The sequence below is a fragment of the Deltaproteobacteria bacterium genome (assembly GCA_026129095.1).
Lineage (GTDB): Bacteria > JAGRBM01 > JAGRBM01 > JAGRBM01 > JAHCIT01 > JAHCIT01.
Window position 1 is genome coordinate 1 of the sequence record JAHCIT010000008.1, and the last position, 115,343, is coordinate 115,343.

The following is a 115,343-nucleotide window of genomic DNA, read 5'->3' on the forward strand; positions in this document are numbered from 1 at the left end:
GAGCCGTGGTGAGCCGTGGTGAGCCGTGGTGGCCTCACCCCCTGCCCCCTCTCCAGGAACTGGAGAGGGGATGCCCTCTCCGGTGTGCCGGAGCGGGCCGCGCCGCCCCTGGCGGCACCGGGTGAGGCCAGCCCGGACGGATCAGGCCGCCCGGCCCTTCTTCCGGCCGGACTTCGCCGGTTTCCCCTTCGACGCCCCGGCCGGTTTCGCGCCCGGGACGGAGATGGATGACCGGGAAGGCGTTGCCTCCGTCTTTCCGGTCTTCGATTCGGCCTTCGTGTCTGCCTTGGTATCGGCCTTGCCGTCCGCCTTCGATTCGGCCTTTGTGTCTGTTTTTGACCCGGACTCGTCCTTGCTGCCGTCGGAACCTTCGGCCTTGGCCTCGCCGCCGGACTTCTTGTAGTCGGTCACGTACCAGCCGGACCCCTTCAGGTGAAAGGCCGCAGCCGATACCTTGCGGCTGGCCGACCGCTTGCCGCACTCGGGGCACGTGGTCTGGGGCCTTGCCGACACTTTTTCGATCGCGTCCCACTCATGGCCGCACTTGGCGCAAACATATTCATAGATCGGCATGGGAAACGGGCTCCTGCCCGGCTCCTTGAAGGAAACCGCCGGGCGGCGTTCATGTAATGACGGGTGCCCGACCGGTCAAGACGGAACCTGGGGGACTCCCGCCGCTCCGGGGAATCGGCTACAACCGCGCTTCCGGCGGACTGAACGGGACGCCGTTTCCACTGCTTAAGGAGCGATTCCGCATATGCCATCCACGGTCAAGGGTTTCCGGTTCGCGCAGGTCGAGGCCAGCCTCCGGTACAAGGGGAGGCCCGACCTCGCCCTCATCGTGGCCGATCGTCCGGCGGCGACGGCGGCCGTGTTCACGCAGAACGCGGTCACGGCGGCGCCGGTCCTCCTCTGCCGGGAGCATCTGAAAAAAGCCCCGAAAAGCCGGGCCGTCATCATCAACGCCGGACGGGCGAACGCCTGCACGGGAAAACCGGGCCTCGCCGACGCCCGGCAGACGGCCCGCGCCCTCGCCCGGACGATCGCCTGCCGCCCCGAGGAGGTGCTCACCGCCTCCACCGGGATCATCGGCCAGCGGATCGGCGTGGAAAAGCTCGTCGAGAATGTACCGCCCCTCGTCCATGCACTCCAGCCTGGTTCCATCGAGCCGCTGGCGAAGGCGATCATGACCACCGACACGCGGCCCAAGTTCGCCGAAGCGGGGTTCCAGTCCGGCAGGACGGCCGTCACCGTGCAGGGAATCGCCAAGGGAGCGGGAATGATCGCGCCAAACATGGCGACCCTACTTGCCTTCGCCGTGACCGATGCGGTCGTGCCCCAGACCGCGCTCAGGCAGGCATTCGGCATCGCCACGCGGGATTCGTTCAACGCCATCACCATTGACGGCGACACCTCGACCAACGACACGGCGATACTCATGGCCTCCGGCGCGGCCGGGGCGGAAAACCTCGCGCCCGGCTCGGCGGGTTTCAGGAAGTTTGCCGGTGCGCTGGCCGAGGTGATGACGGCACTCGCCCGGATGGTCGTCTCCGACGGCGAGGGGGCGACCCGGCTGATCCGCGTCGCCGTGACCGGGGCGAGAAGCGAGCCCGAAGCCCGGCGGGCGGCCTTCACCATCGCCAACTCGCCACTGTGCAAGACGGCCTTCGCCGGGGGCGACCCCAATTGGGGGCGGCTCATCGCCGCGGCGGGCCGCGCCGGGGTGAAGCTGAACGGCGAGAAGTTCAGCGTCACCATCGGCGGCGTGCCGGTGGTGAAGCGGGGCGTGCTGCCCAGCATCGAGACCGACAGGGCGGCGGCCGCCGTCATGAAGGGGAGCGAGTTCGACGTGGTGGTGGATCTGGCCAGCGGCAGGGCGAAGGCTTCGGTCTACACCTGCGATTTCACCGAGGGTTATATCCGCATTAATGCGGATTACCGGTCGTGACTTCCCGCTGGCCATCCGGCCCGGCCCGTGCAACCCTCAGCCGGATAGTTTTTTCCCGAAAGGAACTGCGATCATGGACAGGAAAAAAATGATACTGGGCGCGGCGCTGGCCGGCATGATGACCGGGGCGATGGGCTCCGCCGCGAAGGCGATGGGCGGCGCCGACCGCTGCTACGGGGTCAACAAGTGCAAGGGCGTGGGCGCTTGCGGCGGCAAGGACCACACCTGCCACGGCAAGAACGCCTGCAAGGGCCAGGGCTGGCTCATCATTGACAAGGAGACGTGCCTCAAGATCGAGGGCGGATCGCTCACCCCGCCGTGGGAAAAGGACGGCGGCAAGGACGACAAGAAAGAATCCAAGAAGGATTCCAAGAAGAAGTAGCTGGCGGCGTGCATCCAGCCGGGGCCACGCCACCCATGAACAACGCCTTCGGCATCGGCCTCCGGTCCGAGCACTACCAGGACGTGCTGGACGGCCGCGCTGACGGCCTCGGCCGTATCGGCTGGTTCGAGGTCATCAGCGAGAACTACATGGACACGCAGGGGCGGCCGCTCGCGGTCCTGGAACAGGTCCGCCGGGACCGGCCGGTGGCACTGCACGGCGTGGGGCTCTCCATCGGCAGCACCGATCCGCTTTCTCCAGCCTACCTCGGCCGGCTCTCCGCCCTCATCGGGCGGATCGGCCCGGTGATCGTGAGTGACCACCTCTGCTGGACCGGCGTGGGCGGCAGGATCACCCACGACCTCCTGCCGCTCCCGCACACGGAAGAAGCCATCACCCATGTCGCCCGGCGGCTCATCGAGGTCCAGGAACGGCTGGGACGCCAGATCCTGATGGAAAACATCTCGTCCTATATCTGGTACGAACAGTCGGAGATGCCGGAGTGGGAGTTCCTCGGCGAGATCGTCCGGCGGTCGGGCTGCGGCATCCTGCTCGACGTGAACAACATCCACGTCAACTCGGTCAACCACGGGTTCGATCCGCTGGAGTTCGTGAGGAACATCCCCGGCGAAGCCGTCGGGCAGATTCACCTCGCCGGCCACACGGACATGGGCACCTACCTGTTCGACACGCACAGCGCCCCGGTCTGCGATGCGGTCTGGGAACTGTACGGCCAGACGGTCGCTCACCTGGGGCGCGAGATCCCCACGCTGATCGAACGGGACGCGGAGATCCCGCCGCTGGCGGTACTCATCGCCGAAAGCGAGCGGGCCCGGACGGTTTCGGACCGGGCGCTGGCATCCCTGAATCCGGCGGCTGGCGAGGCAACACGGCGATGAAACCGCAGCCGACACTCCGCCAGCTCCAGGAGTTTCTGTACTGGATCATCACCGAGCCCAGGGACGCGGCCGGGATCGTCCAGAACGATCCGGCCGCCTGCCGCGAAAGGCTGGGTGGCGCAGACTGGACGGAAATCTTCGCTCCGAGGCCCGGACGGACCCCGGCCCGGCGGCTCGACGTTTATGCCGACGGCTACCCGGCCCGGATGTTCGATGCCCTCGCCGAAAACTATCCCTCCGTCCGGCGCGTCTGCGGCGACCAGTCCTTCCTGAGTCTCGCCGGACGCTACGCGAGGGCGCATCCTTCCACCCACTACAACCTCGGAGAAGCGGGCCGTCACCTGCCGGACTATCTCAAGGGTGACGCACTCACGGCGGACCTGCCTTTCCTGCCGGACCTCGCGGAACTGGACGCCGCCTGCATGCAGGTGTTCCATGCCTCCGCCCTGCCCCCGCTCGATCCCGGCCGGCTCCAGTCCGCCAGCCCGGACCGGCTGGGCGGCTCACGCCTTGTTTTCCAGAACGCGACGCGGCTTATGGAGTCCCGCTGGCCCGTCGCCACGATCCGCGAAATGAGGGACGTTCCGGACGAAGAGTTCCGCGTGCGTGTGGAGGACAACCCCGAACGGTGCGTCGTGTTCCGGTCGGGGTTTTCCGGCCTCGTCCGCAGGCTGGAGGCGGCCGAGTTCGCGGCCCTGTCGGCCCTCATGACAGGAAGCACCGTCTGGGGGGCGATCGAGGCGGCCGCCACGCATGAAAAGGAACCGCCCGTGGGCGCGTGGTTCGGCGAATGGGTGTCGTCGGGGCTGGTGGTGGACCTTACGCCGCCTGGCTGAGCGGGGCGACCAGCCGGATCAGCGTGATCTCGGAGGCACAGTCCCGGCGCCAGGGAACCGCCGTGTAGCCAAGCCCCCGGTTCACGTACAGTCTCGCATGGTGCGGCGCCATTTCGCGCCGCCGGGCGAACCGGCCCCGGTCGTAGGGGCCGAGCACGCTGGCGATATGCACCCGCCGCCCGCTGGGAAGTTCGAACGAGAGCTGCCCGCCGTGGGTGTGGCCGGAAAGCTGGAGGTCGAAGCCGAGCTTCGCCGCCAGCGGAAACGCATCCGGCCGGTGCGACAGCAGGACGTGATAGCGCGCAGGGTCCATGCCCCTCGCCGCCCACTCCTGGAGCTTGGGGTAGTCCGACGGCGCCGAGAGCGGCGTCATGGGGTCGTCAATCCCCCAGACGGTGAGCCCCGGCAGGGCGTCCGATTCCCACCGCTCGCCGCGCAGCAGCACCGCGTGGGTGTTCTCGCGATACACCTTCGTCAGCCGGTTCGGGCCGAAATAGAAGTCGTGGTTACCCAGGATCGCCAGCACCGCCACGCGGGGGTTCAGCAGGCCGAACGGCTCGATGTAGTCGGGCTCGTACCGGCGGGGCCAGTCCATCGCGTCGCCGGTGATGACGACGAGATCGGGCCTGAGGGCGTTGATCCGGCCGATGTGCGCCGCCCACTGGTCTGCCCGGTGGTAGCGGCCGATGTGCAGATCGGAAACCTGCACGATCTTCGTCCCGTGCAGGTGCGCCAGATGGCCGGGCACCTCCTCGTAGATCTCCTCGATATGGGCGGGATCGGTGTGTCGCTGCCAGATGCTCATCCAGCCTCACAGTCTAGGAGATCGCGGACGGACAGAAAAACGCCCTGTCCCAGGGATGCCCAGCGGCAGAAAAGCCCGTCCCCCTCTCCTTGCACGGAGAAGGGGACCGGGAGATTCGGGCGCTGCTTTCCGCCGGATGCGGTATTCACGCGGGCCTGACGCTGATCCGCTTCGGCTTGTCGGCGTCGCGCTTCGGGAGCCTGAGCTCCAGCACGCCGTCCCTGACCTTCGCCGCCACCTTGTCGTTGTCGATCTGGTAGGGGAGCGTCACGGTGCGGCTGAACTTGCCGACGGTGCGCTCGCGGCGGACGTAGTTCTCCTTTTTCTCCTCGCTCTCGGCCTTGCGCTCGCCGGCGACATAGACCGTGTCGCCCTCGACCGAGATCTCGATGTCGGACGGCGCGACGCCCGGCACGTCCAGCTTCAGGACGTAGCCGTCGTCAGTCTCCACGGCGTCAATGGCCGGCACGGCCGTCGAAACCGCGGCCGACGGGAAATCGCTGAAAAGCCGGTCGAAGTCGGCCCACGGACTGCGGAATGCTGCGGGAACAAGTGGTGAACGGACAAGCATGATGTTTCTCCTTCTTGATGCCTGTAGTGCGCCCGGCCCTCCGCTGCATTTCCTGCCGATGGACCTGGGGCAGCCGCAACCGTGCGGCTCGGCCACTGATCTGTGTCCGCCGGAACAGTTGTCAAGGGAGTTTTTGCGTGAATGTTTTTTCAGGGAAAACCGCACCCTGAAACCCAGAAACCGGAAACAGCGGGATTGACCGCGAAACGGACGTGGTTAGTTTGGGGTTTCTGCCCTACTCTCCCCGTCCGTATGCGGATCATCGCCGGCGAGCTGAAGTCCCGCGCCGTGAAGGCCCCCGAGGGTGCGGGCACGCGCCCCACGTCCGACCGGGTGCGGGAGTCGATCTTCAACATTCTGGCGAGCCTGCTCTCCCGGCAGGATATGCCGTTCGGCAGTTTCGCTCTGGCGCTGGACCTTTTTGCCGGTTCGGGCGCGCTCGCCTTCGAGGCGCTTTCCCGTGGCGTGCCGAGGGCCGTGCTGGTGGAGGCGGACCGGGAGGCGCAGGAGACGATCCGTACCAATGCCCGCTCGCTCGGCGTGACAGGCCGCGTGGACCTGGAACGGTACCGGACCGCCCATTACCTGAAGCGGCTTCAGGAAGCGGGCCAGGCAAAACAGCCGGAACCGGGAGCCGCGCCGTGGCTCATCTTCGCCGATCCGCCCTATGCCGAGACCGATTACGACGCCCTCCTTGCCTTGCTCGACTCACCGGTTAGCATTCCGCCCGGTTCCATCGCCGTCATCGAGCATTCGGCCCGCAACGGGCCGGACCCGGACAGGCGGTGGACCCGGCTCGAACCGGTTTCGGAGCATGCCTGGGGCGACACGCGAGTCCGGGTGTACCGGTACCGGGCTGACGGGGAAGGGAAGCATCCTTGAAGACAGCGGTCTACGCCGGCACCTTTGATCCGCCCACCAACGGCCACCTGAACGTGATCGAACGGGCGGCGGGCGTCGCCGAGAAGCTCATCATCACGATCGCCAACAACACCTCCAAGAAGGCGGTCTTCGCGCCCGCCGAACGGGTCGATCTGCTCCGCGGGCTGGTGAAGCACCTGCCCAACGTGGAGGTGGACCTCTTCGAGGGCCTTCTCGTGGACTACATGCACAAGCAGGGCGCGACGGTCATCATCCGGGGCGTGCGGTCGTTCTCCGACTTCGAGTACGAATTCCAGATGGCCCTCAGCAACAAGCAGATGCGGCCGGAGATCGAAACCCTGTTCATGGTGACCGAGAGCCGCTATTCGCACCTGTCCAGCACGCTCATCAAGGAGATCATCATGCTGGGCGGCGACACCCACGGCATGATTCCCGCCGGTGTCGAGAAGCTGCTCCGCGACAAGCTCCGGAAATCCTGACGCCCGCCCCCGCGCCCGCTGCTTCCGTTCTTGCCGCCGCTGGCGGCACCGGCTAGGGGACTGCTTCCCCGGCGGCAGACGGCTCCAGGATACCGGCCGCGGCGGAAGAAAGCCCCTCCATGAAGCTCAAGCTCGCCTCCCGCAACGCCCGCATCCAGCCCTCGGCCACGCTGGCCATCACGGCCAAGGCGAACGAGCTGAAGGCCAAGGGGATCGACGTGGTGGGGTTTGGCGCTGGCGAGCCCGATTTCGACACGCCCGACCACATCAAGCAGGCAGCCAAGACCGCGCTCGACAAGGGGCAGACCAAATACACCCCGGTCGGCGGCACGAAGGAACTGAAGGAAACCGTCTGCGCCAAGTTCAGGCGGGACTACGGCCTCGACTACACGCCGGCCGAAATCCTGATCTCGGTGGGCGGCAAGCACTCGCTGTTCAACATCTTCATGGCACTGGTGGAGGAAGGCGACGAGGTCATCATCCCCGCCCCGTACTGGGTGAGTTACCCGGAGATGGTCGCCTTCTGCGGCGGAACGCCGGTCTGCGTGCCCACGAAGGAGTCGAACGGCTTCTGCATGACCCCGGCGGAACTGGAAGCGGCCATCACGCCAAGGACGAAGATCTTCATCCTCAACTCGCCATCGAACCCGACTGGCGGCATGTACAGCGAGGAGCATATCCGCGCCCTGGCAGCGGTGCTCGAAAAGCACCCGGACATCTGGATCGTGTCGGACGACATCTACGAGAAGCTCACCTATGACGGGATGAGGTTCTTTTCCATCGCGACGATCTCGCCCGCATGGAAGGCCCGCACCATCGTCTGCAACGGCATGAGCAAGGCCTATTCCATGACCGGGTGGCGGATCGGCTTCACCGCCGCGCCAAAAGACCTGACCTCCGCCATGGACACGATCCAGGGTCAGTCCACCTCGAACCCCACGTCGATCGCACAGGCGGCCTCGGTCGCCGGCCTCAGCGGCGACCATTCGTTCCTCACCGCCTGGGTGGCGGAGTTCGACAGGCGCCGCCGCTATATCGTCGAGCGGCTGAACCGGATTCCCGGCATCTCGTGCTTCACGCCGAAGGGGGCCTTCTACGCCTTCCCGAACATCTCCGGGCTGCTTGGCAAGAAGACCCCGTCGGGCAAGACGCTCACCGATTCGATGGGCGTGGCCGCCTGGCTGATCGAGGAGCACAACGTCGCCGTCGTGCCCGGCGCGCCATTCGGCGCCGAGGGGTTCATGCGGCTTTCCTACGCCACGTCAATGGAGCAGATCACCAAGGGGCTCGACCGGATCGAGACGGCCGCCAAATCCCTGAAGTAGGCCGGAAGCCCGGCCTGCCCCGGCGGCCTCTCCTTTTCAGGAGTCTGCCGCCAGGGCTCCAGGATCTTTTCTAGTCCCTCAGGTTCCCGTTCTTCCGGAGGAAGGCGGGAACGTCGAGGTTCGCCATGTCGATCGACGGTCCCGTGAACCGCCGCCGGGCGGGCGGAGGCTGGGACGTGCCGGCGGCCGGAGCCACCCGCGTCTGGGTCGAATCGAGATCGCGGGCCGTATCGTCCTGCGCGGCCAGCGACTCCCTCGGGTTCGGCGTCACCCGGGTCATCTCGCCGTTGGGCATGGTGAGCCGGATCGAGGGTGGCGGGGGCGGCGTGGTCATCACCGTCGCGCCGGGATTTACGCCGTTCCAGCTCTGCGAGGCGGCATAGACACGCTGGCTGCGGTCCACGGCCGGTATGGGCGCCGTGATGGCCTGCCGGCCGGTCACTTCCGGCTGCGGCTGCGCTGCCGTCACGAAACCCGTCGCCACCACCGTCACGCGCACCCATTCGCCCATCGAGTCGTCGATCACCGTGCCAACGATGATGTTCGCCTCGTCGTGGGCGGCCTTCTGGATGAGCGAGGTCACTTCGTCCAGCTCCGACAGCGCGAAGTCGGACGAGCCGGTGACGTTGATCAGGACTCCCGTCGCGCCGTGGATCGAAACCTCGTCCAGCAGCGGCGAATTGACGGCCATGCGCGCCGCCTCAACCGCCCGGTCCTCGCCCTTGGCCATTCCGGTTCCCATGAGCGCCAGGCCCGCGCCCTGCATGATCGTCCGGACGTCGGCGAAGTCTACGTTCACCAGACCGCTCTCGGTCACGATGTCCGCGATTCCCTTGACCGCCTGGCCGAGCACCTCGTCGGCCTTCTGGAAGGCGCTCTTCATGGTCATCTTCATTCCGGCCAGCGCCAGGAGGCGCGAGTTCGGAATTGTGACGAGTGCGTCCACCGACTGTCTCAGTTCGGCGATGCCCGCCTCGGCGTGCCGCGCACGGGGCTTGCCCTCGAACGGGAACGGCCGGGTGACCACGCCCACGGTGAGCGCGCCGCACTCGCGGGCAATCTGGGCGATCACCGGCGCCGCGCCGGTGCCGGTCCCGCCCCCCATGCCGGCGGTGACGAACACCATGTCGGCGCCTTCGATGGAGGCCCGGAGCCGCTCGCGGTCCTCAAGGGCCGCCTGGCGTCCCACGTCCGGGCGCGCACCGGCCCCGAGGCCCCGCGTGCAGTCACGCCCGATCTGGACCCGCACCTTGGCCAGCGAGCGTTCGAGCGCCTGGAGGTCGGTATTGGCAGAAATGAAATCAACACAGTGGATGTTGCCGCCCGCCACCATCGAGTTGAGGGCGTTGCAGCCTGCGCCGCCCACGCCGATCACCTTGATCTTCACCATGTGTCCGGCCTGCGGCTCGGTGTCCTCGAACTGGAATGACCGTGCCGGAGCGGGCGGAGATTTCGGCTCCACTGGCGCCGCCCCAGATGCCGGGGAAGCGGCCACCGCCATCGGTCCCGTGACATCCTCGATCACCTCGACCTCCTCGAACTCGTCCCCGGAATCCTCCAGGGTGCCGGCCTCCTCGGCCGGATGCGGGAAATCGAGACTCAGGTTGCCCGCCGTCTCTTCGTCCTCGAAATTGAACTTTTCCTTCATCGCACTTTACTCCACGGTCCGGCTTGGTCTGCTGGGCGCCGTCCCCTGCCCGCCCTCGGTAATACCCGCCATCCGCGCCGGAACTCCCCAGCCCCGCACGGACAAATGAGATCAGAAGAACTCGGCAAACGTCTCCTTCATTCCCCGCGAGATCCGCGAGAAGAATCCGTCGCCACTGGCACGGTTGCGCGCCCCGAAATTGCGGTACTTGCTGCCATAGAGCACAAGCCCGATCGGCGTGGCGAACCGGGGATCGTGGACCATGTCCACCAGCCCCCCGACGCCCGCCGGCTCGCCCACCCGCGCCGGCAGGTCGAGTATCTGCTCGGCAAGATCGGCGATGCCGGGCAGCGAGGCCGTGCCCCCCGTGATGACGACACCCGCCGCCAGCAGGTTCTTGAAGCCCGAGCGGATCAGCTCGCTGTCGATCAGGGTGAAGAGCTCGTCCACACGCGGCTCGATGATCTGCGCCAGTGTGCGGCGTTCCACCCGCCGGGGCGGACGGCCGCCGACGCCCGACACCTCGATCATCTCGTCGTCCCCAACCATGAGGGCGCGCGCGCAGCCGTGCTGGAGCTTCACCTTCTCGGCCTCCTGGAGCGGCGTCCGCATGCCCTGGGCGACGTCCTTGGTGATGTGCGTGCCGGCGATCGGCACCACCGCCGTGTGGCGGATCGCGCCGTTCACGTAGATGGCGATGTCGCAGGTGCCGCCGCCAATGTCGAACAGGGCCACGCCCAGTTCCTTTTCGTCCGGCGTCAGGACCGATTCGGCAGAGGCGATCTGCGTCAGCACGATGTCGGAGACATGGAGCCCGGACCGGTGGCAGCTTTTCATGATGTTCTGCACACTGGAGGCCAGCCCCGTGACCATGTGGACCTTCGCCTCCAGCCGCACGGCGCTCATCCCCAGCGGGTCGCGCACGTTGTCCTGGTCGTCCACGATGAAGTCCTGCGGGAGAATGTGGACGATCTCCCGGTCCGCCGGGAGCGGCACGGCGCGGGCCGCTTCGACGACACGCTGGATGTCCACGTCCCGGACCTCGCCGTTCTTGACGGCAATGAGGCCCGTCGAATTGAACCCCTTGATGTGGGAGCCGGCGATGCCGGCGTAGACCGACTCCACCTTCACTCCCGACATGGTTTCCACCTCGTAGAGGGCGTGTTTGATCGCCTCGACGGTGTTCTCGATGTTGACGACCACGCCCCGCGAGAGGCCCCGCGAGGGCGCACTCCCGACGCCGATCACTTCCAGCTCGTTGTCCCGGACCTCGGCCACCACGCAGCACACCTTCGTGGTGCCGATGTCGAGTCCCGCCAGGATCTCATCCCTTCTTGCCATGACTGTCTCCTCTGTTGCCCTGCTGTAGTTCCAGCGTCTCCGTGTCGCCCTTCACTTCGTTGTCTTTTCAGATTTCCAGACTCTTGCCTGCTCCGCCGCCATCGGGTGACGGGGCCGTGCCCGGCGTTACTCCCGGCGCCGCTCCCGGCCGCCCCGCACCAGCGTCCGGCTGCGCTCCGCGCCGCTGGGCGGATTTCGGCGGATGGGGAACCGGCTGCATCCTCAGGACGGCCATCCGCTGCGAGCGGAAATCAACGGTCGATACGTCGAGCTGCCGTTCCTCGATGTCGAGGAGGATCGCCTGGAGCTGCTTCCAGCGGATGTCCCATCCGGCCGTTCCGAGCTGGACCACCGGTATCCGGGCGGCCGAATACACCGTGAGGCCTTTTTCGGCGTCCCAGTTCAGTTCGTCGAGATCGTCAACGGACGGCATGCCGCCGTGCGCGACCATCTGGAGGAACGCGACGAGATCGCGGAGCGCGCCCAGCGAGCGTCTGTCGCCGGCGCGGACGGCCGTGATGTCGATGCCGGTAATCACCGGATAGTCCACGCTTTCCTCTGGCCGGATCGCCTTGAACACGACGCCGTCGTCCGAGACGTAATAAAGCCCGCCGCTCTGGAGCACGGCGGCAGGCACGTGCTCCACCACGTCGGCGACCAGCGTGGACGGAAGGCGCCGGTAGACCCGGGCGCTCGCCACCCAGGGATGCAGTTCCACGTCACTCTTCAGGGATTCCAGGTCGAGCTTGAACAGGTTCTGTCCGGGCTCGATGCCAAGCAGCGCCGTCACCTCGTCGGCCGATGCCCGCCGGTTGTGGAGTACGATCACCTGCTGGACGTTGAAGTGGGGGCTTTCGCTGACACCGCGCCAGATCGCATAGCCGCCCGCAACAAACGCACCGGCGGCAAGCACGACCACGGCAAGTCCCACCCCTGCCCGGAGCAGGGGGGAGTGGCCGTCGGCGGCCGTTTTCCGGCGGTTCGCCGGGCGGCGGAGTATCATCGTCCGGCCCATCAGCGGCGTGTTCCTTCCTGCCCGGAATCGAGCTTGAGCGAGGCGAGGTCCAGTATCTGCTCGCAGAGAACAGGGAACGGAATACCCGCCTGCGCGGCGATCTTCGGCACCAGCGACAGCTCCGTGAGGCCCGGCAGCGTGTTCACTTCCAGCACGTAGTTCTCGAACGTGTCGGTGACGATGAAATCAACCCGGGAAACCCCCTCGCAGGCGATCACCTTGCTGGCCACGATGGCGTCAGCCGACAGGCGGTGCTCCACGACCGGGTCCAGCGGTGCCGGGACAAGGTATTTCGTCTCGCCCCTGGTGTACTTGGCCTTGTAGTCGTAGAACTCGCGGCGGGTGCGGATCTCGACAGTCCCGAGCGCCCGCTCGCCCAGCACGGCGACGGCGATCTCGCGGCCTTTCACGTACTGCTCGACCAGCACCTTGCTGCTGTACCTGAACGCCGCGGCCAGTGCCGGGGCGAGTTTCGCCCGCGTCTTCACGACCGAGACGCCCACCGACGAGCCCTCGTCATTGGGCTTGACGACCACGGGAAGCCCGAACGGGCTCTCAAAGCTCCTGAACGCCGCCGGCGCGGGGAACTGGCGGCGCTCCAGCTCGACGAACGGCGCCTCGGTGAGCCCCGCCGCCCGGAAGATCTTCTTGGCGGCCGACTTGTCCATGCTCATCGCCGAAGCCGCCACACCGGGGCCGGTATAGGGGACGCCGACGATCTCCAGAAGCCCCTGGACGCAGCCGTCCTCGCCGTATTTGCCGTGGAGGGCGTTGAACACCACATCAATCCGGTTCCTCACCAGCACCTGCGCGAGATCGCGCCCGGCATCGATCTCCGTCACCTGGTAGCCAAGCCCTTTCAGAGCCTTCGCCACGGCCTTCCCCGACCGGAAGGAAACGTCGCGTTCGCTGGACAGGCCGCCCATCAGTACGCCAACCCGCCTTTTCCGCCAGGGATGTTCCATTTTCTGTGCAGCCATGATCTCTGCCCTTACCTTTCCGAGCCTTCCGCGGGCTCGCCGATAATCCTGATTTCCAGTTCCAGCCGGATGCCGGTCCGTTCAAACACCTTGTTGCGGACGTGCCGGATGACCGCCTCCACGTCCGCCGCCGTCGCCTCGGTGGAACCGACGATGAAATTGGCATGCAGCTCGCTCACTCGGGCGCCGCCCACGCGATAGCCCTTCAGTCCGGCCTCCTCGATCAGCCGGCCCGCGAACTCCTTTTCCGGGTTCTTGAACACCGATCCGGCATTGGGCTCGCCGAGCGGCTGGGTCGCCGTCCGGTGCCGGGAAAACTCGCGCATCCGTTCGCGGGCGGCCCCCACATCCCCCGGCGGGACCAGCAGGTCCACCGATGCCACGGCGTCGCCCGGAGCAAGCGCGCTCCGCCGGTACGAAAGTCCCAGTTCATCGAGGCTGCGGGTTTCGATCCGGCCGTCCGCGGCCACGATGTCGGCGCTGTCCACAAACTCGCGGATCTCGCTCCCGTGCGCGCCGGCATTCATCCGGATCGCGCCGCCAACCGTCCCCGGAATGAGGGCCAGGAACTCCAGCCCCACCAGGCCGTTGTGGTGGCAGTATTTGACGAGCTGCGCGTTCAGCACGCCGCCGCCCGCCCGGAGGAGCATTTTTCCGCCCTGTTCGCCGATCCGGGCGATCTGCTCGAAATCACCGCCGAGCACGGCCACCGCGCCCCGGAAGCCGCCGTCGCGGACGAGCAGGTTCGTTCCGCGGCCGAGCAGGAAGACCGGAAGACCCTCAGCGGCGCACAGCCGGTACAGCTCCGCCAGTTCGGCCGCCGTCCAGACCTCGGCGAAAAGGTCCGCCGGCCCGCCGAGGCGGAAGGCCGTATGCCGGACGAGGGGCTCCTGCAGCCGCAACCGCTTGCCCATCCGGCCTTCGAGCCCGGCGGCGACGCGCCCTGCGGCGCCGGCATCCAGTCTGGCGGCAGCCATGATCACCCTGCGGTTCCTCCGGTCGCCTGAGCGCCCAGCGCGGCCAGCACCTCGTCGCCCACCTGATGCACGTTCCCCGCCCCCAGCGTCAGGAACAGGTCGCCTTCCAGCAGTTCCGAGGGAAGCGCCGCGGAGGCCTCCTTCACCGTGCCGCCCAGCTGCACGCGCTTGACGCCCCGGGCCTGGAGCCCCTTCACCAGCCATTCGGCATTGACGCCCGGCGTGGCCGTCTCGCCCGCCGGATAGATGTCCAGCACCCAAACGACGTCGGCGTCGTTGAACGCGTTCATGAACTGGTCGTAGAGCGCTTTGGTCCGGCTGTAGCGGTGCGGCTGGAAGCAGACCACGAGCCGCCGGTCCGGGCACAGGCGGCGGGCGGTTTCCAGCGTGGCCCGGATTTCCGCCGGGTGGTGGCCGTAGTCGTCCACGACCAGCACGCCGCGGGCCTCTCCCCGCACCTCGAAGCGGCGGTGGACACCGGTGAACCGCTCCAGCCCCCGGACGATCTTCGCCACCGGCACGCCCAGTTCCAGGCCCACGGCCACCGCGGCCAGCGAGTTCTGCACGTTGTGCCGGCCCGGCACCGACAGCTTCACCTCGGCCACCTCGCGGCCGTCCACGACGAGGCGGTACCGGCTGCCGAACGCCTCGTCCCGCACATCCACGGCGCGGATGTCGGCGGGCGCCCCGAACCCGTAGGTCCGCACCCGGCGGGTCACGCGCGGCAGGATGGACTGGACCTCCGGGTGGTCAATGCAGGCGACGACAAGCCCGAAGAACGGAACCTTGTTGGCGAAGTCCACGAACGCCTCGCGGTAGCGGTCCATGTCGCCCCAGAAATCCAGATGCTCAGCGTCAATGTTCGTGATGACGCTGATGCAGCTCGTGAGCCGGAGGAACGTCCCGTCCGACTCGTCCGCCTCGGCGACGAAGAACTCCCCTGCCCCCGGACGCGCATGGGAACCGAACACCTTGAGCCGTCCACCCACGATGACCGTCGGGTCCAGCGCACCGGTCTCCAGCACCAGCCCCACCATCGAGGTGGTCGTGGTCTTGCCGTGAGTGCCCGCGATGGAGATGCCGTATTTCATCCGCATCAGCTCGGCGAGCATCTCGGCCCTGGGGATCACAATGAGCCCGCGCTCGCGGGCGGCCACCACTTCGGGGTTATCGGCCCGGATCGCCGTCGAGAGAACCACGATATCCGCACCCTCGACATTGGAGGCCCGGTGCCCCTCGAACACCTGCGCACCGAGCGCCTCCAGGCGGCGTGTCGTCTCGCCCGGCTTCTGGTCGGACCCGGAAACCGGGAACCCCCGGTTCAGCAGTATCTCCGCGATTCCGCTCATGCCGGAACCGCCGATTCCCACAAGGTGAATTTTTCTGACTCGTCCGTACATCGCTTCTCACTCCTCACCGGCGGTGCCGTCAGCGGCCCGCCAACCCTTGGTAAAACATCCGGAAGCTCCCGCGCCTCCGACTCCAGTCGCCCTCGCTACCCGTCAGGCGGCCCTGCCGCCCGCCGCCATTCCTTTCCCGCCAGCACCGGCGGACCTCCCCAGGTCCGCCAGGCAGATGTCCACGATCCGGGCGGCGGCATCCGGCTTTCCGAACGACCGCATCGCCAGGCCCATCCTTTCCAGTTCCGTCCGGCTCCGGAGCAGCCGGTCCACCTCGGCGGCGAGCCGTTCGACGGCCGCCTCCGCCTGCGGTACCAGCACCGCCCCGCCCGCCGCCACGCAGTCGCGGGCGTTCAGCGTCTGGTGATCGTCGGTCGCCGCCGGGAACGGCACGAACAGGGCCGGACGCCCGAGCGCGGCAAGCTCGGCCACGGTCGAGGCCCCGGCGCGCCCCACGACCAGCGTCGCGTCCTGGATCAGGGCGGCCATGTCGGAGACGAACTCCGCCACGGTGATGCCTTCTGCTCCCGTGCCGTAGGCGGCCTTCACGCCGTCCAGATTCCCGCGCCCGCACTGGTGCGTCCACTTCAGGCCCGGATGCTGCGGCGCCACCTTCTTCCAGACTTCCGGCAGGCGCTCGTTCAGGGCCCGCGCCCCCTGCGAACCGCCCAGAATCACCACATGCGGCTGTGCCGGAAGCGGCGATGGCTGCGCGGCCTTCGCCCGGATGTCCGAGCGGACGGGATTTCCCGTAACGGCCGTCTTCGCCGCCGGAAACTGGCTCCGGGCGCCCTCGAAACCGAGGAACACCCGGCGGACAAGCCGCCCCAGCACGCGGTTGGTCAGGCCGGCCCGCGAGTTCTGTTCCTGGACCGCCGTGTAGGCGCGGGCGAGCCAAGCCCCCAGCAGCACCGGACCCGAGGCGTAGCCGCCCACACCCAGCACGATATCCGGACGGAACTCACGCACGATGCCGAGCGCCCGGAGCAGTGCCACCGGCAGCCGCATCAGGCCCCTGAGCCTTGCCCCCAGACCGAGCCCCTTCAGCCCGGACACGTCCAGGAGCCGGTGCGGAAGCCCCCGCTCAGGAAGCACCCGCGCCTCGATTCCCTGCCGGGCGCCGACGAACAGCACCTGGTTTTCCGGATCGCGGGCAAGGAACTCCTCCGCCACCGCAATGCCGGGGAACAGGTGTCCGCCCGTGCCGCCGCCCGCCACGATCAGTCTCATGCGGGTGTCCTCCGGGCGATGGAGATCAGGATGCCGACCAGCCAGAAGTGGATGACCAGGCTCGTGGCCCCGACCGAGAAGAACGGCAGGGGAAGCCCCTTGGTGGGAGCGAGTCCCATCACCACGGCGAGGTTGAAGAAGGCCTCGACCGCGATCAGCATCGAGATTCCCGCCGCGGCCAGCATTTCGAAACGGGTTTCCGCCTTCGAGGCGATCCTGAGACCGGAGATCACCAGCGCCAGGAACAGACTGATCACGAAGATGACGCCGAGGAACCCCATTTCCTCGGCCAGGACACTAAAGATGAAATCAGTGTGCGCCTCCGGGAGGAAGTGCAGCTTCTGGCGCGAGTCGCCGAGACCAACGCCCAGGATGCCGCCCTTGGCGAAGGCGATGAGCGACTGGACGAGCTGGAATCCCGAGTCGCGGGAGTTTTCCCACGGGTCCAGGAAGGCGATCACCCGCTGAACCCGCCACGGGGTCACGGCGATGACGGCCGCCACGGCTCCGGCACCAGCCAGAACCAGTCCGCCCAGGTGCAGCGGATGGGCTCCGGCAACGAACAGCATTCCGCAGGCGACGGTGCCGATCACAACCGCCGTTCCCAGGTCCGGCTGGGCCATGATGAGTGCCAGCGGCACCAGCGCCAGCAGAAGCGGCGGCAGGAACCCGCCGGTAAAGGAACGCACCCGGTCGTCAATGGAACTGAGGCCCCTTGCCAGGAGCAGGATCAGGGCGAGCTTGGCGAACTCCGACGGCTGGAACCCGAACCCCATGAAACGGAACCAGCGGCGGGCGCCGTTGGCGGCGACACCGATCGAGGGGTGCAGGACCAGAACCAGCATGATGAGGGCCGCCGCATACAGGACGGGCGCGAGCCTCGACCACCGGGCCGGCGGAACGGCCACCGCGATTCCAGCCATCGCGCAGCCGATGGCCGCGCCGATCCCCTGCCGGGTCAGGTAGTAGAACTCGTCGCCGAACAGTTCCTTCGCCCGGATCGAGCTGGCGCTGAACACCATCACCATGCCGATGACAAAGAGGGACATGACAGGAACGAGGATGCCGGCCGTGGAGGGATGCGCCCTCGCGGACAGGGTTTTCCGTACGAGACTGCGGGCGGCGGAACTCATAAACGTCCCACCTCCGCTTCAAAGACTTCGCCACGGTGGGCATAGTTCCTGAACTGGTCGAAGCTGGCGCAGGCCGGCGCCAGAAGAACCGTATCGCCCGGCACGGCGGCTCCGTGGGCAAGGCGCACCGCCTCGGGAAGGGTCTCTGCGGTTTCAACCGGGACGACACCGCCCAGTTCGGCGGCCAGCCGGTCCCGCGAGGAACCAAAAGCGATCACCCGGCTGACGATGCTGCCCAGCTTGCGGCGGACCGGTTCGTAGCTGCCGCCCTTTTCCACGCCGCCCACAAGGAGGATCACGTTCCCGGCAAAGCCTTCCAGCGCACGGACCGTGGCCCCGACGTTCGTGGCCTTGGAGTCGTTGTAGTAGGCGGCGCCATTCAGTTCCCGTACCAGCACGCAGCGGTGGGGCAGCCCCCGGAACCCCTGCACGACGGAACGGATGGCGGTCCAGTCCGCGCCCATGAGGCGGGCCGCCAGGATCGCGGCGGCCAGGTTCTCGCGGTTGTGGAGTCCCTTCAGCGGCGAACGGGCGAGGTCGATATCCTCGGTCACGCCATCAACGCAGTAGCGGGCAAGCGTTCCGTGAAGCCTGATCCCGTCGCCCGGCAGCTCGCGGCCGTTGGCCGAGAACCACAGCCGCCGCGCACGAATGGACGACGCTCCCTTTACCACGGCGCTGTCGTCGGCCGACAGCACTGCCCAGTCGCTCTCGCCCATCGCCCGGAACAGGCGCAGCTTGGCGGCGGCGTAGTCATCAAACGACGGATAGCGGTCCAGATGATCCTCGGTAATGTTGAGAAGGACCGCCACCTTCGGACAGAACTTCTCGACGGTTTCGCACTGGTAGGAGGAAACCTCCAGCACGATGGCATCCAGCTTCTGCCCGGCCGCCTCGAACACCGGCGTGCCGAGGTTTCCGCCCATGAAAATCCGCCTGCCGGACGCCTTCAGCATCTCGCCGACGAGCGTCGTCGTGGTGGACTTGCCGTTGGTCCCGGTGATGGCGACGACGGGGCCCTCCAGGGCGGGCCAGGCGAACTCGATGTCACCCACGAGGCGAAGTCCACGGGCGGCGGCCTGCCGCAGCGGATCGCTCATGAGCGGGACGCCGGGACTCACCATGACCCCATCGAGCCCCTCGAAGAAGGCCGGCGGGTGGCCGCCAAGGAACAGGTCCACGCCGGACCGCCGGAGTTCAGCATCGGTATCCGCTTCCAGTGATGGCCGCGTGTCGGAGGCCCGCACGCGGGCGCCTCCGGCGCGCAGGTAACGGCAGGCCGAGAGGCCGGTCTTGCCGAGCCCCACGACTCCGATCACCTGTCCTTCGTACCGTCCGTGCATGAAAACCTGCCTGCTACCTCAGCTTCAGCGTCGAGAAACTCACGAGCGCCAGGATGATGGAGATGATCCAGAACCGCACGGTCACGCGGGTTTCGGGCCATCCCACCTGTTCAAAGTGGTGGTGAAGCGGGGCCATGCGGAAAATCCGCCTGCCCCCGCTCAGCTTGTACCAGGAGACCTGCATCATCACCGACACCGTTTCGATCACGAACACGCCGCCCACGATGACGAGGAGGAACTCATGCTTGGCCAGCACGGCGATGCTGCCGATGAGCGCACCCAGGGCCAGTGCCCCCACGTCGCCCATGAACACCAGCGCCGGGTGGCAGTTGAACCACAGGAAGGCGAGGCCGGCACCGGCCGCCGCCGATCCGATCACGGCCAGTTCCCCGGCTCCCGGCACGAAGGGCAGCTGGAGGTAGTCGGCGATCTTCTGGTGGCCGGTGAGATACGCCAGCACGGCGTAAGCCGCCGAGCAGATGATGATGGGGCCGATGGCGAGCCCGTCGAGGCCGTCCGTCAGGTTCACGGCGTTGGCCGCGCCCACGATGACGAACATGGCGAGGAACACGTAAAAGGCCCCGATGTCCGGCGTGAATTCCTTGATGAACGGAACCGACAGCTCGGTGGAGATGCCCCGGGTCCAGACCCAGTAGCCAACCGTGCCCGCGATCAGGAACTCGCAGAGGAGCCGGAGTTTCCCCGACAGCCCCTTGGTGTTCTTCTTCGTGATCTTGAGCCAGTCGTCGTAGAAGCCGATCACGCCGAAGCCGGTCATCGTGAACATGACCACCCACATCTTCTCGGAGTTGAGGCGGCTCCAGAGCAGCACGGAGACGAGGATCGACCCCAGGATGAGCACGCCACCCATCGTCGGCGTGCCTTGCTTGGCCATGTGCGTCTGGGGACCGTCGGTGCGGATCTGCTGGCCGTACTTGAGCTCGCGCAGCTTGCCGATCACCCACGGACCCAGCAGGACGCCCAGCAGGAACGCCGTCACGGCAGCCCCGAGCGACCGGAACGTGATGTACCGGAACACGTTGAAGGCGAAAAACTGGTCCGCCATCGGATAGAGCAGCCAGTAGAGCATCTAGTGTGTCTCTCCTCCGGCGCGGCCGGTGAGCCGCGCCTCCAGCGGTCCCGCAACCGCTTCCATGCGGGAGCCCCGCGAACCCTTGACGAGAATCCGCTCACCGCCCGCGAGGGCGGGTTCCAGGGCCGCCAGCAGGGACGCATGGGAATCGAACGCTTCCGCCACCGCCGCACCGCCGTCGCGGGCGCCATCGGCGATCCGGCGTCCGCCCGCGCCATAGGCATACACCGCCTGGAATCCGTGCCGGGCCGCGGACCCGCCGGTCTCGTAGTGGAGCCGGCCGGAATCCACGCCCAGTTCCTTCATCTCGCCCAGCACGGCAACGAGCCGGCCCGTTCCCGGCAGAGCCGCGACCGAGGCCATCGCCGCTTCCATCGAGGCGGGGTTCGCGTTGTAGCAGTCGATGAACAGGCGCGTGCCGTCAGTGCCCCGGACCAGCCTTCCGCGCAGGGCGGCCGGTTCGGCCGACTCCAGCCCGGCGGAAACCGCTTCGGCCGGAATACCGAGCGCCAGCGCCAGCGCCGAGGCGGCGAGCGCGTTCATCAGGTTGTGGCGGCCCACAAGAGGGAAGCGGAGTTCGATACTCTCGCCGCCGTAGCGGAGCGTGAACTGCTGCACGCCGTCGCCGCCATCCCTGATGCCGGTGGCTGTCACGTCAGCGGCGCCTTCCAGTCCGAAGCTGACCTTGCGGCCCCGGTAGCCTTCAGCCATGCGGACGCAGAAGGGATCGTCCACGTTCACGACGAAAAATCCGTCTGGCGGCAGGTGGGCGATGATCTCTCCCTCGGCCTTCGCCACGCCTTCGATGGACCCAAGGCCTTCCAGATGCTCGGGGCCGATATTGGTCATCAGCGCGCCCGACGGCCGGACAAGCCCTGCCAGCCGGTCGATCTCGCCAAAATGGTTCATTCCGAGTTCCAGCACGGCGAACTGGTGGTACGGCTCCAGCCGGAGCAGCGTGAGCGGGACGCCGAGGTCGTTGTTGAACGAGCCGTGGGTATGGAGCGACGGCGCGACGGCCCGGCAGACAGCCCCGGCAAGATTCTTGGTCGTGGTCTTGCCGTTGGAACCGCACACGGCCACGACGGTTCCTCCGAACGAGGCACGCCGCGCCGCCGCGAGCTGCCACAGCGCGGCCCGGGGGTCGGGAACCACGATCGCACCCACATGGCCGAGCTTTTCCAGTGGGGCGAGATCCGGCAGGCCGCCAGCGGAGCCGTCCAGCACCACCGCCGGAGCGCCCAGCGCTGCCGCCTGCGTCACGAACCGGTGGCCGTGCGCCTTTTCTCCCGGCAGGGCCAGGAACAGCTCGCCCGGAACGATCGAGCGGGTATCGATGGAGGCGCCCGAAATGGACCGGCCCGTCGGGATGATTACATCCCCGCCGGTGATCCTCACCATTTCCTCGAATCCGAGGAACGGCATCATGACCTTCCCTCCCGTTTCGAACGGAGGGCAAGCGCCGCTTCCAGCCGGTCATCGAAAGGCCGTTTTTCCGTGCCGATGATCTGGCAGGTTTCGTGCCCCTTGCCCGCAATCAGCACGATGTCTCCGGGCCGGGCGCGGCGGACGGCCTCCCCGATGGCTGCCTGCCGGTCGGCGATACGCACGTAACCCCTTGTCATGCCGCCGGACGCGGCCGGGAAATTCTCCGCCGCAAAACCGGCCTCGCAGGCATCCAGTATCCGCTCCGGGTCTTCGGTCCTCGGATTGTCGGAGGTGAGCACCACCAGATCGCTGTACCGGGCGGCGGCGGCGGCCATCTCCGGACGCTTGGTGGCGTCGCGGTCGCCGCCGCAGCCGAACACCGTGATGAGCCTTCCCCCGGCGAGCGGCCTGAGCGTGACGAGGACTTTCTCCAGCGCGTCGGGCGTGTGGGCGTAATCGACGAGAACCTCGAAACCGGCGCCGCCGTCCACCCGCTCCAGCCGTCCGGGTGGCGGCGGGGCCAGTTCCAGCCCCCGGATCACCGTCTCCGGCGGGATGTCCATGCCAATCCCCGCCGCCAGCGCGCCAAGGAGGTTCGACAGGTTGTAGGCACCCAGAAGCCGCGACCTCAGCTCCAGCTTTCCGGCGGGAGTTATGACGGACGCCCGGATGCCGGAAGCGGACAGCTCATAGCTTTCGGCCCATACCTGCGCGCCCGTACCGGCCTCGCACGAATAGAGCAGCACCCGCTCCACCTCCGCCGGGACCATTCCCGCCAGGCGGCGGCCATAGGGGTCGTCCAGATTGATGACGGCGGTGCGCGGCCGTTTCACCGACTGGACGAGCAGCCGTGTGAACATCGCCGCCTTGGCGGCGAAATACCGATCCATGCCGCCGTGGTAGTCGAGATGGTCGCGGGTGAGGTTGGTGAAGACCGCGCAGTCCAGGTCGAGCCCGTCGGCCCGCCACTGGTCGATGGCATGGGAGGATATCTCGATCGAGAGCGACCGCGCACCGGCTTTCACCGCCGAGGCGAGCAGCCCCTGGAGGGCCGCCGCCCCCGGTGTCGTCTGCGCCGATTCGGCCGCATGGCCGGGCCAGCGGGTTCCAACCGTACCGACCAGGGCGGGCGCGAGATCCGCCACCTGGAATACCGACTCCAGAAGGAACGCCGTCGTCGTCTTGCCGTTGGTGCCGGTAACGCCCGCCGAGCGGAGACTCCGGCCCGGATACCCGCTGATGGCGGCGGCGGCGGGACCGGCAAGCTCGCGGGTATTCCGGGCCAGCAGTACGGCGCGATCCGGGAACGCCGCGGCAAGGGATCCGGCCACATCCGTCCGGTCAAGAAGCACGCCAGTGGCCCCCTGCCCGAGCGCGGCGGCGGCCCAGTCGTGGCCGTCCATCCGGGCACCCTTCAGCGCGACGAAAAGCGAACCGGCGCGGGCGGCCCGGTGATCGTCCACGCACGAGACGAGTTCGGCCGAACCGTCGCAGCGGCTGGCCAGTTCGATTCCATTGAGAGAGGTCAGGAGCACTTCAAGCCTCACTCTGTCTCTCCACACGGCTCTTCAGGGTTTCTGGACCACTGGCTCCCCAGCCACCGGTCCCCCCCAAAGGCCCTGGGCCACCCCTGCCTTCAGGGTGGCGGTTTCATCTCCACCGTCACTTTTCCAGCATGCTCCAGCGGCGTTCCCCAGGGAGGCTGCTGGCGCATGACTATTCCGGAACCCCGGATTTCAAATTCGACACTGTTCTGGCGGCCCCAGGCGATGAGACGCCGCTGGGTCATCCCGGTAAAGTCCGGGAGCCGGGGGCCGTATTCCTCTCCGGCGTCCGGTTCGTGAACGACCGGTTCGCGGCGGCGCGGAACGGCGCCGGACTCGCCCTCCCAGGAGGCGGGCACGACGCCGGCCTGCATTGCCAGCGCCCCCGCCACCGGAGCGGTCGGGGTCACGGCCATGAGCGAAAGGGTCTGCTCGGCGATGGCCCGGAAGACGGGCCCGGCGGTCTTGCCGCCGTACACGACACCCTTGGGCTCGTCGATCGAGACGAAGATGACCAGCTTCGGATCCCGGGAGGGAACGAAGCCGACGAACGATCCGATCCGGGCCTTGGCGGAATAACCGCGCCGGCTAATGTCGTGCTTCTGCGACGTGCCGGTCTTTCCGGCGATCGTGTAACCGGCGACGTTCGCCAGCGCACCGGTGCCGTCGGGCTCGACGACTGTTTCCAGCATCCGCGTCATCGTTTCGGCTGTCCTGGAACTGATCACCCGCTCCAGGTGCGGCGGCTGGCGGCCGACCACAATGCCTCCTGCCGGGTTTCGCACCGAGGCCAGCAGCCGGGGCCGGGGCAGCCGTCCGCCGTTGGCGATGGCGGCCATGGCGCGCGTCACCTGGAGCGGCGTCACCGAAATACCCTGTCCGAAGGCGATCGTCGCCCACTGCACATCGCGTATCTGCGACGTGGGCCCGAGTATTCCACGCTCTTCGCCCGGCAGGTCGATCTCCGACCGGACGCCGAAGCCGAACCGGCGCAGGTAGTCCAGATGCATTTCCTTGCCCAGTTTTTCCGCGATGCGGATCGAACCGATGTTGGAGCTGAACTTGAGCACGTCCGCCGCCGGGATCACCTCCCGCGGATGATCGTCCCTGAACACCACCCGGCGGGCGTATTCGAGCCGGCCATTCTCGCAGTCGATCAGCGTTGAAGGAGCAACAGCGCCTTCTTCCAGGGCGGCGGCGATCAGGAACGTCTTGAGGGTCGAGCCCGGCTCCCAGACGCTTCCAATGGCATCGTTGCGCCACCGCTCCTGCGGGTAGTCCCGGTACCGGTTGGGATCGAAACCGGGATAGCTGGCCATCGCCAGGATATCGCCGGTCCACGGGTCCATGACGACAGCGGTACCGCCGATCGCCTCGTGCCGCCCGACCGCGGCCATCAGTTCGCGCTCGGCGATCTCCTGAATGCGGGCATCGATGGTAATGTAGATGTTGTCACCGTCCGGCGACCGGTCGGGTTCACGTCCGCCGATGCGGAAAAAACGTCCGCGGGCGTCCCGTTCGCCGACGACTTCCCGGTCCCGGCCGCGAAGGATCGCGTCGGCGGCATACTCAATTCCCGCAAGCCCGTTGGAGTCGATGCCCGTGAAACCGAGGACCGGCCCCGCCAGCATCCCGTGGGGGTACGACCGCTTCGACTCTTCCACGAAATCGATGCCGGAAATCTCCAGCGCACGCACCCGGTCGGCTGTTTGCCGGTCCAGTTGCCGGGCGAGCCAGACGAAACTGCGCGAACCCGACAGCTTGTGGTGCAGTTCCCGCTCGTCCTGGCGGAGAATCTTCGCAAGCTGCTTTGCCACGGCTTTCGGGTTCTCGATCAGCTTCGGGTGTGCCCACAGGCTCTCGGCGGGGATACTGACGGCCAGTTCCGTCCCGTTGCTGGCGATGATGTTTCCGCGGGTGGCGGGGATGGTGATCCGGATCCGGTTCTGGGTCTGGGCCCAGCGCGGAAGCTGGTCGAACTGCTTGAGCTGGACGGAGGCGGCGCGGACGGCGAGCACCAGCGAGCCGAGCACGACCAGCGTGCCGGTCCAGATGAGACGGGTGCGCATCGCCTCCGGCGTCATGGGCCGTTCCTCCCTGCAAACACCTTCCGCATGATCTCCGGGTTCACCTGAAGGAGCTGCGACGGGCTCCGGGTCACAAGGCCGAGCTGTGTGCGGGCGAACTTCTCGATACGGGCCGGGTTCTTGAGCGCCGACACTTCCGTGAGAAGCTCCCGCTCCCGCATCTCCAGTTCACGTTCCAGGCGGCGAAGCTCGCCCGTCTCCATCGCCGTGTGGACCAGTTCGGTCCGGGCCCAGGCATAGCCGACACCCAGTACCAGCGTGAGCAGACACGGGCCGATGATGAGCAGGAGGCCAGGGCCATCGTGCGCGCGGCGCTGGAGCTGGACCGACCGGCTGGCGCTGATCGAAACGCTGGTCATGCGGCCCTCCGTTCCAGCACACGGAGCCGGGCGCTCCGGGCGCGGGGGTTGGATCCGGTTTCGGCATCCGACGGCGCGATATCGCGGAGCGTTTTCCAGCCGGCTTCCTTCACGATCTGGCCGGTCACGGGGTCTTTCTCCGGCGTGGACAGGGACCGGAAGGCGTTTTTCACCATGCGGTCTTCGGCCGAATGGAAGGTGATGACTGCCAGCCGTCCGCCGGGCGCGAGCCGGCCGGGAATATTCTCCAGCGCAGCGCGAAGGTTTCCCGCCTCGTCGTTCACGCGCATCCTGAGCGCCTGAAAGGTCTTCGTCGCCGGATGAATCCGCGCGCCCCGGCGGCCGCCCTTGCCTTCCTCGACAATGCGGGCGAGCTCGGCCGTGGTCGTGACCGGCCGGGCGGCAACAATGGCCCTGGCGACTCGGCGGCTCTCGGTTTCGCCGCCCAGATGAAACAGGGTGTCGGCGAGGGCCTTTTCGGGCAGGCCGTTCACAAGACCGGCCGCCGTGACGGCGAGGTCCGGGTCCAGGCGCATGTCGAGCGGTTCATCCCGCATGAACGACATCCCCTTTCCTTCCAGTTGCAGGCCGGACCAGCCGAGATCGAGCAGCACGCCATCCACGGCCCCGATTCCCATCCCGTCCAGAATCTCCGGGAGCCGGGCGAAGTTCCCGCGGCGGAGCGTGACGCGGGCGGCCAGCGGCCCCAGCCGCCCGCCGCCCGCCTCAATGGCTCCGGGGTCCACGTCGAGCGCGATCACGCGGCCCCCTTCCGGCAGGCGGCGCACCAGTTCCCGCGAGTGCCCGCCTGCTCCGAACGTGCCGTCCACATAGAGACCGCCACGCTCCGGCATGAGGGCCGAGACAGCCTCGTCGAGCAGGACACTCCGGTGCCCGCTGGCGTTCTCCATGTCATCATGCCGTTCCACCACTTGCCCGTAATCTTCATTTCCCGGCCGCCCCGCTCATGCCTTGCCGTTCAGCGCGGCGGCCGCCTCGTACCGGTTCCATACTTCCGGATCCCACAGCTCGATCCGGTTCACGCTGCCGATCGCCACCAGCGAGGACGGCAGCGCCACCTGCCGGCGCACATCCTGCGGAATGAGCAGCCGCCACTGCTCGTCGAACTCGGCGTCCACGGCCCTGGCGGTGAGCAGCCGCAGTTTCATTCTTTCCTCGCCGCTCTCGATCACGTTCAGACGGTCGGCGAACTCCATCAGCTTCGGCGCATAAGCCGCATACGGGATCAGGTCGAGGCAGGGCATGTTCTGGTCGCGGACGATAAACACCTTCCGCTGCGGATCGCGCTCCAGGAAGCTGCTCCGCCAGCGGGACGGAAGGGCAATGCGGCCCTTGCCGTCCATGGTGATTTCGTGCTGACCCGTGAACACTGACTGTCGACACCCTTCCCCTGAACTCCACAAGGGACTCCAGGCAGTTTCGAGCCAATGGGATACAGAGGGATTTTATCCCACTTTATTCCACTTTTGTCCATTCTCTTCAACTTCGCCCCCGCTGTCAAGAATTCCCTTAAGTATTTCAGATAGTTATGCATAGAAACGACAACCTTACAGAAACCGAAAGCAACCATATACTGGGCTTATATATGCCGTAAACCACAAATTATAGTGGCCAAATATGAAGCAGGAATGAGCGCGTTATGGAGATTTATTCCACTTTGGTGGAAGGAGAGCCGGTCCGGGCGGCGGCGATGCGCTCATGGATGATGAACGGCCCCACCAGAACGAGCGTGGCGATCTGCTGAACCAGCACGAGCGTGGCGAGCGCGATCAGCTTGGGTTCGGCGATCTCCCATGAGGGCGGAAGGAAGTAGATGAGCGCCGCCTCGCGGGAACCGGTGCCAAGGAAACCCGCCGGCACGATCGTGGCAATGCCCAGCACGGCCCAGATGACCAGCACCTGGTCGGGCGAGATGCCGATGTTCACCGCCCGGCAGAAAAGCCACAGGGCGGCGCCGATCGGCACGAAGGCGAGCAGCGTGAGGACGACGATCCGGACCCGGTCCATCCGGGTACGGCCGCGAAGCCAGACGCCGATCTGGAAAAGCATCTGCCGCAGCCCCTTGTGGTGGGAGGTTTCGGCCCCTTCCGGGGCCAGCAGGTAGCGCGGCACCAGCAGGAACCCGGCGAAGATCGCCGCCGGCGCCAGCAGGATGAGCGGCCCGAGCCGGTTCAGCTGCAGGTCAGGATAGCCCAGCTTCGAGAAGGGAAAGACGACCGACTCCGGCAGCGCGGCGCATCCCAGGCCCAGCACAATGAGCACGCCAGCGGAATCGAAAAACCGCTCGGCGACACCGGCGGCGATGGAGGCGGTCCAGGAATGGCCCTCCTTGCGGAGATCCACGCACTTGAGGAAATCGCCGACCCGGCCCGGTGTCACGACGCCCCAGAAGGCGGCCTTGAGGAAACTGTAGATATGGCGCCCGAACCGGCCTGGTTCCGCCGGGGCTCCCTCGCCCGGATGGGCAAAGACCGTCCAGCGCACCGCCCGGAACCCCTGGTAGAACGGTGTCATGGCCATGCCGAGAAGCACCAGCACGAGGTCCGCGCCGCGAAGCTCGGCCATCACCTTGCGGATATCGAACTTGAACAGGAACCAGACGAAGATGCCGACGCCGGCCACCTGCACGAACCGCTGGAACACGGGATTATGAAGGAGCCCCTGCTTCTGCGGAAGACCGGCCTCGGCCGTGACTTCCACGGAAGCCCCGCCCTCCCCGGCTTTTCCTGAATGTTCAGCCACGCGCCCGCCGCCTGTCCCGGCCTCTCACCGGTCCGGCCAATAAGCGCACGGCGGCGGGGAATGCAAGGAGAAACACGCCGCCGTCCGCTTATCCCCTCGGCGCGATCATGTCGTACCAGACCTTCTTCGAGCGGGTGCCGATAAGGTCGATATGGAGGTGCTTGGTTTCGAGATAGGCCTCGAGCCCTTCCTCGCCGAACTCGCGGCCGATACCCGACTGCTTGTAGCCGCCGAAGGGAGCCTTGACGTTCAGCATGTGCCACTCGTTGATCCAGACCGTCCCGGTGCGGAGCCGCTTGGCGACAGCGAGCGCCTTGTCGTTCGATTTTGACCAGACGCCGCCGCCAAGGCCATAGATCGAGTCGTTGGCCAGCGCGACGGCCTCGTCCACGTCCTTGTACTTGAGCACCGACAGCACCGGCCCGAATATCTCCTCCTGGGCGATCTTCATGTCGTTCTTCACCGCCACGAACACGGTGGGCTCGATGAACCAGCCCTTCTGGAACGCCTCGCCCGCAGGCTTGCCACCACCGGTGACGGCCTCGGCCCCCTGCTCGCGTCCGCTCTGGATGTAGCCCAGTATCCGCTTCTGCTGCCGCTCGCTCACGACCGGCCCCATCTGCGTGGTCATCTGGGCCGGATCGCCCAGACGGATTTTCCGGGTCTTTTCCGCCAGCTTCTCAACGAACTGGTCGTGGAGTTTCTCGGGCAGGAACAGCCGGGTGCCCGATTCGCAGGCCTGGCCGGCATGGAAGAAGGTCGCCCACATGGAACCGTCGATGGCCTGGTCGAGGTCGGCATCCTCAAGGACGATGTTGGCGCTCTTGCCGCCGCACTCCAGCGTCACGCGCTTCAGCGTCCCCGAAGCCACCTCCATCACCCGGCGGCCGATGGCCGTCGAGCCAGTGAAGGCGACCTTGTCGATGCCAGGATGGGAGCTGATCCGCTCGCCCGCCTCGGCCCCGCCCGGCACGATGTTGATGGCCCCGGCCGGTACACCCGCTTCGCCGCAGAACCGGGCGAACTCCATCGCCGTAGACGGGGTTTCCAGTGCCGGCTTGATGACCACCGTGCAGCCGGCGGCGAGCGCCGGGCCGATCTTCCAGCAGAACATCACCAGAGGGAAGTTCCACGGGATGATCTGCCCCACGACGCCGACCGGCTCCTTGTAGACGTAGTTGGCCGACATGATGGGTTTTTCGAACAGTTCCAGCGGACGCATGGCGTTCAGACGCCGGGCGCATTCGGCGTAGTATTTCAGCGTGGCGATACACTGGCTCATGTCGCTCATCGCCTTCAGCATGATCGAGCCCGAATCGGCCGCCTCCAGCTTGGCGAGGTCGCTCAGGTTCTTCTGGACCAGCCCGGCCAGCCGGTCGAGTATCGCGCCGCGGTCGGCACCAGTAAGCTTTTGCCACTCCTTCGACTCGAACGTCTTGCGGGCGGCCGCGACGGCCCGGTCCACGTCGGCCGGTCCCGCCAGCGCGCAGGTCGCCACCAGTTCCTGGTTGAAGGGATTGCGGGACTCGAACACAGCCCCGTCGGCTGCATCCACAAACTCCCCGCCAATGAACAGCTTGTACTGCCTTGCGTCCGCCATGCGCGTCACTCCTTAACTTCCCGTCCGGAACCGCCCGCGGTTTCCGTCCGCAGGTGACGCTAAACCGGAGCGGGAAGTAACGGCAACAGGAAATCCGATATTTACCCGGTCCGCTCCGCGGGAACCTCCGGTGGCGTCTCCGGCCTCGCATCCCGGCCGGACCCGGCGCGTTCCTTCCGGAGATCGTCCACGGCCAGCTGGAGGAGGGCCGCCTCCTGGGTGAGGTTCTTCACGCGGTTGGTGAGCTGGGATATCCGGATGGAAAAATGGATCGCCAGCACCACGAGGAAAATGACCGAGAAGATCATCAGCGTACTGGTGGAATCGACCGCCCCGATCCAGCCGGTCAGCGCAAGCAGCCAGTTGTAGCGGAACACCAGCACAAAGAGCGCAAAGCCGGTGATAATCCACAGCCACGCATACTCGATCCGCATCGTCCGCCTGCGGACCAGTTCGAACACCGTCACGAGGAGCCCCACGACCACGATGGTGGCGAACACGGTCTGCCGGGGCGTGAGGCCGTCGGCACCCAGCGCTGCGGTTACCATGAGCGGTCCCGTCATGGCTTGGCGTCCTCCGGCAGGCGGTCCCGCCTCAGCACCATCAGGATCATCGACAGCGTCATGTGGAACACATAGTAGAGCGGCTTCAGCCCGGCGTGCATGGAAATCTTCTCGGGCGGCGAGCCGTGCATGACCACCGGCGTCTCGACCACCTTCAGTCCCGCCCGGTGGCACATCACGATGGCGTCGCCGTCCGGGTAGTCGTCCGGGTAGCGGTCGCCGGTCACCAGTTGCATCGCCCGGCGGCCATAGGCCCGGAACCCGCTGGTGGGATCGCTCACATTCCGGCGGATCAGAAGACGCGTCAGCCAGGCAAAGACCTTCGCCCCGATGCGGCGGACGACCGACGTGTCATAGCGGGGCCGCTCCTTCGAGTACCGGGTGCCGATGACCAGATCGGCGCCAGAGAGCTGCATCTGCGCAAGCAGCGTCCGGATTTCCTGCGGCTCGTGCTGGCCGTCGGCGTCGCAGGTAACCGCCACGGTGAACCCCTCGCGCCAGGCCCACTTGAGTCCGGTCTGGACAGCAACGCCATAGCCCGCGTTGAGACCATGCCTGCAGATGCTGACACCGGCCATCCTCGCCCGCTCTCCGGTGCCGTCCCACGAGCCGTCGTCCACGACCAGTACCGCCGCCTCGGGCAGTTCATGGCGGACCGCCTCCAGCACCTTCCGTATCCGGGCAGCCTCGTTCCACGCGGGAACCACGACGACGATCCGCTCAGGCCGCATGGGAGCGCTCCCCGTAGAAACGAAGCAAACCGGCGGCATCGTCCGAAATCGACCGGACCTTCCCGCGGGCGGCTCCCAGTCCGCCGAGTACCGGAGTCCCGGCGGCCCATTCGCCGAGCGCCCGCGCCCATGCACCCACATCACCCGGCGTCACCAGTATCCCGTCCTCTCCGTCCGTCACCAGTTCTTTCAGGCCACCGATGCGGCTCGCCATCACCGGAGTGCCGGCCAGAAATGCCTCCTGCACGACGAGCGGCGAGTTTTCCGGCCAGATGCTCGGCACCGCCAATAGGTCGGCACGGGCAAGCACCGGAGGAACTTCCTCGTGCGGGACCGGTCCGCAGTCTGTCACCCGCGGTCCGGCGAGAAAACGCGCGCAGTCGTCACGGTAGCCGCCCCGCCCGTGGTAGTCGCTCCACCTTCCGTACAGTTCCAGGGAAAGCTCCGGCGCGCCGAGCCGCGAAAATGCTTCCAGCAGTATGTGGGCGCCCTTCGAGTACATCAGCGACCCGATGAACACGATCCGCCTGCGGCCCGGTGGCGCCGGGCGGGCGGACTGCCCCGGCAGCGGAAAACCGTACCGGGCGGCCACGGATTTCCCGACCGGGACCAGCCCCAGCTCCACGTGACGGGCGGCGAGGTCTTCGGAGGGCGAAATGAAAAGGTCCACGCGCTTCAGTCCGGATTCCAGCCTGACCCAGCGGTTGTCCACGCGGGCCGTTCCTGAACTCCACCGGTGCTTGTAACGGTGGCGCCAGTAGGCGGCCCCCGTGAAGCCCAGGCACCGGGCGCAGCGAGAGGCCTCCGGGCCGTCGCACAGGTTCAGGTCCGAATCGAGAAGCTGTCCCCGTGCACAGTAGAGCCAGTGATCGGCGAGCGTCATGGCGACAAAGGGACCGGGGCGGGGAACACCGGCCAGCCACCCGGCGGAGAGACCCGACAGGTGGAGCAGATGGATGGCGCCGGGCCGTTCCGATTCCAGAAGCCCCGATATCTGGCGGTCGGTCATGGGGTCATCGTGCCAGGTGTCGAATCCCATCCGTTCGGCGGGCGGGGTTGCAAGGAACCGCACATCCAGGCCGTCAACGGTTTCCCGGCTCCATGAATAGGCGGGCCGGTGCAGGGTCCGGTCCACCGTGACCACCAAAACCTCCGCCCCCTGCCGCTTCAGTTCATGGGCGAGTGTGCGGCAGTAGACCTCCGTCCCCCCGGCCGAGGGGTCGCGGAACTGGTGGATGAAGAGCATGACTTTCATGCACCCGCCTCCGGCACTTCCTCTATATAGGTGGCGTAGTGGCGGCCGGCCGTCCGCTCCAGCCCGCCGATCAGGCCGCCGACGTACTGGCCGAACACCTCGCCCACTGCCTCAGGGAACCGGTGTTCCCGCTGTCGAACCAGCGTGGCAACCCCTTTCAGGGCGCCCGCCAGCGACGGCACGGTGCGAAGGCCGTACACGCGGGAGAGCAGCCGGTGGAGCCTGACGCCCCGCTCGAAATCGGCGCGGCCGTCGAGATCGTGTGCATGGAAAACGGCGGCCGAGGGTTCGTAGGCGAACTTCCACCCGCGCCCGGAGAGGATGCGGGCCCACTCGATGTCCTCGGCGATCTCCACCAGCGGAAACGGGCGGTCCAGCCAGGCCTTCAGGCGGATAATTCCGGCCACGCTGTCGAAACGGACAACACCGGCCGCCCGGAGCGGATCGGCCGCATCCGGGTTTGCCGGGTAATGGGCGTCCACACGGCGGCGGACCGGCTCCGGGGTCGAATCGAAAGGCATCTGTCTGGCAAATACACCCGCCAGCCGCTCATCCGCCATGATTCGCCGCACGAGGGCCGAAAGGCAGTCTTTTTCCGGCAGGGCATCCTGGGAAAAAAGGGCCACCAGTTCGGCCCCGCACAGGGCGATTCCGAGGTTGCGTGTCCAGCCGTGGTTGAACCTGCCCGGCTCCAGCCGGATCACGGTGAAATCAGAACCGGCCTTCCGGGCTTCCGGAGCGATTACCGTCACCAGCAGGCGGTACAGGTCCGGCGCGGCCGACGAATCGACGCAGACGATCCTCGCCGGTACGAGACTCCCCGCAAGCAGGGCCCGGACCAGCCGGGCCGTGCCGCGAAGGTCGTCGCAGACGGGAATGACCACCCCCGGACGGGCTGGAACTGAAGACGGCATACGTTGGTTACGTCCGCCGTCCAGTATAGCTGCATTTTAATGGGAACCAGATGCGGGAGAATTAATGATGGACTCCCCCGCCCGGCTTAAATCCGGTTCATCCGGCCGTCAGTCGATCTCGGCAACCGGGTCGCCTTCCTTCACGGAATCGTTTTCTTTCACGAGAATTTTCGATATGGTCCCGGCGCACGGGGCCTCGACTGGCATCTCCATTTTCATGGATTCGAGGATCACGACTTCCTGGCCTTCGGAAACCTGATCGCCCGGCTTGACGACGATCTTCCAGACGACCCCGGTAATATGCGCATTGACAGGTGTACTCATTTGGAAACGAACTCCCCTCTCGACGACGGCGTGAATAGACCACAGGCACCGGAATCTGTCAACGAGACGGCGAACGAAAACGCCGGCCCCGCCGAATCAGGTTCAGGCGGATCGCAGCCCCAAAGCAGCAGGCTGCTCATCACGGGCGGACTCGTTGTGCTGCTGGGCCTTGTGTGGTTTGCCTGGTCAACGGTATTTCCCGGCGGATTCCATCTCGACGATCTGCCGAACATCACCAAGAACAAGAGGCTCGCCGCCGTCGTCCAGGGCAAGGGCTCCATCCAGTCGTATGCACTCCAGAGCCCGGCCAAATACCGTCCCCTCCCGTACGTGACCTTCGCACTCAACGCCAAGCAGCTCAGCATGAAGGGCCGCAAGGTGGAGTGGAAGGCAGAACCCTTCCTGAAGACGAACATCGGTATCCACATGGCGGCAGCCGTGATGGTGTTCCTTCTCCTGAGGACGCTATTGCGGGTTCATGCGCCTGGCTGGACGCCCCTCGTGCGGGACGGCTCGGCCCTGCTCGGGGCCGCGATGTGGGCACTGAACCCGGTCCAGACGGCGGCGGTCAGCTACACCGTGCAGCGCATGGCGCTCATGGCGACGCTCTTCATCGTGATCTGCCTGTGGAGCTGGGTCCGGTGGAGGGAATCGGGCAAGATAGTATTCGCCGTGACCGCCCTTGCCGCCTTCACCCTCGGCATGGCCTCCAAGGAAATCGCGGCGACGGCCGTGCTGGTGATCGTGCTCTACGAATGGCTCCTCAGGCCGGAACGGAAGCTGTGCGCGGCGGGCTATACCCTCATCACGGTCATGGCCGCGGCCCCGGCGGTGCTGTTCTACTTCTACATGCAGGCCTCCCCGGTCCACTGGGCCTCGGCCGGCGATCCGCTTGCCAACCGCGACTACAACTCGGTCGAGCGGGTGATGACCCAGGGCCGTGTGCTCTGGCACTACGTATCGCTGTGGCTGGCTCCCCTGCTGGGCCGTCTGCACCTTGAATATGCCGTCCCGGTGTCCCGCGGCCTGCTTGATCCGGCGACGACGGTACTCGCCTGGCTTGCCTGGGCCGGCGCCGTGGCGGGGGCCATCGCCCTGCGCAGGCGCAGCCCGCTCGCCGCATTCGGCGTCCTGTCGTTCCTCGCCTTCGCTTCCGTGGAAAGCTCGTTCCTGAACCTCGTGATGGCCTTCCAGTACCGCCTGTACTTGCCGTCGCTGGCACTGGCCGGCCTTGTGGCCGGAGCCGCCGGATGGTTCGTCTCGCGGCAGGGCCGCAGCCCGGCCCTCCTCGCCGTGGCGGCCGTCGCCATTCTGGCGTTCTATGTGCCGGTGGCACAGGCACGGAACCGCGAGTGGTCGTCATCCATCGGCCTGCTGACGGCGGATATCGGCCGCGTCCCGCTCGGCGCACGGTCGTACTACAACCTCGCCCGGAAGATCGACAAGAAGGGCGACCAGGAGCAAAAGCTGTCGCTGCTGGAGAAGGCCCTGGAGCTGGACTACGGCGTCGATGCCTGTCTCGAAGCCGCCTCGGTGCGGTCCCGCAAGCCGGGCATGGTCGAGCGGGGCGAGAAGATGTTCCAGACCTGCGAGGAGCGGTACGGCCTTTCGACCGGGCTGCTGCTCAACTGGGGCGGCTTCTACAAGAACGCCGGGGACGAAGCGGCCGCACGGGCCCGCTACCAGCGCGGCCTCGACCTGGATCCCGAGGAAGCACGGCTGCACGCCAACTACGGCTCGTCGCTGTACCGGGAAGGCCGGATGGACGAGGCCGAGGAACGGCTCCACCATGCCCTCTCCCTGAACCCCAGGCTCGCCTCGGCGCATGTGTCCCTCGGCATGCTGTATTTCCGCAAGGGCGAGGACGAGAAGGCCAACGAGCACGTGAAACAGGCGAACCGTTACGGGTTCCGCATACCGGCGGGCCTCGTCCGCATGCTGGCCAAGCAGGGTGTGAAAAAACCGGGGGCAGGACCGGACAAGGCCGGGACGGCTGACCCTGATCCGGCCGATACCGGCCACGATGATGACGATGGTGATCTGACGCCCTGACGGTACGCCTAGAGTCCGAGCCGGTCCAGAACGCCGGTGGCGTTCGCCACGCGGCCGAGCGGCATGACATGAACGCCGCGGAACCGCTTCAAATGAGGCTTGGCGATCTCGCAGACCACTTCGAGTCCCACGCGGGACTCGGCCTCCGGTGAACCGGCCTTTTTCAGCCGTTCCAGCGTTTCGGCGGCGACGGAAATCTCCGGCACGTTTTCGCCCATGTAGGCGGCGAACTTCCAGGACTTGAGCGGCAGGATGCCGAGGATGACCGGCGCGTTTACCGGCTCCAGTGCCTTCAGGAACCGCTCCATCGCCTTCACCGAATAGACGGGCTGGGAGATGACGAACTGGCCGCCCGCTTCCAGCTTGCGGTGGAGCTGCTCCATCTCCGCCTCCAGCTTCGGCGCGGCCGGGTTCACCGTGACGCCGATCCGGAAGCTCGTCGCCCGGTTGATCTTCCCGCCTTCGAAATCCTCGCCCCGGTTGAGCCGCGAGATGGCGGCGGCGAGCTTCACCGAGTTGAACTCGAACACCGCCTTCGCCTTCGGGAAATCGCCGATCTTCGGCGGATCGCCGGTCACCAGGAGGAGGTTGCGGACTCCCAGCGCATCGTCCCCGAACAGGTCCGACTGGATGGCGATGAGGTTCCGGTCACGGCAGGAGAAGTTGATGATCGTCTCGCAGCCGAACTTCTGCTGGATGAGGTGTGCCGCCATGCCCGGATTGATCTTGAGCCGGGCCATGGGCGAATCGGTGAGGTTCAGGGCATCAAAACGGGCAAGATACTGCTCGCACTCGGCGTACGTCTTCGTGAGGTCGGGGCCCCGCGGAATCGTCAGCTCTACCGAGGTGGTGAACCCGCCCCGGCCGAACTTCTCGCTGAACCTGCCCATCCGGCGGCTGCCCTCTCCGGGTCAGCTCCCGCGCTGCCAGTATTCGTCGCCCAGGTGGGTGATGATCGGCGCGCCGACCAGTTCACGGATGGTGTTCTCGAACTTCTCGCGCTGCACGAAGAAGTCGTGCTGGACCGGCACACCCTCGGCCACCGGCTGCGGGCTCTTGGAGTAGAGGCCGAGCCATTCCTGGACACTCCCCATTCCCTTGCGGCGGGCCCAGTCGAGGAACCGGGCGAGGTCGATCACCATCGGCGCGGCGAGGATCGAGTCGCGGCAGAAGAACGAGAAGTCGATGATCATCGGGTATCCGAGGAACCCCTGGAAATCGACGCGGTCCAGCGCGTGCTTGTCGTCGCCGGCGATCTTGTAATAGCTGATGAGAACCGGCTGCTCGATCTCGTAGCCCAGGATGTTGGCCGCCTGGTTCGACTTGGACTTCTTCTTCGTCTGGAAGGAGCCGGGCTCGTCGAGCACCAGGCCGTCCTTGTTGCCGATCCAGTTGTTGCTGGCCCAGCCCATGATCTTCAGTTCCTTGCCCTTGAAACCCGGCATGATGACCGACTTCATCCAGGTCTGGCCCGTCTTGCCGTCGTTGCCGCTGAACGGAACGTTGTTCTTGCGGGCGAGCTCGCGCAGGGCCGGAATCTCGGCGCCCTGTGACGGCGAGAAGTTGTGGTGCGGCACGCCCAGCCGGAACGCGGCGTAGATGTAAACCTGCGAGGGGGCGATGTCGGGCGAGTTCTTCACCAGTCCCTTCTCGAACGCGGCCAGCGTCTGGTGCACCGGCTTTACCTCGTGGTACCGCTCGGTCGATCCGACATAGACCACGACGGCGCGGTCGCAGCGGTTCTTCTTCATGAAGGTCTGGATGTCCTTCATGATCTGCTCGGCCGCCTTCATCTTGTTCTTCGCCTTGATCTGGATGTCGGCCTTCAGGTTCTTCACATAGGCGTTCTCGAAGTAGCCCGGCATCGGCTTGCGGCCCTTGAGCGCACCCTTCACCTGGTCCACCAGCGCCGGATCGAGCACCTTGGCGTAGCGGGCCGCCTCATAGGCGTCCATCCGGTTGATATCCCAGCCACCCACCACCATGTCGCCGAAATCGGCAACGCTCACGATGTCGTTGATCTTCGCGAAGTTGTCGCGTGCGCCGATACGGATGGTGCCGGTCTGCGACAGCATGCCGTGCTTGTCATCGGCGTCCGCCAGTCCGCGCTTGAACAGCTCGATCCCCACCTGCACGGTCGTGGCGATGGCCCCGTTGCAGCCCACCAGCAGGATGGCCAGCTTGCCGAGCTTTTTCTTCTCGTCGCTGGCCGTGCGCGTCAGTTTGCCGAGGTTGACGGTGTTGGGGGTGCGGGGTGCTGCCGAACGGGCTGTCTTGCGCGCGGCGGTGGCCTTGGCCATGTGGGTGAACTCCTTGTTTCTCCAGAGGTTTTCCGGCCGGGCGCCGGTATCCGCAAGCTGGCGGCCACCCCTGAAGGCCCACGCCTATACCCCTGTCCCGTTTTGAGAGTCAAGGAACACCCCCGGCGGATCGGCGCCGGGGGTGTTCGGGAGAGGGAGAGTGGGCTCCCGCCCCAGGACAGTGGAGCAGAAGGAACCGGTTGAGGAAGCAGAAAACTAGAATCCGAGGCCGAGCTGGGGGGTATCGAACCCGACGGCCAGCAGGTGCGTGATGCCGTCGGCGATCTGCTCGCAGGCGGGGGCGAGCGCCGTGCCTTCCGGACGGTGCGGCAGCTCTGTGCCGGGGCGGATCCGCTCCACCTGCTCGGCGCTGAAGCCGGTGGCCGCATGGCTCTCGGCCTGCCTGCACAGGTAGGCGACCCGCCAGGAGTTGGCGAACTCGGCGTCAAGCGCCTCGCCGGGGACGACCGTCACCGGCACGTGGTGGCGTCCCACCACCGGACCAAGCTGGACGATCACGTTGGCGGCCGTCTCGTCGCGGCCAGTTTCAGCCACGATGCCGGTGGCCCCGAGCCGCCCGTAAAGCCATGCCCGCCGGGCCACGCCTTCCAGGTCCCGGATCCGGCGGCTCCGGGCGTTCTCCATCAGCAGGCGGCCCTCGCCGCCCGTCACCCGCTGGAACTCGGCCGCGAAGGCGCGGCGGAACTTCTCGCTCGTGAAGAAGGCGACGATCATCGGCCGACGGCCGGCCGACTCGCGCAGGAGGTGCGCGACCGCCATCCGTGCCCGGCCCTCCGCGTCCCCGTGACCGATCACGGTGAGGCGTGCGGGTGCCGGGACGATGGCTTCATCCACTTTTCTGGCTGCCTTTGCGGCGGTAGTGCTGATGCTCATGGCGTGGTGCCTTTCCTGCTTAGGTTCTGGACAGCGCCCCCGTGCCGTCCATGCCTATACCGTAAGTGATACATATGACAGGATATGACACTCATATTTTACATAGTTATATCATATAGTTAATATATGTTTTTAATATATTTATTATACACGTAAGTAGGTGCCGTGGCAGTTTTCCCACTTTCCCTGGAACCAGAAGACGGGTTAAGGAACCACCCATGACCAGCGCAGGCAAGACGGTTCTCGTGACGGCTGGGAACGGCAACCAGGCGCGTTCGGTCATTCCGCGGCTGGCGAAGGCGGGCTTCCGGGTGAGAGCCATGCGCCGCGTCGACCGTCCGCCGCCGGGGCCCAAGGAGCTGGGAGCGGAGGAAGTCGTCGTCGGCGACGCCTGCAGTGCCGAGGATGCCTTCAGGGCCATGCAGGGTGTCCATGCCGTCTATCATGTGGGCCCCTCGTTCCATCCAAAGGAGCGGGAGATGGGCTTCAACATGATCGGGCAGGCGGCGCGGGCCGGCGTCCGGCACTTCATCTTCAGCTCGGTGCTGCATCCGATTCTCACCGGGCTGCCGCAGCACGAGATCAAGCGCGACATCGAGGAAAAACTGGTCGAGTCGGGCATGAACTTCACGATCCTCCAGCCGGCCGACTACATGCAGATGGTCGCCTGGGGCGTCATCCCCCACCAGTCGATGTTTCTCCTGGGCTGGAATCTCGACAGGCGCCAGGCCCTCGTCGATCTCGACGACGTGGCCGACGTGCTGGTGAAGGTCATCACCGAAGGCGAGACGCACTACGGGGCGACCTACGAGCTGTGCAGCGGCGAGAACCTTTCGGCCCACGACATCGCCCGGTCCCTGTCGGAGGCGTTCGCCCGCCCGTTCAAGGCGATGCAGTTCCAGCACAACTACAGCCAGCCCATGCCGTTCATCCTGGGGGACTACGACCGGGAGCACAGCCTTCACCAGATGTCGGTTTTCAAGGTCGTGAACGAGTGGTACGACCGCCACGACTTCATCGGAAACAGCCAGGTGCTGCGCCTCCTGCTCGGCCGCAGCCCTTCCACCTTCGCCGCTTTCGCCCGCCGCCGCTACAACCTGAGTGCCTGAAGGTCCGGGTTCACGACGGCTCAAAGCCACGGGGAGCAGGCCCGGTTGCATTCGTCCCAGAACCGGCGGCGCTTTTCCTCCTGGAGCACCGGGTCGTTGGCTGGCAGCGCCATCTTCCCCCGGACGTTATGGATGTAGTCGCCGCCCCGGATCCCGCCGCCGGTCAGCGCATGAACGATGCTCTGGGCGCTTTTCGCGGGCGTGATGAGAAAGAGCCGCTTCAGGATTTCTCCTCCGTTCACAAGTCCGCTGGCGACGACGCCGGGGTGGACTGCCACGCAACTGACCGCAAGGCGCCGCGCCGCGACGTGTTCCTGCATCGAGAGGGCATTCCACGACACTCCCAGCTTGGAGCGCGCATAGGCAAGGGTGGCAAGCCGGTCCTTGTACCGGAAATCCAGCGTGCAGTCCCCGGCGAGCACGTAGATGTCGCCGGTCACATGAACGATCCGGCCCGCGCCGGACTTCGCAAGATCGTCAAGCAGAAGATTCGCCAGCAGGTGATGGCCGAGCACATTGGTGGCGACGTGCAGCTCATGCCCCTGAGGGCTTGTGCCCCAGCGCCGCCCGGCGATCCCGGCATTGAGGACAAGGCCGTCCAGCGCCCCGCCGCCAAGGGCGTCCTTCACCCGGCCCGCGAGCCGGACCATCCCCTCAAGGTCGGCCGTATCGGATCCGTCGAGTACCGTGATCCGGGCGCCGGGATGCTCCGCGAGTATCTCCGCACGGAGTTTTTCACCCTGCGCCCCGTCCCGGCAGGCAAGGATTACCTGCGCGTTCCACAGGGCGAGTGTCCGCACCACCTCGGCGCCGATCCCCCGTGCGCCGCCGGTCACGAGGATCGTGCGCCCCGAAAGGTCGCGCCGCTCCGCGCCGATGCTGCGCCACTGGAGAAAGGCCCCCGCAAGCCGCAGGAGCTTCTGGAAAAGTGTGAACGGCTTGGGACCGGGCGGCATGGCCTATCCATGCGCGATGTCACGGCGAAGGGTCAATGGGGGGGGGAAACTGGTCGGGCTGGAGGGACTCGAACCCTCGACCTCTTGCTCCCGAAACAAGCGCGCTACCAACTGCGCTACAGCCCGAAAGAAACTTTCCGGATGGACCCTGCCGCGCTGCGGCCGGGCCGGGCGGCCGTCAGCCGGCCCCTTTGAGGCGGCGGATCGTAGACGAATAATCCGGACTTTCAAATACCGCCGAACCGGCCACGACGATGTCCACCGCGTCGCCGCAAACCTGCTCCACATTGTCCGCCTTGATGCCGCCGTCCACCTCCAGTTCGACGGCCGGGTTGTGCCGGTCAATGAGTTCCCGGCACCTGCGTATCTTCTCCGCCACGGAGGGGATGAAGCTCTGGCCGCCAAAGCCGGGATTGACTGACATGAGGAGCACCATGCCGATCTCGCTCCACAGGTGCTCCAGGGCGGCGAGCGGCGTCGCCGGGTTCAGCACCACCGCCGGCATGGCGCCGTGGCTGCGGATGAGCTGGAGCGTGCGGTGGAGGTGCGGCGTGTTCTCCACGTGGACGCTGATCCGGTTGGCTCCGGCCTTTGCGAACTCGGGGATGTAGACGTCGGGATTCTCGATCATGAGGTGCGCGTCGAGCGGCAGCTTCGTTACCTTGCGGACGGCGGCGAGAACGAGCGGGCCTACGGTGATGTTCGGGACGAAGTGGCCATCCATGACATCGAAGTGGATAAGGTCGGCTCCGCCCGCCTCGACGGCGCGCACCTCCTCGCCGAGCCGCGTGAAGTCGGCCGACAGGAGGCTGGGAGCTATTTTCCGCTGGCGGCGGGCCATCCTTGGAAGGAACCTCTTTCCCTGCCCCGGCTTTAATTGGCGGCAGACTTCCGTTCAAGCGGGGCTGTGCTAACTATCCACGCGGATGAAGGATTTTCTCGCCCGGAACTGGTTTTTCCTGCTGATGGCGGCGCTGGCGGGCCTTGCCGTCACAAACAACGTCTGGCCGCCGCCAGAGCCGGAACGCATTCAGCCTGTCTGGCCGCCCGCCGCCCCGAGGGCGGCCTCCGGCCCCTGCACCCAGTGGCGGTCGGTACTGGAAACCGAACCCGCCGCCGCGGATGCGCCCGAAGTCCTGGCGCTCATGGCGCAGTTCCGCGAGGCTGCAATCATCGGCGAATCGGACCCCGCTCCCGCGGGGACCGGCGGCCAGTTCCGCGAGATCTCCCGGGAGGCCCGCGGCATCGGCGTCCGGATCGGCCGGCTCGCTGGCAGCGACGCCATGAAGCCGGTCATGGAGGTCACGCTGGTTGACCTTTGCCGGCTGGTTCTTCTGGACCATGGATCGGTACGGATAGAACCGGATGTTTCGCCCAAGGCGGCGGCCGCGTCCATCCGCGCCTCGCTGGACCGCCTCTCGCCGCCGGGGATGCGCTCCCCGATCGCCGGGATCAGCGGTTTCCTCCCGCTGGACGGAGCCCCGCCGGAACTGGCCCTGAAACTCCGCGAAACAGTCCGCGACTTCGCCTCCAGTGACGACGAACTGCTGCTGCGCGAGACGGATTACGAAAGCCTCCGGCTCCCCGAGGCCCGGCTGGAGGAGAACGCCGCCGAGCCGCCCGTGGCGGACCTTCTGGTGACAATCAGGGCCGGACGGAACGGCCCGCTCCATGTGGCGCACCTCGAACGGGAGTATCCCTCGCCCGGACGGGAGACGATCGAGGGGGGTTCGGTCGCCGAACTTGCCGAAAATATCCTGAACCGCATGAAGCGGATCGCCTACGCCCGCTAGCGCGGCGACGCCGGGCCGGTTTCAATCCGGTAGCCCGGATAGGCCGTCCACTCGGCGAAACCGCCGGGGAAGTGCTGGACGTTCCGGTAACCTGCTGACCTCAACGCAAGCCAGACGGCAGCCGAGCGAAGCCCCCAGGAGTCATAGACGACCACCGGCGTGTCCGGGAAAATCCCCCGTTCCACTGCGATCGACTGGATCTTCTCCCTTGAAAGCCACTGGCCGGAAGGCCACCGCATGCGGGGATAGACCAGCGTCCATTCGAGATGTTTAGCGCCACCGATCCGGCCCCTCACAGGGAGTGGAGACGAAGTCTGTCTCCCTTCAAACTCGCCCAAGGTCCGGGTGTCCAGAACCAGCCGTACCGTTCCGGTGGCAATGATCTGGTCCACATCCGGGGCCGTCAGGGTCTGGCGGGTATAAAAGTCCGGCGGATACTCCAGCACGTCCGCAGGCGGCGGCGTTCTCCATGACCGCGTGAACGGGCGCCCGTCGAATTTCCAGGCGGGAACCCCGCCGTCCATCAGGGCTACGTTCGGATAACCCCATTGCCGGAGCGCATAAACGACATAGGCCGCCTCACCCCAATCCCGCTCGGGGCTTCCGACGACGATGACCCTGACTGACGGGACCGTGAGCCGTGCACGTGAAACCGCCAGTTCTTTCCGTTTGTGGTCGTGCGCGACGCGCCCGTCCGGATTCAGGAAGGGTTCGGCGTCCTCGCCCCACCCCGCAAAATCGGTCCACCGCATCCTCACCGATCCGTCGATATGGCCATCCAGGTAGTAGTCATAGGACTGGCGGACATCGATGATCCGCACGTTTCCATCCCCCATCCAGGTATGCACCTCATGCGTGGAAGCAACGTAGGGGAAATCCGTGTCCGGTGCATCGCCGGCGTACACCCCGCCGGGCGGCGAACTGTCTATCCGTGGGGGAGCTTCTTCCGGTGCCAGTCCCGGGCCGATCATCTGGGCGCCGGCCGGCAGCGCCACGAGCCAGACGGCAAGCACGGTCCAGCAATACCGGATAAGGGACTGACGAAAGCTTCGGAACATTCCGGCCGGGATTCTAGCCCGCCCTCGACGGCTCGGGCCACCCCAGCTCACGCCGGACAAAGGCGAGTATCTCCTGGGCGAGTTTCTCCTTGTGGTCGGTCAGGCGGTGGTCGCCGCCGGGAATCTCGACCAGCTTCACCCGCCCGCCAGAGGCGGCAGCCACCCGGCGGGAATCGTCCACCGGCACCTGCTCGTCCCTCGTTCCGTGCAGGATGAGGGCGGGCACCCTCAGCCGGGAAGCCAGGGAGTCGTGCCCGTAGCCCTGCCAGTCGGCGGCGAGATCCCACGTAAAATCGAGCTTGAGCCACGGGCTCTCGATCCGCAGGCTGTTGGTGTCGCGCCACTCGCGCACGCGGCGCTCACCGACACCCGCCATGATGTTGTCAACGAACCGGAAGGCCGGGGCGATCAGTGCCAGACCAGCGATTCCCTCTGGCTCCTCGACGGACGTCCAGGCCGACGTGAGCCCGCCGAGCGAGGAGCCGATCAGCACCACCCGGCCGGTCCACTCTTCTTTCCGGCGGATGTAGCCGAGAAAGCCCGCCAGATCGTCAATCTGCCGGGTCAGTGTCAGCGTGCGTATTTCCCCTTCGGAACCCCCGTGACCGGTCGTGTCGAGCGCCGCATAGCCAAAGCCCCGCTGGCCGAAAAATTCGGCGAAGTAGCGGGCCTTGTCGCCGCGGCGGTCCGAACCCAGCCCGTGCACAAAGACAAAGCCGAAATCATGCGCCGGCCCGCTGATGTCGTATTCGAGCAGCCGGCCGCTTACCTGCAGGGAACCGGACTTCATTGGCCTTCCTCCACTGGCTGCGGCCGGAGTCCGGGCCAGAACTCGCTGACGAATGTCTCGGCCACGATCCGGTTTCCGGCGGCCGTCCAGTGCCCATCCCTTGGGAAATATACCCAGGTGTCTCCGGCCTCGCGGCGGATCAGGTGTTCCAGAAGGCCAAGCACCGGCACGTTTTCCACGGCTCCCCAGGATTTCAGCCCGCGGTCCAGCGCCCAGAGGTCGAACTCGTCCGGGTTCAGCCTCATGAGTTCGACCGTCCGCCCCCAGTCATCCTTCACGTAACGGCCACTGGTCTGCATCTCCCACTTGTGGGGAACGACCACGACCGCGAACTGCGCCCCCGTGGCGCGGACTTCGGCAGCATAAAGGGACAGGATGGCCTTGAGAAGCCGGAGCGCGGAGTCCAGCACCTCGGGGCGTTCCTTCCGGTACAGCATCAGCACGTCATCGTAACGGCCCCGCGCTTCACCGGAAGCGCGGAGACTCCGCAACCGGCCCTTGAAGAACGCGTACAGGTGAGAGCGGTTTCTGAGGAAACGGTCAACCGGAAGCAGTCTGGGCACCGTACGACTGCTCTCCCGTGCCGGAACAAGGTCCAGGCCACCATCCCCGTTCAGCACAAACCGGGGCTTGGGGAAATACCGGAACTCCTGGAGGATATCGATCAGGTCATTGGGATAGACCACTTCGACCACGAGCCGGGCCTTCAGTGCCTCTCCATGCCGCCGCCAGTGAAGCAGATGCTGATCGGTACCGGTCCCCGGCACGCCCAGGTTCAGCCAGATGTGGTCACCAAGGCTATTCGCCACCAGATCGAAGGCCCGCCCGGACTCTTCCACGCCGTGCCCCCACACAAACGAATCCCCGGTGACAACCACCACCGGCTTGCCGGTATCCAGAAGCGGCCCGAACTCCGGGGCCCGGTAACCATCCGAATTGGTTTGGACTGTGACCGAGAACTCCGGCGCAGAGTTGATGAACCTGACATTGGGCCGTAGGACCAGTCCCCGGTCCGGATCACCGGCGTATGGACTCTCCAGGCCGGCTGGCTCGATCATGCGGATGCTGGTGTCCACGGACAGTGCCGCGTCCTGGGGAGCGGCGATCCGGAAAAATCCCTCCAGCACGAGCAGCAGGAGAAGCGTGCTTCCCAGCATGGCGGCCAGACCAAAAAGGACCCGCCGCCGCACGGGATGCTTCGCCGCATTGGCGTCCGCCAGCGCAGTTCCGCGGGCCATTTCAGAAGATGGTGTAGATAAACGGTGCGACGGCAGTGCCCTGCGTCATCACCAGCAGGAACCCGATGGCCAGCAGCACGATCACGATGGGCGCCATCCAGTAGAGCTTGCGCTCCATCAGGAAGTCCTTGAACTCCGCCAGGGTACCGGCCCTCTCCTTCGCATCCCGCACGAAGCCGCCGCCCTCGCCCGCCTTCGCGAACGGGCTCTCTTCCTTGCCGGTTTCCGGTGTCTGGTTGCTGGAATCAGTCATGACGTCTGGATTACTCCGGTCCCGCCGGGGTGGCAAGGCTTCCTGCCGCACCGTTAATCGAGCTCAAAGGTTTCGAGCCAGTCCTTGCCCACCCGGTTCTTCTCCGGCTGCTCCCGCTTGTCGAGCAGATACGGCCCCACCACGAGATAGTCGATATTGGTGGCCATGAAGCACCGGTAGGCGTCCTCCGGCGAGTTGACGATCGGCTCGGATCGCACGTTGTAGCTGGTATTGATCAACAGAGGGCAGCCGGTACGGCGGTCGAACTCGGCCAGCACGTCATAAACAAGCGGATTCATCTCCCGCGAGACTGTCTGGATCCGGGCGGAACCGTCCACATGGGTCACCGCCGGTATCGTCCGCTTCTGGGGGTGGACCTGGCAGACGTGCAGCATGTACGGCGATTTGTGCCCCCGGAGATCGAACCACTCCTCGGCTTTCTCTTCCAGAACGATCGGTGCGAACGGCCGGAAACTCTCGCGGAACTTCACCTTGAGGTTCACCCGGTCCCGGTTATCGGGCCGGCGCGGGTCGGCGAGAATCGACCGGTTGCCGAGCGCCCTCGGACCGAACTCCATCTTCCCCTGCATCCAGCCGATGACGGCCTGTTCCTCGTCCAGCAGCCGGGCCGTTTCACGGACAAGTTCATCACGGCTCAGCTTGCGGTACGGGGCCTGCTTTTCATCGAAATGCTTCTGGATCTCCTCATCGGAGTATTCCGGTCCCGTATAAGGGTAGAAGGTCTCCGGTGTGCGGGGTTTGTTGAGCAGCGTGTACCAGCCAAACAGGGCCGCGCCGAGCGCCCCGCCCGCATCGCCAGCCGCAGGCTGGACATATATGCGGCGGAAGGGGCCTTCCCTGAGCAGCCGGCCGTTCGCCACGCAGTTGAGCGCGACGCCGCCGGCCATGCACAGGTCTTCCTTGCCGGTTTCACGATGCAGGTGCCGGGCCATCCGGAGAATGGCCTCCTCGGTTACCTTCTGGACGCTCATGGCCATGTCCTTGTGGAACTGCTCCAGGGGGTCTTCCTCACGCTGGCGGGGCGGGCGGCCGAACAGCCGGTCGAACTTCCCGTTCGTCATCCGCAGACCCTTGTGGTACGAAAAATAGTCCATGTTCATCTGGAAAGACCCGTCATCGCGGAGGTCGAGGAGGTTGTCCATGATGAGATCGACGTATTTGGGCTCACCGTATGGCGCGAGTCCCATCACCTTGTATTCGGCCGAATTCACCTTGAACCCCAGATAGTAGGTAAAGGCCGAATACAGGAGCCCCAGCGAGTGCGGGAAACGCACCTCCCGGATGATCCTGAACCGGTTTCCCTCGCCTTCACCGAAGGTGGTCGTGGCCCATTCGCCAACGCCGTCAGCGCACAGGATGGCTGCCTTCTCAAACGGGGAGGTCAAAAAGGCGCTCGCCGCGTGCGACTGGTGATGTTCCATGAACAGCAGTTCGCCGTTGTAGTCCAGTTCCTTGCGGATGAGACTCTTGATCCAGAGCTTCTTGGCTATCCAGACCGGCATCGCCTTTGCGAATGACGGTAGCGACCAGGGGAACGACCCGAGATAAGTCGTGAGGAGCCGCTCGAACTTCACGAACGGCTTGTCGTAGAAGATCACCGCGTCGAGGTCTTTGACGGAAACTCCGCCGGTACGGAGCACGTACTCGACGGCATTCTGCGGGAACTCCTCGTCGTGCTTCTTGCGGGTGAAGCGCTCCTCGCTCGCGGCCCCCACAACCCGGCCATCCTGCACCAGCGCGGCAGCCGAATCGTGATACCAGCAGGAGATTCCCAGAATATTCATGAAATGCCGTCTACTCCCTTAAATACCGTCCGGCTGCCCAGGCCGCATATCGCCGGCAACTGTGTAGCCTGAAAATCCAGGCAACGGGAACAGGTAACCCAGACTACGCAAACATACCGGTTTTATTGGCTTTTATCCGGCTCAATCCGCAACTTCACGTCTTTCGGAGCGTCCATTACCGGCGACAGCCGTTCTGCAACCAGTTCCGCAACCCTTCGGTTGCCATGAGGGCTCCAGTGGGCGTCCACGTCGAAATGCCAGCTTTCCCAGCCGGACGGATCGGACAGCGCCTCGTCGTGCAGGTCAAGATACCTTACTTCGAGTGAACCCAGCGTCTCCGCAAGGCTGCGCCGCTGCCAGTCCCTGAGCGTATTCGTAAAGACAACGTACGGGACCGCTCCATCGGAACGGACACGGCGAACCCATTCGGCCGTGATCGCGTTGAATCTCCTGATTCGCCGGACTGTTTCCGGATCTTCCGGAGACCGGTTTTCCGACAGTGCATCAATAAACACACGCATCCGTTCGGCAGGCGTTCCGGCCGATGTGCGCGGCATCCGGCCCCTGCCGCCAAAGTTGAATGCCAGTATCCGGGGGAGGGAACGGACCAGCTTGTAGAGCCGGACCTGTTTTTCCGCCGCCGAGTTGAACCTTTGCCACCATCCCGGCCGGGGAACCGGAAGCAGTTCCACGTTTTCGCCATCCCCGGGAGCAAGAACACGTGCCGTATCGGCATCTTCCCAGTCGTTCCCGCACACCGTATAAACGGCAATACGTGGCTGGAGTTCCCGCGCCCTGTAGACGTAACTCGTCAGCACATTGGCGATGGAATAGCTTACGACGCCGAAGTTGAGACTTTCGACCGGCCGCCCCAGTTCTCCGGCGAGCAGACCAGCGGTGATCACCGGCCAGCTCGCTTCATAGGGAACCTCGGCTGCCAGCGTGTAGCTGTCGCCCAGAAACGCGATCCGCACCGAATCATCCGAAAGAGCGGGTTCCGGCCCCCGGAAATGGCGGCTGTTGAAACTGATCCGGTTCCGGTAGCCAGGCCCCACGTAGTCGTAGGAGGCACCGGCTTCGGGCACTTTCCCCTCACGGGGATCGAACTGAAGGTAGTGGAACCGGATCGGCATCTGCCGGGCTGCGTATTCAGCCAGCCCGAACGTCGCCAGCATAAACAGGCCCAGCAGGCCGGCGGCGTATATCCTGAACCGTTGGCGCCGCTCCATCTGGTCTTGGTTTCAGAATTGCCGGCGGCAGGCGCCAACAGAATCGTTGGTGGACTGATGGACTTCGTAATAGGTGCCGGTTCCGCCATCGGACCGGAACTTCAGCCTGAGCGGGTCGCCGCCCGACAGCCGCGACAACAGGCTGACCGGTCCCAGGACGAGCAGGTACACCACCGCCATCACAACCGGATTGACGACCGACCCGATCAGGTGTCCCAGCTTGATGAGCGCCCTGTTAATGGCGCCAAGCAGGCGGCGGACGGGTCCTTTGGGGGTATTCTTCTCTTTCACCGCTCTATCCAGCCGTTTACGGCATCTCAACTGCCGCCATATCGGCCCAATGGCCGGTACATGTCAAGCGTGACTCCCCTCTTGTCACCCGGTCCCCGACCGGATAGGGAAGCGCCGCCCGGCGCGTGCCGTGTTCATTCCGAAGGGAACCCCATGCAGGTAGATATCTCCAGTCCCTCCAGTGTCGAGCGAAAAGTCGTGATCCGCGTGCCCGCCGAACGGCTTGCCGAGGAGCGGCAGAAGGTCATTACGGACCTGAGCAAGTATGCCCAGATCAAGGGGTTCCGGAAAGGAAAGGCCCCGGTCGCCGTCATCGAGCGGTTGTACGGCTCCGCCATACTGGATGAGGTCCGCCAGCGGATCCTGCGCGACACGGTCGAAAAGGCCTTCGACGAGAACAAGCTCCAGCCGATCTCCCAGCCGGTCGTGGATGCCAAGGAGCCGGAACTGGGCCGCGACTACGAGTTCAGCATCCAGTTCGAGGTCAAGCCGGAGTTCGAGGTCAAGAACTACACCGGAATCGAAATCACCCAGAAGGCAGAGGCCGTCACCGACGATGACGTGGCCAAGACGCTGGAGAACCTGCGCCAGCAGCACGCGATACTGGTCCCCAACGAGGCCGACCAGACGCTGGGCACCGGCCTGTTTTTCGTCGGTTCGTACACCGGCACCATCGGCGAGAAAGAGGTTTCCTCGGGCGGCAAGGATGTGGAGATCGAAATCGGCGCCTCCGGGCAGCTTCCGGGCCTGTCGGACAAGCTCGAAGGGATGAAGACCGGTGAAACCCGGCTGGTCGAGCTCACCGTCCCCGCGGACTGGGGCTCTCCCGACATCCAGGGCAAGACCTACAAGGTTACTTTCACCTGTAACGCCATCAAGCGGCGGGTGCTGCCCACGCTGGATGACGAGTTCGCCAAGGATCTCGAGATGGAATCGATGGACGCGCTCCGGAAAAAGGTCCGTGAGGACATGGAGGCGGCGGCGGCCAGCCGGGCGCGCAACGAAGCGGTCAGCAAGCTGCTCGACCGGATCGTCGAGCAGAACCCGGTCGATGTGCCGCCCTCGCTCGTCGAGTCGCAGTCCATGGAATACATTCAGCGGACCTATGCCCAGTTCCAGATGCAGGGTCTGAAAATGCAGCCGCGCCCGGAAGAACTCGAGAAGATGAAGGAAAGCGTGCGTGAGGACTCCACCAAGGCCGTCCGGCGCTCGCTGGTGCTGCTGGCCATCGCCGAGAAGGAAAAGCTCGAGGCCACCGACACCGATGTCGAGGCCGAGGTGGCCCGCCGGGCCGAATCGGCAGGAGTGCCCGCAGACAAGCTCCGCGCCTATCTGGACAAGGAAGGCGCTCTCAGCCAGATCAGGGGACAACTGATCGAGAAGAAGGTGATCGACTTTCTGATGGAAAAATCGAAGGTGACGGTCTAGTTCAGCCGCCCCTGGCTTCCTTCAGCCGTTTTTCGATCATCTGGCGCGCAACCGGCTCCGACACGCCGGGAAGCAGCTTCTCCAGAACCGCATCGGCTTCCTTCGTTTTCAGCTGCGTCAGGCCCGACACCGCCGACAGCTGGATTCCCCGCTCACCGGAAGAAGCGATTTCTTTCAGGGCCGGAACGGCACGGGCGGGATAGCCGTACACAAGGCATCCCATCGCCGCATCCCGGAAGAACTTTGTCTCTGTTTCGCTGCGGGCAATCGCGTCGCAGGTGTTGTAGGCCGATGGCGTCTCCGGGAAATGGGCCAGTGAATGTATGGCCAGGACCCGGTGCTGCTGTCCCGACTGGGCATCGGAGGCGATCTCCACCATGACCCTGCCCGTTACCGGCGGATAATCCTTCCAGGTTTCCTTGGGCGGAAACTCGTTGTTGCGGCCGAACATGTTGAGGATCTGGTATTTCACCCGGAGCCACTCCTCGTGCTCCGGAGTTCCGGGAGCCGGACGGTCGCCGGTTGCCTTGGCGGCATCCTTCGAGGCGCCCTTGCCATTTTTGGCATCCTTGCCTGCCGCTGCCTTCGGCTTGCTGTCTTTTGCGGCCTTCTTCTGTTGTGCCGGAGCAGACTGCCCGGCGGCCGGGGATGCCATCAGTAAGGCTACGGCGACGGCCGCTCCAGCCATTCGTGCGAGCCTCACCGGAAATGTTATTACAAGATTTTGCCTGTCGGAATGCATCTATCTGGACAGCCTTTCAGAGCCGGTAGTTCCCCTAAAATCGCAGATTCTCACGCGATTTTCCTTGCACCCGGCAATTGACGGAACCCGGTCCGGTTATTTATAAAGGCCCGACTTCCGGCCGTCAAACACGCGCAAGCGGACTGGACCTGCGACCAGGCCCATTCGGCTGGAGAATTCCCCGGCGAACGCCGCGGACCCTATACCACTGAGGAGTCACACAACGATGTCTATCAAGGAACTTCTGGCGCTTCTGGGCGAGCACTATCATGAGGGCGGCTGGATGATGCATGGCATCGCCGCCACCGGAATTATCGCCTTCGCCATCTTCTGCGAGCGGTTCTACATCATCTGGATCAAGGCCAAGTTCAGCAAGGAAGAATACCTCGTCACCATCAAGAAGTTCCTCTCGGAACGGAACGTGGATGGCGCCATTGCGTGGCTCCAGGAGCGCGAGCACCCGCTGGCCAACATCCTCCGCGCCGGTCTCGTGCAGTTCAAGTCGGGAGACCCCAAGTTCAAGGAAGCGATGGATCTTGCATCCATCTCCAACATGCCGCAGCTCGAAAAGCGCACTGGATACCTGGCCATGCTCGGCAACATTGCAACGCTGGCCGGACTGCTGGGAACGGTTGTCGGTCTCATTGGCGCCTTCGGCGCGGTGGGTGGCGCCGAGGCATCAAAGAAAGCAGAAATCCTCGCCGCCTCGATTTCGGAAGCCATGAACTGCACGGCCTTCGGCATTGGCACGGCGATCCCGTGCCTCCTGTCATTCGCCATCGTGAGTTCAAAGACCACGGCCGTTATCAGCGATATCGAAACCGTATCCGCGACGGTCTCGGACTTCCTGGAACGGATTGCCGAGAAGGAAGCGGCCTGACCCGGTTCGGATGACCTGCGGCTCCATAGCGGAGCCGTGGGACATCAATGGAGCACCCTATAGATGGGCAAGCACACCAAAGGCATCAAGTCACTGGACGCGCCGGTCAACCTGATGCCGTTCATTGACCTGCTGTGCGTCTTGATCTGTTTTCTGATCATGTCGGCCGTATGGGTTTCCATCACGCAGATCGAGATCAACCTGCCATCATCGGGCGGCGGCGGAGCCGGGGCGGCCGAGGATGCACCCCCGCCATTTTCACTGACGGTCGTGGTGAAAAAGGCCGGGTATGGCATCGCCGCTTCAGGCGGCGCCCTGCCTGAAATACCCAAGACGGATGACGGCAAGTACGACACTGCAAAACTCGGCGAGAAGCTCGCCGAGATTCGCGGGCACTTCCCCAACGAACGGGAAGTGGTGATTGCCAGCGATCCGGGCATTCCCTACGAAAACCTGGTCAGCACAATGGATATCGCCGTGAAAAACGGCTTTGACGCGATATCACTGGCCCCCTGGAATGAAACGACTGCTGAAGGGCAGTAGGAGAGAAAGGCAATGGGCGCTGGCGCAGCAATGCCGGAACCATCCGGCGGAGGCGGTCAAAAAGGATTCCTGAAGCGCGGTAAGGCCGGCGGGCGTCGCATGAGCGCTCCCGATCTCATGCTGACTCCGCTGATCGACTTTCTCATCGTGCTCGTGATCTTCCTCATCCAGAGCTTTTCCGCCGACCCGACGATCAGCCTCCCCGGTGACGTGCGTCTCCCCCACTCCATATCCGAGAAGGGCCTCAAGGCCGCGGTAGCGGTGGCAGTATCCGAATCGGTAATCACCGTGGAAGGGCATGCTGTCGCCGCCGTTTCAGACGTGGCAGCCATGAAGGATTTCATCATTCCTGGCCTCGTCGCCGCCCTTCAGAAGACCCGCGAGCGGGCTGATGCCTGGGCGGCCGCCGGCATCGAAGGCACTGAATTCAAGGGGGACGTCATCATCACGTCCGACAAGGAAATCCCCTTCGATATCCTCATGAAGATCATGGCCTCCTGCGGCGAAGTGGGATACGGCAACCTGTCGCTCGCCGTGCTCCAGACCATCTGATTCCTCTCTCTGACGGCCATCGTATCCGGCCAGCGAACGCTATTGCCCCGCTCCGTGCAGTCAGTTATTTCCCGGCCGTGGGCGACTAACTGAGCAGTCAGTGAGCCCCTCTGGCCCGCCAGAACACACAGGAGATTCCGGACGTTACGCTTCGGTGAGGAGCGGCCCTTCCGGCACCGGCATTGGCACTCGATCCGCATCAGTATCCGCTTGAATGGACCGCTCCCGTCCCCCCGGTGGAAGACGCCCGGCGGTGGTGCCAGCGCATGGCGGCAAGCCACTACGAGAACTTCCCCGTGGCGAGCTGGATACTGGGCGGCCGCAGGCGGCACCATGTGGCTGCCGTATACGCCTTTGCACGGACCGCCGACGACCTGGCCGACGAGCCGGACTATCCGGAACCCGGTGTGACCCCCGAAAAGCGTCTGGCCAACCTGGACCAGTGGCAATCCCACCTGACGCTGGCGTTTGAGGGCCGGGCATCCCATCCGGCATTTGTCGCGCTCTCGGCCACGGCCCGGGAACTCGGCCTACCGAAAAACCTGTTTGAAGACCTGCTGTCGGCATTCCGCCAGGACGTGATGAAGTCCCGGTATGAAAACCTGGATGAGGTGCGTGACTACGCCCGCCGGTCCGCGAATCCGGTCGGGAGGCTCGTGCTCCGCATCTGGGGGATCACGGATCCCAGGGCCGACGCCTGTTCGGATGCCATCTGCTCGGCCCTCCAGCTCGTGAACTTCTGGCAGGACGTGTCGAAGGATTATGTCGAGCGCGACCGCATCTATCTCCCCCGCGACCGGATGGTGCACCATGGGGTATCCGAGACTGAACTCCGTGCGGGACCGGTGACTGCCGGCTACCGGAACCTGCTGGAGGAAATGAACCAGACCGCCGCACAGCTTTTCGAGGCGGGCCGTCCCCTGCCCTCGATGCTTCCGTTCCCCCTGTCACTGTGGCTCCGGTGGGTCTGGCTTGGCGGCACGGCCATCGGAAGGCGGCTCCGGCTGGCCGGGTACGATGTCTTTTCCCGGCGCCCTGTCCTCACGGGGCCCGACATGGTGAAGCTGCTGCTGCGGGGCCTGTTCCCCCTGGGCGGACGCCCTGCCCTGCCGTCCGGCCGGATGCTGGCAGCGGCCACGGTATCCAAGGAGGCTGCCTGATGGCCGATACAGCCGCTACCGACCAGTTCCGGAACTCCAACTTCGCGCTAGCCTTCTTCTTCCTGCCGAAGGCCGAACGTGAGGCGATGCAGATTGTCTATGCCTACTGCCGGATACTGGATGATATTGTCGATGAACCCGGTGATCCCGCGGTCAAGCGCAAGGAACTCCGCAAGTGGGAGGAGGAACTGGACCAGATATACAACGGCCGTCCCCTCGACCCACTGGGCCGCCGCCTCCAGGAAATCGTCCGCCAGTTCCACCTGAGCCGCGAACCGTTCCAGCGGATCATCGACGGATGTGCAATGGACCTCGACCACGCCCGTTATGAAACCTTCGACGATCTCTATGTCTACTGCACCAAGGTGGCGAGCGCGGTCGGCCAGTGCTGCATCGAGATATTCGGCTACGAAAACATGAAAACGCAGGACTATGCCGAGCATCTGGGAGTCGCGCTCCAGCTTACCAACATCCTCCGGGACGTGGGCGAGGATGCCCGGCGGGGGCGGATCTACCTTCCGCGGCAGGAAATGGACCGGTTCGGAGTCACCGAGACGGACATTCTCGCCGGCCGGCAAACGGACAATACGCGAAAGCTTCTCGAACAGTTCGGCAAGAGGGCGAAAGGCTACTACGAACTCGCCGAGAGCGAAAAGCATGAGCTGGAACCGAAACGGCTCATGGCCGCCGAAATCATGGGTGCCATTTACCGGAAGGTGCTCGACCGGGTGGAAGCCTCCGGGTACGACGTATTCGGCGCTCCCCTGAAACTGACCACACTGGAGAAGGCTTCGGCGCTCGCAGGAGTCATGGCGCGCCATTACCTGCGCCGCGAGGCAGCCTGATCGTGCCGCCGCCGGACGTCCTCATCGTGGGCGGCGGCATCGCTGGCCTTGCGGCCGCCACGGAACTGGCCGACAGCGGCCTTCGGCCCCTCATTCTGGAAATGCGCGCCGACGGCGGCGGACGGGCGTCGTCCTTCAATGATCCGGCCAGCGGAATCCGGGTAGACAACGGGCAGCACCTTCTCATGGGCTGCTATGCCGAAACGCTCCGGTTTCTGGAACGTATCGGAGCACGCGGCGACCTGATCTTCCAGGAACAGCTCGAAGTGAACTATCTCGGCGACAGCAAGGGGCCCGGACGGATGCGGGCGCTCAACCTGCCCGCCCCGTTGCATCTGCTGGGGGGGCTGCTCACTTTCAACCTGCTGTCATGGCGCGAGCGGTTCCAGACCCTGCGCGTGGGACTGGCCATCCAGTTCGGCGGCTCCGGCGGAGCCGACGAAAGCGTACGCGACTGGCTGACACGGCTCGGTCAGAGCAGACGGGTGCAAACGGTCCTGTGGGATCCGATCACCATTGCCACCCTGAACGAGGAACCCGAACGCGCCTCCGCGGAACTGCTCCGCGAAGTGCTTCGCATCGCCTTCTTCAGCTCCAGGGAGGGCTCCCGTCTGGTCATACCCGCCACGCACCTCAGCGATCTGTACGTGGGCCGGGCGAAGTCATGGCTCGCGGCTCGCGGGTCCGAATTCCGCCCGCAGGCCCACGTGTCCGAAATCCTGTTCGATAGCGGCAAAGTGGCAGGGGTCCGGCTCCGGAGCGGGGAAACCATCCTGTGCGGCCGGGTGATATCGGCCGTGCCGGCACATCCCCTGCTCAGTCTGCTGCCCCAGGGAATACGGAGCGAGGCGCCCTTCAACAGGCTGGAGGAGCTTTCCGGCTCGCCGATCGTCAGCGTCAACCTGTTTTACGACCGCCCGGTGACGGACGACCCGTTCGTCGCGCTCCTCGACAGCCCGATCCACTGGGTATTCAACCGCCCCAGGATACTGGGAGAGAAAAGCCCGCAGCTTCACCACTACGCACTGATTGTGAGCGGCGCCCGGACCCTGCTCGACGTGCCGAACGACAGGATTTGCGCCGATGCGGCCCGCGAGATGGTCCGGGTCTTCCCTCTGGCCCGCGAGGCGAAACTGGTCCGGTCCGTTGCGGTCAAGGACCGGGAGGCGACATTCGCCCAGTTCCCCGGCGTCAACGGCATACGGCCGGGGCCGGTGACACGGCATGAGGGTTTTTATCTGGCCGGAGACTGGACCGGGACACGGCTTCCGGCGACCATCGAGAGCGCCGCCCTGAGCGGGCATCAGGCCGCCCGGGCCCTACTGGATAAAGGCCAACCTGTCAGGGGCTGACGACCTCGATATCCAGCCGGACGGCCGCCCCCTCCACCTTTTGCGATTTCACAATGACCTTGTAGGGAAAGTCCGCCATCCGGGCACGCAGGTTTTCGAGGTCAGCGGCGAGCCGCTCCGGCGTCGTCCGGAATTCGCCGCCAATGGCATAAGGTACCGACCCTTCGAAGCTCTTGCGTACCGATCTCTGAACGTCCTCGGTGGAGCTGAATGACAGGTTCCGGACCACGTTCAGTTCCAGCTTCCACGAGGTATTGACGTGAAACCCGCGGCCCGCGAGCGTCTGGCGGACTGCCGCCATGTTCGCGCTGAATGCCATCTTGATCCCTTCGGGCGCTTCCTCGACCGTGCTTTCACTAATTGCCCTGTCTATGGCGGACTTTATCGCCGAGATGCCGGCGGCCGGGACATTCTTCATTCCGCCAGGCACCGGAAGCCCTGAAAACACGGCCGGGACCAGTTCATCAACGGCGGCCGAGCGCATCCGTTTCGTCTCGCTGCCCTGGACAGTGATGGTGGAGGCGGCAGCCGGATTGAGTTTCCGGCCAATCACCTTCTGGGGCCATTTCTGGACCGGAGCGGCTGCAACTGGCGGCGGTTCCGGATCTGGCGCCGCCGGGACTGGTTCAGGGACCGGAACCGGTGCTTCGACCGGAACAACGGGCTGTGCAGGGACGGCGGCGGCTGGCGGCGCGGCTTCAGCCGGGGAGCCCGGCGATCCAAGCCGCCAGGGAGACTGGGATGACGTAAACATCCACCACGCCGCACCGCCGGTTCCAAGGCCCGCGATGGCCACCAGCACCGACACGACGATCGGCGCTCCATAGGAGGGACTGTTGGCTGGACCGGCCATGTGCGGTCATTGGTACCCCGTCCGGCACTAGCCATGCAAGCACCCTCATCCGGCCTCGCCAAAAGAAACGGGCGCTCCGGGCCGGGAACCCGGAGCGCCCATGGAACATAAGGGACATGCACCCTTTGCGGGTGCAGGGGTGGCTGTTTTACCAGTCCGCCTGGAAGCGGGTCTGGAAGGTGTGCAGGGCACCCTTCGGCACGTAGAGCGTCAGCGAGTCGGTGTTCCTCACAACCGAGTAGATGTAATTGGACTTCAGCATGAAGTTCGGCGTGAGGTGCCAGTTAACGGCAAACGCGTAGTTGTCCAGCTTGCCGCCATCGCCGTTGACCGACGGGTACGGATTGGATGCCGTGGGTGGCGGGAGTATCTGGTTCTCGCCCGCCGGCGAGTCAGCATGCGCCGTGTTCACCAGCGCAGCGGTCGAGCGGCCCGGCACATCGCCATCAATCAGGTTCAGGTGCGACCAGCGGAAGGCGAACTCCCAGGCGCCAATCCCGCCGTCCTTGAAGGCGATCTGCTTGAGGACTGGCCGGCCGAATGTTCCATTACTGTAGGTCCGGTTGCCATTCAGCATGTAGGAACCCTGGAGATAGGTTCCCCACAGGAACGGGTTTCCCATTCCGCGCCGGGATACATGCGATATCATGTATTCACCCTGCAGCGAGAACGACTCAATCTGGGCAGCGTACTCAAATGAGTACTGGGCAAGCTTCCTGACCGAACCCAAACCGCCCTGTCCGAACAGGCCGGGGTTGGTAGCACTGGCGCCTGGGCCGATGCTCCGCATGGAGCCGGTCTGGACCAGGGCCGGGCCCTGGTTGATCTCGGGCCGGGCGCTGAATGCCACTGTATCCTGCTGCGGCGCGGAAAGACGGTAAGAGAAACCGAGGTGGAGCAGCTCAGCACCCTTGTCCTCCAGCAGCGGTGCCCAGGTGAGCCGGGCCGTCAGGTCGTAATCCTTGTCGTCGATCTGCCGGATCCGGGACGGTGTGTTGGGCGGCGCAGGTACCGCGGGCGAGGCCGTTACCGGCACCCGGTGGTTGGCTCCGGTTACCCGGAATACGCCCACCGTTGCGGTGGCAGTCTTGTTCAGAAGGCTGGTGTTGCTGATTGCAAGGCCCATGTCGCGGCTCGGAGCAAACGCCAGGGTCGGCGAGCTGCGTTCCATGAACGTGATGAACCGGCTGGTGGTGAGCTCTTCCAGACTCCACGGCTGCTTGAAGTGGCCGAAGGTCACGTTGAAATCACCGGGCAGCTTTCTCAGCCGGATGTAGGCATCTTCAAACGTCGCCGCGTTACCGGCAAAGTTCGGCTGGAACTTGAATTCAAAGTGGTTGTACACCGTGCAGCCGATATCGAGACGGCCGGTCCGGATATTGGTACCGTCCTTGAATGGATACCCGCCCACGGCGCCCAGCGCCGGGACAGCCGGGAACGGCGGGGTAGCCGGAGTCGCCGTTGTGGCTGGAGCGAACGGGCCGTTCGCGCCTTCCAGCGCGCTGTTGCCGTTCATCCAGTAGGCATCGAAATAGATACGGCCGCCGAGGGCGCAGCTTGCCTCGTCGCTCTTCAGCTTGATTCCGTCCTTCCATTCGACCTTGAAATCGCCTGCGCTGGCTGCCCGTGAAAACGCGAGAACCATTCCCGCAACGAGCCAAATCCTGACCTTGTTTCTGGTGTCCATCCGTAACTCCCTTTCAGTGTTGACGCGCATCCGGCTACAGGGGGCCGCAGACCGGATGACGGCGGGCAGCCTATGCCTGCCGCGTGGCGGAATGATGGAAACCGTGTGACGGGGACGTGACAAGCACCGGAACGGTCACCATAAGGGCCTTAGCGGCCTCTGGAGGCACCGTGTTACGGATCATGGACGCCGGAGGGGGTTTCCCCCTAGAATCGTTCCAAGATGGCCGACAGATGAAGATTCTTCTCGTCAACCCGCCGACGACCAACGTCCATGTGCCGGAAAACACGCCGCTGGGGCTTCTGTACCTGGCACAGGCGGTCCGTGATATCGCTGATCCGTGGGTGATCGACTTCGACGCCATGAAGCTTCCCGCTGGCGGGATGCTGCGCCGCCTGACGGAAGAACGGCCCGATCTTCTCGGCATCACCTGCACGACATACAGCTTCAAGGCCCTTGTCGAGATCACCCGGTTTGTCCGCGAGCAGTTGCCTGAAACCCGGATCGTGATCGGCGGCCCGCACGTGACTGCCTATCCGGAGCAGGCGATGAAAGAGGCCGCTCCCGACTGGATCATTACCCGGGAAGGCGAACTGGCATTCCGTGATCTGGTACTGGGTCTGAAAGGCGAACAGTCCTGTCCAGCGCCCGGCAGCATCATCGAGGGCACTCCGCTGGAGCCGATCGAGCGTTTCGGCTTTCCTGCCCGCGATCTCCTGGAACCCGGACTGTATGGCTACCTGGGGAACCATCCCCGGCACGTGGCCCCCGAGGCGGTCATGCTCTGGGGACGGGGCTGCCCGCACAAGTGTACCTTCTGCTCGGATGTCGTGTTCATGGACCGGAAGACCCGGTTCCGGCCCGCGGACGCCGTGCTGGACGAAATCGGCGAGCTCAAGCGTCTCGGGTTCAAGGAGATATTCGTCTACGACGACGAACTGGCGGGAATGAACCCGGTGGAAAACGCCTGGATCGCCGAGATATGCAGGGGGATCATCGCCCGCGGCTATAACGACCTTGTATTCAAGTGCCAGGGCCGGTGCTCGAAGTTTGCCACCCAGGAGATGCTCGACCTGATGGCCGAGGCCGGATTCCGGACCATCATGTGGGGCGTCGAGAGCGGATCGCCCGCTGTTCTCCGCGCAATCCGCAAGGGCACGACGCGAGAAGCGATCGAGGAAACGATGGAACGATGCCGCAAGGCCGGTATCGAGCGGTGGATGTTCCTCATCATCGGATTCCCGCAGGAAACCGCCAGCGATCTCCAGATGACCTGCGACCTGGTAGAGAAGGTGAAGCCGGAATACGTGCAGGTGACCTTCGCCACGCCCTATCCGTCGGCGCTCAGCGAGCAGGCCCTCAGGGAAAACCGCGTCCAGAACTGGGATATCGACACCTGGAATACGCATCGCCCGGTGATCCGCTGCGACCACCTGACCGACGACGAGCTGATCGCCTGGCGGGAAAAGATACTGGCCGCCTGCGACCGCCACCACCGCGTCGAGCCGCAACCGGGCATGCATGTCGCCGAGGAAGCCATCGGAAACTCCTGCTATTCGGGCATGGTCGTGGGGCTGGATGCCGCAAAGGGCCTGCCTTCAGGAGACCGGATTCCGCCCCGTGTGCCCCAGCACCGGATCCCGACGTGGGATGACCACTGGGAGGCGACCAAACTGGCCTGGAAACGGCAGGGCCTCGGTGGCATCTACCAGAAGGCGGTCCGGGCCTTCCAGCGCCGGTTCACGGACCGTTCCGTCCCGCCCGAAAGCCTGTTCATGGGACAGGGCTAGTTCGGCGAGCTGCGTACATCGCGGGTCCGATCGGAAAGCTGCTCACGGGAACCGCCGACCAGCGGGTCATCACTGCCCTCGATGCGCCCGCCGGCTTCGGCCAGCTTGACGACAAAATCCACCACCTCGCTGGAAGCCCAGTCCACCGGACCAAAAATCTTCTTTGCCACGTTGCCTTCCAGATCAATCACGTAGGTTTCGGGATAACGGAACGTCCCGTACCGCCGGGCGATCCGGCTGTCCTTGTCCCAGATGACCGGCATGGAGATGTTCAGGCGTCCGGTGAAGTCCCGGGCAATGCTCTCGCGGACATCCTCGTTGATGGCGATCAGTTCCACACCCTTGTCGCGGGTCAGCCGGTACAGCTGCTCCAGGTCGGGCATCTCCTTGATACACGGGTCGCACCAGGAGGCCCAGAAGTTCAGGATGATCACGCGCCTGCCCCGTTCGGCGGCCAGATCGAAGGTTTCGCCTGTCAGGAAGGTTCCGGTAAAGACCGGCGCCTCTTGGCCGGGCAGCGGGAACCGGTTGTCCATGTCCTTCGGAAACCGGAGGAACATGCCGGCTACCACGGCCACGGCAATGCCCAGAACCACCAGAAAGCCGGTAATGGACGGCTTTTCGGCCTCACGCGGCAGGGCGCCAGGAGCGTTGGGTTCGGTTTTGCCTGCGTCTGTCATCAGCTTCACCACGGTCACGGCTCAATGGCCAGCGCCTTCTGCAACGCATCCCGGTCCAGCCGGTAACGGCAGACTTCCCTGCCGTCCACTTTGACCACCGGGATGTGGATTTCAAGCTCGGACAGGAGGCGGGCGTCGGCTTCGATATTGATCTTGTGAACCCGGAAACCAAGACCAGCCGCCAGCCCTTTCAGTTCCTTTTCTGCCTCATCACAAAGGCAGCAGCCGGGGCGGCCATAAAGCTCAACCGTTTTCACAAGACCATCCGGCGCCAGCCACCGGTCAGTTCGTCCCCTGCCAGTCGATCTGCTTGACCGGCTTCATTCCCTTGAACTGCTCGTAAACCCGGTTGTTCACGAACAGCTCGAACAGGTCGCGGTCCAGATGGTTGGCATCCACTTCCGCCTTGATGATCTCCAGCGCCTTCGGGATAGGCATGGGCGGCTTGTAGGGACGGTCACGGGCCGTCAGGGCCTCAAATATGTCGAGAAGCGCCAGAATCTTGGCCTGAGTGAGAAGCTGCTCGCTCTTCAGGCCATGCGGATAGCCCGTTCCGTCGATCTTCTCGTGATGGGAACCAGCGATGTGCGGGACGTTCTTGAGGGACTTCGGCCAGGGAATCTTCCGCAGGATTTCCCAGGTGTAGGCAATGTGGCTCTCGATGATCTCGCGTTCCTTTCCGGTCAGGTTCCCCCGCCGGACGACCAGGTTCTCGACCTCGAATTCGCCGAGCAGCGGCTTTACCGTGCCATCGGTGTCGGTCATCGTCCGCTTCGAGATTTCCTGGACCTTGGCCACTTCCTCGTCCGAAACGAACCCCCGCTTGTTGATGTCCATCAGCAGCAGGATTTCCGACTGGATGCGGTCGATGTCTTCCTTCACCTTTCCCGCCGGCTCGTCGCCGGGCCTGAGATCCCCCGCCCGGTAAGCGGCTTCCATCCGCTGGAACTTGAGCATTTCGAACCGGCGGCGGACGGCTTCCATCTGCTCGGGCGCAAGCTTGTGGGCCTTGGTGAGCACCGCCTCACGGACTGCGATCTTGCCCACGTCATGCAGATAGCTGGCGTATTTGAGTTCCCGGAGTTCCTCGTCGCTGAACTTCACCCCCGCAAACGGCCCCGATGTCTGCTCGTTGATGATCCGGGCCATCGTCTGGGCGTACTGGACCAGACGGTAGCTGTGACCGCCAGTGGCCGTATCCCGGTATTCCAGTGTGGCGGCGAACGACTGGGCCAGCGCCTCGAACAGTTTTTCCACGTCGTCGATCAGTTTCACCTTCTCGATCGAAACGGCCGCCTGCGAGGCCAGCGACAGGAGCAGCTGGCTGTCGGCATCGTCGAATATCGTGACGTGCCGGGGGGTATCCTCCGGCTTGTCGAGAATGGTTGCGAAGTTCTTCTTCTTGTTGATGAGCTGGATGACGCCCGTGATCTCGCCCCGGTGATTCCGCATCGGTACCACCAGCATTGACACGGAACGGTAACCCGACTTCTTGTCGAAACCGGAGTTGAACGAGAACGGCGAACCTTCCGGCAGGCTATAGACGTCGGCGATGTTCAGTATCTCGCCCTTGGCAGCCACATAGCCCGAAATGGACGCCGTGCTCACCGGCATGGCGAACGAGACAAACGGGATGCTGAGCGAATCGTTCTGCGAGCAGGTGAACCGGAGCTGCTTCGGGAACTCCTTTTCACGTCGGTACGGCAAGGGCGGGTTCTTCTGGTTTTCCTCGGGCTCACCCTCCTCGATGAGATAGAGCGAGCCCGCGTCGGCACTTGTCGCCCGCCGGCACTCAAACAGGATCATGTCCAGAAGCCGCTGCAGGTTGCTTTCGGTCGAAAGGGCCGTCCCGATCCGGTAGAGCTTGTCGATCTGGTCGGAGGCGCGGCCAAGCCGGGCCTCCATGTCGCCCAGACGCAGGCTTGAGCCCACCAGTTCCAGCGAGTTCAGCACCGACAGCGCCAGCGCATCGGGATCAATCGGCTTGGAAACGAGTTCCGTCACCCCGAATGCCTTGACCAGTTTCTGGTTATGGGCACGCCGTCTGGGGGAATACATTGCCACCACCCGGTGCGGAGAACTGCGGCTGGCGAGAACCTTGGCAAGCCCCCTGGTGTTGGCAGGCAGATGATCGAGATCCATGACCACGGCCGCCGGGAAATCGTGCTGAAGCGTTTCCTCCAGACTCTCGACGTCTTCGACCCACAGTTTCGGCGTGCCGGCCGGTATCTCCTTGCTCGCCCTGGAGACGGGGACGGAGCGTTCAACCGCCAGGAAGATGACGGACGGGCGCTGGTCTTTCGCCATTGACGCGGTGCTCATCGGTTTGCCGATCCCCTTATATAGGCGCTTCAGAATGCCGCCGGTTCGCCCTGCTGCTGTGCTATCCGGTGACAACGCTATCACACCGTTCCGAAACGGCAAAAGCAGGGGAATACCCCGTTGCCCCACGGACTCCGGGGGAGTACCTTAAGAAGCGTGACCACTCCGAACCGGATCACTGTGCCCGCCCTGACCCAGATGCTGCTGAAGGGAGGGCTGATCGAGGCCGAGGCCGCGCGTGAAATCACATCCAGCGAGCGGACGCTCGCGGATGCCATTTCCAAGGAACGCAGCGCCATGTATTCGCGTCTGGGCCTCACGGGCGAGGCAGCCCGGCCCTCTCCGGTGGATATCGTCGCGCACCTGAACCTCCAGATTCCCGCCCAACCCGGCAAATACCTGAACGAGGACCGGATAGCCCAGTTTCTCGCCGAAACGTACAAAATCCCTTACAAGAAAATCATTCCGCTGGAACTGGACCCCAACTTCGTCACGACCCAGTTACCCAAGGCCTATGCCCAGCGGCATATGGTCATACCCCTGTCGAATGACAACGGCGTGACCGTCGTGGCCATTCCTGACCCGGCGGCATTGCCGGTACTGCAGGAACTGGAGCAGCGGCTTTCCCGCAAATTCAGGCCCGTGATCTCCTCGCGCTCGGACATCCTCAAGGTCATCAGCGAGTTCTGGGGCCTCCGGCAATCACTGGAGAAGGCAAAGCACGAGTTCCAGGGCGAGACGGTGGACCTGGGAAACCTGGAATCCCTGTTCGATCTCAAGGCCGGCTCAGAAATCGAGGCCAACGACCGGCAGATCATCCGGATCGTTGACTACCTGTTCGCCTATGCCATCGACCAGCGGGCAAGCGACATCCACTATGAGCCCAAGCGGGACCGCGCATCCATCCGGCTGCGGATCGACGGCCATCTGCACGAGGTCGTCCAGCTTCCCCGCCCGGTTCTCAATGCCATCGTCAGCCACATCAAGACCCGCGCCCGGCTGGATATCGCCGAAAAGCGCCGTCCGCAGGACGGACGCACGAAGGTCTCCCATTACGGCCGGGAGGTGGAGATGCGCGTCTCCATCGTCCCGGTGGCATTTGGCGAAAAACTGGTCATCCGACTTCTGAACGCCAGCGCCTACCTGCAGCCACTGGACAGCCTCGGATTCTTCCCGCGTGACCTGGTGCAGTTCCGGTCCATGCTCGCTTCGGCGAACGGGCTCGTCCTCGTCACCGGTCCTACCGGCAGTGGAAAGACGACAACGCTCTATTCGGGTCTGAAAGAGGTGTCCCGACCTGACCTCTCCATCACGACAATCGAGGACCCTATCGAGATGGTGATCGAGGAGTTCAACCAGATCGCCGTCAATCCCAAGATCGAGCTCAGCTTCGCCGATGCCCTGCGGGTGGTGCTCCGGCAGGATCCCGACATCATCATGGTGGGCGAGATACGCGACCCCGAAACCGCACAGGCCGCCATCCAGGCGGCACTCACCGGCCATCTGGTGCTGGCAACGTTGCACACGAACGACGCTCCCACGGCCGTGACGCGGCTTCTGGACCTTGGCGTGGAGGACTACCTCATCGCCTCCACGGTGATCGGCGTGGTCGCCCAGCGTCTGCTCCGCTCGGTCTGCAACGATTGTGCCGAGGCGGCCTCGCTCACACCCGAGCAGATGGAGGAGCTGAAACTGCCCGCCAAGGGCATGCCGCCGCTGCCGGTCAAGAAGGCCATCGGCTGCCCGGCCTGCCGCTATTCCGGCTATCAGGGGCGGGCCGGCATCTATGAAGTGATGCCGATGACGGACAAGATCCGCAAGCTGGTGAGGACCAATCCCGACGTGGTGGAAATCCGCAAATCCTCCATTGATGACGGCATGATCACGCTCCGCGAAGCAGCCGTCAAGAAACTCGCCATGGGCGTCACCACGTTCGAGGAAGTGCTGCGTGCCACCGTCTGAGGTCCATCCCCCAAAATCGGTAGCAGTGGTGGGGGCCGGTTCATGGGGGACCGCGCTCGCCCACCTGCTGGCGTCCAAGGGCTACGAAGTCCGTATCTGGGGCAGGGACGCCGACGTGGTGGAAAGCCTCAACCGCCGCCACACGACCAAATACCTCCCCGGCGTCAACATACACCCCAGCCTCCGGGCCACGGGGGAGCTCACTGAAGCGGTCCGGGGCGCGTCGATGGTCGTGGGGGCCGTTCCGAGCCAGTTCACTCGGAATGTCTTCGAGCAGGTCCGCGATCACCTGTCACATGACGCCATCGTCGTCATCGCTTCCAAGGGCATTGAAACCACGACACTCATGACCATGAGCGAGGTGATGCAGGATGTCCTGCCGTTCGAGCGGCATGGCCGCCTGTGCTTCATCTCCGGGCCGAGCTTCGCCCTCGAAGTAGCCAGGGGTTTTCCCACCGTCGTCACGGTGGCCGGCGAGAACCCGCGTATCGCCCGGACGGTCCAGCACTGGTTCCATGCGCCCTCTTTCCGGGTGTACACGAGCTATGACGTGGTCGGGGTGGAACTGGGCGGCGCACTCAAGAACGTCATCGCCATCGCAGCCGGGGCGCTGGAAGGCATTGGGGCGGGAAACAACATCCAGGCGGCCCTCATCACCCGCGGCATCGCGGAAATGACCCGGCTCGGCATCAAGCGGGGGGCCAATCCCCTCACCTTCGCGGGACTCACGGGCATGGGCGACCTCATCCTCACCTGCACGGGACAGCTCTCGCGCAACCGGAGCGTCGGCCTTCGGCTCGGCAGGGGCGACAAGATCGACGGCATTCTCAAGGGAATGGACCAGGTGGCCGAAGGCGTCGAAACCTCGCGCTCGGCCTATATGCTCGCCCAGAAGGAAAGCGTCGAGCTGCCCATCATGGAGCAGGTCTACCGGGTGCTGCATGAGGGCAAGGAGATCCGGCAGGCCATCCAGGACATCATGGCCCGTGAGCTGAAGGCGGAACTGGACTACCTGACGAGCGGATAAAAGCTAGTTGGCGTCCCGTCCCTGATTCCACCGGGTCCATTCATCGTTAAGCGTCTTCTCGCTGATGGGTGCGATTGCGGGCGGCGGCCCGCCCGCGAGCCCCACTGTCACCGACTGGCGCGTCTGGATGAGCAGCTTGGTCCACTCCTCGCGGGAAATGTCACGCGGTCCCGGCACGTCACGCGGGGCGACGATAATCTGCCCCGGTTTGGGCACGTCAATCGGCCTGAACGGGTTGTAGACCTCGACCGCTCCCTTGAATACGTCGATCTTCAGGTTGTCGCCCGTGACGGCGTAGTTGAACACCGTTCCGCGCACGGCGGCTCCGGCAAAGGGCGAGTTGATCTTGAAGTCGTCGTTCGCGCCAAGCGCCGAAATGGACGCCCAGACCTGGCCCTGCTCCACGTCCAGCTGGATATCGCGCTTCTGCTGTTCCTGCTCCAGCAGCTTGACGAGATCGACGATGGTGTTCTCGTCCAGTCGGACCGTCTTGCCCGATTCGATGGAAACTTCCGCCCGGGACTTGCGCTTGGTCTGCATGGTGTCGCCCGATTCGACGGTGGACTTCTCCGGCACGGGAACCCAATCGGTTCCGGCCTTTTTCTTTTCCGTCTCGCCGCGAACATATGTCACCAGCCCCCGCTCGTCGGCGGCATCCGTGCCCGCGGCCAGCTGGAAGCTGAAAACCACGAAACCGGACAGGACCACGGCGAACGAAACGGCGGCGGATTTGAGCGGACTCATCAGAACTGTCTCCTGCTTGCCCGTGCTTCCCCTTCAGGAAGAAGCCGGCACTTCGGGCCGGACGCTATTAGAACCTGCCGGAACGGGCAATTTCGGTGATTCACGTTACATTATTCCCCGGTGGAGGCAATTGGTCCGTAAAGCGCCGTACCGGCCCAGGCGAACGGGTGGCCATACGTCCCGTCCAGATCACGGGCCGCGCCGAGGAAGGCAGCAGCCGGCAACTGCCCCTTCTGCAGTGCCCCATACCCCTGCCGGTAGATCCGGGCGCCCACTGCGCCCCGCCGCCAGCCAGGCAGCACCCACGGATTCCGTGCGCCCCGCATGAGTGATGGCGCCCGGAGCGCCAGAACCGTAACCGAATCCGGCGGTACGCCACCGTCCATCACGCTTGCCGAGAGGGATGTGCTCTCGATCACGGAAATCCGGTCCGGCCCGCAGGTAACACCGGCCGGGGAAACCGGCGAAATCCTGAGCCGGTCGGCGCAGTGGAGCCAGCCCCGCGCAGGCCCCCGCGTTTCGATCACGGTCCGTTCCTGTCCGAAGAAATCGGCGCCGCCCCGGCTGTCGAGATCCAGCCCGAAGCCAGCCCGGACCCGTGACGGGTTCGCCCCGGCCATGCGACTCCGGTCCGGACGGAACTCCTGACGGACGGCTACCGGTTCCAGTTCCCACAGTGCCCCCAGCGACGACACGGCGAGCCGGGGAGACCAGACACCTCCATCCTGCCGGCGGGCCCCCAGCAGTGGGGCCGGAAGCTGCTCCAGCAGCCCGTCAGGCACCAGCATCACGGCAGCGCCCGGTGGAAGGGTATCCAGCAGCGTCCGGATTTTCCCGGGCAGGAACTTCTCCCGGAAGGAATCCCATACCGGTTCGTAGCGGCCCTGTGAGCGAACTGTCTCGGCAAGGGTTGGAACGGTTCTGGCCAGCGATCCGGGTTCGAACGTCAGCTCCGAGGCATCCACCCCGCGGCTGTCCAGCGTCCACCAGAGAATGGCTCCCTCTCCATCGAGATCGACCGGAACCAGCACCACCGAACCCGGAGCGACTCCGGGCAGCGAAAAGTCCGGACTGTCGCGGAGAAGCGCCAGCGCCGGGTGCGCCCCCGGCGGCATGGCAACCGGGTATCTGCGCCGGGCACTCACCGCCTCTGCCACCCGGTCATGCCAGGCAGCACCCGGGACACCATCGGGCAGAAGGACCGGCTCCAGCGCGCGACGGGAAAGCCCCGTTTCCCACATCCGGTCCCGAAGGAGTTTCCGGCGGCCGCGCTCCCAGAACCGGAGGGCCGCGGGAGGATCGCCGGCCGACAGTTCGCGGGCCGCCCGGCGGAATATGGCGGCCTTGGCCACGGCGAGCCCCGACCGCGCTTCCGTGGCGGGCGAGGACGGAGGTTCCAGAAGCCATGCCTCGGCGGCTGAAACAGCCGGGAACGGTGCAGCCGTCCGCGCAATGAGGCCGGGATCGCCCAGTTCCCGGGCGGCGGTGTGCAGGGATTCCATGTCTTCTCCGCCAGCATTTTCCAAGCGGGATGCGCGAAGCCAGCGAAGTTCAAGTTCGGTCCTGCGGTGGCCGCTGGCGGCAGCGGAGGCGACGGCTTCATCCAGAAATTTCCGACCTTCCGCCATGCGGCCTGAATCCAGCGCAATCAGCGCCAATTGCCTGAGAGCGCCGGAAAGTCCCGCCGGATTTTCCCGTTGCCGGTCGATCCCCGCCGCTTCAGCGAGGTAAAGCCGTGCCTCATCGTGCTGGCCGAGCACACGAAGCGATGTCCCGAGTGTGACCAGAATGGCAGCCACCCGGCCGGGATCGGCCTCACGGCGCGCATGAACGAGCGCCCCTTGCGAAAAACCGACCGAAATCTCCTCGCGGCCCAGTGACCAGTAGAGAAGTGCCGCGAGGTTAAGCAGGTCGGCGGCGGGGCCATCGCCCGCAGGGGCCGCCAGCGACGCCGGCCTTTCCTTAAGGAGCGGCGCGATAACTTCTATCGCCGAATCCGGCCGCGCCAGCTGCCTCAGGGCCGTCGCCCGGTAGAGCCGCGCCTGAAACTCCAGCTCCCCCAGCCCGCGCCGCGCCGCCTCGGTGGCGAGTTCTCCCAGCGCGGTTTCGGCAACCTGATACCGCCCGCGGGCACTTTCCACGAGCGCCAGTGTGAGCCGGTTGCGGAAAACCGCCTGCTCCAGCGCGGCGGTTTCGTCTCCAGGCTGGGGAGAGCCCTGTGCCTGACGCAGCAGAGACGATGCAATCCGGATGGCCGCCTCCAGGTCGGCCGCCGCACCGTCGTGGTTTTCCGTCTGTTCGTATTGCACGCGGCCGCGGTTGAACAGAAGTTCGGCACGGCTCGCTGCATCGCCAGCGGCCTCCGCATGAGCGATGGCCGATGTATACCGCTCCACCGCCGCTTTCCCCTGCCCCGCGAGCGCGAGCCCCCGCCCCCATTCGGATTCGATCACCAGCAACATCTGCCGGTTCGCCCCCGCCGCCCGAATGGCATCCTCGAACCGCTCGAAGGCATCTTCAAACCGGTTGGCGCGCAGGTAGTCCTGACCCGCGAAGTACAGGGCCTGAGCCGCCTGCACCGTAGCGCCCGCTTCGGCGTAGATCCGCGCGAGCCGGTCCTCGTATGCCGCCGCCCGCTCCCACTCGCGCATCTGCTTGAGGGCATACACCGCCGCATTCAGCATCTGGACCAGCGTGCGCGGATCGACACCGATCACGTCCATCGTCGTCACGGCCCGCTCGGCGGCCAGCGCCGCCTCCGGCCAGCGTTTTCCGGCTGCCCCGGAAGCCGCCCGGTTGGCAAGATCGTTGATGAGCGTCCGGGCAAAGGCATTCACGCTGCCAGCGTCAATGCCCGGATATCCGAAAAACGCATACCGGCTGAACGCGGTAACGCTGTCCTGGGCCTTCCGCCAGATTTCGGCCGTGCGGGGAGCCTGCCACCGGAGCGTCTCACGGTAGAAAGCAGCCCACGCCTCCAGTTCATCCTCCGGCCGGGCGGCACCGGTTCCCAGAATCACGGCCGGAGCGCCGGCATAGGCAGCCATCTCCATGAAAACCTGCCGCTCCAGCGGGTGATCCGGCTGGAATCCGGTCACCACCCACAGGTGCGGCTCACCGGAAAGCGACGTGAACCTTGTGACTGGCAGACGCCCGCCGGACAGCTCCAGCGCGGTTTCGCTGCCACGCCCGGTCACCGGAGAGAGCAGGTGAACGAAGTGATACTGCCCGGCGAGATTCGACGCATCCGCGACAAAGGCATCCGGTCCGTTGTCGTCGTAGAAGAAGCCCCGGATACCGGGGATGGCACCAGCGAGCGTTTCCAGCTGTTTCTGGAGTTCGCGGGCGCGGGGAGCCGAACCGTCACGGACCGCCGCGCTGGAGACGAGCAGCCCCCGCCGCTTGTTGATGTTCCGGCGGGCAAAAGCCGTGACGTAATGCGCGGCAGACACGTATCGTGATGTGACTGGCACGGGGGGTGCAGCGGCCGACACCCAGTGCGTCACCGTCCCCGGACCGTCTCCAGCTGCCAGTGCATCCATGCTGGCCAGAACAAAATGACGATCGTTCATGATGATGAACGATTCCTCCCGGCCTTCCAGCGCGAAAACGATCCGCTCGTCCGGGCCCAGATCGTACTGGATATCGGATGCCTTCGGCGGCCTGACCGACAGGAGATAGCCAAGTTCTGGCGCTTTATCCTGAATCGTCCCAAGTGCGGCGGCGTACCGGGTGCGGGCCTGATCGGCCGCCCGCTGGAGTTCCCGGAACCTGGCCAGCGACTTGCCCGACGCTTCCCGTTCAGGAACTGCCAGCAGGGCCGATACCGCCTCCGTCCATTTATCCGACGCCTCGCGGAACTCCCTGAACAGATCCCGGTCAGCCTCCCGGCCAGGCGGCGTGAGGGAAGTCCCGAGCGTCCAGATGGTACTGATCCGGCGGGATCTCTCCTCATATTCGACCAGCTTTTCCAGATCGGCCTCTTTCGCCGTCCCGGCGGCTTCCCGGTACAAACGGTCCGCTACTGCCCCCAGTGTCCGCCGGAGCGCGCGGCTCCGGATACCGGCAGGAAGGAAGGACGGCTGCCAGGGGCCGGACTGATCCAGATGCGAGACAAACCGGCCGCAGGCAGCCGGTTCATCGAGGAGTTCGCACCGCATCGCATCCCCCCACAAACCGGCATCACCAACGCGATAGAGGCTGGCCAGTTCGGAAAACTCGGTCAGGGATTCAGCCACGCCTTCCGGAAGTCCGGCAGCCGAAAAAGCCCAGGCCTCGTCGAGCAGGCCTGTGAGGCGTTCCCGCACAGTGGAACGGCCGGTCAATCTTTCGTAGTCGGCAAAAACCCGGCGGGCCCGTATCAACCGTTTCAGCGGAAGAAGCCTTTGGGCCGCATCGGCATCCGGTGGCATCGTCCGGAGCAGCACCAGCCCGCTCAAGGTGAGGAGATCCGCCATTATGCGGAGATCCACTGCCGCTCCCTGTGCCTTGCGAGCGTCAATATCCTTGAGAAGCTGGTTCGTCCGGCCGGTCCACAGACCAGCACCCTCTTCGCCGGGATTTTCCACCAGCAGTGCCATCCGGCTGGCCACCACGGTCGCCTGCCCTGCGATATCTCCGAATTTGACCGCCAGTTCATAGGCGTCGTCAAAACGCTCCAGCGCCCCTGCCGTATCGCCTGACCGGTAGAGCATCGCACCCAGGCGGCTAAGTGCGGAGGCGCGCTGCCGGTTGCCGTCAATATCGTCGGCGGCCGGTTTCACTTCCAGCATCCGTTCGGCGGCGGCAATGGCCCCCTCCCGGTTGCCGATAGCCTCCATCGCCCGGCTTCGCCAGGTTTCGCCGAGCCGTGTCTCGTCACGGACGCTGAAGCCCCACGGCGCATCCGTCGCCGTGACTCCCAGCTTGATGGCGAAGGTCGCCGGGGAAGCACCGGCCCGGCGATCTGTTGCCTTCGCATTCCGGGAAAGCGCCAGTTCCCATCGCTCCAGTTCCCGGAGCGTTCCGGCATGATCTCCCATGCGGTACCGCTCGATGGCCAGGTTCCGGGCGAGTATGTGTTCCGAACCTGTCTCGCCCAGTTCCTCCGCCAGCGCCCCGGCGGCCTCGAACGCTTGAGCGGCTTCCGATGGCTGCTCCGTCACCTGGTAAATCAGTCCGAGATAGCCGGTAATCGCCAATTCAAACCGCCGGTCACCGGCCTTGCGGGCCATTTCCAGCGCCACCCTTGCGGCACCGACTGCTTCCCCGAATCTTTCAGCATGGAACAGGGTCCGCATCCACCTGTCGGAGAGCAGCAGGGCCCGCCGTTCATCCCGCGGGTAGTCACCGGACCGGAAATACCTTCCGAGGAATTCCGATGCATCCCGGTAGTTGGGAGCCGGGAAATCGAGGAATGCCAGTCCGATAGCGAGTTCCAGTTCCCGCTCCCTTTCCGGCTGTCTCCCCTGCCGGGCGTATACGAGGGCCGTCTGGTAGGCGGTGATGGCATTTTCCAGATGGCCCGCGCTCTGGCGGGCCGAGAATGTCGCGCCCTCCATGATAAGGAAATGCTCAAGCATCTGGTACAAGTACCCAAGAAAATGGTGCAGGTCGGGCCGGTCAAACCGGAACGCCAGGGCATCCTCCAGATACGATATGGCCCGCTCAGCCCCGCGCTTCGACCGGTCCTGCCTCCATGCCTCCAGGGCGGCGACGTAGCGGCGGGTGGCTTCATCCCTGACTGGTGGGAGCGTATCCGGGGACCGCGCCGGTTCGTGCTCCGTAGCAGGGGAAAATCCCAGGGCGTAGTGCGCCTCCGGGCAGTCGGGATCAATCCGGAGCGCAAGTTCAAGCAGCGGCCGGCGGTGGGCTTCCGTATCCGGAGGGAGCCGGGCGGCGAGGTACAACAGCGCATCCACCAGCGCCGTCGCCGCCTCAGGCCCGGCTCCGGCAAGTTCCTGCTGGTGCTCGAGCAGCATGCGGCTCTCGCCAGACTGGACTGCAAGTGCGATGAGCGCCGGGGCCCAGTCCCTCCGCAAGGCAGGATCGGCAAGATACAGGCCGCGACTGGCCGTCAGTTCCAGTTCCGCTGACCTGAACTGGCCCGTCTCGCGATAGACCCCGGCGACCTTCAGGCCGACCCGGCCGCGCAGGTAATCGGGAGCATCCAGTTCCAGCCGCCGGAGCGCGGCAATCCGGTCCTCGGGCGCGGCGTAGAGCTCCGATGCGAGCCGGATCATCCGCTCGGCCGCCTCAAAACGGACACTTTCCACCGGTCCGTAGCTTCGGACCACCGCCCTCAAAAGGTCGATTGCCGCCGACTGCTCGCCCATTTCGGCAAATATCGCCGCCCGCTCCAGTGTCGCCGCACCGGCGATATCACGCTCGCTACCGTACTCCGCTTCCACGCGGCGGAATGCATCCAGTGCAGCCAGAGGCTGGCGATAACCGCCGTAAAGGCGGCCCAGTTCCAGCAGCGCGAATGCACGGAGCGGCATTTCCAGCCCTCTGTTCTCCACGCGGGAGCGGAGTCCGGTTTCATATTCCCCGAACGCCGTGACCAGTTCCGGATCGTCCAGCGGAAGCCCTGTGGCGCGGAGAATCTGCTGGTCGAGGGAAATCTTGAGAATCTCCGCCCGGCGGGCCCAGTAGTCGCTACTTCCCTGGATCATCCTTTCCAGTGCAGACAGGGCGGGCCCCCAGAGCCCCAGCTTCAGGAGTTCCTCGGCACGGTAGTAGTGGGCTGCCCGGGCAGTATCCTCTCCGAATATCTCCGGAATCATGCGCCGCCAGGCGAGCAGCCGGTCTGCCGGACCCGGAACCGCACGGACCACGGCCAGCGGTTCCTCCATCGAATCCGGGGGACGCTGGCTGTAGGGAAGACTCCAGAGGTTCAGCTGCCCGGACCTGTCCGATGTAACGACGAGCCGGCCGCCCGCGGTAGCCGGCAGCGTGGCCGTGCTGGCCGACGAAGTGAGCGCCTGATAGTCACGTCCGGCCTTTCCAGTGGCGGTATCGAACGACACGGACCACAGCGTCGTACGGTCGGCGGTGTCGATCACCCCGTCCATATTGGTATCATCGGCGAATACCACCAGAAAGATGCGGCCGTCGCCAAAGACCGCCATCGCCTCTTCAAAGGGCAAGTCCGTCAGCCGTGCTGCCCTGCCCAGCTTCATGCCATCCCTCGGCGCCACCTCGATCTGGCGGCGGTTGCGGCTCCTGCGGGTGAAGACCACCCAGCGGCCGTCGGGCGAAACGTCGGCACTGTACGCACCCGAAGGGCCGATACTGCTGAACTCGCCCGTTTTCGTGTCGAAAACTTCCAGACTCCGGCGGCTTCCAGTCACCCGGGTGACCATGAGCCGGCGGTTATCCAGCCAGACCGGGTCTTCCTCACCGGAGCCCGCCTGGCCGGGAGGGACGGAGACATTCCTTTCGCCTTCCCGGAAATCGGTAACGGCAAGATCTCCATACGCATCTTCCCGACGGGTGATGAAGGCGATCCGTTTCCCGTCCGGCGAAATTGCCGGTGCATAGTCCGCCGCTGAATGGCTGGTGATCTGGACTGGCGCAGCGGCTGTATCGAGATCGACCGACCAGATATCCCAGTTTCCCGACCGGGCCGATACGAATGCCAGCTTCTGTCCATCGCGGCTCAGGGCCGGATCAAAATCGCCGCGATGATGGACCGACACCGGAAGCATGGGTGGATTCAGGTATTCGGCGAGTGACGCGGCGGGAGCTTCCACGGCGGGGCGGGCAGGCTGGAACCACTGCCGCTTGCGGGCACAGCCCGAATGCGGCACCAGCAATACCGCCGCCAGGCACAGCACAGCCAGGGATTTCACTTCATCTGTTCCCACTGTCCGGAGGGTGTTTGCACCCAGTCCCCGGTCCGGGCACCGTCCCGGTAGAGCCTGGCGAATACCGCTTCCACTTGCGGCCGGTCGATTTCCGAGAGATTCGGATTCATCGAGATCACGCCATCAACGATCGTTCGCCGGTCGGTATTCTCGTCGGCCGCTATCCGTTCGATCCGCTGCCGGTCCCGGTCAGCCGCCGGCAGGCGATTGGCAAAAACGAACAAATAACCCGTGTTCGCTTCACCCACGAAACCGGCTGCCTTGATCTGAAGCAGTTCATCCCGCTGGTATTCCTGATGCAATACCGCCTTGAGGACGTTTTGCCGGACCAGCGAGAGGCTTTCGGCAGGAGCATCCGCCGCGGTCAGTCCGGACATGTCGCCCCGGACATCCACGCCCGGAACAGCAGCCAGAAACCGGTCGTCACGGCGAAGATATTCGTAAGTGCCCAGGACCTGGTTTTCCAGCGCGGTTTTCTCCGGCAACCCGAGGATGACGATCGTCGGGTTGCAGCCTCCCGCCAGGAGAGCGAGCAGCGCCAAGGCCCCTGCCAGCATCAGTCCGGGTTTCACTGTGTCCCCTGCTTCCGCCGCAGATTGTCCATGATGACGGCCAGCGGTATCCGGTTGATGTGCTGCTCAAGCTTCAGAACCGTCCGGCCCAGCACCGGCAGCAGCAGCCGGATTGCCGCGCTCGTGAAAAAATCCCCGATATTGCGGGTGATGAGCCGGGGTTTCAGCGCCACGATCATGTTGAGATATCCGTGCTCGGCCCGCATGAACACGTAGTCAGGAACCAGACCTATACCGAGTTTTTCGCGGATATTCTTCATCTGCGGGTCCGTCCGTTCCGGATCCATGAGGTCCAGAAGGCCGTCGAGGGCTTCCTTTCCGATCCGCGTAACGTTGATCCGTGCGTCCACTCCGCCGCCGGGAGCCAGACGCAGACTGACGTTCTGGTTCACGAGGTAGTCTCCGGACATTACCTGAAAGCTGCTCCGGCCCACCATGAGTGTTTCCGTGTTGAGACGCGACATGGAACCTTCCAGCCAGAGCGACGTGGCCGGATAGTAGTGCATCTCGAGCTCGGCGATCAGCACCCCCTCCAGCAGCCTTGCCTCCATCTGGCGGCAGCGGATCACATCCCCGTCCACGGTAACGACCGCCGAAAAATCATCCACCCTGGCTGTTCCGTACAATGCCTCCTTGAACCGGAGCGGTTTTCCGCCGGGATCGATCCAGGAGAGTCTCCGTTCCAGTATGGACAGGGCTTCCGGCGGCACACCGTGCTCACGTACCGGCTGGATCACGAGGCCATCCGGTCCCATCCGGGCGATCAGGACGGCCGTGACCGGTCCGTTGATTTCCCTGACCTGAAGCCGTTCGCCCATCCGCACCGAGACGTTATCCATGTCGGCGCTGCCCGCCAGTTCGGCTTCCTTCAGGCTGTGCAGGTTGATCCGGAGGTTGCCGCTCACCCTGCCGCTTCCCGACAAACCCCGGCCGGCCGTCATTGCGGCGTCCTCGACCTGCAACCCGTATGATATCCGGAAACCGGCTCTCGGTTTCGACAAAAGCTGCTCGAAATTCCCGGTACCTTCGGCGGAGAACCCCGCAACCGGCTGGGCAACGGTAAACCGGTCCAGTTCGATCTGATTGAGATTTGCGTAGCTCAGGCGAGCCTCGGCTTCAGTATCCTCCAGAACCTTTTCGGCGCCAGGCGTGAGAATCTCCTTCGCGGCAATCCTGGCATCCAGTTCCTGCCGTTCATTTCCGTTACGGAATACGAGATGTCCTGTTCCTCCCCGTACCGTCGTATCGCCCATTACGGCAGAAATGTCCGTCAGCGAAGCAATTCCCTCCAGCCGGATGGGAAGTTCGCCCGTCACCATCACATCCGGACCCGGCAACTGGCCAACTGCACGGATATCAGCCGTCCCGGTACCCTGTGGCCGGTAACGGGCGGCAGTCTGCCGGATGGTTTCCGGCATCCGGCGGACCAGGTTGGCCACCGAGAAGGGGTCAATGCGGGTACGGATATCGAGCCGCGGCCGCTGCCCGGATAAATCCGCCTCGCCCTCGATCCGGCCGTTCAGCGTATCCTTCAGGGTGAACGGGGCCGACAGTTCTCGCACGCGGCGACGACCCGGATCGGCCACCATACGGAGCCAGAACGAGATATCCGGTGCCGCATCGCTCCCGAGCGCGTCTATGATGACCTCCCTCGCCCAGAACTCCACCGCCGTCCGGATGAGCCCCGGCTGGCTTTCAGGAGTGAACGAAATTGTGGTCCCCAGTTCGCCGGCACGGTTACGGCCGTAGCGGACCTGGTAGGCGTGCCAGCCAATCTTGCCGAGCAACCGCTCCACCATCGCGCCAGCACCCATGCGCCCGGACAGTTCGCCGCTTCCTTCCAGCCTGCCGACCGCAAGGTTTCCATCCGGATCCGGCATCGAGAGCCTGATACTGGCTTCAGACTGGAAGTCCGACTGGAACGGCATGATGCTGCCAGATGCGCTGCCTTCGACACGCACTTCTCCGGCCAGCGAATCCAGGCCTGAGTGTTTCTCCTGCACCGGTTCGATCGCCCGGCCAAGACGCCCAAGGTCCATCTCAGCCGACACGGTGGCCGCAAATGGCGACGGGGCGGCGGCCGACACACGGCCACTTCCACGAACCGTCAGCCAGTCAGCGACACCGAACTGCGCCGCCTCCACGGTCAGGGACCGCGCCAGTCCGCTGAATACCGCCCGGCTCCGGAAAACCAGTGGCAGGTCGAGGGCGAGCAGTTGAGGAACGGTTACCCGCGCCCGCAGCAGTTCCAGCCGGACCGGATCGGCAGTGACCGTTTCCAGAGCGGCATCAGCCGAAAATGCCACCGATGCGTCCAGTCCGCCGCGGAAACGGGGGGCGGGATCACCCGCTTCGGCGACCAGAATGTCGGCGACAGTAGCCGACAGGGTTCCCTGAACGACGCCTTTCGGGGCGCCAGCCACGAGACTCGTCCTGATTCCTGCGATACTGAGTTCTGGCCCGTTAGTGGCTGATGCCATCTGGATTTCTGCATTTACCGAACCGGCTTCTCCACTCTGGAATATGCCCTGCGGGTGACGGTCACCGGGGCCCTGCCACTCGAACCGCTTCGAACTGATCCGGCCGGTGAGACCCTCCACGACGAGATTTTCCCTGGCAATCCGATCCGCCCTGCCGGACAGCTCCAGCTTTTCCACCGACACAGCCAGTGGCTTGAACCTGATCTCACCCTTCACGACGGGTGCGGCCAGTTCCCCGCCTCTCACGGAAAGCGAAGTGCCCAGTGCCTCGGCTGCCGGACGCAACGGATCGAACCTCGCGGTCAGCCCGCCATCGATGCCCAACCCCCGTTCGCCTTCCGGCAGCCGGAACTGCGCCCGGCCTTCCAGGATTTCTCCCAGCCGGAACCTGAAATCGTACCAGCCGGGCGTTTCAGCATTCCGGAGCGCAAGCGACGCCTCACCCAGCGGCAGGGATTTTCCGTCCCTGCGGATATCAAGGCCAGCGGTAGCCAGTTCCGCCGAAATGCCGGGAGCGGACGGGTTTGCCGAATCGAACTGCGACAGCAGGTGCCCGCCCAGCTCCGTTTCCACCAAGACGCCATTACCCAGAAACACTACTCGCAACCGGCCCTCACCAGCCGGAACAATCTTCACCTGTGCCGTCAGCCTCCCACCCGCCAACTCTCCGCCAAGTGCGGCACTGAAAAGACCGATTCGGGTCTCGCTGGAAGGGCTGTACACCGCAATCGATCCGTCATGGATATCCAGCGACGATATCCTGAACCGGACGGGCAGTTCCGGAAGCCCGCCTTTTTTTTCTGGTGCGCTCTCCGGCGGCGGAGAGGCGGGCCGGTCCCGGGCCGCGACGGCTTCCGCAAAACCCATCCGTCCATCCGGCAGGGTTTCCAGAACGACCGCCATCTTTTCAGCCACGATCCGGTCCAGATCAACAGTCCGGTTCATGATGGCAGGGAGCCACCACCGGACCTCCAGCCGGCCGATGGAAAGAACTTCCCGGTGCCTGAATGGCGGCGGAGCCAATAGACGGATGCCGTCCATAACCAGGGTACCGGTCAGGGTGAACTGGAGCGAATCGATCTCTATCTCGCCGGCAATCCGCCGGTTCACCTGTTCGACCAGCAACGACCGGAGACGGCCCCGGTCAGCATGCTCGGCATAAAAGAGCACCGCTGATGCCAGCAGGATGGGCAGGATGCAGAGTCCCGCCGCGCTCCACAGGACGAAGCGCCGCCAGCCTGAGCGGCGACGGGGAGCCCCTTGTCCGTGAGTCGCCAAGGCCTGCGCTCCCCTCCCCGGCGGCGGAGACTATTTCGCGTCGTCCGGCAGGTCCGTCAGCCCGTCAAGCTCCCGGTTCCAGCTGGTGAAATCGTCTTCCATGTCTTTCTGGTGATCGATCTTTTCCGGCTCGGCCGTGGCGGGATCGCCAACACCGAACGGCATGCGCATTCCCGCCTCGAGTATCCGCGTCCACTCCTCTCGGGTCACGTCACGAAACGGCGGAGGAACATCGCCGGGGCCCTGGACATCCCGGGGCGGAACAATACCGCCCGGAGTCACCGGATCCGCCGGCTTGAAGGGATCGTACCTTCCCACGGCGACCTTGCCTTCATACACCTTGAGCAGACCGGTAGCGCCGTCAGGCGACACGTTATCGCCGGCGAGCGGAAAGTAGCCGATTTCGAAGGCAGTCCCCCGGACGCCGGCAAAGGCATTCCCTGCGCTGACCCGGAACTGCGGGTCCGGAGCACCGAACAGGCGGGTGACCCGGGACCAGACACGGCCCACCGCCAGCCGTGCCTCCACCTGTGGGGCTTTCTGGCCGGGAGGAAAGTGCAGTTTCGTCAGCCGCAAGCGGGTTTCGGGCCCCAGGCGCATCACGCTGTCACCCGGCAGGGAGATTTCCGCACGGGATTTCTTGCCAGTCCTCAGGATATTTCCTTCAGTCACTGGCGACTTCAGCTTCAGCGGCTTCCAGGGGCCTTCCTCGGCCACGGCCGCTTCCAGAACGCCGTCAAGCCGCGTCACCTGTGCCGGTCTGGGTGCGGCCGGTGCCTGAGCGTGAACAACCACTGGAAAAATGACCGCCGCGGCAAGAAGCCTCAACGGAAAAAGGGAGCTGGTCCTCATGGCGTCGCCTGTCCCCATTATTTCTTTTTCAGCGTGGCGTTGATGATATTCTGGGTCGTATCGACCACCTCAAACTCGAACCCGGGGAATTCGTGCCCGTAAATCTCCTCGGCAAGATCGGTCGCCGTGCCGCGGCTCACGGTCAGCTCGTAAGTCCGCTGGCTACCCTCGACCGGACGGTCGGCAATTGCCGTGATCTTCGACGAGGAGTTCCGAAGCTCCTTCTTGAAAGCCACCCAGTCCCCGAACCTCATGTTCTGGAATTTGATGACCAGATTCACGCTGCCATCCTGCGTCAGTGCCCGGATGATCTTGGGCATCAGGACCGCCGCGGACTCTGTACCCATCTTTTTCAGGAGATTCTCGCCCGCCGTGGCGGCACTGATATGCGGGGAGCCGGTACCGCTGCGTGTTTCCGACGCGATAATCTTGCCCGTATCGGTGTGCACCACCTTGATGGAAAGGCCGCCCGAAACAGTATGCAGCGGGGTACCCGGTATCTGGTTGCCCGCCTTCGAAAAGGCGTTGCCGTAAATCACGATCTCGGCCTTGGTCAGTTCGCCCAGCTTCTTGGCCTGCGCATCCGTGATATCGGCCGCCCCGATGGCGCCCACCACCGCGATCTGCTTGCTCACCGTCTGGGGATCGATCATCGGAAAGCCGTTGTCCGTAAGCACCTGGGTCATGGAGTTTTCGACGGTGCCCATGGAAATCGACTCAACGAGGGCCCGGCCGCCCCGGTTCGCGCTTTCGACTGCCGCTGTCGTGTCGCCGACGTTCTGTTCCTTGAGGAAGATCATCGTGCGGGGCTTGTTCGAGTTCTTCACCAGATAGATATCCACCATGTCACGGATCGAATCCTGCAACACCTTCGTGGATACCCGCGCCCTGATCGTTACCTTGTAGGCGCCATCGCCTGACGGCGCTTCACTCACGATTTCGTAGTTCTGCACGAACCCCTTCGACTGAGAGTAGATTTCGTCCCGGACAAGCTCGAAGTCCCGCATCTCGCTTTCGGACCGGACGACGATGCCGACCACCTGTTCGACGGCATTCCGGAAGGCCGCCTGAAGGGCGCGATCCCTGGCAACCGCAACATTGTCCCCTTCCAGCACCGATTCACCCGTAACGGTCACTTCCCTGACCGGGTCTTCCTGGGCCTGGAGCGGAAACGCCGCGGCCAGGATGCCGAACAGGGCAGACACCAGTATCCCCTTGATCCAGAGGCCAGGCTTGACGGACATGTTCTTTTCTCCCCTCAACATGCGGCGGGCGGAGCCCCACCTGCTTCACAGGACTGGCGAACTCCGCCCGGCGCGCTGGCCACCCCGCAAGGGGCGGTCCGCTATCAGTAGTAGGCGCCCAGGACCGAGGTCTTGAGCTGCCGGATGGCAAGCAGGGCGGTGGCGCCGTTGACCGGATCATTCGGGCCGAAATAGCCCTTGGCGAAATCCTTGAGCTTCAGGATATCCCGGGAATGGGCAACCACGATGGCATTGTAGTACGGGCTATCGCTCCGCACGTCATCAAACTTGGAGTTTTCCCCGATGAACTTGGTTTCCAGTTCCGTGTCGTTCAGGGCCCGGACGAGAATATCCTGGATCATGAACGCGAACTCGGCCTTGGTCACCGGCTTCTCGGGGTCAAACTTGCCCTCGATCAGTTCCAGACCCTTCACGTTGAGATCCAGAACCTCGCGGATGCTCGATTCGAGCGGATGACCGGCCACATCCGGAATGGGAGCAGGCTTTTCCTGCCTGGCTTTCGCAGCAGCCAGCTGCTTGGGGTCCTTGAACGAAAGGTCCGGTTTCCTGGTCTTCTCGAAGAGCCGCTTCAGGTCCAGTTCGGACGTGAACAGGGCAGCAACATCCGACCGCGAAATCTCTTCCTTGATGGCGACCTGCTTGCCAACCGGCGAGCCAGGCATGGCCATCTCGATCTCGCCCATCTTCTGCCACTCGCGGGTGGCCGACTCGGTGAAGAACTTGGCCGACTTGTCGCTGTCTATGGACTGGCGGAACGAATCCTTGGCACGGGTGAAATCGAATGCCGCCCGGTAGGCAATGCCCATCCAGTAATAGGCGTCGGGCTGGTCCTTGTTCGCCTTGACCGCCTTGTCGTAATACTCCTGTGCCGTGGCCAGCCATTCCCCGCCGCCCAGATGCGTATGCACCCGGATGGCATTCACATGGCCGTCATACAGGCAGTCGCGGGCCTTGCCGCAGGCGGCGAGTCCCTTTTCAAGGATATCCTTTGCCTTGGCATCGCGGTTCGATGCCATGATGACCGCCCGCAGCGTGAGCGCAGGCCCGAAGTTCGGGTTCAGTTCGAGGGCCTTGCCGACTGACTTGTCCGCCTCGGCCGCATCGCCACGGAACATCAGGTCACGGGCACGCCGCACATGCGAATCGGGGTTGTCCATCACCCCCACCGATTCGCGCGGCTTCGTCTTGTCGCCGCATCCTGCCAGCAGGACGACACCCACCAGCGTTGCCGCCATCCATCGGCCCGACCGTTTGCTTGTGCTCATCATCATGATCTCCTTGGCTTCCCCCTGAATATTTCCGTACTCTTGCTAAAGGGCTGTGGCACCGTTTCCCTGCCTCCGGCGCCGCCCATACCGTTGCGTCTACAGGACAATCACCACCCGGCAATGGGTGAGGAAACTCTGGTGCTGGATGATCTGGTTCAGCCGGGCGGCATCCGCCGCCGAGAGCACCACGTCAGCCGACTTGTCGCCCTGCTTGCCCTTGGCCTTGATGACGAGGGGCGAAGCACCCACGCGATCGTTGGCACGGGCCGTGGCGACATCGCGGGCATAGCCGACGAGCCCCATCTGCAGCGCATATTCACGGCTGACCGTAGCGGCCGAATAGAGCACAGCGCCGTTTTCATCCAGAACCTGAGGACTCATGGCCGGACGGACGCCCAAGCCAGTCGCATCAATAATCAGACCCGTATAAACCTGGCCGTCAATTGCGGGAGCCGGAGAGCCGGGCGCAACTTCCGGGGGAACGGCCGAACCCAGTTCCTTGGGCATCAGTATCTCCGCCAGTTCGCCCATGATCGGCACTTCGATGAACACCGACACGCCGGTATCACTCTGGTAGGTCGTGTCGACCACGATGGCGCCCTGAATCACGCCGTTGACTTCGGCCTTGACCGTGTCGCTGGTCAGCATGAAGTCCTCGACCGTGCTCGACGACGTGATCGCCACGCCCTTCACCACTTCAAGGGCATTGCGGAGGGCGTCCATCTTGGCAGCCCGCTCGGCGGCGATCCGGGCCTGGGCCGGGTTCGTGTGCTTCGGGTTCGGAGCAGCCTGCCCCTTCACCTTCATCTTGAGAATCGTCCAGTTTATATCGCCCTTTTCGGTCTTCTGGATGTATTCCCCAGCCTTGGAAATCTGGGTCTGCTGGGCCTGCGCCGGAACGATCAGGGCAGCCGCCGTAAAGGCGGCGGCGATCAGGGCCCTACGAGTGAAAATCGGAAACATGCTGTTCTCCCCTATGCTGAGGTCCTCAGCGGTAATCCTCATGTGATTTGGCGAGCTTAGGAGGGCATTCATGAACTGGTCAAGCTGCCTCTTCGCCCGGTTCAATTCCTTTACGAACCCCTACATACTCCAAAGATCACGGCGAGCCCGTGTCCTGCATCACCGTTTTTCCAGAATTACGTTCAACTGGTACGACGTTTTACCCGGCTCCACGGCGAGATCCTGATTCCAGTCGCGGTATCCATCGGCCCGGACGCTGATCTTGTGGGTGCCTACCCCCGCTCCGATCAGGCGGAATCCGCCGTCGCTGCCCACCGGCTTCGGAGTCCCGCGGGCTCCCTTCCAGAGGATCACCCGCGCCGACGGGACCGGCGAGCCAGACTTGTCCTTCACCGTCCCCTGGAGCACCGCTCCGGGCTTCAGTCCCAGCTTCAATTCGCGCTGGTCACCCGCCTTGACCACCACCTTCTCCTCGGCGGTGGCGTAGCCCGGAATGGACACGGCCAGCGTGTATTCAACTCCCGGTTCAAGTCCGCCCAGCACGATCCGGCCGTCGTCATCAAACATCTGGCCGGTGCCGCGGCTCCCCTGCCAGAGGAACACTTCCGCATCCGCAAGTGCGGAGCGCGGCGGACGCGGGTTCAGGTCCACCACGACACGGGCGCCGATCTTCAGGGTAATATCGTTCCTGAGTACCTGACGGGCCGCCACGGTGATCTCCATGTCCGTTTTCGAATAGCCGTCGGCTTCCAGGGTCACACGGTAGGCCCCCGGCGCCAGCCCCGTGAGCGAGTACCGGTTGCGGTTGAAGCGGGTGACGGTCCCCCGGGTGCCTTCCCACAGAATGATCTTGCCCGACTCGACGAAGTTTCCGAGGCTGTCCTTCACCATCCCGAAAGCGCTCGCCGCCTGCTGGGGCCGTGTCGCACGGCCAAGTATCTTGTTCTTCGGCTGCGGATAGGCGTCGATGGGAAAAGTCGTGTTCTCTTCCTCAACCACCGTGTACGTGACGCCCATGTCCACGTTCAGCGTCGCCTCGCCGATCTGCGCCTGCTGCCCGTAGTGTCCGCCGATGTACCGGACGATGTGATAGGGATCGACGAAATTCTTGGAATACTCGCCGTCGGTAAAGGCCCAGCCCGCGTCGGGATAAAAAATCTCGCTCCACGCGTGGTAGCCGCCACCCGACGTTTTCACGCCCCAGTAGTTTTTGGAAATGCCCCAGTCGTATCCGACCGGTAGGTAGCCACCCACGTACCGGGCCGGTATCCCCACGGACCGGAGCATCGCCACCGTCAGTGTGGAGTAGCCAACACATGAACCCCGCCGCGTCTGGATCACGCTCAGGGCGTCCTGCTGGACCGACGGCGATGCATCGTAGGTAAGCGTGTCACGCACCCAGTCAGATATCCGTTCAGCGGCTTCGAGGACGGTTTTTGCACCGGCGGTCACCTCCCGCGCGCGGGAGGCGATCGCGGGATGTCCGGTCTGTATGCGGTCCTCAGGGCCCATAAACTTGCGTACATCGGCCCGAAGCTGGTCCGCCGGGAACGGAAACGGAGACTTCGACACCAATGGGTCCAGCTTCGCTTCCACCAGGAGTTGCACCGTGTAAGGATCCGGCTTCTGGAGAACCTTCAGCCGGTAGGAATTGTTCTCGTAATCCCGGAGTTCCTCGACACCCGTCACACTCACGATGTCGTAGACAATGCGGTGCTTGCCGGTCAGGACTTCCGTCTCGGCGCGGACGGACGAAGCGGCGGAAAACAGCGCGAGAACTGCCAGAAGGAACGCTCGCCGGACTGCCATCAGTTGAACACCACCATGACGCGGGCGTTCTTGAGATAGGGGTTCTTGCGGTCGGTTGCAGAAACGACCTTCGCATCGCCGCCGGACACCACAAGATCGGACTTCTGGGTACCAGCAGCCTGCACGCCTTTCACCAGCACCGGATCGCTCGCCACGCGGATGTGCCGGGAAGCCGCGCCAACGTCGCGGGCGTATCCCACCAGCCCCGACCGGGTGGCGTTTTCGACCTCGACGACCTGGGTACTGTACACGTCGCTTCCCGTATCCGAATAGATACGCGGCACCAGCGCGGGCTTGAGCCCAAGCCCGCGGGCATCCACCACCAGCCCGGACCACTGAACGTCCGAGCTGGAATCCACCGGCTTGCTGTCGGCCGTGGTGGCAGTTGTGGCCAGTCCGGCAACCGCCGCACCAGCGACGGCGCCACCCGCAGCCGCACCGGCCGCCACGGCACCGTCGGGACCGGTAGAGCCACCAGCCGGCGGCACCGCGGGAGCGGCCGCCGGGGCCTTCAGCGCGTCAGCCTCCAGCCGCTTGATCTCGGCCACCCGGCGTTCTTCCTCGAGTGCCCTTTCCTTCATCTCCTGGTCCAGAAGCTCCCGCTGGCGGGCGGCATCGGCTGCACGCCGCTGTTCTTCCTCGGCTTTTATCCTCTGCTGCTCGCGCTGGTATTCGGCTTCCTTGGCCTTCTGTTCGGCGGCCTTGCGCTCGGCTTCTGCCACCTTTTTCACCTCGGCGTCCTGGCGGGCCTTGTCAGCCTCGGACTTCAGCCGTTCTTCCTCGATCCTGAGCTGGCGGGCCTTCTCTTCGGCCTCTTTCTGCGCCTTCAGCGCCGCTTCCTGGCGGGCGCGGATTTCTGCCGCCTCGGCGTCCTTCCGGGCCTGGTACTCGGCCGAATCCCGGCGGAGCCGGTCCAGCGTTCGCTCGTAGGCATCACGGGCAGCGCCCGAAGGCAGACGGCTTTCGAATTCGTCCACCTTCAGGCCCGACGGCGGACGCCGCAAATGGCGGCCAGCCTCGCGCTGGAGCACCGCCAGCATCTCGCCCGTCAGCGGCATCTCCATCGTCACCACCACCCGGTCATTGTGGTAGGCGGTGTCCACCCGCATGGCCCCCTTCACCACGCCTTCGAGCGTCACCATGATCCGGTCGTTCAGGAGCGCGTAGTCGCGCATGGTCGCCTCGCTCGTCACGCGGACACCCTTGGCCATCTCCAGCAGCCGGCGGGTGGCATCCACCTGCGCCGCACGTTCGGCCCCGATCCGCGCCTGGGCGGGATTGAGGTGCTTCGGATTCGGGAGGCCTTCGCCCCAGGCCCGCACGGTCATCTTCGTCCAGTTGATCTCGCCGTGCTCGAACTTCTCCACAATGTCGGCCCCCCCTGCCTGGGCAAATGACCCGGACGGGAATGACAGCAGGAAAGCGAGCCCCAGCCACAAAGGCACTCTGGAAATACGGCGCATTAACGGGAACCTCCGGGCGGCAGTCTAGCAGACGGCCACCCTGCATCAATGAGAGCTGCATCACATAGGAAAGCGATTGCCGGGGCGCGTCAGGACCGGCGGCGCCATTCAGGGCCGGACTGCTCGGAGACATAGTTGCGCTCGGGCACGGTCACGCGGAGTCCGAATTCAGGGTAGTGGGTCCGGACGAATTCGAGAAACCCCGGTGCGGTCGGAACCGACACATCGGAAGGGAGCTGCGCTTCAAGCCGGCGGCCATCGCCGAGCTTCAGCTCGATCACAACCGACGCATCCCCCCGGTGGCGGCGCAGATCCCCCATCAGCCGTTCGGCGCGGCCCCGTTCCCACTTTGACCGGTCCACGGAAAGCACCACCCGCTCGCCGTATTTCTCGAGGAACTGTCCGTAGTCCAGGACATCGCTGGCCCGGATTTCCACGGTCTTGGTGCGCGGGCGCATGGCCTCGTCCTGCATGTCGGTATCGGCAGGAAGCTCTTCCTCTTCCTTCGATACCGTACCGACCAGAAGGAAGGGCTCGGTCACGCGCAGGGGACCGCGGTCCATGCCGGCAGCTTTCGCGCCATTGCCATTCCCGTCGCCTGGCTCCGGCGACACGCCGGTTTCCGGAGCCGGAATCCCGGCCGGAGCGGCGGCCGGTTCCGGAGCGCCATAGAGATTCACCTGAATGCGTGACCAGGTATCCGCTGACAGAAACACGTTCAGCACACCAGTGGGGTCTTCAAACCGCGCCTTGGCATACAGGTCGCCCTTCTTGTTCCGCTTCTCGGCGATCTCTGTGCAAAGCGCCAGCACCCGCACCGGTGTCCGGTCGCTCAACTCCAGCACCTCGGCGATGGTGTGGGTACGGTATGGGGCGAACTGCGCCTCGACTTCACGGAGCGGATGGTCCGTCAGGTAGACACCCAGAACCTGACGCTCGCGCTGGAGCTTTTCCCGTTTGGGCCACTCATCCGCCTCAGCGTATTTTTCCTGCACTGCGAGGGCAGCCGAACCGCCAAACAGCCCGCCCTGCCCCACTTCGCGGTCGTGCCGGTCGGACTCGGAGGCGGCTATGGCCGGTTCGAGTGATTCGTACAGCTGGCGGCGGGGCCGCCCGAAGCTGTCCATCGCCCCGCATTCGATGAGCGCCTCGAACACCTTGCGGTTCACCCGGCGGGTATCGACCCGGGCAGTAAGGTCATACAGGCTGCGGAACCGGCTTTCCTTCTGACGCGCCTCGATCACGGCTGTTGCCGCCTGTGCTCCCACCCCCCTGAGCCCGTGCATTCCGAAACGGATCTTCTTGCCTGTGGCGGCGAACTCCAGTTCGCTTTCATTCACGTCGGGCGGAAGCACCTCAATTCCCATGCGGCGGCACTCGTTGATGTTCTTGAGCGTCTTGTTCTGGCCGTCCTGCCCCCGGGCTTCGATGGTAAGCAGCGCCGCCATGAACTCCACCGGATAGTTCGCCTTGAGATAGGCCGTCTGGTAGGCGACGAAGGCGTAGGCGACCGAGTGCGACTTGTTGAAGCCGTAGTTGGCGAACTTGGCGATCAGGTCGGCCAGTTCCCTCGACTTCGCCCGGTCAAACCCCCGCTCGGCGGCAAGCTTGACGAACAGTTCGCACTGCTCGGCAACGGCCTTCTGGTCCTTCTTGCCGATGGCGCGGCGAAGCAGGTCGGCCTGTCCGAGATCCATCCCGCAGATGACCTGGCAGATCTGCATGATCTGTTCCTGGTAGACGATGATCCCCTGCGTGGGGCCGAGAATCGGCTCCAGCTCCGGAAAGAGGTAGGTCGTCCGCCGGCGGCCGAACTTGCGGTCGGCAAACTCGGGGATGTTGTCCATCGGACCCGGCCGGTAGAGCGCGAGCACGTCGGAAATCTCGGCGATGGACCGGGGCTGGAGCTGGACGACGGCATTCTTCATCCCCTCCGATTCGATCTGGAAAATCCCCACGCTGTCGCCACTACTGATGACATCGAACGTCCTGGGGTCATCCATCGGGATGTCGTATATCGAAAAGTCCGGCTTGTGGTTCTTCCGGATGGCGCGCTCGGCGTAATGGATAAGGGTCAGCGTCTTGAGGCCCAGGAAATCGAACTTGATGAGGCCGATCTTCTCGACGCCCTTCATGTCGAACTGGGTGACGACATCCTCGCCCTTGACGAGAGACAGCGGCAGGTAGTCGGTCAGGTCGCGGTCGGCGATCACCACACCGGCGGCGTGCTTGGATGCCTGCCGGTAGAGGCCTTCCAGCGTGCGGGCCAGTCCCATCAGGTCGGTCAGTTCCGGGCGCTGGGCGATCTTCTCCTTCAGCCGCGGCTCCACGCGGAGCGCGTCCTCCAGTTTCACGTCCAGCGGGTTTTCCTTCTCGGGAATCCGGAGGGGAATGAGACCCGCGATCTGGTTCACCTCATGGAGCGGGATATCGAGCACACGGCCCACGTCCCGGATGACGGCTTTGGCCTTCAGCTTGCCGTAGGTGATGATCTGCGCCACCCGGTCCCGCCCGCCGTATTTCTCCGAGACATAGGTGATGACCTCCCCGCGCCGCTCTTCGCAGAAGTCCATGTCGATATCGGGCATGGATTTGCGCTGCGGGTTCAGGAACCGTTCGAACAGCAGGTCATACGGGATCGGATCGACGTCGGTGATATCCAGGGCCCAGGCGGCAAGGCTCCCGGCGGCCGATCCCCGGCCCGGCCCCACCGGTACACCCCTCTGCTTGGCATACCGGGTGAAATCCGAGACGATCAGGAAATAGCCGGCAAACCCCATCTCGCGGATCACGCGGGTTTCGTATTCGAGCCGCTCGCGGTACCGGTCGCGGCTGGCCGGATCCAGCTTCCGGCCGAGCTGTTCCAGGCGGCCCAGACGGGAATCGAGGCCCTCCCGGGCGCACTTCTCGAAATAGTCCTCCGCCGTCACGCCGTCCGGACAGGAAAACGTCGGTGGGTGATAACCCTTCAGGTTGAACTCGAAGTTGCAGCGGCTGGCAATCTCCAGGGAGTTGGCCACCGCCTCCGGGCAGTAACTGAACTGCCTGGCAATGGTATCGCCGTCCTTGAACCACAGTTCGGCGCCTTCGTAGCCTTCGCGGCCCTCCTGCATCTGGGCCAGCGTCTTCTGGTAGCCGATGGCCATGAGCGCCTGATGGGCGCGGGCCTGGTCCTTTTCCAGATAGTGGCAGTCGCCCGTGGCACAGAGCGGGATGCCGAGCTCCCTGCTGAACGCAAGCATCTGCTCGTTGACCGTGCGCTGCAGCGGGATGCCGTTCTCCTGTATCTCCAGGAAAAAGTTTCCGCGGCCGAATATCCGGTCGTAGTCGAGCGCGGCCTGACGGGCCTCGTCGTACTGGTGCTGGGTGATCTTGTAGGCGACCTCGCCCTTCAGGCAGGCCGACAGGGCCACGATCCCCTCGGCATGCCGGGAGAGGAGTTCCTTGTCCACTCGCGGCCAGCGGTAAAACCCTTCCATGTAGGCGGCCGTCGAGAGCTTGCAGAGATTCCGGTAGCCCGTTTCATTGGTGGCGAGCAGAATCAGGTGGTTGGCGTACTTGGCCTTTTCCGGCGTCCGGTCATGCCGCGAGAACGGGGCTACATAGGCCTCCATGCCGATGATCGGATTCAGTCCGTGCTTTTTTGCCGCCTGGTAGAACTCCAGCGCCCCGCACATGTGCCCGTGGTCAGTCACGGCAATATGCTTCATGCCGAACTCGGAGGCACGCTTCATCAGGGGCTCGATATGGTTGGCCCCGTCGAGAAAACTGTACTGCGTGTGCAGGTGAAGGTGCGCGAAATCCCCGGTCGCCACGTCAGACGGTCCTTATTCCCACTCAATCGTGGCGGGCGGCTTGGACGAAATGTCGTACACCACCCGGTTAATGCCCCGCACCTCGTTGATTATCCGGTTACTTGCCGTCCCAAGCAACTCGTAAGGAAGCCGCGCCCAGTCTGCGGTCATTCCGTCATCGCTGGTCACTGCCCGGATTGCACAAACATTCTCGTAGGTTCGCTCGTCACCCATGACTCCCACGCTCTGCACCGGCAGCAGGACCGCAAAACTCTGCCACACCTGCCGGTAGAGTCCTGCCTTGCGGATTTCCTCAAGCAGGATGGAGTCCGCTTTCTGAAGGATTTCAACACGTTCGCGTGTCACCTCGCCGAGTACCCGGATGGCGAGACCGGGACCGGGAAACGGCTGCCGCTCGATCACAAATGAGGGCAACCCGAGTTCTTTCCCCAGGGCGCGCACTTCGTCCTTGAACAGCTCGCGCAGCGGCTCGATCAGCTTCAGGTTCATCTTCTCGGGCAGTCCGCCCACGTTGTGATGGCTCTTGATGACGGATGCAGGCCCGCGCACCGATACTGACTCGATCACGTCCGGATAAAGCGTCCCCTGCACAAGGTATTCCACCGTGCCGAGCTTCCGCGACTCCTCCTCGAACACGTCGAGGAAGGTGTTGCCGATGATCTTGCGCTTGCGCTCCGGGTCAATCACGCCCTTGAGGCGGTCCAGAAACAGATCGCTCGCATCGACGTAGACGAGATTCAGCTTCACATCGCTGGTGAACACCGATCTCACCTTGTCCGCCTCGCCCTGGCGGAGCACGCCGTTGTTGACGAACACGCAGGTCAGTTGCGGCCCCACTGCACGGTGGACCAGCGCAGCGGCGACAGCCGAATCCACCCCGCCCGACAGGGCACAGAGCACCCGGCCCTGACCCACCTTGCGGCGGATGTCGGCGATCTCGTTCTCGATGAACGATCCCATCGTCCAGTTTGACCCGACGCCGCAGACGCGATGCACGAAGTTGCCGAGCAGTTCCCGGCCGAACTGGGAATGAACCACTTCGGGATGGAACTGGACGCCGTAAACCGTATTGCTTTCGTTCGCCACCACCGCCAGCGGCGTATTGTCCGAATGGGCGATGGGGCGGAACCCCTTGGGGAGGGCTTCCACCTTGTCGCCGTGGCTCATCCAGACCGTCTGTTCCTTCGGCAGCCCTTCAAAGAGGGCTGAAGGCTCGTCCACCACCAGCGTGGCACGCCCAAACTCACGCTTGTCGCTCCGGGCGACACGTCCGCCCAGGAGCTGCGTCGTGAGCTGGAGCCCGTAACAGATGCCCAGAATGGGGACACCAAGGCGGAAAATCTCCGGGTCAATGGTGGGCGCGCCCTCCTGGTAAACCGATGCGGGCGAACCGGACAGGATGATACCCCGGGGGTTGAGCTCCCGTATCTTCGCCAGCGGGTAGTTGAACGGCTGGATAGCGCAGTAGACCTGCATCTCGCGCACCCGGCGGGCGATCAGCTGCGTGACCTGCGAACCGAAATCGAGGACAAGAATCCTGTCGGACGGGACCGGAGATTCGGGCATGGGGCTTCAGTTCCCTCGCTTGGTTCAGTCGAGCTGGTAGTTCGGCGGCTCGCGGGTGATGATGATGTCGTGGACGTGGCTCTCACGGAGTCCCGCCGGGGATATCCGGACGAACTTCGCCCGCTTCTGGAGATCAGGGATCGTCTGCGCTCCCAAGTACCCCATGCCGGACCGGAGTCCCCCGACCAGCTGATACACGCTGTCGGCGAGCGGCCCCTTGTAGGGCACCCGGCCCTCGACACCTTCCGGCACGAACTTGGCCTGCACCGGCTCCACATCATCCTGCGCGTAGCGGTCTGCCGAGCCCTCCGACATGGCGCCCAGCGAGCCCATCCCGCGGTAGACCTTGTACGAACGGCCCTGGTAGAGGACCACTTCACCGGGGGCCTCCTCGGTTCCCGCGAACAGCGAGCCGATCATCACCGCCCCGGCACCGGCAGCCAGCGCCTTGACGAGGTCGCCCGAAAACCGGATCCCGCCGTCAGAAATGATGGTGACCCCGGCTTCCCGGGCCGCAGCCGCGCATTCCATCACAGCCGTCAGCTGCGGAACGCCGACGCCCGCCACGACCCGGGTCGTGCAGATGGAGCCGGGCCCCACGCCAACTTTCACCACCGACGCTCCGGCACCGGCCAGTGCCCGCACGCCTTCGCCTGTCGCCACATTGCCGGCGATCACCGGCATCTGCGGATAGCGGCCCTTCACCCATTTCACGGTCTCAATCACCCGTTCCGAGTGGCCATGGGCGGTATCCACGCAGATGATGTCCACGCCCGCATGGACCAGCGCCTCGACACGGGCGTCGCGGTCGTTGCCGACGCCGATCGCCGCCGCCACGCGGAACCGGCCGTGGGAATCCTTGCAGGCATTCGGGAACGCCTTGGACTTGGTAATGTCCTTGACGGTGATGAGGCCCTTCAGGTGGTTTTCACCATCTACTACCAAGAGCTTCTCGATCCGGTGGCGGTGCATGATCTCCTGGGCCTTTTCCATGCTCGTGCCGACTGGAGCGGTAACCACCTTTGAGGTCATCACCTCGCTCACCCTGGCGTTCGGGCGGCTTTCAAACCGGATATCCCGGTTGGTGAGTATTCCCACCACCTTGCCGCCCTTGACCACCGGGAAGCCGGAAACATTCAGCCGCAAACTGGTCGCCCGGGCCTCGGCGATCGTCTGGTCCGGGCCGAGCGTCACCGGATCCTCGATGACGACCGATTCGGACTTCTTCACCTTGGCCACTTCGGCGGCCTGCTTCTGCGGAGAAAAGTTCTTGTGGATCACGCCCATGCCGCCCACACGCGCCATACCGATGGCCATGCGGCTGTCGGTAACGGTATCCATCGCGGCCGAAATCAGCGGGACATGAAGAACAACGTCGCCCGCCAGCCGCGTGCTGGTATCCACACCGGACGGGAGGACCGCACTGTGTTGCGGGACCAGCAGGACATCATCGAAGGTAAGCGCATGCTCGGGGAGCGGCTGGGTCATGGCAGATATCCCCTCCGGGCGGCGATCCGCACGGCGCAGGGACCGGCCCTTCGGTCAGCGGCTTGTCGGGAGAGAAAATTCAGACCAAACATGGGCGGTGGTTACCGTCCCGGCCGTTTCCTGTCAAGCAAGGCCTGCCGCGGTTATCCACAAGCGAGGATGCTGTCCGGCATGACCCGGCAGCGGAAGGATTCATGCCCGCCAAATGACCGTTGCCAATGCACTATCGGCCCTCGCCCGCCGGGAAACCCTGGACGAAGCCACGCTGACCGCCGCGCTGAACGAGATCGCCGGGGGTGAGGTGCTGCCCGAGAAGATCGGCGGCCTCCTGATGGGTATCGCTGCCCGCGGTGCGGCGGTCGAGGAACTGGTAGCGGTCGTCCGGTTTCTGAGGTCACGCATGGTGACGATCCAGCCAAGGGTGGAGACACCGCTCATCGACACCTGTGGCACCGGCGGCGACGGGCTGGGCACGTTCAACATCTCGACGACGGCCGCCATTCTTGCCGCTGCCGCCGGGGCGAAGATCGCCAAGCACGGCAACCGGGCCGCCTCATCGAAATCCGGATCAGCCGACGTGCTGGAAGCCCTCGGCGTGGATACTGCCGCTTCCGCCGAACGGGTCCGCAAATCGGTCGAAACCATCGGCATCGGCTTCCTGTTCGCTCCAGCCCACCACCCGGTGATGAAGGCCGTCGGTCCGGTACGCAGATCGCTCGGGGTAAAGACCATTTTCAATCTCGCCGGGCCACTTTCGAACCCCGCCGGGGCAAGGCGGCAGCTTGTCGGTGTCTATGCACCGGAGCTGATGCATCTCTTTGCACAGGCATTGCGGGAGCTGGGCTGCGAACGGGCGATGATCGTCCACGGCCGCGATGGCCTCGATGAGATCACGCTCACCACGCCAACCGACTTCGTTTCCCTGGAACCGGACGGGGAAATCCGGGGTGGGGTGCTGGATCCCAAGGCGCTGGGACTTCCCTACTGCAAGCCGGAAGACCTCGCCGGAGGCGACCCGAAGGCCAATGCTGAAATCACCCGGCGGATACTTTCGGGGACCGAAACCGGCCCGGCAGCCACCTGCGTCCTTGTAAACGCCGCCGCTGCCCTGTGGGTGGGCGGCGTGTCGAAGGACATCAAGCAGGGAATGGCACTGGCTGCCGGGGCCATCAGTTCGGGCGCCGCCGGGCGGACCCTGGAGAAGCTCGCGGAGATATCCCGTGGCTGAGAGCATCCTCGACCGTATTGTTGCCCGGCGGCGCATCCGGCTCGCCGAAACGAAAGCCCGTGTGCCGCAGCAACAAATGGAAGCGCAGGCAGCCGCCACGCCCGTACCACCGCGCCTTGAGACCTGCTTTGAAACCGTGTCCAGCGCGCCCCATTCGGCCCGCCGGGCGATTCTGGCGGAGATCAAGAAAGCCTCGCCATCCAGGGGCGTATTCCGCGAAGACTTCGACCCCGCCGGATTCGCCCGCTCATACGCCAGCGCCGGGGCAGCGGGGCTGTCGGTACTTACGGAGGAGGATTTCTTCCAGGGCTGTCTGGGCTACCTGACCGACGCGGCAAAGGCGTCCGGGCTTCCCTGTCTTCGCAAGGATTTCCTGTTCGACCCCTATCAGGTCATCGAGGCCCGGGCGGCTGGCGCCAGCGCCATCCTGCTGATCGTTGCCATGCTCGCCGATGCCGATATCCGTCTGTTGATGGATACAGCCCGCCAGTGGAAGCTCGATACTCTGGTCGAAGTCCACGACGAGACCGAACTGGACCGGGCGCTGGCGGGCGGGGCCATGTTCATCGGCATTAACAACCGCGACCTGAAGACGTTTGATACCGATCTCGCAGTCACGGAGCGGCTGCTCCCGAAAATACCGGCGTCCGCCCGCGTGCTTAGCGAAAGCGGGCTGGCGAGGGGCAGCGACCTCGACCGGCTTGCCGCGGCCGGAGCGGGCGGTTTTTTGATCGGCGAAACATTCATGCGCGCCGCCGATCCCGGCGCCGAATTACGGAGGCTCCTCGGAGAATGTCATCCGGCCGCGCACACAGCCGCCCGCTGAAGGTGAAGATCTGCGGGATCACCAGCGCCGGGGACGCGCTCGCAGCCGTCCATGCCGGAGCGGACGCCATCGGCCTGATCTTCCATCCCGGAAGCCCCCGCGCCGTCACCGTGAAGCAGGCCCGCGAAATCGCGGACGCCCTGCCACCCTTCATCGTGGCGGTAGGGGTGTTTGTGAATGCGGGCGAACGGCAGGTGCGGGATACCCTCGCTGACGCCGGACTCGATGCGGCGCAGCTTCATGGTGACGAACCGCCCGAACTGGTCACAAAACTGGGACGCCGGGCCTACAAGGCGCTCCAGATACGCTCGCGGAGCGAACTGGACCGGCTGGACCTGTACCCCGGTCCGGTGCTGCTGGATGGCTGGTCCGGCACGGCACGGGGCGGGACCGGCTCGCGGATACCGGCAAGCCTCGCCAAGGCGGCACGGAGCCGGCTCGCCCGGCAGAAGCGCCACCTGATCCTTGCCGGTGGACTGGCCCCCGATAACATTGTAGAGGCCGTGGAAGCGGTCGATCCGTGGGCCATAGACGTCAATTCCGGCGTGGAAGCCTCGCCGGGAAAGAAAGATCCGCGGAAGATCGCTGAACTGTTCCGGATCCTTCGGGCCGAGCGGCTGATATAGAACGCCCCGGCTATGTCATTAACGGAGTCCCGTTCCATGCCGTCCCGTTCCACAGCCGAACTGCTGAAACCCAAGGGGCATTTCGGCGTCTTTGGCGGCCAGTATATCGCCGAAACGCTGATGCCCGCCGTGAACGAGCTGGAAGCGGCCTTCCTCCAGTACAAGGATGATCCGGAGTTCCGGACGGAACTGGACCACTGGCTGAAGACCTACGTGGGGAGGCCCTCCCGGCTTTATTTCGCCGAGCGCCTCACCCGGCAGCTCGGCGGCGGGAAGATCTATCTCAAGCGCGAGGATCTGAACCACACCGGCGCGCACAAGATCAACAACGTCATGGGGCAGGTGATGCTGGCCCGGCGGATGGGCAAGAAGCGAATCATCGCCGAAACGGGCGCTGGCCAGCATGGCGTCGCCACCGCGACCGTCTGCGCGCTCTTCGGCCTGGAATGCATCGTGTACATGGGACTCGAAGATACCCGCCGCCAGTCGCTGAATGTTGCCCGGATGGAACTGCTCGGCGCGAAGGTGGTTCCGGTGATGAGCGGAACCCGGACCCTGAAGGACGCCCTGAATGAAGCGCTCCGCGACTGGATCACCAACATCCGGACCACCTTCTATGTAATCGGTACCGTCGCGGGACCGCACCCCTACCCGTCCCTCGTCAAGGAGTTCCAGTCCGTGATCGGACGCGAAACGATGGACCAGCTGGAAGCGGCCGAGGGGCGGCGGTATCCGGACCTGTGCATTGCCTGTGTCGGAGGCGGATCGAATGCGATGGGCCTGTTCGCGCCCTTCATCGAACACCCGGAGGTGGAACTGGTGGGCGTCGAGGCCGCCGGCAGCGGCATCCGGTCAGGAAAGCATGCGGCTTCGATCAGCGGCGGCAAGGTCGGCGTCCTGCACGGCAACAAGACCTATCTTCTGATGGATGCCGACGGGCAGGTGGCCGAGACGCACTCCATCTCCGCCGGCCTCGACTACCCCGGCGTGGGGCCTGAGCTCGCCTCGATGGCCGAGACGGGGCGGCTCAATGTGGCCACTGCCACCGACGACGAGGCGATCGGCGGGGTCAGGCTGCTCGCCGGCACCGAGGGAATCATTCCGGCCCTGGAAAGCGCCCACGCCATCGCCTATCTGTCGAAGCGTGCGCCCGGAACCCCGAAGGACAGCATCATCGTCGTGAACCTGTCTGGACGCGGCGACAAGGACATGGTGACGGTGACGGACTATCTTGCCGCCCGGAAGCCTTCGTCCAGAAAGTCCCCGCGCCGGAAATCTGCGAAGCGAAAATGACCACCCGGATCGACACCTGTTTTGCCCGCCTGAAGGGCGAGAACCGGCCCGCGCTGATTACCTTCATCACGGCCGGAGATCCCAGCCTCGCGACAACGGAGGCACTCATCTACGAACTGGAAAAGCAGGGTGCCGACATCATCGAACTGGGCATGCCGTTTTCCGACCCCAGCGCCGACGGCCCCACCATACAGGCTTCCAGCGAGCGGGCGCTGGCCGCCGGGACCACCGTCTCGAAAGTGCTCGCACTGGTCAAGAAGGTTCGCAGACGCAGCCAGATCCCGATCGTGCTGTTCGGCTACTACAACCCGATCTTCGCCCGCAGTCCCGAGAAGTTCGCCCGCGAGGCCCGCGATGCCGGGGCGGACGGGGTGCTGGTTGTGGATCTCCCGCCGGAAGAGGCTGGAGAACTGAAGCCCTATCTCGACCAGGCCGGGCTCAACCTGATTTACCTGCTGGCGCCGACCTCGACCGATGAGCGGATCCGGCTGGTGGCCGAACGGGCCAGCGGCTTTGTCTACTACGTTCAGGTGACCGGGGTAACGGGCGCGAGACAGGGACTTCCCGCGGATCTCCCGGAAAAACTTGCCGCCATCCGCAGGCACATCAGCCTTCCGGTCGGCGTGGGATTCGGCGTCAGCAGCCGCGAGCAGGCCCGGTCCGTGGGCCGGCATGGCGATGCCGTGGTGGTTGGAAGCGCCATCGTCTCCCGCATCGGGCAGTCCGGCTCAGGCCGCCGGATGGTGAAAGAAGTCGGCCGGTTCGTCGCGCAGCTCCGGCGCGGCGTCGAGGAGTCCCGCCAGTGAGCAGCGAACCGGAAAAAAATCCCCCCGCGCCCCGGGTTACCCGCCGGACGATCTGGATCGGCGGCGCGGCGGCAGCGCTGCTGGCGATCCTTGGTACCGCTTACTGGATGCTCCGGATGCCGGAAATCCGCGTTGACTGGTTCGAGTACCAGGCCGACCAGGAAGGCAACGTCAAGATCGACATCCTCTTCGGCATCGTCAACCGGGCCGCCTTCGACGTGGAACTGGGGGCCGTGGATATCCGTCTTGATGTGGATGGCTTCGAGCTGTACCGGAACCGGATCAACCGGACCATACCGCTGCCGAACCATGAATCGGTCCCGTTCCCCGTCACCCTCCACATACCGGACGAAATCGGCGACCGGTTCTATTCGTCCAACCTCAGGTCGGCGACGGACCCCGACCAGCTTCGCCAGCGGCAGATTCCGTACGACCTGCAGATCGTGATCCAGATGTCCTCGCCGCTCAGCCGGGAATTCAAGGTCCGCTATCAGGGCACGTTCCCCGCGTTCCGTGTACCGGAGATCGAGCCGGTGCCGGGCGGGTTCCAGATACGGCAGTTCTCGCTCTCCAATCCGCTGCTCACCCTGCCCGTACAGGTATACAACCCCAACGAGTTCGACATCGACGTCAAGGATCTGGAGTTCGACGTCTCGATCTACGGACGGCAGGTATCGCACGTGAAACCCGACCAGACGATCCGGCTGGAAGCGGGGAAATCGGATGTGATCCGGTTCGACTTCAATGTGGAGACGATGAAACTCGGATTTGGCGGTATCGCCACACTGTTCCGGGGGTACGTGGACCTGAACCTGCAGGGTGCCTTTACCGCCGGGACACCTTTCGGCAGCTTTCCGATCCGGTTCAGCAAGGACACCCGCCTCCAGCTCACCCGCTGAGCCCACGGCGCATCCCAAGTCAAGCAACGGCTCGCGCCGCCCATCTTCCCGCCCTTGCCGGGTGCGGTTCCGGGCAATTAGCCTCTTGGCATATTCGACGGTTCGCCCGCGAATGGCGTGAGGGACACGGCCACTATGTCGAAAGACAACGGGAACGGAGCGGCATCGGCCGTACGGGGCGGCCGCATTTTCGGGGCGGCCATGTTCAAGCCCATGCCGTGCGGCCAGCAGTTCGCCGTCGAGGACGTCGATCAGCACAGGTTTCTCGATTGTGACAATTACGACGAATGCCTGGACACGGCCGTCAAGAGGAAGTGGTCCAACTTCACCTGCTCCGAATGTCCGGTCTGGAGTTTCCACCGCCGGGGCCTGATCGGCAACAACGGCAACACGGGCTGAGAAGCCCCGCCTTTCAGACCGTCAGCACCAGTTCGACCGCCCGCTCTGCCGCGTCCTCGTAGGGCAGCAGCGCCACGTCAGCCCCTTCCGAGAGTACCAGTTCAGCATCAAAATGAAGATGGCTCGTGACGGCGATCTTTCCGGTAAAACCGGCCTGGCGGAACTCGTGCGTCAGCACCAGCCGGAAGTCGGTATGCGTGACGCCGGACAGCCGGGGCGGAATGGCCAGAATGATCCATTTTGCCTCCCGGAACGGCAGGCTCAGCGGAAAGTCCGGATCCTCGGCATCCCCATACATCACCGGACAGCCCTTGCCGCGCCACGAATCCACCACGGCAGGATCAAAATCAATCCCCAGAACGGAGACGTTACGGTCCCTCAGTCCCCGGGCAATGGCTCCGCCATATCTCCCCAGCCCGAACAGGATGACATCATAATTCTCGCCAACACCGGCAGTTGAAGTCTCTTCCTCACGGTGCGTGTATTTCCGCTCGAAAGGGATCAGGAAGCGATCCAGTTTCGCATATAGCGGATGCGAATAGACGATCATGTAGGTGGAAAGGGTAATCGTCACCAGCCCGACGAGCGTCACCAGGCCCATCGCCTCCGGTCCCACATGGCCCAGCGAAACACCCATCGCCATGAAGATGAGGGAAAACTCGCTGATCTGTGCGACTGTGAGCCCCGCCAGGAATCCGGTCCTCCGCCGGTAGCCCATGTACCCCATGATCGCGAGGACAATCAGGGGATTGCCAATCAGCACGAAGGCCGACAGCGCGATAGCAGGTGACACCTGCGCGCCGAGCACGGAAAGATCCAGATGTGCCCCAAGACCGATAAAGAAAAACAGGAGCAGGAAATCCCTGACTCCCGACAGGCGCGAGCCGACCGCATCACGAAACGACGTCGAGGCGAGCGAGACTCCCCCCAGAAGGCCGCCCAGTTCCCGGCCGAAGCCGAGCCACCCGCTCACGGCGGCCAGCACGACCGCCCATGCCACGGCGAACGTCACCATCAGTTCCGGCGTCTGGGCCATGCGTTTCAGGAGCGGCTCGGCCACATAGCGGATCATCACCCAGACGGTTCCCAGCAGGATGATCCCGCTGAAAACCGTCATCAGCGGGCTTCGCGCCGTCTCGCCGATGCCTGCTCCCACCGCCGAGAGCACGACCATCGCGGCCACGACGAACAGGTCCTGAACGATCAGGAAACCGAGCGCGATCCGGCCATGCAGCGAATCGATCTCCCGCTTGTCCGAAAGCAGCTTGACGACGATGATCGTGCTCGAAAACGTCAGGGCCACCGCCGCGTAGGCGCTGGCCACCCAGTCCATGCCCAGCCCCATGCATATGAGGAATCCGAATATCGAGGTGAACGCCACCTGCCCCATGCCGGTCGCCACGGCGACCGGCCCCAGGGTGCGAATGAGCTGGATGTCGAGTTTCAGTCCGACCAGAAACAGCAGCAGCGACACGCCGATATCGGCCAGCAGGTGAAGGTGCTCCGGGCGGTTCATGATGCCGAGCACCGACGGACCGACGATGATGCCGACAGCGATGAAACTGACGATCAGCGGCTGGCGGAGCAGCACGCCCAGAAAGCCGGCAAGTGCCGCGATTGCCAGAATCGCGGCCACCTCGGCGAACACCGATTCAAAGACAAGTCCCAACTCCCCTGAAAACTCCTTCCCGAAACGTCAGTCTAGCCCTATCCGCCCCCGGACGCATATGACCGGAAGCACCGGACCGGCTACATATCATCCCAGGATGACGGGATTTCCCCACCAGATACCGGCCGCTGTCACGCTGGCCCCCATGGACGGGCTCACCGATGCCCCGGCGCGGGCCCTGCTCACCTCGTATGGCGGCATCAGCTACTGCACGACCGAGTTTGTCCGGGTCTCCGGAACGCCCCTGCCCGAGCGGGTGCTCCTGAAGGAATGCCCGGAGCTTCTCAGCGGCGGGCGCACTCCTTCCGGCACTCCGGTATCCGTACAAATACTGGGCGGCGATCCGAAGCTGATGGCTGAAACCGCACGCCGGCTGGCTGCGCTCGGAGCACTGGCGATCGACATCAACTTCGGCTGCCCGGCCAGATGCGTGAACCGCCACGACGGGGGATCGGCCCTGCTTCGCTATCCGGACCGCCTGTATGCCATCGTTGCCGCGGTACGTGATGCGGTGCCGGATGCAGCCCCTGTTTCGGCCAAGATCCGCCTTGGCTTTGCCAGTCCGGACGATGTTTTCACCAATGCCCCGCAGATCGAGCGGGCTGGCGCCACCTGGCTCACGCTCCATGCCCGCACCCGCGAGCAGCAGTACAAGCCGTTCGCCGACTGGGAACGGATCCGGCGGGTCAGGGAGTGCGTAAAACTTCCACTTGTCGCCAACGGCGATGTTTTTGTTCCTGCCGACATCGGACGGTGCCGGGCGGCCACCGGAACGCAGCATGTGATGGCCGGACGCGGCGTTATTGCCGATCCGTTCTTCTTCGCCGCGACGCGGCCCTATTCCGGCAACCGGTTCCTGATCGAACTGGCCCGCGCCTGTCTCTCCCGACCGGGCGGACCATCGCCGGTCCAGATCACGGCGCGCCTGAAGCACTGGGCAAAGGCGATCCTTCCGGAAGCAGGCTTTGGCATCTTCAAACGGTTCAGCGAGCTGGACCCGGCGCTTCACTACCTTGAGGCAACGGACCCGGACCCCCTGCGCGCCTGCGCCTGACGGCCGAAGGCCTGTCGCCAATCCCGCAGCTCCGTAGTATGAGTGCGTCCCTATGGATATCCGCACCCGGAAACTCCTCGACATGGACCGCGCAGGCGAAGCCCGCGAGATCATGCCTGACGAAAAAGTTCCTTTCGAATGTGGCGGCTGCGGCGGCTGCTGCCACCATGTTGAAGTCCCGCTCACCGATCACGACCTCAGGCAGATTGCCGCCCACTTCCAGGTCACACCCCGCGATTTCATGGCCCGGTACGGGGAGTTCACCGCCTGGAACGGTTTTCTCCCGGTGGCCAAGCTGAAGTTCCTTCCCGACGGCTCCTGTCCGTTCCTGAAACCGAATGGCCACTGCGCCGTGCATCCCGCCCGGCCACTTGCCTGCCGCCTGTTCCCCTATGCCCGGATCGCAACGGCTGATGGCCGCTCGCGGTGGTTCAAGCTGGGCGAGAGCCGCCATTCGGGCTGCCCGTCCGGCCCGGGTACTCCGCGACGGACGGTGACCGAATACCTCGAAAACCAGCAGGCCGCTCCGGCCCTCGCCGCGGAAGATGCCTTTATCACCCGGTGCCGGGAGATTCTCGCCCGGTCGGGTCCGTTCGACCTGCTGGAGGAACTCATGGCCTTTCGCAGCCGCGTACGGGAACTGTATGGCGACGTCTGGTAAACTGCATTTGTCCTTATGAAGAACACACTGCTCGCCCTTGCCGTTGTCATCATCGGCCTCCTCATCGGGGAGTATGCCGCCCGTCAGGTGGACTGGGCCGGCACCCGGGTGCTGGAGCGGAATCCCGAATGGTACGAAACCGATGCGGCGGGTTTCCGTCAGCCGCCGACGCCGCTGGGCGCCCGTGTGCCGGAACTGGTCCGGATCGCAGTGCTCTCGGGCGATGAGACATGGGGGCCCGGCGTTGAAACCCAGTACCTGTGGACCGTCGGGCTTGAAAAGGAACTGGGCGGATGGGCCCAGGTGATGAACCGCGCACTTCTCGGAGCGAATGCCGCCGGATCGGCCGCCACCATCGCCTCGGTCATGCCGGACAAACCGGACATCATCCTGTGGGCGGTCTCCCCGGCGATGCTGCTGGAATCGCCGGACACGATGGACCCCAATCCGGCCAGATGGCCCGCCTGGTGGCGGCTGGGAACCATGCTGGAGCGGGCGCTGCTCAGCGGGCGCCAGGCCGCCATGCAGAGCGGCAACCGCAACGGCCGCCTCGCGGCGGCCGGTGGCTCGCCAGATTCACCCGGCATACGGCTGCTGGACGGTTCCCTGAACCTGATCGGGGAAATGGTCATCTCAAATGGCGGCCGCCTCGTCGCTTTCATCCTCCCGGACTTCGGACAGGACGCCAACTACAGTCTCCTGCCCGTTCACGACCAGATGGCAGCCACGTTCCGGCGCTGGAACGTGCCGGTCATTGATCCCGTTGTGAACTACCGGATGCAGGACACACGGATGCTTCGGCTCGACAGGTTCCACTTCGTTCCCAGCAATGAAGGGCACGAATTCCTGGCCAAAGAGGCGGCCAAGGGGCTGCGCGGGCTGAGCCTCGCCCCCTGAGCCATTCAACATAACTACTTGTAATTACTAATTAAACTGGTGGGCGATACAGGATTCGAACCTGTGACTTCCACCGTGTGAAAGTGGCACTCTACCGCTGAGTTAATCGCCCAGATGACCCCGGAATGAACGGGCTGGCGTTCCCGCCAAGGCCCTCACATATAGAGAAACCGGGTAGCTCCGTCAACGGGGTTCAGGCCGCGTCCTTGCGTAAACCTGCGTCCTTGACGCCCCCACAGGCGGACACTAGACACTGGGTTCCCAAGGCGGCCGGTAACAGGCCGTGGGGTGGGAATTGGACACCCGCCGCCATTTAGCATGACGGGGGGACGGCCCGGCCGTAAAACGTCTTGCCCCGGCTGCCGGGGCGACAGTTCCGGGTTCGTCTAATGGTAGGACAGCAGGTTTTGATCCTGTGAATGGGGGTTCGATTCCCTCACCCGGATCCACAAGTGGCAGTATTCGCAAGGCCGTAAGGGGCCTTTCAGCTCCGGCAAGGAACCTCTGGTGCAGGTTGGCAAGATAAAACTGTTCACGGGCAACTCGAACGCCCAGCTCGCCAAGGCAATCTCGAACTACCTCGGGATTCCGCTGGGCCGTGCGTCGATCCGCCGTTTTGCCGACGGCGAGGTGTTCGCCCAGATCGACGAGAACGTCCGAAACATGGATGTCTTCATCGTCCAGTCCACCTGCGCGCCGGTGAACGATGCGGTGATGGAACTGCTCATCATCATGGATGCCGTGCGCCGGGCGTCGGCCGCGTCGATCACGGCCGTGATCCCCTATTACGGGTATGCCCGTCAGGACCGGAAGGTCGCTCCCCGGACACCGATCAGCGCCAAGCTGGTCGCCGACCTGCTGCAGACCGCCGGTGCCACCCGGGTGCTGGCCATGGACCTCCACGCAGGCCAGATACAGGGATTTTTCAACATTCCCGTCGATAACGTATTCGCCACGCCGGTCCTCCTCCGGGCGATCACCGACCTCAACCTGAAGGACCAGGTGATCGTCTCCCCGGATGCCGGCGGCACCGAACGCGCCCGTGCCATCGCCAAGCGGGTAGACGCCCAGCTCGCGGTCATTGACAAGCGCCGCCCGATGCCCAATGTCGCCGAAATCGTGAACGTGATCGGCGAGGTCGAGGGCAAGGATGCCATCATCATCGATGACATCATTGACACCGCCGGAACGCTCTGCGCCGCCGCCCAGGTGCTGCATGAAAAGGGCGCGAAATCGGTTTATGCGGCCGCCACCCACGGCGTGTTTTCGCCGCCGGCCATCGAGCGGATCGAGAAAAGCGTACTGACGAAGGTCCTCGTCACCGACACCATTCCGGTGAACGGACCGGGCCCGAACAGCAAGATCCAGCAGCTCAGCGTGGCCGAACTGCTCGGAGAAGCCATCAAACGGATTTACTACGGAGAGTCGCTCAGCCAGCTCTTCGTCTGAAACAGTCTTATCTGGCCGGGACCGGGGTTCAGCAGGGAACGCCCGTAACAGGCCTAAAACCATGGAGACCCATATGTCCGCGCAAGCACAACCCGTAACCGTCACCATTCGCCAAGGGAGCGGCAAGAACGTCAACCGCCGCCTCCGCCAGGCCAGCCTCATCCCTGGGATTTTCTACGGTCCCGGCGCCCAGCCGGTGCCGCTGGCCACCAATCCCAAGGACCTGCTGGCTGCGATCAAGACCGAGCGCCGGGAGAACACCCTGCTCCAGCTCAAGACCGAGAAGGGCGGCACGCCAGTCGATGGCAAGTTCGTGCTGCTCAAGGACTACCAGCGTGATCCGATCTCCCGGGACCTGATCCATGTGGACTTCCTCGAAGTTGCCCTGGACCGTGAGGTGAAGGTCGAGGTGCCGGTCCATGTCACCGGCAAGTCCAAGGGCGTCGTGGAGGGCGGTATCCTCACGCTGCTCATGCACAAGATCGAGCTGTGGTGCCTCCCGGACCGCATCCCGTCCTTCTTCGAGGTCGACGTGACGGAACTGGGCATTGGCGGAAGCCTCCATCTGTCCGATGTCACCTTCCCGGCAGGCGTGCGCCACGCCTACCACACGGCGCGGACGATCGCGGCCGTTGTTGCTCCGGAAGCCGAGGAGAAGCCGACCGAGGCACAGGCCGCAGAGGCAGTTGCTGCCGCTGGAGCCGCTGCTGCCGCCGCCGCTGCGGGTGGAGCCGCTGCAGCCGCGGGTGCTGCCGCCCCAGCCGCTGGCGCTGCCGCCCCGGCGGCGGGCGCTGCCAAGGGCGCAGACGCCAAGGCCGCCCCCGCCAAGAAGAAGTAACCCTGAGTAAGGGGCTGCTTCTGGCATGAAGCTGATCGTCGGGCTGGGAAACCCTGGCCCCAAGTACCAGCACACGCGGCACAACGTCGGTTTCATGGCCGTGGAGCGTCTGGCTGAAAAGCTGGGCGCCTCACGGCCAGTCCAGAAATACGACGCGATCGCAGCGGAAGCTAAAATCGGCGGTGAGCTGGCCTGGATCATCCAGCCGCAAACGTTCATGAACCTGTCGGGCCGGAGTGTCGCGGGGTTCTGCCGGTTCTACAAGCTGAAGGCGGCAGACATGGTTGTGCTCCACGACGAAATCGACCTTCCCCTTGGGCGAATCCGGATCAAGCAGGGAGGCGGCGTGGCCGGACACAACGGACTCCGCAGCATTGTTGCCGACACCGGGACCGAGGATTTCTACCGCATCCGCATGGGAGTGGGCCGGCCCCTGGATGCACGGATGCAGGTTGTCGACTGGGTGCTCCAGCCATTCGCCGCTGATGAATCGGAGCGGGTCACCGCACTCGTCGAGGCCGCAGGAGAGGCGGTAGTCGCGCTCCTGACGGAAGGACTCGCCAGGGCGCAGGAGAAGTTCAACCGGCGGCCAGATCCCGGCAGCCCGGCTCCGGCGGCGAACACGCCGGGCAGTAACGGACCCGGAAAAAACTGAAACAGGAGTCTTGAGAAAACCATATGGCACTTCAGGCAGGCATTGTGGGGCTCCCGAACGTCGGCAAGTCGACACTTTTCAACGCGCTGACGGCGGCGGGCATTCAGGCCGAGAACTACCCTTTCTGCACGATCGAGCCGAACCACGGCATCGTCGAGGTGCCCGATCCGCGGGTCAGAAAGCTCACCGAACTGGCCAAGCCACAGAAGGTGATCAACGCAACCGTCGAGTTCGTGGATATCGCCGGACTCGTGAAGGGAGCGTCCAAGGGCGAGGGCCTCGGCAACCAGTTCCTCGGCCATATCCGCGAAGTGGATGCCATCATCCATGTCGTCCGGTGTTTCGAAGACCCCAACGTGATTCACGTGGACGGAAACGTAGATCCCGCCCGCGATGTCGAGGTGATCGAAATCGAACTGGTACTGGCCGATCTTGACACTGCCCAGAAGCGTTACGAGCGGGCAGCCGGCAAGGCGAAGTCTGGCGATGCAAAGCTCAAGGCCGAGTCGGACTTCTTCAAGCTGGTTCTGGATACCCTGGAAAAGGGTCAGCCGGCTTCGACCATTGCTGTTCCAGACGAGTTCACCGGCGAGTTCCGCGCCTGCCACTTCATCACGGCCAAGCCCGTGCTGTTCGTGGCCAACGTGGACGAGGCGGGGCTGAAAAACGGCAATGCCCACGTGGAAAAGCTGAAAGCGATCGCCGCCAAGCGGAAGGCGGGCGTCATCCTGATCTGCTGCAAGATCGAGTCGGAGATCGCCGAACTGGAAGGCGACGACAAGCTGGCGTTCCTCGCCGATCTGGGTCTGGAGGAACCGGGACTGAACCGTCTCATACGGGCCACCTATCAGCTTCTGGACCTCATCACCTTCTTCACGGTGGGCGAGAAGGAAGTCCACGCCTGGCCGGTCAAGACGGGCAGCAAGGCACCGCAGGCGGCCGGGAGGATCCACACCGACTTCGAGCGGGGGTTCATCCGGGCCGAAGTCATCCACTACGCGGACTATGTGGCCTCCGGGTCCGAACACGGCGCCCGCGAGGCGGGGAAACTGGCCACCGAGGGCAAGGAATACGTTGTCCAGGATGGCGACGTGATGCACTTCCGGTTCAATGTCTGAAATTGACTCGCCAGTCAGTCCGGGCTACCCAGACTGACGCCCCGGTCATCTGCCGGGAGCCCAGCCCGGAGTGGAACCCATGCAGAATCCAGCCCCGCAGATCAGTCCGCAGTTCAAGCAGATGCTTGTGAAGACCATCCCGTTTGTGGAACGGGCCGGCATGACCGTCGAGGAGATGGAACCCCGCCGGGCCGTCGGCAAGATGCCGATCAAGCTGAACCTGAACCACGTCCAGATCATGTATGCCGGATCGCTGTTTACGCTGGCCGAGATCACCGGCGGAGCAATGCTCGCGGCCACCTTTGACCTCAGCAAATACCGCCTTGTGGTGAAGAGCTTCAACATCGAGTTCAAGAAACCTGTCAAGACCGACGCCCTGTGCGAGATCGCCTTCCCTGAGGAAGAAGTCGAACGGATCAAGAAGATCCTCGATACCGAGGGCCGCTCGGACTTCACCGTCAAGGGCGTCATCCGTGACATGAACGGTGTGGAAGCCGCCTTCTCGACCGCCGTTTACAACGCAAAGAAAATCTGACTTCCGGGGCTGAACGGCATCTTGGGATTGAGGATCAAGCCGGGTCCAAAAGGCTTTCCGATTACTCCAGGAGAGTGCGAAGGCCACTACGCACCATTACGCACCCCGACTGCGTAGCGGTGTTCTCAAAACCGTTCTCTACTGCCATTGTGGATAATTCCAGGCTACATAACTCGCTGAAATTACTGTCTTATTATTGTTACAACCGGGGACGGTTCACGGCACGAACTATGCTTCATCCCGACCTGCTTGTTGCAACCTCGCCCTGAAGGCCAGTCGGACTGAAGGCGGGGTTTTGCACTACCAGCAGGGGGTTTGAGAAATCATGCACCAGGTGGAAGAGAAGATCATCGATATCATCAGCCGCAAGTTCCACGTCGCGCCGGACAAGATCCGTCCGGACCTGGAACTCCGCCGTGACCTGAAGGGCTCGGATCTGGACCTGATCGAACTGCTCGTCGCCATCGAAAAGGATTGCGGCGTCGAGATCGACAGCCAGCGGGCTTCCCGTGTCCGCACCGTCCGCGACGCCTGCCAGCTCGCTGCCAGCGCCTGACCGCGCCTCCAGACGGCAAACCCGAACGGCCCCGGAACCACCGGGGCCGTTTCGCGTCTGGCGCGCTTTCATTCCCCCTCGCCCGTGGCTACGCTCGCCGCGCATTTCAGGCCCTCCGGCCGCGAAACGCCCAACACCACAGAACAAGGAACCTGCACCGCATCATGGCCAAGAAACCCGCCAAGACCTCCCGGCTCAACATCAAGTCCGCCACGGGAATACCCGTCGCCCTCAAGCTCACAGGCAAGACCCGGACCGAAAAGGATTCGCTCGGCGAGGTCCAGGTTCCGGTGGAGGCCCTGTACGGCGTCCAGACGTTCCGGGGCTACAACAACTTCCGGGTGTCGGGCCTCACCGCCAACGAACAGCTCATCCGCGCCTATGTCATGATCAAGCGGAGCTGTGTCCTCGCCGCCAAACAGCTCAAGGACAAGGGGATGCCGCCCAAGGTGGCCGATGCGATTATCGCTGCCACCGACGAGGTTCTCGCGGGCAGGCATCATGAGCACTTTATCATCGACGTATTCCAGGCGGGTGCCGGGACCAGTTTCAACATGAACACGAACGAGGTTCTGGCCAACCTCGCCCTGGAGCGCACCGGCAAGCCGCGCGGCGACTACAAGACGATCTCCCCGAACGACCATTCGAACTTCGGCCAGTCCACCAACGACACGATGCCGACCGCGCTCCGCCTGTCGGGGCTGATGCAGGGAGAGCGGCTGCTGCCGGTACTGGACAGCCTCATCAAGGCGTTCGACCGCAAGGCAGTCCAGTGGAAAGACATCATGAAGTCAGGGCGCACGCATCTCCAGGATGCGGTGCCCGTAACGCTCGGACAGGAGTTCCGGGCCTACGCCTCGGCGCTCAAGCGGTCCCGCCGCCGGCTCGCGCTCGCACTGGAGGAACTCCATGAACTCCCGATCGGCGGAAACGCCGTCGGAACGGGCGTGAATACGCCCAAGGGATTCCAGAAACAGGCGATTGCCAACATCGCCAAGCTCACGTCCCTGCCCGTCCGGCCACCAGCCGATCCCCGCGAGCACATCCAGTCCCAGCAGCCGGTCGCGGCCGTTTCCGGTGCCCTGCGCGACCTGTGTCTGGAACTGACCCGAATCTCCAATGATCTCCGGCTCCTCTGCTCTGGCCCCACGACGGGGTTCGACGAGATCCGTCTTCCCGCCGTCCAGCCGGGCTCCTCGATCATGCCGGGCAAGGTGAACCCCGTCATGGCCGAATGCCTCAACATGGTCTGCTTCCATGTACTTGGCGCCGACACGGCGATTTCATATGCAGTGCAGGCAGGACAGCTGGAACTGAACGTCATGATGCCGCTCATGGCGTTTGAACTGCTGTTCTCGTTCGAAATCCTCATCAACTACCTGCCACAGTTCGAGGCCTCCTGCCTGGAAGGCATCGAGGCCCAGAAGGCGCGCTGCGAGGGTTACCTTGGCATGAACCCCTCGCTCGCCACGATGCTGAACCCGTTCATCGGCTACCTCCGGGCGGCCGAGATCGCCAAGCAGTCGGTCAAGGAAAACCGGAGCGTCTTCGATCTCATCCGTGAGCAGAAGATCCTGACGGAAGCCCAGATCAAGACGGTCTTCTCGCCCAAAAACCTGACGGGCCATCTGGACTGATGAAGCGCTCCCGGAAACCTGCGCCCGCGAGGCGGCACTCGATCACCGGTCTCATCGCCACCGGGAACCCCCTGCCGCTCCCTGGTGTCTATGACGCCCTTTCGGCCCGGCTCGCCGAACGGGCCGGTTTTCAGGCGGCATTCGTCAGCGGATATTCGCTTTCGGCCGCCGCGCTGGGGGAGCCGGACTTCGGCTTCATCGGTCACGCGGAGATTGTCGACGCTGCCCGCCGGATCTGTGCATCAGTCACGATTCCCGTCATCGTCGACATAGATACCGGTTACGGCAACGCTTTCAACGTCGAGCGCGTCGTCCGCGATCTCATCAACGTGGGCGCGGCCGGCTGCTTCCTCGAGGACCAGGTGTGGCCCAAGCGGTGCGGCCACATGGAAGGGAAAAAGGTGGTTCCGCTTGAGGAATACCTGCCGAAGCTCCGCGCCGCTCTGGCCGCCCGGGGCAAGGCACCTTTCCACATCACCGCCCGCACCGACGCACGGGCGGCCGTGGGACTGGACGAGGCCATTCGCCGGGGGCAGGCGTTCGCCGAGGCGGGAGCGGACGCCGTGTTCATCGAGGCCCCCCAGTCGGCGGCCGAGATGGCCCGGATCCGGAAGAGCATTTCCCGTCAGGTGCCGCTTGTCGCCAACATGGTGGAGAACGGCAAGACACCACTCCAGCCTTACAAGCGGCTCCACAAGTCGGGGTACCAGATCGTCGTGATGCCGGTGGCCGGGCTTCTCGCCGCTGCGAAGGCACTTCAGGATGTGTATGGGACTCTGGCGAAGAAGGGTGTAACGTCCGCATTTGCCCGCCGGATGCTCACCTTCCAGGAGATGAACGGGCTGACAGGGCTTCCCGAACGCTACCGCCGCGAGAAGGAGTGGGCATGAATTTCGTCAAAATCGAAAAACCCAAGCCGCACATTGCGGTCGTGACGCTCGACCGTCCCGACCGCTACAATGCGCTGTCGTTTGCGCTCATGCGTGATCTCCACAAGGCGTTGGATGATTTGATGGGGGATCCGGCTTCCCGCGTGGTTATTCTGACCGGTTCAGGCAAGGGGTTCTGTGCCGGGGCCGATCTCAAGGCCGCCGCTTCAGGCGAGCAGAAGGAGTGGGAGCCAGGCCTGGGACCCATCCAGGACAAATACCGGATGCAGCAGGCTTACGGACAGCTGATCCTGAAACTCCGCCAGATTCCCCAGCCGGTGATTGCCGCCGTGAACGGCCCGGCCGCCGGGGGCGGGTTCTCGCTCGTGCTGGCCTGCGACCTGCGGATCTGCGCGCCGGAGGCGAAGTTCAACTGCGCCTTCACGCGGCTCGGGATCGGCGGGGCAGAAATGGCCTCCAGCTACTTCCTCCCGAAACTGCTGGGGCCGGCGCTCGCTGCCGAACTGATGTACACCGGCCGGTTCGTGGATGCCGACGAGGCGCTTCGTACAGGGGTCGTGAGCCGTGTCGTACCCGGCGACAAGCTGCTCGACACCGCCCTCGGCCTTGCCGGTGAAATGATTACCCACGCGAGCCCGTTCGGTCTCCGCATCACCAAGGAGGCGATCAACCTCGCCCAGGGAGGGCTCTCGCTGGAGGAGACCGTCGCCATCGAGAACCGCAACCAGGTTCTCGCCCTGCAAACACAGGATTTCATGATGGCCGCCGCTGCCTGGGCGCAAAAGAAGAATCCCGAGTTCAAGGACCGCTGATTCCAATGACCGCGAAGAAAAACTACTTCGACCTCACCGGAAAAGTAGCTGTTGTCACCGGAGCGAGCCGGGGCCTCGGACGCAGCATGGCTCTGGGCCTTGCCCACGCTGGAGCGGCAGTCGTGCTGGCTTCGAGAGGAAAAGAGGCACTTGATGCAGTCGCGGCGGAAGTGCGCGCAGACGGCGCCGAAGCCCTTGTCGTCCCTGCCGACCTGGGCACGAATGAAGGCAATGACCGGCTGGCGGAAGCGGCTCTCGGCTGGAAGCAGCAGGTGGATATCCTCGTCAACAACGCCGGTTACAGCAGTTCGGTTCGTTTCCTGGAATCCACTGATGAGGAGTGGCGCAGGATTTTCGACATCAACCTGTTCGGCATCGTACGGCTGACGCGCTCCATCGGGAAGCACATGACCGCCCGCAAGCAGGGGTCGGTCATCATGATCGGCAGCGTGCTCGGCCGCACCGCCATGAGCGGCGCCTCCCCCTATTGTGTCACCAAGGGGGCCATCGAACAGTTCACCCGCGTGCTGGGAACCGAATGGGCCAAGTTCAATGTGCGGGTCAACTGCATCGCGCCCGCCTATTTCGACACGGAACTGGCCTCCGAGGCCCGAAACGCCGAAAAGACCTACGACTACATTGTCCGCCGGACTCCGATGCGCCGGTTCGGCAATGCCGATGAGATCATCTCGTCGGCACTCTATCTGGCCAGCGACGCCTCATCATACGTTACGGGCAGCATCGTTCACGTGGATGGCGGCTGGACGGCTGCCTAGCATCAGGAGGGCCTGGGCAACGGCCCATTGGCACCCGGCCGGAACATCCTGAGCATCTGGAAGCAGACCCGGAGGTCGACCTCTTCCGGGTCGAGCTGCCACTGGAAGAATATGCCCTCATAGACGGCAATCATCATAGTGGCCGCATGGCGTATCATGGCGGGGTCTGCACCCGGATATTCACGGACGATCTCCCGGACGATGGCATCCCGGTACCGGCGATAGATTCCCCGGAGCCGCTGGCGCACGCGGCCATCCTCTTCCGAACGTTCCATGGCAAGCTGGTGCAGTACCCGCAGGGTTTCGGGCGAATGGGTCATCTGGCGCTCGACGGAATTAAGGAAGATCTCGAACCGCTCTCCGAGTGTCCGGCCGGCGCGGACTTCCTCAAGCACATGGTCCACATAGGTCGAGGTGCTTTCCTCGATCACGGCGAGAAGGATGTCATCCTTGCCACCCTTGAAGTGCCAGTAAATCGACGATGGCGACGCCTTCGCGCTGGCGGCGATCTCGTCCACCGAGGTCGCCGCGTACCCTTTTCGTGAAAAAAGATGCTCGGCCGCATGAAGGACGCGCTCGCGGGAACTGGACGACCGGCGCTGGAACGGCTTGGGGCGAAGCGGCCTGGAAAGGGGCGGCTTCACGCGGACGATTCCATCATCATGCGCTGGTTGTAGCGCATGATCTGCTTCTGGAAGTTCACACCCATGCGGTACTGGGGAATGTTCATGGCGTGAGGCGCCCGGTCCGGCACTGCCCTCACCCGGTTCCAGTATTTCTCCTGCCGCTCTGGCTGGACCATGCGCCGCGACATGGTACGTGCGTGACGGAACATGGTCGTGAATCCCATTGGCAACAGCACC

100 protein-coding genes and 3 tRNA genes (1 of these 103 running past the window's edge) are annotated in these 115,343 nt (G+C 64.5%); 41 read left to right on the forward strand and 62 right to left on the reverse strand.

Annotated elements, in window-relative coordinates; all coding sequences use genetic code 11:
- Positions 1-141 precede the first annotated feature (141 nt).
- The gene (locus KIT79_11800) at positions 142-573 is read right to left on the reverse strand and encodes a zinc ribbon domain-containing protein (GenBank protein ID MCW5829985.1); all 432 of its coding nucleotides are present in this window, start codon (positions 571-573) and stop codon (positions 142-144) included.
- 184 nt (positions 574-757) lie between these two features.
- On the opposite strand from KIT79_11800, the gene argJ reads away from it, so the two are divergent.
- The 4 genes from argJ to KIT79_11820 all read left to right on the forward strand — a co-directional run bounded on the left by argJ (position 758) and on the right by KIT79_11820 (position 4,065).
- Positions 758-1,948 carry a bifunctional glutamate N-acetyltransferase/amino-acid acetyltransferase ArgJ gene (argJ, locus tag KIT79_11805; GenBank protein MCW5829986.1) on the forward strand — a complete coding sequence of 397 codons (1,191 nt, stop codon included), beginning with the start codon at positions 758-760 and terminating at the stop codon, positions 1,946-1,948.
- 73 nt (positions 1,949-2,021) lie between these two features.
- Positions 2,022-2,330 (forward strand): hypothetical protein, encoded by a 309-nt coding sequence (locus tag KIT79_11810; protein ID MCW5829987.1) that lies wholly within the window; start codon positions 2,022-2,024, stop codon positions 2,328-2,330.
- Between the two features lie 35 nt (positions 2,331-2,365).
- Positions 2,366-3,229 (forward strand): DUF692 domain-containing protein, encoded by an 864-nt coding sequence (locus KIT79_11815; protein ID MCW5829988.1) that lies wholly within the window; start codon positions 2,366-2,368, stop codon positions 3,227-3,229.
- A complete protein-coding gene (locus KIT79_11820) occupies positions 3,226-4,065 on the forward strand; it encodes a putative DNA-binding domain-containing protein (protein MCW5829989.1) in 840 nt (279 codons plus the stop codon). Before KIT79_11815 ends, KIT79_11820 begins: the two co-directional genes overlap by 4 nt.
- Here the strand turns inward: KIT79_11820 and KIT79_11825 are convergent.
- Together KIT79_11825 and KIT79_11830 are read right to left on the reverse strand one after the other, a co-directional pair.
- Positions 4,049-4,870, reverse strand: a complete 822-nt coding sequence (locus KIT79_11825; protein MCW5829990.1) for a metallophosphoesterase — start codon at positions 4,868-4,870, stop codon at positions 4,049-4,051. The genes KIT79_11820 and KIT79_11825 overlap by 17 nt on opposite strands.
- A 145-nt stretch (positions 4,871-5,015) precedes the next feature.
- Positions 5,016-5,441, reverse strand: a complete 426-nt coding sequence (locus KIT79_11830; GenBank protein MCW5829991.1) for an Hsp20/alpha crystallin family protein — start codon at positions 5,439-5,441, stop codon at positions 5,016-5,018.
- 252 nt (positions 5,442-5,693) lie between these two features.
- Between KIT79_11830 and KIT79_11835 the strand changes: the two genes are divergently transcribed.
- The 3 genes from KIT79_11835 (at position 5,694) to KIT79_11845 (ending at position 8,127) form a co-directional block, all read left to right on the forward strand.
- A complete protein-coding gene (locus tag KIT79_11835) occupies positions 5,694-6,323 on the forward strand; it encodes an RsmD family RNA methyltransferase (GenBank protein ID MCW5829992.1) in 630 nt (209 codons plus the stop codon).
- Positions 6,320-6,802 (forward strand): pantetheine-phosphate adenylyltransferase, encoded by a 483-nt coding sequence (gene coaD, locus KIT79_11840; GenBank protein MCW5829993.1) that lies wholly within the window; start codon positions 6,320-6,322, stop codon positions 6,800-6,802. The genes KIT79_11835 and coaD overlap by 4 nt, the downstream gene beginning before the upstream one ends.
- Positions 6,803-6,921: 119 nt before the next feature.
- Positions 6,922-8,127, forward strand: coding sequence for a pyridoxal phosphate-dependent aminotransferase (locus KIT79_11845; GenBank protein MCW5829994.1), 1,206 nt, complete (start codon positions 6,922-6,924; stop codon positions 8,125-8,127).
- A 70-nt stretch (positions 8,128-8,197) separates the two neighbouring features.
- Here KIT79_11845 and ftsZ read toward each other — a convergent pair whose 3' ends face one another.
- From ftsZ to KIT79_11960, 23 genes are all read right to left on the reverse strand, one after another.
- Positions 8,198-9,517: a cell division protein FtsZ gene (gene ftsZ / locus KIT79_11850; protein MCW5829995.1), complete on the reverse strand. Its 1,320-nt coding sequence runs from the start codon at positions 9,515-9,517 to the stop codon at positions 8,198-8,200.
- Between the two features lie 369 nt (positions 9,518-9,886).
- A complete protein-coding gene (ftsA, locus tag KIT79_11855) occupies positions 9,887-11,116 on the reverse strand; it encodes a cell division protein FtsA (protein MCW5829996.1) in 1,230 nt (409 codons plus the stop codon).
- Between the two features lie 67 nt (positions 11,117-11,183).
- Positions 11,184-12,131 (reverse strand): FtsQ-type POTRA domain-containing protein, encoded by a 948-nt coding sequence (locus KIT79_11860; GenBank protein MCW5829997.1) that lies wholly within the window; start codon positions 12,129-12,131, stop codon positions 11,184-11,186.
- Positions 12,131-13,096 carry a D-alanine--D-alanine ligase gene (locus KIT79_11865; GenBank protein MCW5829998.1) on the reverse strand — a complete coding sequence of 322 codons (966 nt, stop codon included), beginning with the start codon at positions 13,094-13,096 and terminating at the stop codon, positions 12,131-12,133. The genes KIT79_11860 and KIT79_11865 overlap by 1 nt, the downstream gene beginning before the upstream one ends.
- A 26-nt stretch (positions 13,097-13,122) precedes the next feature.
- A complete protein-coding gene (gene murB / locus KIT79_11870; GenBank protein ID MCW5829999.1) occupies positions 13,123-14,088 on the reverse strand; it encodes a UDP-N-acetylmuramate dehydrogenase in 966 nt (321 codons plus the stop codon).
- Positions 14,089-14,090: 2 nt separating this feature from the next.
- The gene (locus KIT79_11875; protein ID MCW5830000.1) at positions 14,091-15,488 is read right to left on the reverse strand and encodes a UDP-N-acetylmuramate--L-alanine ligase; all 1,398 of its coding nucleotides are present in this window, start codon (positions 15,486-15,488) and stop codon (positions 14,091-14,093) included.
- 102 nt (positions 15,489-15,590) lie between these two features.
- Positions 15,591-16,718 (reverse strand): undecaprenyldiphospho-muramoylpentapeptide beta-N-acetylglucosaminyltransferase, encoded by a 1,128-nt coding sequence (murG, locus tag KIT79_11880; protein ID MCW5830001.1) that lies wholly within the window; start codon positions 16,716-16,718, stop codon positions 15,591-15,593.
- Positions 16,715-17,851: a putative lipid II flippase FtsW gene (gene ftsW / locus KIT79_11885; protein MCW5830002.1), complete on the reverse strand. Its 1,137-nt coding sequence runs from the start codon at positions 17,849-17,851 to the stop codon at positions 16,715-16,717. Before ftsW ends, murG begins: the two co-directional genes overlap by 4 nt.
- A complete protein-coding gene (gene murD / locus KIT79_11890) occupies positions 17,848-19,194 on the reverse strand; it encodes a UDP-N-acetylmuramoyl-L-alanine--D-glutamate ligase (protein ID MCW5830003.1) in 1,347 nt (448 codons plus the stop codon). The genes ftsW and murD overlap by 4 nt, the downstream gene beginning before the upstream one ends.
- Positions 19,195-19,207: 13 nt before the next feature.
- Positions 19,208-20,284, reverse strand: coding sequence for a phospho-N-acetylmuramoyl-pentapeptide-transferase (gene mraY / locus KIT79_11895; protein ID MCW5830004.1), 1,077 nt, complete (start codon positions 20,282-20,284; stop codon positions 19,208-19,210).
- A complete protein-coding gene (gene murF, locus KIT79_11900) occupies positions 20,285-21,715 on the reverse strand; it encodes a UDP-N-acetylmuramoyl-tripeptide--D-alanyl-D-alanine ligase (GenBank protein MCW5830005.1) in 1,431 nt (476 codons plus the stop codon). It lies immediately after the preceding gene.
- Positions 21,712-23,262: a UDP-N-acetylmuramoyl-L-alanyl-D-glutamate--2,6-diaminopimelate ligase gene (locus KIT79_11905; protein ID MCW5830006.1), complete on the reverse strand. Its 1,551-nt coding sequence runs from the start codon at positions 23,260-23,262 to the stop codon at positions 21,712-21,714. The genes murF and KIT79_11905 overlap by 4 nt, the downstream gene beginning before the upstream one ends.
- A gap of 89 nt (positions 23,263-23,351) precedes the next feature.
- Positions 23,352-25,343 carry a penicillin-binding protein gene (locus tag KIT79_11910; protein ID MCW5830007.1) on the reverse strand — a complete coding sequence of 664 codons (1,992 nt, stop codon included), beginning with the start codon at positions 25,341-25,343 and terminating at the stop codon, positions 23,352-23,354.
- Positions 25,340-25,705: a cell division protein FtsL gene (locus tag KIT79_11915; GenBank protein MCW5830008.1), complete on the reverse strand. Its 366-nt coding sequence runs from the start codon at positions 25,703-25,705 to the stop codon at positions 25,340-25,342. The genes KIT79_11910 and KIT79_11915 overlap by 4 nt, the downstream gene beginning before the upstream one ends.
- Positions 25,702-26,616 carry a 16S rRNA (cytosine(1402)-N(4))-methyltransferase RsmH gene (rsmH, locus tag KIT79_11920; GenBank protein ID MCW5830009.1) on the reverse strand — a complete coding sequence of 305 codons (915 nt, stop codon included), beginning with the start codon at positions 26,614-26,616 and terminating at the stop codon, positions 25,702-25,704. The genes KIT79_11915 and rsmH overlap by 4 nt, the downstream gene beginning before the upstream one ends.
- A gap of 54 nt (positions 26,617-26,670) precedes the next feature.
- Complete coding sequence (locus KIT79_11925; GenBank protein ID MCW5830010.1) at positions 26,671-27,096, reverse strand: hypothetical protein; 426 nt, start codon at positions 27,094-27,096, stop codon at positions 26,671-26,673.
- A gap of 277 nt (positions 27,097-27,373) precedes the next feature.
- Positions 27,374-28,468 (reverse strand): flippase-like domain-containing protein, encoded by a 1,095-nt coding sequence (locus tag KIT79_11930; protein MCW5830011.1) that lies wholly within the window; start codon positions 28,466-28,468, stop codon positions 27,374-27,376.
- Between the two features lie 88 nt (positions 28,469-28,556).
- Positions 28,557-30,068: an aldehyde dehydrogenase family protein gene (locus KIT79_11935; GenBank protein MCW5830012.1), complete on the reverse strand. Its 1,512-nt coding sequence runs from the start codon at positions 30,066-30,068 to the stop codon at positions 28,557-28,559.
- 101 nt (positions 30,069-30,169) lie between these two features.
- On the reverse strand, positions 30,170-30,631 hold the full coding sequence (locus KIT79_11940; GenBank protein ID MCW5830013.1) for a DUF2304 domain-containing protein: 462 nt from the start codon (positions 30,629-30,631) through the stop codon (positions 30,170-30,172).
- Positions 30,628-31,362: a glycosyltransferase family 2 protein gene (locus KIT79_11945; GenBank protein ID MCW5830014.1), complete on the reverse strand. Its 735-nt coding sequence runs from the start codon at positions 31,360-31,362 to the stop codon at positions 30,628-30,630. The genes KIT79_11940 and KIT79_11945 overlap by 4 nt, the downstream gene beginning before the upstream one ends.
- Entirely contained in the window at positions 31,352-32,617 is a 1,266-nt protein-coding gene (locus KIT79_11950) for a glycosyltransferase (protein ID MCW5830015.1), read from the reverse strand. Before KIT79_11950 ends, KIT79_11945 begins: the two co-directional genes overlap by 11 nt.
- On the reverse strand, positions 32,614-33,531 hold the full coding sequence (locus tag KIT79_11955) for a glycosyltransferase (GenBank protein ID MCW5830016.1): 918 nt from the start codon (positions 33,529-33,531) through the stop codon (positions 32,614-32,616). The genes KIT79_11950 and KIT79_11955 overlap by 4 nt, the downstream gene beginning before the upstream one ends.
- A 108-nt stretch (positions 33,532-33,639) precedes the next feature.
- Positions 33,640-33,855 (reverse strand): biotin/lipoyl-binding carrier protein, encoded by a 216-nt coding sequence (locus KIT79_11960; GenBank protein MCW5830017.1) that lies wholly within the window; start codon positions 33,853-33,855, stop codon positions 33,640-33,642.
- On the opposite strand from KIT79_11960, the gene KIT79_11965 reads away from it, so the two are divergent.
- Complete coding sequence (locus KIT79_11965) at positions 33,856-35,907, forward strand: tetratricopeptide repeat protein (GenBank protein ID MCW5830018.1); 2,052 nt, start codon at positions 33,856-33,858, stop codon at positions 35,905-35,907. It begins immediately after the preceding gene.
- Positions 35,908-35,915: 8 nt separating this feature from the next.
- Here the strand turns inward: KIT79_11965 and KIT79_11970 are convergent, their stop codons facing one another.
- The 3 genes from KIT79_11970 to KIT79_11980 form a co-directional block, all read right to left on the reverse strand.
- Entirely contained in the window at positions 35,916-36,797 is an 882-nt protein-coding gene (locus KIT79_11970; protein MCW5830019.1) for a methylenetetrahydrofolate reductase, read from the reverse strand.
- Positions 36,798-36,818: 21 nt separating this feature from the next.
- Positions 36,819-38,207 carry an inositol-3-phosphate synthase gene (locus tag KIT79_11975; GenBank protein MCW5830020.1) on the reverse strand — a complete coding sequence of 463 codons (1,389 nt, stop codon included), beginning with the start codon at positions 38,205-38,207 and terminating at the stop codon, positions 36,819-36,821.
- Positions 38,208-38,423: 216 nt separating this feature from the next.
- Positions 38,424-39,101: a hypothetical protein gene (locus KIT79_11980; protein ID MCW5830021.1), complete on the reverse strand. Its 678-nt coding sequence runs from the start codon at positions 39,099-39,101 to the stop codon at positions 38,424-38,426.
- Positions 39,102-39,319: 218 nt separating this feature from the next.
- Here KIT79_11980 and KIT79_11985 point away from each other — a divergent pair, with 218 nt between their 5' ends.
- A complete protein-coding gene (locus tag KIT79_11985) occupies positions 39,320-40,210 on the forward strand; it encodes an NmrA family NAD(P)-binding protein (protein ID MCW5830022.1) in 891 nt (296 codons plus the stop codon).
- 20 nt (positions 40,211-40,230) lie between these two features.
- On the opposite strand, the gene KIT79_11990 is transcribed toward KIT79_11985, so the two are convergent.
- The 3 genes from KIT79_11990 to KIT79_12000 all read right to left on the reverse strand — a co-directional run bounded on the left by KIT79_11990 (position 40,231) and on the right by KIT79_12000 (position 42,007).
- Positions 40,231-41,166, reverse strand: coding sequence for an SDR family NAD(P)-dependent oxidoreductase (locus KIT79_11990; protein MCW5830023.1), 936 nt, complete (start codon positions 41,164-41,166; stop codon positions 40,231-40,233).
- 50 nt (positions 41,167-41,216) lie between these two features.
- Positions 41,217-41,292, reverse strand: a tRNA-Pro gene (locus KIT79_11995).
- A 52-nt stretch (positions 41,293-41,344) separates the two neighbouring features.
- The gene (locus KIT79_12000) at positions 41,345-42,007 is read right to left on the reverse strand and encodes a ribulose-phosphate 3-epimerase (protein MCW5830024.1); all 663 of its coding nucleotides are present in this window, start codon (positions 42,005-42,007) and stop codon (positions 41,345-41,347) included.
- A gap of 85 nt (positions 42,008-42,092) precedes the next feature.
- On the opposite strand from KIT79_12000, the gene KIT79_12005 reads away from it, so the two are divergent.
- On the forward strand, positions 42,093-42,959 hold the full coding sequence (locus tag KIT79_12005; protein ID MCW5830025.1) for a hypothetical protein: 867 nt from the start codon (positions 42,093-42,095) through the stop codon (positions 42,957-42,959).
- On the opposite strand, the gene KIT79_12010 is transcribed toward KIT79_12005, so the two are convergent.
- The 7 genes from KIT79_12010 to KIT79_12040 form a co-directional block, all read right to left on the reverse strand.
- Positions 42,956-43,972 (reverse strand): hypothetical protein, encoded by a 1,017-nt coding sequence (locus KIT79_12010; protein MCW5830026.1) that lies wholly within the window; start codon positions 43,970-43,972, stop codon positions 42,956-42,958. The genes KIT79_12005 and KIT79_12010 overlap by 4 nt on opposite strands.
- A 58-nt stretch (positions 43,973-44,030) precedes the next feature.
- Positions 44,031-44,807 (reverse strand): alpha/beta fold hydrolase, encoded by a 777-nt coding sequence (locus KIT79_12015; protein MCW5830027.1) that lies wholly within the window; start codon positions 44,805-44,807, stop codon positions 44,031-44,033.
- Positions 44,804-46,045, reverse strand: a complete 1,242-nt coding sequence (locus KIT79_12020) for an SGNH/GDSL hydrolase family protein (protein ID MCW5830028.1) — start codon at positions 46,043-46,045, stop codon at positions 44,804-44,806. Before KIT79_12020 ends, KIT79_12015 begins: the two co-directional genes overlap by 4 nt.
- Before the next feature lies 1 nt (position 46,046).
- Positions 46,047-46,298, reverse strand: a complete 252-nt coding sequence (locus tag KIT79_12025; protein MCW5830029.1) for a hypothetical protein — start codon at positions 46,296-46,298, stop codon at positions 46,047-46,049.
- Positions 46,299-46,351: 53 nt separating this feature from the next.
- Complete coding sequence (locus KIT79_12030; GenBank protein ID MCW5830030.1) at positions 46,352-48,103, reverse strand: carbamoyltransferase; 1,752 nt, start codon at positions 48,101-48,103, stop codon at positions 46,352-46,354.
- A 122-nt stretch (positions 48,104-48,225) separates the two neighbouring features.
- Complete coding sequence (locus tag KIT79_12035) at positions 48,226-49,332, reverse strand: SGNH/GDSL hydrolase family protein (protein ID MCW5830031.1); 1,107 nt, start codon at positions 49,330-49,332, stop codon at positions 48,226-48,228.
- A 12-nt stretch (positions 49,333-49,344) separates the two neighbouring features.
- Complete coding sequence (locus tag KIT79_12040) at positions 49,345-49,623, reverse strand: hypothetical protein (protein MCW5830032.1); 279 nt, start codon at positions 49,621-49,623, stop codon at positions 49,345-49,347.
- Positions 49,624-49,776: 153 nt separating this feature from the next.
- On the opposite strand from KIT79_12040, the gene tig reads away from it, so the two are divergent.
- Positions 49,777-51,051, forward strand: a complete 1,275-nt coding sequence (gene tig, locus KIT79_12045) for a trigger factor (protein ID MCW5830033.1) — start codon at positions 49,777-49,779, stop codon at positions 51,049-51,051.
- Position 51,052: 1 nt separating this feature from the next.
- Here tig and KIT79_12050 read toward each other — a convergent pair whose 3' ends face one another.
- Positions 51,053-51,706, reverse strand: coding sequence for a hypothetical protein (locus KIT79_12050; protein ID MCW5830034.1), 654 nt, complete (start codon positions 51,704-51,706; stop codon positions 51,053-51,055).
- Between the two features lie 313 nt (positions 51,707-52,019).
- Between KIT79_12050 and KIT79_12055 the strand changes: the two genes are divergently transcribed.
- The 6 genes from KIT79_12055 (at position 52,020) to hpnE (ending at position 57,125) form a co-directional block, all read left to right on the forward strand.
- The gene (locus KIT79_12055) at positions 52,020-52,673 is read left to right on the forward strand and encodes a MotA/TolQ/ExbB proton channel family protein (GenBank protein ID MCW5830035.1); all 654 of its coding nucleotides are present in this window, start codon (positions 52,020-52,022) and stop codon (positions 52,671-52,673) included.
- A gap of 63 nt (positions 52,674-52,736) precedes the next feature.
- A complete protein-coding gene (locus KIT79_12060; protein MCW5830036.1) occupies positions 52,737-53,216 on the forward strand; it encodes a biopolymer transporter ExbD in 480 nt (159 codons plus the stop codon).
- Between the two features lie 99 nt (positions 53,217-53,315).
- A complete protein-coding gene (locus KIT79_12065) occupies positions 53,316-53,768 on the forward strand; it encodes a biopolymer transporter ExbD (GenBank protein ID MCW5830037.1) in 453 nt (150 codons plus the stop codon).
- A gap of 266 nt (positions 53,769-54,034) precedes the next feature.
- Positions 54,035-54,928 (forward strand): squalene synthase HpnC, encoded by an 894-nt coding sequence (gene hpnC / locus KIT79_12070; protein ID MCW5830038.1) that lies wholly within the window; start codon positions 54,035-54,037, stop codon positions 54,926-54,928.
- The gene (gene hpnD / locus KIT79_12075; protein MCW5830039.1) at positions 54,928-55,773 is read left to right on the forward strand and encodes a presqualene diphosphate synthase HpnD; all 846 of its coding nucleotides are present in this window, start codon (positions 54,928-54,930) and stop codon (positions 55,771-55,773) included. The genes hpnC and hpnD overlap by 1 nt, the downstream gene beginning before the upstream one ends.
- Positions 55,774-55,775: 2 nt before the next feature.
- Complete coding sequence (gene hpnE, locus KIT79_12080) at positions 55,776-57,125, forward strand: hydroxysqualene dehydroxylase HpnE (protein ID MCW5830040.1); 1,350 nt, start codon at positions 55,776-55,778, stop codon at positions 57,123-57,125.
- Here hpnE and KIT79_12085 read toward each other — a convergent pair.
- Together KIT79_12085 and KIT79_12090 are read right to left on the reverse strand one after the other, a co-directional pair.
- Entirely contained in the window at positions 57,115-57,978 is an 864-nt protein-coding gene (locus tag KIT79_12085; protein MCW5830041.1) for a hypothetical protein, read from the reverse strand. The genes hpnE and KIT79_12085 overlap by 11 nt on opposite strands.
- Before the next feature lie 148 nt (positions 57,979-58,126).
- Positions 58,127-59,665, reverse strand: coding sequence for a hypothetical protein (locus tag KIT79_12090; GenBank protein ID MCW5830042.1), 1,539 nt, complete (start codon positions 59,663-59,665; stop codon positions 58,127-58,129).
- A 233-nt stretch (positions 59,666-59,898) separates the two neighbouring features.
- Here KIT79_12090 and KIT79_12095 point away from each other — a divergent pair, with 233 nt between their 5' ends.
- Positions 59,899-61,455 carry a B12-binding domain-containing radical SAM protein gene (locus KIT79_12095; GenBank protein MCW5830043.1) on the forward strand — a complete coding sequence of 519 codons (1,557 nt, stop codon included), beginning with the start codon at positions 59,899-59,901 and terminating at the stop codon, positions 61,453-61,455.
- Here KIT79_12095 and KIT79_12100 read toward each other — a convergent pair.
- Genes KIT79_12100 through KIT79_12110 form a run of 3 tightly spaced genes read right to left on the reverse strand, consistent with a single transcriptional unit; the run spans position 61,452 to position 64,457 of the window.
- Positions 61,452-62,153 (reverse strand): TlpA family protein disulfide reductase, encoded by a 702-nt coding sequence (locus KIT79_12100; GenBank protein ID MCW5830044.1) that lies wholly within the window; start codon positions 62,151-62,153, stop codon positions 61,452-61,454. The two genes, KIT79_12095 and KIT79_12100, sit on opposite strands and share 4 nt — an antisense overlap.
- Positions 62,150-62,392: a glutaredoxin family protein gene (locus tag KIT79_12105; GenBank protein ID MCW5830045.1), complete on the reverse strand. Its 243-nt coding sequence runs from the start codon at positions 62,390-62,392 to the stop codon at positions 62,150-62,152. The genes KIT79_12100 and KIT79_12105 overlap by 4 nt, the downstream gene beginning before the upstream one ends.
- 25 nt (positions 62,393-62,417) lie before the next feature.
- Positions 62,418-64,457: a GAF domain-containing protein gene (locus tag KIT79_12110; GenBank protein MCW5830046.1), complete on the reverse strand. Its 2,040-nt coding sequence runs from the start codon at positions 64,455-64,457 to the stop codon at positions 62,418-62,420.
- Positions 64,458-64,613: 156 nt separating this feature from the next.
- Here KIT79_12110 and tadA point away from each other — a divergent pair, with 156 nt between their 5' ends.
- Positions 64,614-66,419: a Flp pilus assembly complex ATPase component TadA gene (tadA, locus tag KIT79_12115; GenBank protein ID MCW5830047.1), complete on the forward strand. Its 1,806-nt coding sequence runs from the start codon at positions 64,614-64,616 to the stop codon at positions 66,417-66,419.
- Positions 66,406-67,446, forward strand: a complete 1,041-nt coding sequence (locus tag KIT79_12120; protein ID MCW5830048.1) for an NAD(P)-dependent glycerol-3-phosphate dehydrogenase — start codon at positions 66,406-66,408, stop codon at positions 67,444-67,446. The genes tadA and KIT79_12120 overlap by 14 nt, the downstream gene beginning before the upstream one ends.
- A gap of 3 nt (positions 67,447-67,449) precedes the next feature.
- On the opposite strand, the gene KIT79_12125 is transcribed toward KIT79_12120, so the two are convergent.
- From KIT79_12125 to guaB, 13 genes are all read right to left on the reverse strand, one after another.
- Positions 67,450-68,190, reverse strand: a complete 741-nt coding sequence (locus tag KIT79_12125; GenBank protein ID MCW5830049.1) for a FecR domain-containing protein — start codon at positions 68,188-68,190, stop codon at positions 67,450-67,452.
- A 110-nt stretch (positions 68,191-68,300) separates the two neighbouring features.
- Positions 68,301-76,022, reverse strand: a complete 7,722-nt coding sequence (locus tag KIT79_12130) for a PD40 domain-containing protein (GenBank protein MCW5830050.1) — start codon at positions 76,020-76,022, stop codon at positions 68,301-68,303.
- On the reverse strand, positions 76,019-76,609 hold the full coding sequence (locus tag KIT79_12135; GenBank protein ID MCW5830051.1) for a DUF1318 domain-containing protein: 591 nt from the start codon (positions 76,607-76,609) through the stop codon (positions 76,019-76,021). The genes KIT79_12130 and KIT79_12135 overlap by 4 nt, the downstream gene beginning before the upstream one ends.
- A complete protein-coding gene (locus tag KIT79_12140; protein MCW5830052.1) occupies positions 76,606-80,367 on the reverse strand; it encodes a hypothetical protein in 3,762 nt (1,253 codons plus the stop codon). The genes KIT79_12135 and KIT79_12140 overlap by 4 nt, the downstream gene beginning before the upstream one ends.
- Positions 80,368-80,397: 30 nt before the next feature.
- On the reverse strand, positions 80,398-81,219 hold the full coding sequence (locus tag KIT79_12145) for a FecR domain-containing protein (protein MCW5830053.1): 822 nt from the start codon (positions 81,217-81,219) through the stop codon (positions 80,398-80,400).
- Between the two features lie 17 nt (positions 81,220-81,236).
- Positions 81,237-82,463, reverse strand: coding sequence for a flagellar assembly protein T N-terminal domain-containing protein (locus tag KIT79_12150; protein MCW5830054.1), 1,227 nt, complete (start codon positions 82,461-82,463; stop codon positions 81,237-81,239).
- A 104-nt stretch (positions 82,464-82,567) separates the two neighbouring features.
- Positions 82,568-83,749 (reverse strand): S-layer homology domain-containing protein, encoded by a 1,182-nt coding sequence (locus tag KIT79_12155; protein MCW5830055.1) that lies wholly within the window; start codon positions 83,747-83,749, stop codon positions 82,568-82,570.
- Between the two features lie 99 nt (positions 83,750-83,848).
- Positions 83,849-84,715 (reverse strand): LPP20 family lipoprotein, encoded by an 867-nt coding sequence (locus tag KIT79_12160; protein MCW5830056.1) that lies wholly within the window; start codon positions 84,713-84,715, stop codon positions 83,849-83,851.
- A 159-nt stretch (positions 84,716-84,874) separates the two neighbouring features.
- On the reverse strand, positions 84,875-86,524 hold the full coding sequence (locus KIT79_12165; GenBank protein ID MCW5830057.1) for a carboxypeptidase regulatory-like domain-containing protein: 1,650 nt from the start codon (positions 86,522-86,524) through the stop codon (positions 84,875-84,877).
- Positions 86,524-87,987: a hypothetical protein gene (locus KIT79_12170; GenBank protein ID MCW5830058.1), complete on the reverse strand. Its 1,464-nt coding sequence runs from the start codon at positions 87,985-87,987 to the stop codon at positions 86,524-86,526. The genes KIT79_12165 and KIT79_12170 overlap by 1 nt, the downstream gene beginning before the upstream one ends.
- A gap of 89 nt (positions 87,988-88,076) precedes the next feature.
- Positions 88,077-91,802 carry a DNA polymerase III subunit alpha gene (dnaE, locus tag KIT79_12175; protein ID MCW5830059.1) on the reverse strand — a complete coding sequence of 1,242 codons (3,726 nt, stop codon included), beginning with the start codon at positions 91,800-91,802 and terminating at the stop codon, positions 88,077-88,079.
- Positions 91,803-91,814: 12 nt separating this feature from the next.
- A complete protein-coding gene (gene guaA / locus KIT79_12180) occupies positions 91,815-93,368 on the reverse strand; it encodes a glutamine-hydrolyzing GMP synthase (protein MCW5830060.1) in 1,554 nt (517 codons plus the stop codon).
- Positions 93,369-93,392: 24 nt separating this feature from the next.
- Entirely contained in the window at positions 93,393-94,856 is a 1,464-nt protein-coding gene (gene guaB / locus KIT79_12185; GenBank protein ID MCW5830061.1) for an IMP dehydrogenase, read from the reverse strand.
- A 205-nt stretch (positions 94,857-95,061) separates the two neighbouring features.
- On the opposite strand from guaB, the gene trpD reads away from it, so the two are divergent.
- From trpD to KIT79_12220, 7 genes are all read left to right on the forward strand, one after another.
- On the forward strand, positions 95,062-96,084 hold the full coding sequence (gene trpD, locus KIT79_12190) for an anthranilate phosphoribosyltransferase (GenBank protein ID MCW5830062.1): 1,023 nt from the start codon (positions 95,062-95,064) through the stop codon (positions 96,082-96,084).
- Entirely contained in the window at positions 96,077-96,910 is an 834-nt protein-coding gene (gene trpC / locus KIT79_12195; protein MCW5830063.1) for an indole-3-glycerol phosphate synthase TrpC, read from the forward strand. Before trpD ends, trpC begins: the two co-directional genes overlap by 8 nt.
- On the forward strand, positions 96,877-97,536 hold the full coding sequence (locus tag KIT79_12200; GenBank protein ID MCW5830064.1) for a phosphoribosylanthranilate isomerase: 660 nt from the start codon (positions 96,877-96,879) through the stop codon (positions 97,534-97,536). Before trpC ends, KIT79_12200 begins: the two co-directional genes overlap by 34 nt.
- A gap of 36 nt (positions 97,537-97,572) precedes the next feature.
- Positions 97,573-98,829, forward strand: coding sequence for a tryptophan synthase subunit beta (gene trpB / locus KIT79_12205; GenBank protein MCW5830065.1), 1,257 nt, complete (start codon positions 97,573-97,575; stop codon positions 98,827-98,829).
- A complete protein-coding gene (trpA, locus tag KIT79_12210; protein ID MCW5830066.1) occupies positions 98,826-99,635 on the forward strand; it encodes a tryptophan synthase subunit alpha in 810 nt (269 codons plus the stop codon). The genes trpB and trpA overlap by 4 nt, the downstream gene beginning before the upstream one ends.
- Positions 99,632-100,534 carry an LEA type 2 family protein gene (locus KIT79_12215; GenBank protein MCW5830067.1) on the forward strand — a complete coding sequence of 301 codons (903 nt, stop codon included), beginning with the start codon at positions 99,632-99,634 and terminating at the stop codon, positions 100,532-100,534. The genes trpA and KIT79_12215 overlap by 4 nt, the downstream gene beginning before the upstream one ends.
- Positions 100,535-100,669: 135 nt before the next feature.
- Positions 100,670-100,933, forward strand: a complete 264-nt coding sequence (locus KIT79_12220) for a hypothetical protein (GenBank protein ID MCW5830068.1) — start codon at positions 100,670-100,672, stop codon at positions 100,931-100,933.
- Between the two features lie 13 nt (positions 100,934-100,946).
- Here the strand turns inward: KIT79_12220 and KIT79_12225 are convergent, their stop codons facing one another.
- Positions 100,947-102,602 (reverse strand): cation:proton antiporter, encoded by a 1,656-nt coding sequence (locus tag KIT79_12225; GenBank protein ID MCW5830069.1) that lies wholly within the window; start codon positions 102,600-102,602, stop codon positions 100,947-100,949.
- 97 nt (positions 102,603-102,699) lie between these two features.
- Between KIT79_12225 and KIT79_12230 the strand changes: the two genes are divergently transcribed.
- Genes KIT79_12230 through KIT79_12240 form a run of 3 tightly spaced genes read left to right on the forward strand, consistent with a single transcriptional unit; the run spans position 102,700 to position 105,214 of the window.
- Positions 102,700-103,656, forward strand: coding sequence for a tRNA-dihydrouridine synthase family protein (locus KIT79_12230; GenBank protein MCW5830070.1), 957 nt, complete (start codon positions 102,700-102,702; stop codon positions 103,654-103,656).
- 52 nt (positions 103,657-103,708) lie between these two features.
- A complete protein-coding gene (locus KIT79_12235) occupies positions 103,709-104,317 on the forward strand; it encodes a YkgJ family cysteine cluster protein (GenBank protein MCW5830071.1) in 609 nt (202 codons plus the stop codon).
- Positions 104,318-104,332: 15 nt separating this feature from the next.
- A complete protein-coding gene (locus tag KIT79_12240; GenBank protein ID MCW5830072.1) occupies positions 104,333-105,214 on the forward strand; it encodes a hypothetical protein in 882 nt (293 codons plus the stop codon).
- Between the two features lie 37 nt (positions 105,215-105,251).
- Here KIT79_12240 and KIT79_12245 read toward each other — a convergent pair.
- Positions 105,252-105,326, reverse strand: a tRNA-Val gene (locus tag KIT79_12245).
- 263 nt (positions 105,327-105,589) lie between these two features.
- Here KIT79_12245 and KIT79_12250 point away from each other — a divergent pair.
- The 11 genes from KIT79_12250 to KIT79_12300 all read left to right on the forward strand — a co-directional run bounded on the left by KIT79_12250 (position 105,590) and on the right by KIT79_12300 (position 114,480).
- Positions 105,590-105,663 (forward strand) — tRNA-Gln (locus KIT79_12250).
- 58 nt (positions 105,664-105,721) lie between these two features.
- Complete coding sequence (locus tag KIT79_12255; GenBank protein ID MCW5830073.1) at positions 105,722-106,663, forward strand: ribose-phosphate pyrophosphokinase; 942 nt, start codon at positions 105,722-105,724, stop codon at positions 106,661-106,663.
- Positions 106,664-106,736: 73 nt separating this feature from the next.
- A complete protein-coding gene (locus KIT79_12260) occupies positions 106,737-107,501 on the forward strand; it encodes a 50S ribosomal protein L25 (protein ID MCW5830074.1) in 765 nt (254 codons plus the stop codon).
- A 25-nt stretch (positions 107,502-107,526) separates the two neighbouring features.
- Positions 107,527-108,156 (forward strand): aminoacyl-tRNA hydrolase, encoded by a 630-nt coding sequence (gene pth / locus KIT79_12265; GenBank protein MCW5830075.1) that lies wholly within the window; start codon positions 107,527-107,529, stop codon positions 108,154-108,156.
- 23 nt (positions 108,157-108,179) lie between these two features.
- Positions 108,180-109,274 (forward strand): redox-regulated ATPase YchF, encoded by a 1,095-nt coding sequence (gene ychF, locus KIT79_12270; protein ID MCW5830076.1) that lies wholly within the window; start codon positions 108,180-108,182, stop codon positions 109,272-109,274.
- Between the two features lie 79 nt (positions 109,275-109,353).
- Positions 109,354-109,809 (forward strand): YiiD C-terminal domain-containing protein, encoded by a 456-nt coding sequence (locus tag KIT79_12275; GenBank protein ID MCW5830077.1) that lies wholly within the window; start codon positions 109,354-109,356, stop codon positions 109,807-109,809.
- 325 nt (positions 109,810-110,134) lie between these two features.
- Positions 110,135-110,365, forward strand: coding sequence for an acyl carrier protein (locus KIT79_12280; protein ID MCW5830078.1), 231 nt, complete (start codon positions 110,135-110,137; stop codon positions 110,363-110,365).
- A 164-nt stretch (positions 110,366-110,529) separates the two neighbouring features.
- Positions 110,530-112,002 carry an aspartate ammonia-lyase gene (locus KIT79_12285; GenBank protein MCW5830079.1) on the forward strand — a complete coding sequence of 491 codons (1,473 nt, stop codon included), beginning with the start codon at positions 110,530-110,532 and terminating at the stop codon, positions 112,000-112,002.
- Complete coding sequence (locus KIT79_12290; protein ID MCW5830080.1) at positions 112,002-112,892, forward strand: oxaloacetate decarboxylase; 891 nt, start codon at positions 112,002-112,004, stop codon at positions 112,890-112,892. Before KIT79_12285 ends, KIT79_12290 begins: the two co-directional genes overlap by 1 nt.
- On the forward strand, positions 112,889-113,704 hold the full coding sequence (locus KIT79_12295; protein MCW5830081.1) for an enoyl-CoA hydratase/isomerase family protein: 816 nt from the start codon (positions 112,889-112,891) through the stop codon (positions 113,702-113,704). The genes KIT79_12290 and KIT79_12295 overlap by 4 nt, the downstream gene beginning before the upstream one ends.
- A 5-nt stretch (positions 113,705-113,709) precedes the next feature.
- Positions 113,710-114,480: a glucose 1-dehydrogenase gene (locus KIT79_12300; GenBank protein ID MCW5830082.1), complete on the forward strand. Its 771-nt coding sequence runs from the start codon at positions 113,710-113,712 to the stop codon at positions 114,478-114,480.
- Positions 114,481-114,482: 2 nt separating this feature from the next.
- Here KIT79_12300 and KIT79_12305 read toward each other — a convergent pair whose 3' ends face one another.
- Both KIT79_12305 and KIT79_12310 read right to left on the reverse strand, forming a co-directional pair.
- The gene (locus KIT79_12305) at positions 114,483-115,124 is read right to left on the reverse strand and encodes a helix-turn-helix transcriptional regulator (GenBank protein ID MCW5830083.1); all 642 of its coding nucleotides are present in this window, start codon (positions 115,122-115,124) and stop codon (positions 114,483-114,485) included.
- On the reverse strand, positions 115,121-115,343 hold the end of the coding sequence (locus KIT79_12310; protein MCW5830084.1) for a hypothetical protein. 686 nt of this gene lie beyond the right edge of the window; the window shows 223 of its 909 coding nt (coding positions 687-909); its start codon lies beyond the right edge, outside the window — the gene reads right to left on this strand; it ends in the stop codon at positions 115,121-115,123. Before KIT79_12310 ends, KIT79_12305 begins: the two co-directional genes overlap by 4 nt.

Coding starts and splice junctions, on each gene's coding strand:
- KIT79_11800 (MCW5829985.1), bottom strand. CDS start 573: ATGCCGATCTATGAATATGTTTGCGCCAAGTGCGGCCATGAGTGGGAC.
- argJ (MCW5829986.1), top strand. CDS start 758: ATGCCATCCACGGTCAAGGGTTTCCGGTTCGCGCAGGTCGAGGCCAGC.
- KIT79_11810 (MCW5829987.1), top strand. CDS start 2,022: ATGGACAGGAAAAAAATGATACTGGGCGCGGCGCTGGCCGGCATGATG.
- KIT79_11815 (MCW5829988.1), top strand. CDS start 2,366: ATGAACAACGCCTTCGGCATCGGCCTCCGGTCCGAGCACTACCAGGAC.
- KIT79_11820 (MCW5829989.1), top strand. CDS start 3,226: ATGAAACCGCAGCCGACACTCCGCCAGCTCCAGGAGTTTCTGTACTGG.
- KIT79_11825 (MCW5829990.1), bottom strand. CDS start 4,870: ATGAGCATCTGGCAGCGACACACCGATCCCGCCCATATCGAGGAGATC.
- KIT79_11830 (MCW5829991.1), bottom strand. CDS start 5,441: ATGCTTGTCCGTTCACCACTTGTTCCCGCAGCATTCCGCAGTCCGTGG.
- KIT79_11835 (MCW5829992.1), top strand. CDS start 5,694: ATGCGGATCATCGCCGGCGAGCTGAAGTCCCGCGCCGTGAAGGCCCCC.
- KIT79_11845 (MCW5829994.1), top strand. CDS start 6,922: ATGAAGCTCAAGCTCGCCTCCCGCAACGCCCGCATCCAGCCCTCGGCC.
- ftsZ (MCW5829995.1), bottom strand. CDS start 9,517: ATGGTGAAGATCAAGGTGATCGGCGTGGGCGGCGCAGGCTGCAACGCC.
- ftsA (MCW5829996.1), bottom strand. CDS start 11,116: ATGGCAAGAAGGGATGAGATCCTGGCGGGACTCGACATCGGCACCACG.
- KIT79_11860 (MCW5829997.1), bottom strand. CDS start 12,131: ATGGGCCGGACGATGATACTCCGCCGCCCGGCGAACCGCCGGAAAACG.
- KIT79_11865 (MCW5829998.1), bottom strand. CDS start 13,096: ATGGAACATCCCTGGCGGAAAAGGCGGGTTGGCGTACTGATGGGCGGC.
- murB (MCW5829999.1), bottom strand. CDS start 14,088: ATGGCTGCCGCCAGACTGGATGCCGGCGCCGCAGGGCGCGTCGCCGCC.
- KIT79_11875 (MCW5830000.1), bottom strand. CDS start 15,488: ATGTACGGACGAGTCAGAAAAATTCACCTTGTGGGAATCGGCGGTTCC.
- murG (MCW5830001.1), bottom strand. CDS start 16,718: ATGAGACTGATCGTGGCGGGCGGCGGCACGGGCGGACACCTGTTCCCC.
- ftsW (MCW5830002.1), bottom strand. CDS start 17,851: ATGAGTTCCGCCGCCCGCAGTCTCGTACGGAAAACCCTGTCCGCGAGG.
- murD (MCW5830003.1), bottom strand. CDS start 19,194: ATGCACGGACGGTACGAAGGACAGGTGATCGGAGTCGTGGGGCTCGGC.
- mraY (MCW5830004.1), bottom strand. CDS start 20,284: ATGCTCTACTGGCTGCTCTATCCGATGGCGGACCAGTTTTTCGCCTTC.
- murF (MCW5830005.1), bottom strand. CDS start 21,715: ATGATGCCGTTCCTCGGATTCGAGGAAATGGTGAGGATCACCGGCGGG.
- KIT79_11910 (MCW5830007.1), bottom strand. CDS start 25,343: ATGACGCCGGAGGCGATGCGCACCCGTCTCATCTGGACCGGCACGCTG.
- KIT79_11915 (MCW5830008.1), bottom strand. CDS start 25,705: ATGACCAGCGTTTCGATCAGCGCCAGCCGGTCGGTCCAGCTCCAGCGC.
- rsmH (MCW5830009.1), bottom strand. CDS start 26,616: ATGGAGAACGCCAGCGGGCACCGGAGTGTCCTGCTCGACGAGGCTGTC.
- KIT79_11935 (MCW5830012.1), bottom strand. CDS start 30,068: ATGGCGGACGCAAGGCAGTACAAGCTGTTCATTGGCGGGGAGTTTGTG.
- KIT79_11940 (MCW5830013.1), bottom strand. CDS start 30,631: ATGACGGGACCGCTCATGGTAACCGCAGCGCTGGGTGCCGACGGCCTC.
- KIT79_11945 (MCW5830014.1), bottom strand. CDS start 31,362: ATGCGGCCTGAGCGGATCGTCGTCGTGGTTCCCGCGTGGAACGAGGCT.
- KIT79_11950 (MCW5830015.1), bottom strand. CDS start 32,617: ATGAAAGTCATGCTCTTCATCCACCAGTTCCGCGACCCCTCGGCCGGG.
- KIT79_11955 (MCW5830016.1), bottom strand. CDS start 33,531: ATGCCGTCTTCAGTTCCAGCCCGTCCGGGGGTGGTCATTCCCGTCTGC.
- KIT79_11960 (MCW5830017.1), bottom strand. CDS start 33,855: ATGAGTACACCTGTCAATGCGCATATTACCGGGGTCGTCTGGAAGATC.
- KIT79_11970 (MCW5830019.1), bottom strand. CDS start 36,797: ATGGGCAGGTTCAGCGAGAAGTTCGGCCGGGGCGGGTTCACCACCTCG.
- KIT79_11975 (MCW5830020.1), bottom strand. CDS start 38,207: ATGGCCAAGGCCACCGCCGCGCGCAAGACAGCCCGTTCGGCAGCACCC.
- KIT79_11980 (MCW5830021.1), bottom strand. CDS start 39,101: ATGAGCATCAGCACTACCGCCGCAAAGGCAGCCAGAAAAGTGGATGAA.
- KIT79_11985 (MCW5830022.1), top strand. CDS start 39,320: ATGACCAGCGCAGGCAAGACGGTTCTCGTGACGGCTGGGAACGGCAAC.
- KIT79_11990 (MCW5830023.1), bottom strand. CDS start 41,166: ATGCCGCCCGGTCCCAAGCCGTTCACACTTTTCCAGAAGCTCCTGCGG.
- KIT79_12000 (MCW5830024.1), bottom strand. CDS start 42,007: ATGGCCCGCCGCCAGCGGAAAATAGCTCCCAGCCTCCTGTCGGCCGAC.
- KIT79_12005 (MCW5830025.1), top strand. CDS start 42,093: ATGAAGGATTTTCTCGCCCGGAACTGGTTTTTCCTGCTGATGGCGGCG.
- KIT79_12015 (MCW5830027.1), bottom strand. CDS start 44,807: ATGAAGTCCGGTTCCCTGCAGGTAAGCGGCCGGCTGCTCGAATACGAC.
- KIT79_12020 (MCW5830028.1), bottom strand. CDS start 46,045: ATGGCCCGCGGAACTGCGCTGGCGGACGCCAATGCGGCGAAGCATCCC.
- KIT79_12025 (MCW5830029.1), bottom strand. CDS start 46,298: ATGACTGATTCCAGCAACCAGACACCGGAAACCGGCAAGGAAGAGAGC.
- KIT79_12030 (MCW5830030.1), bottom strand. CDS start 48,103: ATGAATATTCTGGGAATCTCCTGCTGGTATCACGATTCGGCTGCCGCG.
- KIT79_12035 (MCW5830031.1), bottom strand. CDS start 49,332: ATGGAGCGGCGCCAACGGTTCAGGATATACGCCGCCGGCCTGCTGGGC.
- tig (MCW5830033.1), top strand. CDS start 49,777: ATGCAGGTAGATATCTCCAGTCCCTCCAGTGTCGAGCGAAAAGTCGTG.
- KIT79_12050 (MCW5830034.1), bottom strand. CDS start 51,706: ATGGCATCCCCGGCCGCCGGGCAGTCTGCTCCGGCACAACAGAAGAAG.
- KIT79_12055 (MCW5830035.1), top strand. CDS start 52,020: ATGTCTATCAAGGAACTTCTGGCGCTTCTGGGCGAGCACTATCATGAG.
- KIT79_12060 (MCW5830036.1), top strand. CDS start 52,737: ATGGGCAAGCACACCAAAGGCATCAAGTCACTGGACGCGCCGGTCAAC.
- KIT79_12065 (MCW5830037.1), top strand. CDS start 53,316: ATGAGCGCTCCCGATCTCATGCTGACTCCGCTGATCGACTTTCTCATC.
- hpnC (MCW5830038.1), top strand. CDS start 54,035: ATGGCGGCAAGCCACTACGAGAACTTCCCCGTGGCGAGCTGGATACTG.
- hpnD (MCW5830039.1), top strand. CDS start 54,928: ATGGCCGATACAGCCGCTACCGACCAGTTCCGGAACTCCAACTTCGCG.
- KIT79_12085 (MCW5830041.1), bottom strand. CDS start 57,978: ATGGCCGGTCCAGCCAACAGTCCCTCCTATGGAGCGCCGATCGTCGTG.
- KIT79_12090 (MCW5830042.1), bottom strand. CDS start 59,665: ATGGACACCAGAAACAAGGTCAGGATTTGGCTCGTTGCGGGAATGGTT.
- KIT79_12095 (MCW5830043.1), top strand. CDS start 59,899: ATGAAGATTCTTCTCGTCAACCCGCCGACGACCAACGTCCATGTGCCG.
- KIT79_12110 (MCW5830046.1), bottom strand. CDS start 64,457: ATGAGCACCGCGTCAATGGCGAAAGACCAGCGCCCGTCCGTCATCTTC.
- KIT79_12125 (MCW5830049.1), bottom strand. CDS start 68,190: ATGAGTCCGCTCAAATCCGCCGCCGTTTCGTTCGCCGTGGTCCTGTCC.
- KIT79_12145 (MCW5830053.1), bottom strand. CDS start 81,219: ATGAGGACCAGCTCCCTTTTTCCGTTGAGGCTTCTTGCCGCGGCGGTC.
- KIT79_12150 (MCW5830054.1), bottom strand. CDS start 82,463: ATGTCCGTCAAGCCTGGCCTCTGGATCAAGGGGATACTGGTGTCTGCC.
- KIT79_12155 (MCW5830055.1), bottom strand. CDS start 83,749: ATGAGCACAAGCAAACGGTCGGGCCGATGGATGGCGGCAACGCTGGTG.
- KIT79_12160 (MCW5830056.1), bottom strand. CDS start 84,715: ATGTTTCCGATTTTCACTCGTAGGGCCCTGATCGCCGCCGCCTTTACG.
- KIT79_12165 (MCW5830057.1), bottom strand. CDS start 86,524: ATGGCAGTCCGGCGAGCGTTCCTTCTGGCAGTTCTCGCGCTGTTTTCC.
- KIT79_12170 (MCW5830058.1), bottom strand. CDS start 87,987: ATGCGCCGTATTTCCAGAGTGCCTTTGTGGCTGGGGCTCGCTTTCCTG.
- guaA (MCW5830060.1), bottom strand. CDS start 93,368: ATGCCCGAATCTCCGGTCCCGTCCGACAGGATTCTTGTCCTCGATTTC.
- guaB (MCW5830061.1), bottom strand. CDS start 94,856: ATGACCCAGCCGCTCCCCGAGCATGCGCTTACCTTCGATGATGTCCTG.
- trpD (MCW5830062.1), top strand. CDS start 95,062: ATGACCGTTGCCAATGCACTATCGGCCCTCGCCCGCCGGGAAACCCTG.
- KIT79_12200 (MCW5830064.1), top strand. CDS start 96,877: ATGTCATCCGGCCGCGCACACAGCCGCCCGCTGAAGGTGAAGATCTGC.
- trpB (MCW5830065.1), top strand. CDS start 97,573: ATGCCGTCCCGTTCCACAGCCGAACTGCTGAAACCCAAGGGGCATTTC.
- trpA (MCW5830066.1), top strand. CDS start 98,826: ATGACCACCCGGATCGACACCTGTTTTGCCCGCCTGAAGGGCGAGAAC.
- KIT79_12220 (MCW5830068.1), top strand. CDS start 100,670: ATGTCGAAAGACAACGGGAACGGAGCGGCATCGGCCGTACGGGGCGGC.
- KIT79_12230 (MCW5830070.1), top strand. CDS start 102,700: ATGACGGGATTTCCCCACCAGATACCGGCCGCTGTCACGCTGGCCCCC.
- KIT79_12235 (MCW5830071.1), top strand. CDS start 103,709: ATGGATATCCGCACCCGGAAACTCCTCGACATGGACCGCGCAGGCGAA.
- KIT79_12240 (MCW5830072.1), top strand. CDS start 104,333: ATGAAGAACACACTGCTCGCCCTTGCCGTTGTCATCATCGGCCTCCTC.
- KIT79_12260 (MCW5830074.1), top strand. CDS start 106,737: ATGTCCGCGCAAGCACAACCCGTAACCGTCACCATTCGCCAAGGGAGC.
- pth (MCW5830075.1), top strand. CDS start 107,527: ATGAAGCTGATCGTCGGGCTGGGAAACCCTGGCCCCAAGTACCAGCAC.
- ychF (MCW5830076.1), top strand. CDS start 108,180: ATGGCACTTCAGGCAGGCATTGTGGGGCTCCCGAACGTCGGCAAGTCG.
- KIT79_12275 (MCW5830077.1), top strand. CDS start 109,354: ATGCAGAATCCAGCCCCGCAGATCAGTCCGCAGTTCAAGCAGATGCTT.
- KIT79_12280 (MCW5830078.1), top strand. CDS start 110,135: ATGCACCAGGTGGAAGAGAAGATCATCGATATCATCAGCCGCAAGTTC.
- KIT79_12285 (MCW5830079.1), top strand. CDS start 110,530: ATGGCCAAGAAACCCGCCAAGACCTCCCGGCTCAACATCAAGTCCGCC.
- KIT79_12290 (MCW5830080.1), top strand. CDS start 112,002: ATGAAGCGCTCCCGGAAACCTGCGCCCGCGAGGCGGCACTCGATCACC.
- KIT79_12295 (MCW5830081.1), top strand. CDS start 112,889: ATGAATTTCGTCAAAATCGAAAAACCCAAGCCGCACATTGCGGTCGTG.
- KIT79_12300 (MCW5830082.1), top strand. CDS start 113,710: ATGACCGCGAAGAAAAACTACTTCGACCTCACCGGAAAAGTAGCTGTT.